The sequence below is a fragment of the Paenibacillus sp. FSL R10-2778 genome, assembly GCF_038593035.1.
GTDB lineage: Bacteria > Bacillota > Bacilli > Paenibacillales > Paenibacillaceae > Paenibacillus_AQ > Paenibacillus_AQ odorifer.
Map to the genome: position 1 here is coordinate 173,014 of NZ_CP151956.1, position 115,343 is coordinate 288,356.

Sequence of the window (115,343 nt, forward strand, 5' to 3'; positions counted from 1 at the left end):
TCTGCTGCAGTCTGGTGGACCGCATTGTTCCCGGTTATCCAAGAGACAGCATTGCCGAGATTACAGAAGAGCTGGGTTATGAGGATAAGCTGGTCGTTGTCGGCGAGCAATTCCATCTTTGGGTGATTGAAGGGCCACAGTGGATTAAAAAGGAGTTCCCGGCTGAACTAGCAGGTCTTAATGTGCTGGTGGTGGATGATATGGCCCCTTATCGGACTCGTAAAGTGAGGATTTTAAACGGAGCTCATACAGCTATGACACCCGTAGCGTATTTGTACGGTATTGATACGGTTGCTGAGGCCATTGAGCACGAAGAGGTTGGAGCGTACGTGAAGTCCTTAATCTATGATGAGATTATTCCAACGCTGGATCTGCCGGCAGAGGAATTGAATTCTTTTGCAGACGCGGTATTAGAAAGATTCCTGAACCCTTATGTGCAGCATTACTTGATGAGCATTTCCCTTAATTCTATATCGAAGTTTAAGACAAGAGATCTGCCTTCTTTACTGCAATATGTAGAGGCCAAAGGACAATTGCCTGAAAAGCTTGTCTTCTCATTGAGCGCATTAATTGCCTTCTATAGAGGACGCAGAGGGGAAGAAAACATTCAACTGGCTGATGATACGGATATTTTGGAATGGTTCGCCTCCTTATGGGGAGGATGGGATGGCACAGACACCGGGCTGCGCGCACTGGCCGTCGAAGTACTTGCCGCAACCAATCGCTGGGGCTGTGATCTGAATGAAGTGGCTGGACTTACTGACAAGGTGACAGAAGGACTGATTGCGATTGAGAAAAATGGCATGAAGCAAGCCTTAAAAGCGTTCGTGAAGAGACCGGCACACAACTAATACCCTGGAGGTGACAAATATATGATCAAGACGATGAAAGAAGTATTGCAGATTAATGAGGCTGATAATGTCGCTGTTGCACTTAAAGACTATAAAGCAGGCGACACCATTGTGATTGGTTCAAAAGAGATTAAAATTACTGAAGATATCGCTAGAGGCCATAAAATTGCACTATCCAGCATTAGCGAAGGTGAAAACGTATTGAAATATGGTTACCCCATTGGTCATGCTATAGCGTCTATCGCGCCGGGGCAGTGGGTGCATACCCATAACACTAAGACAAACCTAACAGGGGTAGAGGAATATACCTTTGAGCAGAAGCTGACGCCGAATCCTTTTGCAGCGGAGAATTTGACCTTTAAGGGGTATCGCCGCTTTGATGGATCTGTAGGTATCCGCAATGAGCTGTGGATCGTCCCTACTGTTGGTTGTGTGAATGGAGTGGCGGAGCAGATCATCAATATTTTCAAAGCAGAGGTTGGAGATATCGCACCTTTCGATAACGTGCTCGTGCTTAAGCATAACTACGGTTGCTCCCAGCTGGGCGATGATCATGACAATACACGTACGATTCTGGCTAACGCGGTTAAACACCCGAATGCGGGCGGCGTGCTTGTGCTCGGATTGGGCTGTGAGAATAACAATTTGCATATTTTTAAAGACATGCTGGGCAGCTATGATGTGGATCGTGTGCGTTTCCTTGTCTCCCAGGAGGTTGGGAATGAGATTGAAGAAGGCGTGAAGCTGCTGAAGGAAATCTACAATAATGTACAAGGTGATCAACGGGAAGAGGTATCACTCTCCGAGCTGAAGATCGGTCTGAAATGTGGAGGCTCCGACGGGTTATCCGGTATTACTGCGAATCCGCTCCTTGGACGTCTGTCTGATTATATGGCTGCTCAAGGCGGGACCACTGTACTGACAGAAGTGCCTGAAATGTTTGGTGCCGAAAAAATTCTAATGGAACGTGCTGCGGACGAAACTATTTTCAACAAAATTGTCGATCTCATTAATGACTTTAAGCAGTATTTTATGGACTATAAACAGCCGGTATATGAAAATCCTTCTCCAGGGAATAAAGCCGGAGGAATTACTACGCTTGAGGATAAATCATTGGGTTGTACTCAAAAATCGGGGAACGCTACAGTTATGGATGTCCTCAAGTACGGGGAGCTTATCACTAATAAAGGCTTAAATCTCCTTAACGCACCTGGCAATGATCTTGTGGCTTCCTCTGCACTGGCTGCTGCTGGCTGCCAATTGGTGATCTTTACGACCGGGCGGGGAACACCATTTGGTACATTCGTGCCTACGATGAAGGTATCTACCAATACCCCATTGTATGAAGGCAAACGTCATTGGATCGATTTTAATGCAGGTGTGTTGGTGGAAGATGGTTCTCCAGATGAGGTCCTGCGCAGCTTCATAAACTATATTATTGCGGTGGCCAGCGGTGAATGGGTTAATAATGAAAAGAATAATTTCCGTGAGATCTCCATATTCAAAACAGGAGTAACGCTATAATAAATCATTAATTAATGACAAATCAGGCTGTCTCTTATGCTTTTTAAGCGTAGGGGGCAGTTTTTTTAGGTTCACAGCATACATAATCCGTCTTAAAAAGAACGATAATTGCTTTCTTTTGAATTAGTGATTGCAATCACAATGGTCCTGTACGGCCTGTGCTAATCTTTTATTGAGAATAGTTCTCACATAAAGGAGAAGAGTCAGATGGAAAAAGTGCTGAGTTTGGATGAATCTATATTCGAGATGGTATCACGGCATCCGGAGGTCATCGAGATTATGGTAGAGCTGGGCTTTAAGGATATTGCCAAGCCTGGCATGCTGCAGACTGCTGGCCGTTTCATGACCTTATCCAAAGGAATTAAGCTGAAAAAAATGGATCTCGAGCACGTGAAGCAAACTTTTGAACGTCATGGTTTCGGGATTATTTAATAAAGGAGTGTTAATATGAGCGAACTGATTAACAACCGTGAAGTTGATGTGCCGGAACAGACTCGTCGCCAGGCTATGCTTAAGGAGATTATTAAAGAGCTGCATGCAGGCAAAAGTGTACAAGAGGTTAAGGCGCGGTTCGCCGAAGCTGTGGGTGATGTTACCGTAGCGGAGATTTCCGCGATGGAGCATTCATTAATGACCGAAGAAGGAATTCCGGTATCCGAGGTCCAACGTCTTTGTTCGGTGCATACAGCCATCTTTAAAGGCTCTATTGAGCAAATTCACCGCTCGTCCCAGCCCGAGGAGCAGCCAGGCCATCCAGTACACACCTTCAAATTGGAGAACCGTGAGATCGAAAAACTTGTTAACTTCCGCATGGATCTGCACGCAACAAAGTTTCAAAAGAATGATAGTGAGGAACTGATCTTCAAATTGTTGGAGGATCTTAGCTTGCTGCTGGATCTTGATAAACACTATAGCCGAAAAGAAAATCTGCTGTTCCCATACCTCGAAAAATACGGCATTTATGGCCCAACCAAGGTAATGTGGGGAGTGGATGATAATATCCGCCGTATGATTAAAGAGGCAAAAGCTGCGCTCAGCACTTATAGCGGAAACGCAACAGAAATAGGCATTCAGCTTGAGGAGATCATCAAGGAAGTTAATGAAATGATCTTTAAGGAAGAAAATATTCTATTGCCCATGGCCCTGGACAAACTGACGGAAGATGAATGGGTCAAAATCGCCCGGGAGAGTGATGAGATCGGGTTCTGCCTAACCGCACCGGAGCAGGAGTGGATCCCTGAGCGGGCCGCTGAGCCGGACGGCGCAGTGCTGGAAGAAACAGAAGGAGCTACGCCGCAAGGCGGGTTTATCCGTTTTGAGACAGGGTTGTTGTCACTGCATCAGCTGGAGACCGTACTCAACCATCTTCCTGTAGATCTAACCTTCATTGATGAGAATGATGTTGTCCGATATTTTTCACACGGGAAGGAACGTATCTTTGCCCGAACTAAAGCGGTTATCGGCCGTACAGTACAGAACTGTCATCCCCCGCAAAGTGTTCATGTGGTAGAGAAGCTTTTGGAAGACTTTAAGGCAGGCCGTAAGGATGCTGAGGACTTCTGGATCAATATCAAGGATAAGTTTATCTACATCCGTTACTTCGCTGTACGAGACGAGTCAGGCCAATATATGGGCACGCTAGAGTTCACACAGAATATCGCTCCAATCCGAGCATTAGAGGGCCAAAAGCGCATTTTATCAGAATAAATCGGTGCGTTGGGTTATTTTCCAGATAATAATATAGGTACAAGACTCTCTTACTTAGGCGTAAGGGGGTCTTTTTAGAATATAATAGAGTATACTCTTAAAATAAGGAATTCCCGGGTGTGTTGTCTTTCCTTGACCACAGAGAGGGCTTCTATTATAGTTGGTACTTAGGATTAACTATTTTAGTATAAAAAAAGGTGGCTTGTTACATGTCTGAGAATATCTACGTTGGCGTGGATTTGGGTGGAACTGCAATTAAGGTTGGAATCTGTAATGCTGAAGGTACCCTGCTACATACTTATGAGGGACCTACAGGAACTGCAGAGGGTGTCGATACTGTTATCGATAATATCGAGAAGTATGTACGCCAAATTGTGGAGGATTCCCCGTACTCTTGGGATCAGCTTGCAGGTGTAGGAGCGGGTGTAGCCGGGTTCACAAATATTCGTGAAGGAATCATCATCCTTGCGCCTAACATAGGATTTAGAGATGTGCCGATCCGTTCCATTTTGGAAGATCGTTGGAACAAGCCTGTCAAAATAGACAATGATGCGAATGTGGCTGCACTGGGCGAAGCTTGGAGTGGTGCGGGACGTGGCGTTGATAACTGTGTCTGCTATACGCTTGGAACAGGTGTCGGTGGCGGAATTATTATTAATGGAAAGATTTATCAAGGCTTTGCGGGATTAGCTGGTGAGCTTGGTCATATCACAGTAGTGCCGGATCTGGAAGCTATTCAATGCGGCTGTGGCAACATGGGCTGTCTGGAAACCGTTTCCTCCGCCACAGGTATTATCCGCATGGCTAATGATGCAGTAGCTCGTGGCGATCGTACTTCCCTCTCTATGGTAGAGAAGATTGCTGCGAAAGAAGTCTTTGATGCGGCTAAGGCTGGCGATGAAGTAGCTATCCGTATAGTGAATCGTGCAGCGTACTATCTGGGTAAATCCATGGCTTCTGTTGCGGCTGTGCTTAACCCTGAAGTATTTATCGTTGGCGGCGGTGTGTCTAAGGCTGGAGATATTCTATTTGATGAGGTTCGTCGTGTGTTTGCGAAATTGACACCGGCTCCGCTTCAAACTGGTGTTTCGATTATTCCAGCTGAGCTTGGTAATGACGCAGGTATTGTTGGGGCTGCCGGCCTTTTGCTGCGTTCTTAAAAGACGGGAAGTATTCATATACTAAATCTAGGGAGGGGACGCTTTTATGACCGAATTGGACAATACCCCAACGGCTGGAGCCACCCTGATTATTATTACGGGAATGTCAGGTGCGGGGAAGACAATTGCTGTACAGAGTCTGGAAGACCTAGGGTTCTTCTGTGTCGATAATTTACCACCGGTGCTGATTCCCAAGTTCGCAGAGCTAATTGAACAGTCGAAGGGTAAGATTGCCAAGGTAGCCCTTGTAATTGACCTGCGTGGTCGAGAATTCTTCACTGCTTTGTCTGAGTCTCTTGCCTATATCAAGGATGAGTCAACCATTGGCTGTGAGATCTTGTTTTTGGATGCTACAGATTCAGTACTTGTTCAGCGTTACAAGGAAAGTCGACGTCATCATCCATTAGCACCTAAGGGGCTGCCGCTTGATGGTATCAAGCTAGAACGTAAAATGCTTGAAGAATTGAAAAATTCAGCTACGTTATGTTTAGATACCAGCAGTATGAAGCCCGTGCAGCTTAAGGAGAAGATCGTTTCACGGTTTTCGCATCTAGGAAAAAGTACGCTTTCCGTCAATATTACATCCTTCGGATTTAAGTACGGTATCCCTATTGATGCAGATCTTGTCTTTGATGTCCGCTTCTTGCCTAACCCACATTATGTGGACCATCTGCGGCCTAAAACCGGCCAGGACAGTGAAGTCTACGATTATGTAATGAAGTGGCCTGAAACACAGGTGTTCCTGACCAAACTGCTCGATATGCTTCATTTTCTAATTCCGCAATATCGCAAGGAAGGTAAGTCCCAGATTATCATTGGCATTGGCTGTACGGGAGGTAAACACCGTTCCGTAGCCATATCTGAGTATTTGGGTAAAATGCTGGGCGTTAGCGAGACGGAATCCGTAACCGTTAGTCATCGGGATTCCGAGCGTGATCGGCACTAGAGAGAAGGGGTCATAGTGGCTGAAGAACAAAGACAGCGTCCACGTATCGTCGTTATGGGCGGTGGCACGGGGTTATCTGTTATGCTTCGTGGTTTAAAAGAGAAGCCATTAGATATTACTGCTATTGTTACCGTTGCCGATGATGGGGGAAGCTCAGGTATTTTGCGCAGTGAACTGCAAATGCCTCCTCCTGGGGACATCCGCAACGTATTGACAGCTATGGCTGATGTTGAGCCGCTCATGGCAGAGATTATGAGATACCGTTTCAACACGGGTGAGGGACTAGCTGGTCATAGTCTCGGCAACTTGATTCTTGCTGCGCTCACGGATATATCCGGCGATTTCGTTACAGCTGTACGGGAGCTCAGTCGATTATTCGCTGTTCGCGGCCGGGTATTGCCTGCGGCCGGTGAGGCTGTAATCCTGCATGCAGAAATGTCGGACGGCACGATTATCACGGGGGAGTCCAAAATCCCTGAAGCTGGCGGGATCATCAGACGAGTGTCCTTGGAGCCGCCAGATGTAGAACCGTTGCCCGAAGCGCTTGAGGCGATTCGGAATGCAGATGCGATCCTGCTGGGTCCTGGCAGTCTGTATACGAGCATTCTTCCCAACCTGCTTGTTCCGAAACTGGCAGAAGCGGTTGTATCTTCGAATGCTATCAAAATTTTCGTCTGCAACGTAATGACTCAGCCGGGTGAAACGGATAACTATACCGTCAGCGATCATCTTCAAGCTGTATATGATCATATCGGGATCGATTTATTCGATTATGTTATTGTTAATGACGGTGAGATTCCGGAACAGGTCCAGACGAAGTACGCCGAGAAGGGCGCGCGCCCGGTGCAGCTTGATAAAGAAGCGCTGGATGGCAATGGATACAAGGTTATAGCCGATAAACTGGTTTTATTCCGAACTTATTTGAGACATGATACCGATAAGCTTAGCCATCACATTTATCAGCTTGTGCAGGATTGGATAAACAGAAACCCTAGGGTATAACTTATAGATGAGAACGAAGTACTTATCAAGAAAGAGGTGAGACCCTTGTCTTTTGCGGCCCTTACCAAAAAAGAGCTGACGATGGTGGAGAGTGAACCCTGCTGCGAGAAGGCGGAAATGTCAGCGCTTATCCGTATGAATGGATCTGTGCAGCTTTCAAGCAAAAAGGTTATTCTCGACATTTCGACGGAGAACGCCGCGATTGCAAGGCGGGTATATTCTTTACTTAAGAAATATTACCAGGTCCATATTGAGCTACTCGTGCGTAAAAAAATGCGTTTGAAGAAAAATAACGTCTATATCGTCAGAATCCCAAACCGTGTACAAGAGATCCTAAAGGATCTTAGAATTGTGTCGGAAGGATTTATTTTTACCGATGGTATTGATGATGAGATTGTTGGGAATAACTGCTGCAAGCGTGCTTATTTGCGCGGTGCCTTTCTGGCTGGCGGATCGGTTAATAATCCGGAAGGCTCCTCCTACCATTTGGAGATTTCCTCGATGTATGAGGAACATTGTAAAGCATTAGTGGATCTGGCTGGGGAATTCCACCTAAACGCACGCTGTATTGAACGTAAAAAAGGGTTCATTCTTTACATTAAAGAAGGCGAGAAGATTATTGAATTCTTAAGTTTGATTGGAGCGCATCAGGCGCTGTTCAAATTTGAGGATGTAAGAATTATGCGCGATATGCGTAATTCCGTGAATCGGATCGTGAACTGCGAGACCGCAAATCTCAACAAAACTATAAGTGCTGCGGTGCGGCAGATTGAAAATATCAAGCTGTTGCAGCGAGAAATGGGACTGGAGAATTTGCCGGATAAACTGCGTGAAGTAGCAGAAATTCGAATGGCGCATCCAGATATCAACCTCAAGGAGGTTGGTGAAATGCTCAAAGGTACAGTCAGTAAGTCGGGAGTAAATCATCGGCTTCGTAAGATTGATGAGCTGGCGGACAAGGTTCGAGGCGGCTAATTACTTTTTTTCTAGTGTGGTTTACGTTATAATGATATAATAATATAAAATTAATGTGAAACTTTTGGGGAGAACTCAATTAGGGGGTAAGCGTTTCATGACAAAGCACCCGGTAGTTGTTCGGTTGAAGACAGGGCTTCATGCCCGACCGGCAGCATTGTTTGTGCAAGAAGCTAACAAGTTTTCGTCGGAGATTTTCGTGGAAAAAGATGATAAAAAAGTAAATGCTAAAAGTATTATGGGGATTATGAGCCTCGCTATCAGTTCCGGCACGGAGATTTACATTAGCGCGGACGGTGCGGATGCCGATCAAGCTGTAAACGCTTTGACAAGTCTGGTCAGCAAAGAAGAGCTTGAGAACCAATAATAGGAAGACAACATCGTTTCTGCTAGGAAGACTTTATTTATCGCATGACCAAAAGCCCTTCGGGGCTTTTTTTAATACCAAAAAATAGATGGAGAACGTGCAACATTTACCAAAATGACTCGTCTAGAGGATAATAACAAATCACAAGAAATGAAAGGGGCTGGCAAATATGAAAGGTTTATTGAAGAAAATTGGTTCAGTGATGATCGTAGGGAGTTTGTTAATTGGAGGGATCAGCATGAGTGGTGTTTTCCAAGGTCCTGCAAAGGCTTACGCAGATGAAGTGCAGAAAAATGTCGTTAGTGTAGTAGGTAAAGGCGAATTGTCCCTCAAGCCGGATATCGTATACTTGTCCATCGGTGTGGATACTACGGCCACAACTGCGCAAGAAGCGCAGAAGACCAATGCCGCTAAAATTCAGAAGATTATGACTTTACTGAAGAATACTTGGAAAATTGCAGATAAAGATATTCAAAGCACGCAGTTTTATGTGCAACCCAATTATAGTTACAGCGAAAAAGAAGGACAGCAAGTGAAGGGGTACAACGCCAATCATACGCTGTTAGTGTCTTATAGAGATCTGACCAAGGTTGGTGAATTGCTGGACGCTGCATCTGCGGCAGGGGCGAATAATATCGGAAATGCACGTTTTTCTGTGGAAGATACTTCTGCATTTGAAGCTCAGGTGATTGAAAAAGCGATGGCGAATGCAGATGTTAAAGCAGGGGCTATTGCTAAGGCAGCTAAACGCAGCTTGGGTCAAGTGATCACGGTCAGCCAAAATGATGGCGATATCACTCCGGTTTATTTTGAACAGAATCTAAAAATGAATATGGCTGCAGCAGATGCTGGTGCAAGTACATCCGTGCAACCCGGAGTAGTTAAAGTTACAACTCAGCTGAGCGTAATGTATGAATTGAAATAGTATCAGAACAAGGTGAATGCAGAGAGGAGAGGTGATCTTCCACTAGTAATAGTGGGGGGCGCCTCTTTTTTTGTGTAAGTTCTCTACGATTCTGTTTAATAAATTGGAAAGGAGAGGAAAAATAAGATGATGAATATTATTTCAAAAGAATCAGCGCGCAAATGGGGCATAGGTCTGATGTCAGCAGGTTTATTGTTTGTTGGAGGCCTGCTGCCCAGCGAAACGGGTTATGCAGCAGCTAGTAAAACGGAGAATAAAGCTATTGATTCGCGTATCGTTTTAAAGGCAAACGGGATAAATTCGTTGCAGGAAGGTATTTTGAAGGAAGGACTGGCCTGGATTCCCATAACTTTTATGCGAGATGTGTTGGGATTACCGCTTGTGTATGATAAGAAGGAAAATGCGTACATGATTGGAAAAGGATCGGCCAAGGCCAAGTTGATGTTATCCAGCTACGGTACTTCTGTGTGGGTGAACAACTATTTCATTCGAGAGTATGAAGGGAAGTTAATTAATAATCGCCTCTATGTTCCATCAGGATTGTTAAATGATTATATGGGTTATAAGGTAGATTGGAGTCGGGCCGCCAGTAGGCTGAATGTGGTGAACAGACCGCAGAACGCGCTGACGGTAACCACGGAAACTTATGCTAAAGATCGGGCAGAAGCTTTTATTCAGCTTGATTATCCGAAGATCAGTGGATTGGGCAACTCCAGTGCGCAACAAGCTATTAATAATACTTTGAAGGAAAGTGTTATGAAATTCGCGGCGGGTGCAGAACAGGATATCTCCGATCGAGATGGAGCAGAGCCCAAATACACCTATGATTCAGGTTATGTAGTGACCTACAATCAGAATGGTGTGATCAGCATAGTGATGCATCAGTATAGTGATACGGGCGGCGCCCATGGAATGACTAACCGTGAAGCCTTCACCTTCTCGCTTAAGGATGGTAAACGTCTACTGTTGGGCGACCTGTTTGGAGCTAATCCAAACTACAAAAAACAGCTGAATGCAAAGCTGAGCAAGCTGCTGAAGGCAGAGGATAGTTATTTGGGAGGATTCAACGGATTGAATACGGAGAAATATTTCTATCTGAAGGACGACAAGGTTGTTCTGTTCTTCCAATTATATGAGTACACAGCGTATGCTGCAGGCTTCCCTGAGTATACTTTTAGTTTCAAAGAGCTTTTGCCGGATGGCAGTAGCCCGTTTGCTGGCATGAAATAAATGGAAATGCGTCGTCTCCGCTAATGTCGGCACAAGACATCTCCCCCTTACCAGAGTTGTCTCTTGTTCATATGCTAAAGGGAGTAACTAGTTTATGAACGGGGGAGAGCTATGGGCTACCAATATACTGCAATTGGCGATTCCTTGACGACTGGATTTGGTGCTCTGCCAGGTAACGGTTTTGTACCGGTGTACCGTAGAATGGCAGAAGGGAGACTGCGGACTACTGTAGCCTCTACGAATTTAGGCGTGAACGGAATGACTACTTCAGAGCTGGAGCAGCGGCTGCGCGGAAATTCCATGATGCGTGAGGCCGTTCGAGTAGCCGATATCATCACTGTGTCTATCGGTGGTAATGATTTGATTCACGCGGCCAAATCAGCAGCAAGACAGCAAGGCAACTTATCCGCAGAACTGCGCAGATCGCTTCAGGAATGCAAACAAAATTTCTCTGCAATTATGAATATCCTTATACAATTGAAGGCGAGGACGCGTAGACCTTTTATCATTAGAATTGTGGGATTATATAACCCCTATCCTCAGGTGGTTGGTGCGACAGAGTGGGTCAGGCAGTTTAATCAATACGCAGCACAGTACAGCAGCCGAGTATGTGGATTTGCTTCGATTTACAGTGAGTTCGCAGGAAATGAGAGAGGGCTGTTATCCATTGATCATTTGCATCCGAATGGCCGGGGTTATCGCGTAATTGCCGAGAAGCTGGATGCGCTAGGTTATGGCGGGCTGGCTTAATTGGATTTAGGTCTTCTATAAAATATAAAGAGGCTGTGCTCTAACCATAACGGATAGAGCACAGCCTCTTTATATTTTTACTTTATAGCTTACACACCGCTAGGCAATGTCTTCTCGATTACTTTATCTACGATACCGTATTCAGCCGCGTCTGCAGCAGTCATGAAGTAGTCGCGATCTGTATCCTTCTCAATACGTTCTAGAGGTTGACCCGTACGTTCTGCTAGAATACGGTTCAGCTTATCGCGCAATTTGAGGATGCGGCGGGCACGGATTTCAATGTCCGTTGCTTGACCTTGAGCACCACCCAGAGGCTGGTGGATCATAATCTCGCTGTTAGGCAGTGCGAAGCGTTTGCCTTTGGCGCCAGCGTTTAGCAGGAAAGCTCCCATGGAAGCTGCCATACCCACACAAATGGTGGAAACGTCTGGTTTAATGTACTGCATTGTATCAAAAATAGCCATACCTGCAGTAATGGAACCGCCTGGACTATTCACGTAGAGGTGAATGTCCTTGTCAGGATCTTCGGCAGCTAAGAACAGCATTTGTGCGATGATAGAATTGGCTACCACGTCATTAACCTCCGTTCCAAGGAAAATGATGCGGTCCTTCAGCAGGCGGGAATAGATGTCATAAGCGCGCTCGCCGCGGTTGCTCTGTTCTACTACCATAGGAATATAACTCACGTGGAAAACCTCCTTGATATTGGTTCTTTAAATGTATTCATTTTTACTCTTGCCGTATTACCCACATGATAAACAAATTCAAACAAAAAGTCAAAGAAAGTCAAACTTATATTCAAAAAAAAGAGCCGACAAGCGGCTCTTTGGTTAAGTAGTAGTATAGGCACTACTAAATTATGTGCAAAAATGAAATTAATGGCGCGCCCGCCAAGAATCGAACTTGGATCTCAGGCTTCGGAGGCCTACGTCATATCCATTGGACCACGGGCGCAACAAAAATGATTATAATACAATTTTTACACAATTGCAATGTAATATTAATACTGGACAAGCGCTCTAGGGACAGGCATCTGGCGCTATATCTTTTTCTGACCTTATTAATGTATAAGAAGACAAGCGCTTGAGAATTCTACTCTCGGAAGACTTGCGCTTCGAGCAATATTTGGTTAGAATATGGGTGGGACTTAAAAAGTTTACCCGGGACGTTTTGAGACCATGAACAAGGGAATAGAGGAAGACGAAGTTGCAGGAGTGAAAGTATGCGTAATTTATTAGATATCCAAAAGCAGCTTCTGCCTGATCTCATGGAAACCCTTAAGAGACGGTACACGATTCTTCATCAGATCATGCTGTCCGATATTATTGGGCGCAGAACGCTAGCCGCTTCGCTAGATATGACTGAGCGGGTACTGCGTGCCGAGACGGATCTTCTGAAATCGCAAGGGCTTATTGAGATCGAGAGTGTTGGCATGCGCATTAGCGCTGCTGGACGTAGACTGCTTGATTTGCTAGAGCCGGTTGTTAAGAGCCTATTTGGTCTGGATGAGCTGGAAGAGAAAATTCGAGCAACGTATGGTCTGGATAAAGTTATTGTAGTACCGGGTGATTGTGAGTCATCGCCGTTCACCAAACGAGAGCTTGGCCGAGCGGGTGCGAAAGCGCTGCTGAGTATACTTCGCGCAGATGATACAGTTGCCGTCACAGGTGGATCGACGCTTGCCGATATGGCTGATCAACTGGCACCGCCGTTGTCCCTTTCCTATAAGAACGCTTGGTTTGTTCCGGCGCGTGGAGGATTAGGAGAGAGTATGGAGATTCAAGCCAACACGATTGCCTCAACCATGGCAAAGCGGGTTGGAGCCAACTACCGGTTGTTGCATGTCCCTGATTTGCTTAGCGGGGATGCATACCAATCGCTGGCACTTGACTCTAATATTGGAGAGATTGTACAAACCATCCGTAGTTCGCGTATTATTGTACATGGGATTGGGGATGCCATTGAAATGACCCGCCGCCGCAAACTGGACGAGGCTACAGTCTCGGAAATCCAGGGTGAAGGGGCAGTGGCCGAATCTTTTGGCTATTATTTCAATGAAGAGGGTCAGGTTGTCCATACCATGCTTACGATGGGTCTACGTCTAGAAGATATTATTCGGACAGAGAAAGTCATCGGTATTGCAGGAGGCAAACCCAAGGCCAAAGCCATTCATGCCATGCTGCGTTTCGGGCAGGAGAATATTCTCGTCACGGACGAGGCTGCTGCAGTAGAAATAGGCAAGGAAATTGACAATCAACTACAGCTATCTTCGTAGTTTTTAGATTGCAGGCAATAACATACTTCTTGCATCATACTTAACATTGTTGTCATGACAGACCTCACCGTCTGTTTTGAATAAATAAAACGAATTCTAGGAGGAACTATTCAATGAGTGTAAAAGTTGGAATTAACGGTTTTGGACGTATTGGACGCCTTGCTTTCCGCCGTATTCAAAATGTAGAAGGTATCGAAGTGGTAGCAATCAACGACTTGACTGACGCTAAGATGCTTGCTCATTTGCTTAAATATGATACAACTCAAGGTAAATTCCAAGGTGATGTTGAAGTGCATGATGGCTTCTTCAAAGTCAATGGTAAAGAAGTTAAGGTTCTTGCTAACCGCAACCCTGAAGAATTGCCATGGGGCGACCTAGGCGTTGATATCGTACTTGAGTGCACAGGTTTCTTCACAACTAAAGAAGCAGCTGAAAAACACTTGAAAGGTGGAGCTAAGAAAGTAGTTATCTCCGCTCCAGCTACTGGCGACATGAAAACTGTCGTTTACAACGTTAACGATGACATTCTTGATGGTACTGAGACTGTTATTTCCGGCGCATCTTGCACAACTAACTGCCTAGCTCCAATGGCAAAAGTACTGAACGACAAGTTCGGTATCGTTGAAGGCTTGATGACTACAATTCATGCTTACACTGGCGACCAAAACACTTTGGATGCTCCACATGCTAAAGGTGACTTCAGACGCGCTCGTGCAGCAGCTGAGAACATCATTCCTAACACTACTGGTGCTGCTAAAGCAATCGGTCTGGTTATTCCAGAACTTAAAGGTAAATTGGATGGTGCAGCTCAACGTGTTCCAGTTGCAACTGGTTCCCTGACTGAACTTGTAACTGTTCTTGATAAGAGCGTTACTGTTGAAGAAATCAACGCAGCAATGAAAGCAGCTTCCGATCCAGACACTTATGGTTACACTGAAGATGAAATCGTATCTTCCGACATCAAAGGTATGACTTTCGGATCCCTGTTCGATGCTACACAAACTAAAGTATTGACTGTTGGCGACAAACAACTGGTTAAAACTGTTGCTTGGTATGACAATGAAATGTCCTACACTGCACAATTGGTTCGTACTTTGGAGAAATTCGCTAAAATCGCTAAGTAATTGACTTGATATAAGCAACATCTATAGAGCGGAAACAGAAATTCCTTGTTTCCGCTCTTTCTAAATGTATTTCTTGTTTCCTGCTAGAAACAATTTTGGGTGTGGAGGAATTAATCATGAACAAAAAAAGCGTCCGTGATGTAGAAGTAAAGGGTAAGCGCGTATTTGTACGCGTGGATTTCAACGTACCTGTAGAAGACGGTAAAATTACTGATGATACTCGTATTCGCGAAACACTTCCAACCATTAAATATTTGATCGGGAACGGTGCAAAGATCATTCTTGCGAGTCATATGGGTCGTCCTAAAGGCGAATTCGTAGATTCCATGCGTTTGACTACTGCTGCTGAACGTCTGTCCGAGCTCCTTGGCAAACCAGTAGCTAAAGCTGACGAAGCAATTGGCGAAGCTGTAAAAGCAAAAATCGCTGAGCTAGGCGAAGGCGACGTACTTGTACTTGAGAATGTTCGCTTCTACCCAGGTGAAGAGAAAAACGATCCTGAACTGGCTAAACAATTCGCTGAATTGGCTGATTTGTTTGTTAATGATGCGTTTGGTGCGGCTCACCGTGCACATGCATCGACAGAAGGTATCGCTCATTTCTTACCAGCTGTATCCGGTCTTTTGATGGAGAAAGAATTGTCCGTTCTTGGTAAAGCTCTTTCTAACCCAGAACGTCCTTTCACTGCGATCATCGGTGGTTCGAAAGTTAAAGACAAGATTGATGTTATTGATAACTTGTTGTCTTTGGCTGATAACGTCCTGATCGGCGGTGGATTGTCTTATACATTCACTAAAGCACAAGGCTTTGAAATCGGTAAATCACTAGTAGACAACGACAAACTTGACGTTGCTCTTGGATTCATCGAAAAAGCAAAAGCACTTGGTAAAAACTTCATGCTTCCTGTTGATGTTGTTGTTGCTGATAAATTTGGTGCTGACGCTAACACTAAGATCGTTGATTACAATGAAATCCCAGAAGGTTGGGAAGGACTTGATATCGGACCTAAGACTCGTGAACTTTATGCCGATATTATCAAGAACTCCAAGCTGGTTGTCTGGAATGGACCTATGGGCGTATTCGAAATCGATAAATTCGCTGAAGGTACACTTGCAGTAGCAAAAGCTTGTGCAACTACTGAAGGTTACACTGTTATTGGTGGCGGAGATTCCGCAGCAGCAGCAGAGAAATTCCACCTGGCTGATCAAATGGATCATATCTCCACTGGTGGCGGTGCATCCCTTGAGTTCATGGAAGGCAAGGCGCTTCCTGGCGTAGAAGCACTGAACGATAAGTAAGACCTAAGAAGGAGGCAACATAAGTCATGAGAACACCTATTATTGCAGGTAACTGGAAAATGTTCAAAACAGTTCCTGAAGCAGAAAGCTTTATTGCTGAAATTAAAGGCAAAGCAGAAGTAGAAGGCGTTGAGACTGTAATCTGCGCTCCATTTACTAACCTGCCTGCACTTGTAGCAGCTGCAAAAGGTACTGACATCAAGATTGGTGCACAAAACCTACACTTTGAAGATAACGGTGCTTACACAGGCGAGATCAGTGGTGTAATGCTAAGTGATCTTGGTGTGGACTATGTTATCATTGGCCACTCTGAGCGTCGTGCTTATTTTGGCGAAACGGATGAAATCGTGAATAAGAAAATGCATGCTGCATTCCGTCACGGAATTACTCCTATCGTATGTGTTGGCGAAAAGCTCGAAGAGCGTGAAGCTGATCAAACTAAAGCAGTATGTAAAGTACAAACTGAAGCTGCATTCCAAGGTCTTAGTGCCGAGCAAGCAGCAAAAGTTGTTATTGCATACGAACCTATCTGGGCTATTGGCACAGGTAAATCTTCCACTTCCCAAGATGCTAACGAAGTTATTGCTTACATCCGCAGTCTTGTAAAAGATCTGTATGATGCAGCAACAGCTGAAGCTGTTCGTATTCAATACGGCGGCAGCGTGAAGCCTGAGAATGTAACTGAGTACATGGGCCAAAGCGACATCGATGGTGCGCTTGTTGGCGGTGCCAGCTTACAACCGGATTCCTTCGTTCAATTGGTTGAGGGGGCGAAGTAAGATGTCAGCTCCAAAACCCGTAGCTTTGATTATCATGGATGGTTTTGGTTTGCGTGGAACGACAGAAGGTAATGCCGTTGCTCAAGCCAACAAACCTAACTATGACCGTTACCTGAAACAATATCCTAACACTACACTCACTGCTTGCGGTGAAGCTGTAGGCCTTCCGGAAGGGCAAATGGGCAACTCCGAAGTAGGGCATTTGAATATTGGTGCAGGCCGGATCGTTTATCAGGATTTGACTCGTATCGATAAATCGATTCGCGAAGGTGAGTTCTTCGATAACGAAACCCTGGTTAGCGCAGTTAGAAATGCTAAGAACAGTGGCAAAAAGCTTCACCTTTACGCGCTTGTATCCGACGGAGGGGTACATAGCCATATTAACCACTTGTTTGCTATGCTTGACCTTGCTAAAAAAGAAGATATGCATGAAGTGTATATCCATGCTTTTATGGACGGTCGTGACGTAGCTCCTGATAGTGGGAAGAAGTTTGTCCAAGATCTAGTAGCTAAAATCGAAGAGGTTGGCGTGGGTACAATTGCAACGGTGTCCGGACGTTATTACGCAATGGATCGTGATAAACGTTGGGAACGTGTAGAGAAAGCCTACCGTGCTATGGTTTATGGTGAAGGCCCTAAATACACGGATGCTGTGCAAGCCATCACTTCATCTTATGAAAACTCGGTATTTGATGAATTCGTTGAACCTAGTGTAATTGTAAACAGTGAAGGCAAACCTGTAACGGCAGTAGAGAGCGGCGATTCCGTCGTATTCCTCAACTTCCGTCCTGACCGTGCTATTCAATTGTCACAAGTGTTCACGAATCAAGATTTCCGCGGTTTCGATCGTGGTCCTTTGTTCCCGCAAAACCTGCACTTCGTATGCCTAACTACTTTCAGCGAAACGGTACAAGGTTATGTAGCCTATTCACCGAAGAACCTGGATAACACATTGGGTGAAGTGCTTGTTCAACAAAACAAGAAGCAACTGCGCATCGCGGAAACTGAGAAATATCCGCATGTAACCTTCTTCTTCAGCGGTGGACGTGACGAGGAGCTTCCTGGTGAAACTCGGATCTTAATCAACTCTCCTAAAGTGGCGACCTATGATCTTCAACCTGAGATGAGCGCATACGAAGTGGCTGCAGCCTGCGTAGCGGAAATCGAAGCGGAAAGACAGGATGCTATCATTCTTAACTTTGCCAATCCTGATATGGTTGGACACTCCGGCATGCTGGAACCAACAATCAAGGCTGTAGAAGTGACGGATGAGTGTGTAGGTAAAGTAGTGGATGCGGTTGTTGCCAAAGGTGGCGTTGCCATTATTATCGCTGACCATGGTAATGCAGATATGGTATTTGACGAGAACGGTCGCCCGTTCACAGCTCATACAACCAATCCTGTTCCGTTCATCGTGACTACTGAGAATGTTGTATTACGTGAATCCGGTATTCTTGCAGACGTAGCACCAACAATCCTAGATTTGATGGGACTTCCGCAACCTGCGGAAATGACCGGACAATCCATGATTGCTAGCCGTAAGTAAGGTAAGGTATAACGCCTTTGATTTTAAGCTATACAAGTAAGACCAAAACAATGTTAAAAGGAGATTAACTTACATGACTATTATTTCTGATGTATATGCTCGCGAAGTCCTTGACTCCCGTGGTAACCCTACTGTAGAGGTTGACGTTTATCTGGAATCCGGTGCTAAAGGCCGCGCTATCGTTCCTTCCGGCGCTTCCACTGGTGCTCACGAAGCTGTAGAACTTCGTGATGGCGACAAATCCCGTTACATGGGTAAAGGCGTTCTGAAAGCTGTTGAGAACGTAAATGAAATCATCGCTCCAGAAGTTATCGGTATGGACGCTCTTGACCAAGTGGGCATCGACAAATTGATGATTACTTTGGACGGAACTCCTAACAAAGGCAAATTGGGCGCTAACGCAATCCTAGCTGTATCCATGGCAGTAGCTCGTGCAGCTGCAGCAGCTTTGGATATTCCTTTGTACGTATACCTGGGCGGATTCAACGCTAAAACTCTTCCAGTACCAATGATGAACATCATCAATGGTGGTGAGCATGCGGACAACAACATCGACGTTCAAGAGTTCATGGTTCTTCCTGTAGGAGCTCCAAGCTTCAAAGAAGCTCTTCGCACAGGTGCTGAAATCTTCCACAACTTGAAATCCGTACTTCAATCCAAAGGCCTGAACACAGCTGTAGGTGACGAAGGTGGTTTCGCACCGAACCTTGGTTCGAATGAAGAAGCAATCACTACAATCATCGAAGCTATTGAAAAAGCTGGTTACAAACCAGGTGTTGACGTATTCTTGGGTATGGACGTTGCTTCCACTGAGTTCTACAAAGACGGTAAATACACCCTTGCTGGCGAAGGTAAATCTTACACTTCCGCTGAGTATGTTGACCTTCTTGCTTCATGGGTTGAAAAATATCCTATCATCACAATCGAAGACGGTATGTCCGAAGACGACTGGGATGGCTGGAAATTGCTTACTGAAAAATTGGGCGATAAAGTCCAATTGGTTGGTGACGACTTGTTCGTTACTAACACTGAGCGTCTTGCAACAGGTATCGAAAAAGGTATCGGTAACTCCATCTTGGTTAAGGTTAACCAAATTGGTACATTGACTGAAACTTTTGATGCTATCGAAATGGCTAAACGTGCTGGTTACACAGCAGTTATCTCCCACCGTTCCGGTGAATCCGAAGATAGCACAATCGCTGACATCGCTGTTGCGACTAATGCTGGTCAAATCAAAACAGGTGCTCCTTCCCGTACAGACCGTGTTGCTAAATACAACCAATTGCTTCGCATCGAAGATGAGTTGGGTGAATTGGCTCAATACAACGGCCTGAAATCCTTCTACAACCTTAAAAGATAATCTGCTTTTATAGCAGACTTCGAAGACCCGCCGTTATGGCGGGTCTTTTTTATGATTTGAAGAAGATAGACTTTAATAGGTTTATCCTTATCTTGCAAGAAAAGCTACGACTTAACAGTCTAAGCTGTTGTATTACCGACAGCGCTATGATAAAATAAGAATACTGTTTATGTATCGTGATAACCTAAATTACCATAGATAGTGATGCTTAGGCGTAGGAGGTGGAAGTGAATGGATATCTTTTTGAAAGTTGTGCTCCTGATTTTTTCCGTCGGTCTTATTGCGGTCGTTCTTCTGCAAAAGGGGAAAAGCGCGGGTCTTTCCGGTGCCATCTCTGGCGGTGCTGAGCATCTCTTTGGTAAAACAAAAGCTCGTGGTATGGAGCTTGTACTACAACGTGTAACTGTTGGACTTGCTGCTGGTTTCTTCATCATGGCGATTCTAGCTGCTATTCTAATCGACTAAAAGATCTACCGTAAGCCCTCGCTCTGTTCTAAATGGAATAGAGCGGAGGCTTTTTTGTTATATTAAAAGGAGTTAAAAAGCACCTAAGGGTGCTTTTCTTTTCATATTCGCAAAGAAAAAGGCTGGATCGATAGGAAGTAAATCTGAAATTGGCATGGATGTATTTCAGCAGTTAAAGGAAATTTTGTACTGTGTTAACCTTTGGATGACAGTAACAGGGATGCGCAGGATTGATTTCGTGTATACTAGGGTATGAAGTAGTAAAGGTAAAATTTACTTGGCATTACTGCAGGGCAGGACAAGATATACATATTTGCCAGCGGCTTGAAGCCGCGGAGGGCTGGGGTGACGAACATGATAACACAAGAAATATTACTCGATTTCATGCGGGAAACTGCATATAAACCAATGACTTATGAAGAGCTGGTGAGTCATTTTGCTCTAGAGGATAGTGAAGGGTTTAAAAAGTTCGAGGAGCTGCTGATTGAATTAGAGCAGGATGGAAGAATTGTATTGACCCGTACTGCACGTTATGGCGTGCCGGAACGGATGGATTTGCTGCGTGGACGTTTACAAGCACATGCGAAGGGTTTTGCTTTTTTAATCCCGGATGATCGTGATCATCCTGACGTATATATCCATGCAAATGATCTTAAGGGAGCTATGAATGGCGATATCGTTCTGATTCGTATTACCTCTAAAAGTCCGTCCGGCGGACGTATGGAAGGCGAAGTAGTACGTATTGTAAAACGTGGCGTGTTGCAGACGGTAGGTGTTTTTCAAAACCTGGAGACCTATGGCTTTGTGCTGCCTGATGATAAGCGGATTAATCGTGATATTTTCATTCCGAAGCAATCCTTTAAAGGTGCTGTAGATGGTCAAAAGGTCGTTGTGCGTATTGTGAGTTATCCGGAAGGCCGAGCAGCGGCAGAGGGTGAAATTATTGAAATTCTCGGACATAAGGATGATCCGGGTGTTGATATTCTTTCCATTATCCGCAAACATCAATTGCCTGAAGCATTTCCAGCTGAAGTGATGGATGAAGCCGATAGTGCTCCTGATTCAATTACAGAAGAGGAGATTGCGGAGCAAGGAAGACGCGACCTGCGAGGGCTGAACATTGTTACGATTGATGGCGAAGATGCTAAGGATTTGGATGATGCGGTAAACGTACAGCGCTTGGAGAATGGACATTACAAGCTGGGCGTCCATATAGCAGACGTAGGTTATTATGTGCGTGAAGGCTCTGAGCTGGATAAAGAAGCCTATGACCGCGGTTGTAGTGTGTATTTGGTAGACCGGGTTATTCCGATGTTGCCGCACCGTCTATCGAACGGGATTTGCAGCTTGAATCCACAGGTAGACCGGTTAACAATGTCCTGTGAAATGGAATTTAACGAGCAAATGAAGGTTGTGAAGCACGATGTCTTTACGAGCGTGATTCGCACCAAAGAGAGAATGACTTACTCCAATGTTCGTAAAATTCTCGAAGATGAAGATCCAGAGCTGCTGGAACGTTATAGTCCACTAATTGATGATTTCCGCCTCATGAAAGAATTGGCGATGAAGCTGCGCGATGCGCGGATGCGCCGGGGTGCGGTTGATTTTGATTTTGAAGAGAGCAAAATCATCGTTGACGAGAACGGCAAGGCTGTAGATATCGTGAAGCGCGAACGTTCTGTAGCGGAGCAGATTATCGAGGAGTTTATGCTGGCGGCAAATGAAACGGTTGCTGAGCATTTCCACTGGTTGAAGGTTCCGTTCCTTTACCGGATTCACGAAGATCCAGATCCAGAGAAGCTGCAGAATTTCATGGCTTTTGCGGCCAATTTCGGATATCACGTCAAGGGCCGTGGCAATTCGGTTCATCCACGTGCTTTGCAGGATCTGTTGGAGCAAATCCAAGGCACGAAGGAACAGACGGTCATCAGTACGATGATGCTGCGTTCCATGAAGCAGGCAAAGTATGATGCGGAGAGCACGGGCCATTTCGGACTGGCTGCGGAATACTATTCTCACTTTACTTCTCCAATTCGCCGGTACCCCGATCTGGTCATTCACCGCGTAATGCGTGAAGTGATTGAGAATGGAGGGGCACTGACCCAGAAACGGCATGATTATTTGTCTAGCCGGATGCCTGACATTGCTCAGCAGTCCTCGGAACGCGAGCGTGTGGCGGTAGAAGCTGAACGCGATACGGAGCAACTGAAGAAAGCAGAATACATGCAGGATAAAGTAGGCGAGGAATTCGAGGCTATGGTCAGCAGTGTGACCAGCTTCGGAATGTTCATCGAGCTGGATAATACCGTCGAAGGTCTTATTCGTCTCAGTGCAATGAGCGACGATTATTATCACTTCGACGAAGGTCATATGGCGCTTATTGGCGAGCGCACATCGCGTGTGTTCCGCATTGGTGACGAGGTGAAGATCCGAGTTGCCAAAGTAAATATGGATGACCACACGATCGATTTCGAGTTGGTCGACATGAAGCCACGCGCGCCAGGTGAGCACCGCGGCGGTGGCTTTGCAGGCGGCCGCGGAGGCAAGGGCGGCCGTTCGGGTGGCGGCTTCATTAAGCCGGCCGGGGGCAAAGGCGCCGCGGGCAAGGGACGCGGCGGTAAAGGCAAGCCCGGCGGCGCTGCTGCAGGCGCGGGCAAGGGCAAGCCGGGCGCAGCTGTGCGCGCCGGTGAAGGGCCGCGCGAAGCGGCCGGTGTTGGCGCAGCGGGCGGACGCGGTAAGCGGAAGCGCGGCCGCGAGGCCGGCGAGGATGCGAGCCGGGTAGTTGCTGCGCCGGGCGCAGAGCGCGGAGGCGAAGCCGGCGGCAACGCAGGCGCGCCGCGTGAGCGCAGCGGCGGGCGAGGCCGCGGCGGAGACACCGGCGGTGCCGGTGGTGGACGCGGCATCAGCTTCGGCTTTGGATCAGGCAAAGGCGGATACGGCGCTCCTGCGTCCGACGCCTCCGGCGGCGAAGCGCGGGGCGTGGACGGCAGCACGAAGTTCCGCAGCCGCGAGGATCGCGGGGGGAACTTTGGCGGTGGAGAAGGCCGTAACGGCGCTCCTACAGGCAAAGGCCGCCGCAAAAAGAAAACCAAAGGCGGCGTGTTCATCGGCCAGTCCGTGACACCAGGCAACGTAGAGACGTTTGAGCAAGTTACTTCTAAACGAAGTGACAATAATGGCGGCGCTCCAGAAGGAGCACCACGTAAGCGTAAAAAGAAATAAATGACGGTTATGCGTTGCGTAACTCTATAATGTTACTAAGCACCGTCCCTCCTGGGGGCGGTGCTTTTTAACTCATAACAGGCTTGGTTAATTGCATTATGTGCAGTTAAATTTGGGTTATGTAGTAAAAGTGGCAGTTAGTTGCATTTTGTACATCTAAATCTGATGAGTTACCTCTAATTGGTCTGATTTCGCTTTTTTAGCTGCAGAAAGTGCAACTAATTAGTTTTTTGGCGGTGATAAGGCTTAAATAGTTGCACGAAATACATTTATATAGAAAAACGTAGGTGATAGCAAAGTGGATAGGTAGAGGATAGGTACAGTATACGATAGGCACAGTATAGGTAAAAGCGGCACTATTTGAATAGGCGTCGAATAGATGTATATCCAAGTAGGGGGAAGCGGATAATTGAGAACAATAGGTAATAAGTAAATAGGGTAGATGGATATAGATATGTAAGAGATTAGTGGATAACTATCTGTTAATTAAGGCGCACAAGCAAAAGGCTAACCTCGCTATTTTCTAAAAAATCCAGATCAACTCAGCTTAATGTTTTTTTGTAACAAATGCTAGATATTGGGTAATGTTACTGACAACTATATGACAAATTAGGTGAGGTATATTTGGTTGAAGGTTCCTTGCGCTCACTTGATTCCATTTGTTACAATATAGATCAGACGTTCGATGGCTGTGTCGTTTAAGATTAGACAGACATGGTTACTTTAACTTATGAATATGATTCAAGGAGTGATTCTCATGGGTAAAAAAGCAGACGGGAAAGTACTCGCCCAGAACAAGAAAGCTTCCCATGATTATTTTATCGAGGATACTTATGAAGCTGGCTTGGTGCTGACGGGTACAGAGATCAAGTCGCTGCGTAATGGCCGCGCTAATATTGGAGATGCTTTTGCTACGATCCGCAATGGTGAGATTCAGATTCACAACATGCATATCAGCCCTTTTGAACAAGGTAACCGTGCCAATCCTACTGATCCGACACGCACACGTAAATTGTTAATGCATAAGGAGCAAATTCATAAACTGCTGGGCTTGTCCAAGCGAGATGGGTTTACGATTGTGCCACTCAAGATTTATGTGCGGAATGGCTATGCGAAGCTGCTGATTGGTCTTGGTAAAGGTAAAAAAGAGTATGACAAACGTGACTCGGCTGCCAAGCGAGATGCTCAACGTGATATCCAGCGTGTACTGCGTGATAAGCAAAAGATCGCCAGATAATCTGGGAGAACTAGACGATTCAAAGGAGTTCCAGTTTCAACCTTCAATTCCTTTAACCCACGTGTTAAAGTGTTGATAAATGTGCTATACTGAGTAAGTAAGTTAGTTATTGCTTCGTTACAGTTTTCTTGAATAAGAAGCTGTAGATTGGATCTCTCTTGCTTGGAAGATCCGCTTGATCCGAAGCGCCCTTTTTAATGAGGGGCCGTTCTTGGATTCGACGGGGATAGTTCGAGCATGAGTAGCGAGTAGTGGGGACGCGTCCGCTTCATCAACGCTAAAGCCTATTAAACGGCAAACAACAAAACAACTACGCTTTCGCAGCCTAAGAAACTGTGCGCGTGCTTCTACTCTGCATCGCCCATGTGACAGGGATAGGGGCTAACAAATAGTGGGATACGCTGTCTCATCTCCGCCTGCGGTGAGCTGAAGAAGACAATCAGGCTGACCCAACGTATAGCCGGTTACGGGGCGATACTCCGGTGACATCAAAACTGTGACTACACTCGTAGAAGCTTATGTGCCGTTATCTTCGGACAGGGGTTCGACTCCCCTCGGCTCCATATGGAGTAAAGTAAAAGACACCTTTAGGGGTGTCTTTTTTACGTTATCGTGCTGAAATGATTTAATCGTGACCGAAGATGCTCAACCTGCGATTATTGACATGGAACTGTGGAATACCGATCAGGCTTCTTATTGAGTCGCAGACAGTCCAGGTAATATTGGCCTCATTTATCAGCAGGTATGCCCTCATGGGTGTGCCTGCTTTTTTATGCCCAAAAATCATATACGAAAGGAAAGTGTAATTATGAACATATTATGTCCGTGTGTCATCTGAGCGTCAAGCAGAGAAAGAGTTGTCTATTCCTGCTCATTAAGCCCCAACAATATTGTTTGGAGAAGGGGTGGAGTATCGTCGGTGAGTTTATTGAAAAAGGGAAATCTGTCAAAACGGATGATCGTCCGGAATTTCAAAAGATGATCGCTTTAGCCAAACGCTCCAATCACCTTTTTGCAAGGTGCTGCTTAATCAATTTGGGGTGAAGGTCATTTTAATTATGGAGAAGATGGAAGGGGAGACGCTGCAAAATATGCTGCTGGAGGGAATGCTTGAAATTATTTCTGATTTCTTCAATGCCAATCTTGCTGTAGAGGTGTGGAAAGGAATGACTCAAAAGGTCAAACTGGGTTACGACAATGGTGGAACGCCGCCATACGGATATCGGACGGAACACATTGCTTTGGGACATCAGAATACGAAGTCGGTGTGAGTGCCGGGGCCGCGTGAAGAGATAGATATTATCGGGTGGGTATTTAATCAGTATGCTTTTGAAAACAAAGGCTACCATAAAATCGTATCTGAATTGAATCAACAGCAAGTGTCTACGGAAAAAGTTGGAACATGGTCAGTCAGTACCATCTGCGCAATTATTTTTAATGAATCGTATATCGGAAGCAAAATCATCACCAAGAATGCTCATCCAGCGTTGATTACGAAGGAACTATTTGAACAGTGCTCCCACTGTTATACGAATCAATGTCTCTAGATGTTCTGTAACTTCAAAGTGATGGGTAAAAAGTCCTCATGTATAGACTGGAAATTATTCCAAAATATTTATTGGTTTGCGTACTTTCTTTCGGTGCTCTTTTTAACACTGCATCAGCAAATCCTGTTGATCCTGCAGAGGGAGGTAAAGGGATTCTAGTAAGTCAAACAGTTTCTAATGAGTATGACTCTTTCAAAAAAATTCAGAGTACATCTTTTGAGGATTTAAAAGCAATGGGTTATACTGAAGAAGATATTGAGTATATTAAGAATTTCGATTACGAAGCGAGTATGCAAGTGAAAGTGAATAAGTTACAAAAACTAGATGAGTCCTTGCTAGAGAATGCAGGATACGATGAAAAACAAATAACCACTATCCAAAATTATAGTGGCACAGAAGAACAGTTAGCTCGTGCATCTGCTACGTTATCATTATCTACTTATAGAAACGGTTCTTCGAGTTCAAGTACATTCAGTTCTATTACTTTCTCAACTTACTACAATTGGTCTAGTGCGCCGAACTTCCTTCTTACTGACATTGTGGCAGTACCTTGGTCAGAAGGAATGTATTTAGATAATTCAAATAGCAATGCTACTATTTCTTACGTTGATCTAACAACAGGGGCGTTTATTAAAACAGCTAATCCAACAGTAGTACCAAACATAAATACAGGTGCATCTATTAAGTTTGGTCTTGGTTATGCAATCAATGGTACTGAAGCCTATGCAAAATCAGGTAATTTCAATTATAGATTAACTAAAAATAGCAAAGTAACTGAAGTCGCAATCCAACCAGCATATGGACATACTTTTTTGTCTGTAGGTTCGCCGACAGTGACTTACCCAGGCGGATTAGCAGTAACATTTTCATACCAAGTAAGTAAAGAAGCTGAAAATTATGTTTACTCCGCTCTGTAACTAAAATAATTCATAAGCGAGGCGATTAAGTTTGTCTATAAAAATACACCGTATATAAAAGAGGTTAAATGATGAAAAGAAAGTTTCTATTACTCCTTTTGGTTTCTTTAATGGCAATAGTCACTGGGTGCATGAATCGTAGCACAATAAATATACAGTATCTAGATACGAATGAAACTGAAGGTGTAGTGAGTAAATGGATAGATAGTAAAGATAAAAATAACGGTATCTACCTAGGCAGAATTAAAAATGAAAATAACATATACGTATATTTAAATTATAAAAATGAAGAGAATAATGAAAAATATACAGTATCGATGGTAAACATAGATTACCAAGATCAGAAATTAAGTATAAAAGTAAATCCTATAGCATCTGATCATACTTTTGAGAAAGTTTTTTTAGTCAAAGAAAAAAAATTAAGGAAATTATTCTAAATCGAGAGGAATTAAAAATAGAAGAAATAGAAGAAATTAAATAATTTTGTGGTCCACCTTTACAACTAAGTAAATCATCTAAGATCATCTGAAAAAATAAGCATGAGAAGAGAACTTCTTGTTCTTGCTTGAAGGTCTCTTATAGAGCATTTGTTCTGGATTTTAGGTCTTCTATAACGTTGTCCTTCACAATGGTTTCGATGTTTTACATTTTTTTATTTTTTGGTATGTTCTCGTTCTCAAGTTCATGGTTGTTTGCTGTTCTCGGTATTTCTCACACAGTAGCACCGTTGTAATACTCCCATCCCTTTCGGTTACAACAAACATATCTTTTTTTGTCAAATTTCAGAGTAAGAACTGACTAGTCGTTCCCCATGGCTAATTGCCCAATCGTTGAGTTTCCAGTCAGCCTCGCTGATGTCTCCCCGTTTACCATATGCGTGACAATTTAGTGGGAAAATAGAACCTGCGTGACGGATCATCTGTAGGGCTTTTGGTGTTACTACTATTTCTCCTAGCTCAAACAAAACTTCCGTATCCATTTTATCTCCTCCTTAACCGCTAACGTTAGCAGATTCTACCACATAAAAATTCAGTTGCACAATCTCCCTGTTTATCCGAATCTGTGCTTTGGAAGGCTCTGCGATTTTAAACCAGTGAGTAAAAGTTTTCTCAAGAAAATGGTTAGTCAGGGACCCTCTGTTCAAAGTTGGTTTGTTCGTTTTACGAAAGGTTCCAGATTGCTTTTTAATGATTTCAGCCAATTCCTCAAATGTGTACTTGTGGTTTATCATGTCTACTATGAGGTCTCGGAATGTTTGGTATGCATATTTTTAAACTGCAAAAGATTTCTCTACCATCACGAATACCGTCCGCATGAGGATGGTTCCCATACTATTGTTAACTGTACCCTTTTGCAAAGTTTCTTTGTTATAATTATTATAATAATCTCTTTATTGGCTGGTGATTATGAATGAGTGAAAGATTTTGGTTAGTAGTACAGTATCCTCTGAAAAGTGAAAAAGGAAGCCAACGTGATAACTGGTTAAGAGATAAAGTAATAGAATACCTGGACACATCTCTAGTAGATACTAACTTAGGTTGTGTTGATGGCTTTGATATGGGTAAATGCACTTCCGACCCGAAAAAGTATGCTCTTAATATATTTTGTATCATTACGGAAGAAGAACGGAGTATAGCCTTGATAAAGAGAGTTTTAAAAGATAGCAGGCTTGATTATACTCGTATAAAAATTGCTACAATGCCCTATGGAAAAGAAGAAGAAACATATAGGCTTAAATTTTCCTATAAAAAGGGTGATACCGATTTTTCGCTATAGCACAGTTTTGAGTTTAGAATTACAACTACACCGTAAAACAATCTTCTGGCGGGAGTCATGAATTTTGTGACATCAAAACTGTAATTACACTCATAGAAGCTTATGTACCGTTATCTTCGGTCAGGGTTCGACTCCCCTCAGCCCCATAAGAAAACCCGCTGAAATAGCGGTTTTTTTGCTGTTTAGTGATTGAATTGTAGACGAATGCAGGCAAGGAATTATGGGGAACTAAATGTATTTATTTTTGTAGACATGTTGTCTACACCTAAAATTAGATCATTCACTTTGAAGTTAATAATTCGTGACACATTTTCCGAAACTACATCTATAAGAGCTCGAACTGATATAAGATTATGGCATAAGCATTCAAAAGCAAAAACATTCGGAGGAATTACTATTATGAGTTTTACTATTGATTATGTTAAAAATAAAAACAGAATTATTGTAACATCGGACGGTATGGAAGTTGAGGATGCCTTTGCGTACGCAGAACAATTTCCGAAGATACTGAAGAAAACTAAGCGAGGGTTTACAGGTATGACTGTAATCACTGGTGGTCTGGTATTTAAGCAAGAGGTGATGGCAATTCTTGCTCCAACTGGTGAAGATGCTGTCAAAGCTGGAATGTCCACAAAACACAAATGGGTGTATGTTGCGCCTACGGCGTTCTACAAAACGCAAATGAATCGTATGTTTAAAGATATTGCAAACTTGTACGAATCAATAGAAGAAGCTGAAGCGTATCTTGATTCCGCAGGGAATTAGCAATTTTTAAAAAACTTTAGTAAACCTTCTGGTAGTATACAGAAGGTTCATCGTTCTTCATTCAACGTTGAGGTCGGTGATCATAATTGTTGCTTGGATCCAGCCATCATCTGTAGCGCCAAAGGTACTTTCTGCGTATCGAAGAAGCACTGTGAAAAACCGATATATTCACGATTAACTTATATAATTGCATCACTATACTAAGGAGTTATTCCTATGATCAGTCTCCTTAATCAGAATGACTCATCAAATATTGGTTAGAATGCTTCTAGGGGTCATCAAAACTGTAATTACACTTGTAGAAGCTTATGTGCCGTTATCTTCGGACAGGGGTTCGCCTCCCCCGGCTCCATATGGAGTACTATTGAAGACACCATGAAAGGTGTCTTTTTTCATATTTTCAGAATATGATCTGGACTATGCGTGGCGGTTCAAAAAAATGAGTATCTTGCTAGATCCAGTATCTTTCGTATGTGGAATTAAAGATTGCAGTGAAGAAGGTGTAAAGATAAATTTAAGGTTCTATATAGGGATAAAAAAGACAAACCTAGGATAGGAAGAGTTAATAGGGAGATATAAATGAAAACCAGTATACTTATGCTATAATTTAATAAAGTGACTCTGTGTTTTAGAAAAATTGGATAAAGGATGCATTGACCAACCATGTATGAGAATCAGACTTCTATGCACCACAAGCTGTTTATTATCGGCGCAGGTGCTGCTGGATTAATGGCCGCTGTTACTGCGCGGGATATGGGTATCGATACGGCCATTCTGGAGGGTAACGACCGGATTGGAAAGAAGATATTAATGACAGGTGATGGCCGCTGTAACATTACGAATGAATCCACTGCGACGGGTACGGATGAAGCAATTGTTTTATCGCACAAGTATCACAGTAATCAGGCCGGATTTCCACTTGCGGTATTGCAGCAATTTGGCATCCGTCAGACTATAGATTTTTTCTCCTTTCTCGGGCTTCCACTTACAAGATTGAAGGAGGGCTTGATGTATCCAATGTCGCTGCAGGCAGCAGCGGTGCTGGATATTTTCCAGCTTGCGCTGGAGGATCGGAATGTTCCGGTATACCTCAATAACAAAGTGTTGGATGTTACTGTTTCGAAGAATCATCCGCGCTTCAAGATAAAATGCCAAACGGAGACAGAGGAGGAGGTTGTTTATACTAGCGACTATCTACTTCTATCTGCGGGTGGCCTTGCCGGTCCAAATGCGGGAAAAGAACCTCCTGGGTATACACTTGCCGAACGTCTGGGGCACACCCTGATTGAGCCTTTGCCGGCCATTGTGCAATTGAAGCTGCAATATCCGAATATGAGGGCACTGTCCACTATCAAATCTCAGGGACAAGCCCATATCATTGTGAACGGTAAAGTCATCTGCAGTGAACAGGGTGAAATTGCCTTCACGGATTATGGTATTACCGGCCCGCCGATTCTTCAGCTAAGCAGGAAGGCTGCGTATCATCTTGCAAGAGGAGAACAGGTAACATTGTCGGTTGATCTGATGCCGGGCCGCACGGAGGAAGAGTTAGTTGAGTTTTTAGAAAGGCTCTGGGAGACCTTTGGACACCGGACTGTGGCGGATTGCCTTGTTGGCATCTTCAATAAGAAGCTTGTTTCTGTCCTACTAAAAGAGACTGGCTTAGATCAACAGCCAGAGCTGCTTTGCCAGGATCTATCGATGAAAACCAAGGGGAAATTTTATCGAATCTTGAAGCGTTGGGAATTTAAAGTGACGGATACCAATGGCTTTACGAATGCGCAAGTGACAGCCGGCGGCATTGATACGTCGGAACTCATCGAAGGAACGCTGGAATCCAAGCTGGTGCCTGGGCTGTATTTGGCTGGCGAAGTGATGGATGTCGACGGAGATTTCGGCGGCTATAACCTGCAATGGGCCTGGAGTTCCGGATATGTGGCCGCCATGGCGCTAGCTAAGTCAATTCAATAAATTTATTAGGAAAAGGGATGCATCAATTAACATGTATAAGGATCAGACTTCTAAGCACCACGAGCTGTTCATTATCGGTGGGGGTGCTGCAGGTCTAATGGCTGCAGTTACAGCGAGGGATCAAGGTATTGATACAGCAATTATTGAAAGCAATGACCGGCTTGGGAAGAAAATAATAACGACGGGTAACGGGCGTTGCAACATTACGAACCAATCCACCGCCACCGGTACGGATGAAGCGGCCGCTTTATCACGCAAGTATCACAGTAATCAGGAAGGATTCCCAATACATGTATTGCGGCAATTCGGTGTCCGCCAAACGATCGAATTTTTCTCCTCACTCGGGCTTCCTTTTGTAAGCTTGGAGAATGGCCGGATGTATCCGATGTCGCTGCAGGCGGCTTCGGTGCCGGGTGTATTTAAGCTGGCGCTGGAGGATCGGAATGTTCCCGTATATTATAAACATAAAGTGTTGGATGTTACCGTTTCGGCAGGACATCCGCGGTTCGCGATAACCTGCCAGACGGAGACAGAGGAACAGGTTGTGTATACCAGCGACTATCTTTTTCTATGTGCAGGCGGCCTTACCGCTCCCAAAACGGGAACGGACGGCTCCGGTTATACGCTTGTCCAACGCCTGGGGCACACCCTGATCAACCCGGTGCCAGGCATTGTACAATTGAAGCTGGATTATCCGTATTTGAAGGAACTATCGGGCATCAAATTTGAGGGAGAGGCCCATGTTATCGTAAACAATGAAGTCATCCGCACTGAGTCTGGTGAGATTCTTTTTACGGACTATGGTATCTCGGGCCCGCCCATACTTCAGCTCAGCAGAAAGGCTGCGTATAATCTCGGAATAGGAGAATCGGTGACATTGTCGGTTGATTTAATGCCGGAGCGCACGGAGGAAGAGTTAATTGATTTTCTGGAGATCCACTGGGGGATCTTCGGACACCGGACGGTTGCCGATTCTTTTGTGGGCATCGTCAGCAAGAAACTGATTCCAGTTCTGCTGAAGGAGGCTGGAATTGATCAACAGCCGCACTTGCTTTGTATGGATTTATCATGGAAAACCAAGAAAATATTTTATCGAATCTTGAAACGTTGGGAATTTAAAGTGACCGATACCAATAGCTTCACGAATGCACAAACAACAGCCGGTGGCATCGATACGACGGAGCTAATCGAAGGAACGTTAGAATCTAAGTTAGTCCCTGGGCTGTATTTGGCAGGTGAAGTGATGGATGTGGATGGAGATTGCGGCGGCTATAACCTGCAATGGGCTTGGAGCTCCGGCTACGCCGCTGCTATGGCGCTTGCTAAGCGACGTGCCAGCACCACGTAAGGGGACAGAGGGTTGCTGTAACAAGTCTGGTTTTAGTAATGTGAAAGCGATGAGGATTGTTTCTCATCGCTTTTTTGTGATTTTTTAAAGTTTGGTGCTCATTTTATTCGTTGCTTAACTCTGATGTCTTTATTTTACCTCAACTTTATTGTCGTCCCTTTATTAATCCTTAAGTTTATCAATTAGAGTTGGTATTCGTCTATTTTTTGTGTCTTCCTTTTTAGCAAGCTCAATATAATTAATCTGCTCTCGTTTAATGTAATCAGGCTGGTTTAGAAATGTATTCAGCATGTGGTACTCTTCAAGGTTTGTAGTAATGTAATCTGGAACAATCAGTTTACGATTTTCCTCGCATTTCTTAAGTATTATATGTAATGTATCACCGAGCTCTTTTTGTACTGCTCTTCGAATAAATTCGTTATAAACAAAATAATGCCCATTCTTTGACGGCAATAAAGTATGGTCAAATTCGTACCCGTCAACAGAGATTTGAATAGGTACTTTACCATTAGTATTGAATATCTCACTATCAAATTCATAAACCATATTAAATAACACTCCTCGTGGTAAAGAAGCTGATTTCGGTCACTAATTTTATCATAGCCACTTTGCTGTTTGTAGGTGATTCGAATTCAATATGCTGTTGCAATAACCTATATGATGTTGAACATGCCTTATCTGCATGAGGATAACATCAGTTTTAGTTATTTCTTCGTATAGTACACATGGTTCCAATAATCTGCCGTCGGTAAGTTCAGCAAAAAAATTACGAGCCACACTCATTATCTCCTCTACGTACTCCGTCATTTCCTCCTTAGTAGGGTAGTCAGAGCACCCCTTATCTAAGTCTTCTGTTATATCTTTACCGAAGTCAGGTATCGTGAATTCTTCATCCTTCTGCTGCCTAAACCAAAATTTCATGCTGGTTGTAGCATGGAATATATGCTTCCAGTATTTATGCTTGGCATCCTTCCAAAAATGATCAGGACATACTTCGATAAGATTCTTCAACATTTCTACGGTTGGATCAAACTGTCTTCTAAAAACAGTCACCATCTTATCACTCATGTTCATCAACTCACTTCTCGGAATTTAGAATCTTAACTTTATTCTTGTCCTAAACAACCAAAACCTTCCATTTTACGATGATGCATTTGGAAAATTTGTGAAATATACTCAATCACAAACCCATAAAATGTAAAAATGTCACATCATAATTTAATGACTGCTGTCACTATTTATCTTAAATTAAAAGCATTACAATATAGGATAGGTTTCGCGATTCAATCCTAAAAAATTTATTACTTATACTGGAGGAACCTCTAGAAGATGAACCCACAACTGTTACGGGATTTTCCGTTCTTTGAACATCTTGATGATGAATATTTAGCTGAAATTGCTAAGGTATGTAACGAGCGTACTTATATAAAAGGAGAGTCCATTTTTTTTGAGGGTGAAGAGGGAGAGGAGCTTTATCTGGTTCTCTCTGGAGTTGTTCAAATCTATCAAGATAACCACTCTAGGGATGTAATTCTTTCTATTTTTAGAGAAGGTGATTTCTTTGGAGAGATGGCTTTGTTGCAAAACGAAAGAGCGCGCTCTGCTTCTGCAAGGACCATTGAGAAGTCTACCTTATGTATTTTGAAAAAACGTGAGTTCATTCCTTTACTAAAAAGTAATCCGGAAATACTAATCGGCATTTTGGAAACAGCATTAGATCGTCTGCGGGATGCCAATAAATTAATAACAGACTTAACCGTTATCGACGTGCGTACGCGTATTGCTCGCGTGTTGTTGCGTCTAACAGAACAGCACGGAGTGCCCTCTGATGAAGGTGTTCTAATCGATTTGAAATTAACGCATCAACACCTGGCGGATATGACAGGAACGGCGCGTGAGACCGTGACAAAATCATTGCTTGGATTACAGGATGAGCAGTTGATACGTATTGATCAGAGGAAAATACTTGTGTGTAACATAGATAGACTTAGAAATATACTTGACGTAATCTGAGTGAGTTCAAATGTTTGAATTTGTAATTGGGGTTACAGACCATAAATCACCCTAAATGATATAACAATATTAACAAAGAACGCGTACATTTTGCTTTATTAATCGTGATGACACAATGATCATCCATAAATGAAAAGGGGAAATGAAATGAGCGTAAAAAAATTGGTTTTATCTATGTCAGGTACTTTTTTACTGGGGATCATTGTAGGAGGGGCCTTGTTATATAACAATTCGGTTTATAACTCTGTTAAGGATGCCCTGAATGGAAATGCCACGCAAAACTCGGTAGGTAGCGTTAATTTGGAGGGGATGACACAGGTTAACATTCAGGGCATGGATCTTGAAACCGCAATGATGGCTGTGCAGGAGAATCGTACTAATATGTTAGAGAGTCAGTTAAAAGATCAAATCACAGCTGTACAAGCCCAGAATGAAACAATCGCAAAACTGAATCAATTGTTGGGAGTTATTAATGAAGAGCTAGGGAAGCTTCCTTCTGGTGCTGAGGCCGGCTCTGCTGTGGAGCTGGTAGATGACAAGGGTGCTATGTTTACTGCTATGGGCATGGCTATACCGCAAACCAAAGGGGAACTTGAGAAGCTGTTAGGGCAAATCAAGTCACAGATTGATAGTGCAAGTAATAGCCAGCAAATGGACATGCTGCGCCTGCAAAGTTTAACGAATAAACGTAACGAAGCCTTCGATGTAATGACGAATTTTATTAAAAAAATGCAAGATTCCAGAAGTAGTATTATAGGGAATATGCGGTGATGAGTTAAAACTATGATATCCAAAGCTGCAGTTGATTTTCTACGAGATCATCCGTTTTTACGAGGTATTCCTGATGATGAGCTACAAAATGTAATTAACGCTATAACACTTGTGTCTTTAGAGGATGGACAACGACTTCTTATGGAAGCGTCCACCTCTAAGGACTGTTTCATTTTATGGCAAGGGAAGGTGCAAGTAACCTCAGTTAACTTAGTTGGGAAAACACTGCTCTTAGCTGAACTTGGACCGGGAGAGTTAGTGGGAGAGATGGGTCTTATTCGGAACGAACAAAGATCAGCTAGTGTTACGGCAATCGGGCCAGTAAAGGCGTTGCGTCTAGACCGTCCATCCTTCGAATATTTGGCGAACCTAAGTCCATTATTTTACGAGAGTGTGCTTGTGAACATACGGATCCGAATGATCCATAGTATGCTTCGTAAAGCTACAATCTGGTCGGTCATACCTGATGCTGAGCTTCGGGGTCTTGCAGAGATTACAATGTTCAAGAAAGTCACGAAGGGTGAAGAGATTATCGTGGAAGGTGCGGTAATTGATCATTTTTTCATGATTAACAGCGGGAGTATCGAGCTTCGTGGCCAAAAGCGGCGTAAGACTGTTCTTCGAGAAGGAGATTTTTATGGAGAGACAGAGTTACTAACAGACACGGCTGCCTCACACACGTTGATCGCGGTAGAAGATAGTGAATTACTTATCATGGGCAAGTTAGAGTTCATAACTATACTCGACTATTACGCTCCGGTTCGTCAACAACTCATTAAGGTTCTAAACATACGAACACCCCATCTGCTGGAGAAAGTTACAATTGCCATCGGCGAGGAGTCTATTGCCGAGGATAAGGAATCTCTACCTAAAACCAAAGACAAGTGGATTGACCAGCTGTTATGGCTGGTAGGTGGATTTCTTGTAGTCTCCTTCTTGGCACTATTCCTTCATAGCCAATGGTGGAAGATCGCCACCTTGATTGTTGGAGGAGTGGTGGGTCCCGCAGCCTTCGTAGCTTTTGTGAGAAGTCAGCAGTTAATAGGCTTCCGTCAGCGGAGACTTGTTTTAGTTTTTGTATCTACCGCGGTTGTGGCTATCCCTCTGGCTTGGTATTTAGAGCGGATATGGCTTTTTGAAGTAAAAGCAAATTCTTCTGATTTTTCACAGCTTTACGTACCTTTGTCTGTAGCCCTAATAGAAGAAACAGCGAAATTATTAATTTGTGTGATGCTCGTTCGAACGCGGAAAATCCAATTTCTAATGGATGCAGTGGTGTTTGGTGCGGCAGCAGGCATGGGATTCGCAGCAGTGGAAAGTATTATTTATGGATGGGTTCATCTAGACGAGGCATCGTCAATAGGGATGCTTACCGTCCTATGGATGAGAGCATTATTATCGCCCTTCGGTCATGGAACATGGACTGCGATTGCCACTGTGGGGATATGGTATGCAAGTAGCATGCATAAGAATTCGAGCTTGGGGGACGTCAAGCCATGGACAAGATGGCGACGCGCAATTGAAATGTTTTTAGTAGTAGTTGTGATGCATGCATTATGGAATTATCACTTTGAACCGGGGCTGATGAAGGCCGGTGTTATGGCCGTAGTCGGGATTATGGGTCTCTTTTTATTGTTCTTACTCATTCGTAGGGGAAGAAGAGAGGAGTTCCATGCCTTGAATATGTTAAATCCAACAATGAATGAGGCGATCCGACATGACGAACAAGTGAAGCCTATGACGCAGGAGCTTTATTGTGAAGGCTGCGGGTCAATGTCTCCGCCGGGTACACGTTATTGCACACGTTGTAGCCAGGCACTAAGGATTAAATGATTTGATACGGCTCCATAGGTAGTAAAAGAAAAGACACCTTGAAGGGTGTCTTTTTACGTTATTGCAGCTCGAAAAAAAGATGCCAACATTATCCCTGACTTTAATGAAAGTTCCCGGTTTCATTTTCCGTGAATTTGCCGTCGCTGTCATGCTGGGATTGCTTGCGGCGATCATTACGGGCTTGTTGCTGCTGTTGGGCTTCCAGGCTGTTTACGGGCGTGGCTTCCAAATCTTTTACAGTGTTGATCAGATTCTTGTCTGGTTTACTTGCGCTCAATTGAAAATTCCTCCTTGATTACCTAATGGTTGTGAATTTTATTATGTGCTGGCTACTGTGTGGCTATTCGTGTTGTATGATCACAATCCATTCGCTGTCCTATAATCATTAGCTCAGAACACGGTTAGATAGGGGAGATATGAGTAAATGATTGTTTCGGAACCTTTTTTAGTTTTGATATGTTGAACGTGTTATGGTTCCAGAATTTGTATTATTTTCGAAGGGATACAGGGGTTAGATGCAGGATCTCTTTCTAAATATTTAGGAGGTGAAAAGAGAAACTTCATTCTTTTGCAAGCGGTTACAAGGATGTCTGCAACAAATTAAAATAGGGAGGAAATAAAATGAAAAAAAGAGTTGCAAAGGTAACCAGTATTGTTGTGTTGTTTTCTCTTGCTCTTTCTTTAATAGTAGGTGGATGGACAAATACGGTGGTGCATGCTGCTGGTCTTGCGGTAACAGGCAGTGGAGGCTGGAATGAAACGGCATACGTGGAATGGTCACCTGTAAGCAATGCGACAGGGTATAACGTTTATGTTAAATTGGCAAGTGCAGCGGATTCTGGGTATCAACAAATTAATAATGAGTTAATCCGCAAATATCCTTCCTACTGGAGAGCAGATGCTGTAGGGCTTGCAGCCGGAAATTATGTGATGAAAGTTGAAGCTACTTTGTCAGGGGGTGGGACGGTAAGTGCGGTTTCAAATCCACTATCCGTAACGTCATATGACCGCTCAGGATTTGCTTTTTCGACTAGTTCGCAATATGGTACAGGATCAGGGGCTTATAATGAGAATGGAACCCTCAAGAATGGTGCTCAAGTGCTTTATATAACATCTCAGACTGCGCAAACCATAACCCTTGGTGTGAAAATCAACAGCTCCGGCGCTGTACAAACAGGGGTTGGCCTGGGCGGTATTTTGGCACTGAGACAAAAAGGCTATGATACCACTCCACTTGCGATTCGAATTATCGGAAAAGTTACAGCTGCTGATCTGAGTGGACAGCTTAACAGCAGTGGGTATCTTGAAGTCAAAGGTAAAAACAATTATTCGGAAATGAATATTACTATTGAAGGTATCGGAAATGATGCTTACGCATACGGCTGGGGAATGCTTCTAAGATATGTAGGTAATGTGGAAGTAAGAAACCTGGGTGTAATGTTATTCCCCGACGATGGCATTTCAATGGATTCTGGCAATATGAATGTCTGGGTGCATAATAATGATATTTTTTATGGAGCTGCTGGAGGCGATGCAGACCAAGCCAAGGGCGACGGTTCCACAGACCTTAAAAATGGATCCAACTATATTACAATCTCTTACAACCATTACTGGGATTCCGGAAAATCTTCGCTAGTTGGTTTGAGTGAGCCGGCTGAATTTTTTGTTACCTTCCACCACAACTGGTTTGACCATTCGGACTCCCGTCATCCGCGGATTAGAGTGGCATCCGTCCATATCTATAACAACTTTTTCGATGGTATCTCCAAATACGGTGTGGGTGTTACTACAGGTGCTTCAGCTTTTGTAGAATCTAATTATTTTAGACATGCTAAGTTTCCAATGATGATCTCTTTACAAGGTACAGATGCTTTAGGGGAGGGCACATTCTCAGGCGAAAATGGAGGTGTGATTAAAGCCTATAACAATCTTATTGTAGAGGCTTCAAGTCTCATCTATGCGAATTCAAACACAGGGACAGCTCCTGCTAATGTTACCTCATTTGATGCTTACTTAGCTTCGTCAAGAAATGAAACCGTCCCAAGCTCATACAAAGCATTAAAAGGCGGAACAGCCTATAACAACTTCGACACGAGCGTAAATACAGGAGTGAACGTATCTAATATTGATAACGTAAGCAATGTTGAACAGATTGTTATGGCAAAAGCCGGACGTCTGAATGGCGGAGACTTCACATGGGAATTTAATGATTCAGTGGATGACGTTTCGTATGCGTTGAATACAGCGCTGATGTCTGCAATCAGAAGCTACACAACGGGACTTGTCTCTGTAGGGGGGAATTCAAACCCAACGAACCCGACTCCGACTCCATCAGTAACACCTACGCCAACAGTAACTCCTGTGCCAACAGCGACCCCAGCTCCAACAGCGACTCCAGCACCGACGACAACGCCAGTGCCGACAGCGGGAGCAACCGTTCACAACTTTACTACGGATGGAACAACAAGCAGCTTCTTCAATATTCAAGGCAATCTCTCAACAAGTAAGGGAACTGTGGCCTATCAGGGTTTAACCCTAACCCAATGTCTAAAAATCGAGAGTGTTACCAGCATTCAATTCACTGCTGCTAAAGCTTCAACGCTAACCCTAGTGTTCAACACAGAGGGATCGAAAATCAAAGTGGATGGAACAAGTTATCCTATAACCAATGGCATTGCCACTGTCTCTCTAGCCGCAGGTGCACATACCATTACAAAAGATAGTACGGCGAATCTATACTATATGAAGCTGGAATAGGGGAATGGCTGCCTCTACTTTAATATGGAGTATCAGAAACGCAGAAAAGCGACCTGTAGGGGTCGCTTTTCTTTGCTTTTTCTTATGATCTTATTACTTGAGTTATTGTCGATTCAAAAACTATTAATTTTGTGTTGATTTGATTAATCTTTATCATCAACCAAATCAATAATCTCACGAATATCCTCAATATTTAAAGCTTCTGCAATTTTGCCTATATGACTAAAGTTAATATTCTCCCTTTTTCCATTAGCTAACTCACTTAATGCGGCATGTCGGACATCGGATATTCTGGACAATTGTCGTAGGGAAATCTTATGTTTTTTGGTCAATTCTGATATTTTTACTATAACTCTCTTTCCCACTTCTAATCCCCTCACTAACTCTGAGTTTTCATCTTGACTATATGCATAAGACGGATTTTCTTTTCATGAGAATAAACCTCTCAGTTTTTAAGAAAGCTGCTGTAAGTAAAGTAAAAGACATCTTAACCGTGTCTTTTACTTTACTATATAAGCACGTTTCAACACTTCAGGATAGTTGACCAGCTTATACTAATTCTCGGTTATTCCCCATACCGGTCAATCGCCATAGCTGCGGATTTCAGCATGCGCCGCTTAAGATGCTCACCCTCGACGATTTTTACGCGGAGGCCAAGAAAACGGATTTTGGACAATAGGAATTCGCTATCGTCTCTCATGTAGATGACTTTGATTCGATAGATACCCGAATTTTCATCAAAGGACACGGATTTATCAAAACAGGAAAAGGCGTACAGAATTCGTGATAGCTCAGCATTAAAGGTGGGGATGACTTGAATACATGCACATTCCTTCTGATCCTCTAATAATCGCATTATCCTTGCTTTTAAATCATTAATCCGTTTGGCAGGGAAGGGAGCTACTTCAACAGAAATAATGTTTTTTAGTTTAGTGGACATAAGAGAACGTTGCCGGGTGCTGTACCATTGCAGATACCACTCCCGCTTATACATGTTGTATTCCAGCTTGTGAGGGAACCCGGCTTGGTCAGTTCGTTGGCCTCCATGCTTAATATGGAAAGTAATAAGGATCGCTTGATTCTGCATGATTATACGGCGGAGTGTACGAAGCATTGGATGATAGACCTGCCGCTCTTTGCTTTTAGCTTTCTCCATAATAATTTGCCGCACTTCTGTGGACGCTTCTGCCTCCAATATGGCGTTCAATTTACTTAAGGTATCCAGTGTAAAAGCTGCTTCTGAGGCCGGGTGCATTAACATGGTTTTCAGCCAGGAACGTTCCTGAGAGGTCAGCGCTAATGAACCCACTTCGTCGAGGCGTGAAATGATTTGGAAGTTAAATATTTTCTCAAATGGATTCATAATAGCTGTGAATCTCCTTCCACTCCGCGATAAATTGCTTACGCAGCCAAGGGGGTTCTAATACCTCGCAGCTCGAGCCAAAGCTTCGTAACCACGGCTTAATTTCATAAATACCATTCACTATGATCTCATAAAGGAATGTAGAATCGGACTCTTCCGTAATTTCTCCCCACTGTCCCTGCGCTTCAACCCGCTCCCGAATAAAATTAACACCTGGGCGATTGGGGTTATAAAATCTCGCCACCACTTTAATTGCACGGGTGGTATCTATAACCCAGCTGGTTGTCATCTGTTCTTCCAGATTGCTGAGTTTCTGAGCAAACTCTGCTTCTTCCACAGTGTCGCCCTCCTCAATTTGAGTAAGGCCCTCCATTCGGAATTTCATGATGCCCATACGTGAATTATGTCCGATTAAATACCAGCGCCCATATTGATGGTCATAGATGACGCGGAGCGGAAGAACAGTTTCTGTGACGCCCCTTGTTTCCCGCTCAAAGAGAGGATTGGTATTCTGAGAGGCGTAGTTTTTGCCCTTTTTAGGGGATAGATATAGAAACTTGATTTTTTTTCGCTGCTGAATGGCTGCAAATATCGTATATAGGTGTGCCTCATCAAGAATACGTGAATGATAATTATATTTGTATCTATGGGTTTCCGTAGCTTCGAGGGTATAACCCCGCTTCCGCAGGACCTTTTTTAAGGTGTCGCGCAGCAGGTAACCTTGTACAGACGGAGTCTGCGTGTTGGCGATGACATCAACATAGTCGTAAAGATCCAAGAGCTGATCGCCGGATAATTGATCAATCAGATCGTTAGCAGCCTTGTATCGATAAGGCCGACCTTCGTTTACACGAAGAATAACGCCAACTTCCTCAAGGTATTTCAGATCTCCACGGATGGTTTTCTCATCGGGCATTGGATAATCGGTTGGCATTTGCTCACTGCAGACATCCTGTAGATCTTTAGCCGTTAGCTCCTGAGTCTGGAGCGCAGTTAATAGTAGAGTAAGCCGGATGCTCTCCGTTTCCTTAAGCGACTTCGCCCGGAACAAGAACAGGAGCAGCGGGTCGGCAGATTCATAGTAGTTATAGCGGAGCCACTCAGAGAGTTCTGTTCCTTGTTCTGTAGGCAGATCCTGTTGTAAGACGGTTACCATGCCCTTCAGGTTGCGCAGCGTTTTGTCATAGGTATGTACAGAAATGCCGAGACGATCGGCGAATTGTTGTCTGCTGTAAGCTCCCCCCGCTAAAGAGAGCATGCGAAGAAATTGAATCTCCTTGTCAAAACTTTCCCGGGCCATTTGTATCCCTCCAGCCTGTAGCGAATCCATAAGAAATAGTAGTACTCATTATATTAAGCACCAGAGTTGAATAAAATGGAAGTGTTTTTGGCCGCCGCCATACTTCCGCCCTGTTCGTTACAGGGAAGATGAGCGAAGATAGATCCATGAAGCCAAAGCAATTCTGATGAGGCGTTCGAATAGTAACAAGGGTAGAGAATAGGGAAGTAACCGATCTGGAGGGATGAAGATGGATCCTATAAACAAGCTTATCCGTGAGCAGCTGGAACAGATTGAACAGGAGGAGCAAGTTACAATATTGTATGCCTGCGAATCAGGCAGCCGGGCGTGGGGATTCCCATCGCAGGACAGCGATTATGATGTGAGATTTATTTATCTGCATAAACCGGAATGGTATCTATCTATTTTTGATAAGCGGGATGTGATCGAGCGTCCTATTAACAATATGCTTGATATCAATGGCTGGGATTTGCGGAAAGCACTGAATTTATTTCGGAAGTCTAATCCACCGCTGCTGGAGTGGCTGCAATCACCCATTCAATATGCAGAAAAGTACAGTACAGCAGAGAAGCTTAGAAGCATCTCCCCGTACACATTTTCGCCGAAGTCTTGTATGTACCATTACTTAAACATGGCAAGAGGGAACTACCGTGATTATTTGCAAGGCGAACAGGTCAAGATCAAAAAGTACTTTTATGTACTTCGTCCCGTTCTAGCCTGTGAATGGACTCACTGATATGGAGAGATGCCGCCGATGGAGTTCGATGTACTGGTAGAGCGGCTTATTCCGCAGGATGAAGAGCTGTGGCAGGTGATTCAGCAATTGCTGGCACGAAAAAAATCCGGTGAGGAACTAGACTGCGAGCCGCAGCTAACCGCGATTAACGATTATTTAGAAGAACAGTTCCAAGTGTTGGATAAGGTGGCGGCGTCCTTGAATGCTAAGGAGAACAACAAGGATCATCAGCTGGATGCTCTATTTCGAGAAGCTTTACAGGGAGTATGGGGACGGGCCCTATAGAAAGATTGATAGGAGGAAGATGGTAGTGGCTATTGTACAACTGAAATCTACGAATCCAAAATTCACTTTTTTAATTAAAAAAAATCCAGTGACAGGTATGCAGCTTCGTCCGGTTCGTCAGGGAGTGGCGTATGGATGGTATTCTGATGAGGCAACTTATAACGTTTATTTTAAGGACGCAGATAACGATATATCCTACAAGCAGAATGGAAGCGAGGGCTTTGAGTATCTAAATGTCTCCCGGTTTAACACACCTCTATTTCCGCTTAATGCGGTCAATGAGTTTTTCTCTACACCCTTCAAAGCCCAGGATGAACGGGATGCGGAAGGATATGAGCATTCTTTTTTCATCAATATGGTTCAGGTTGAGCGGATACACTATGTTGAATTTTTCCAAAAGCATTTAAAGGGCTATACCTTCTCCTTGCAGCATCAGGCACATAAGAGCTATTCGCTGACGATTACCACACATAAAAGCTTGTATCACCTCTTACATGTTGTTGGTGTGCTGTCCTTGTTCTTATCCATATTTGGGGATGAGTACATAGATATTTCGGATGCTATTTTGGATAAATATATCCGCAGCCTTAACGTCATTGATGCACCTTTTTATATAAGAAGTCTATTTGCAAGGAATTTCCTTACCTCTAAGGAACGGTTCAAGCGATATAAAGCCTCCATCGAACAAACAGACCAGTATTCTATTGGGCTGGAGTATGGCGGTACTGCGATGCAGCGGCGTACTTTTATTTCGAGTGTGCTTCCATTCAATAAGCCGATTCTGGACATCGGCTGCGGAGAAGGTTTCTATGCAATTCCGTTTGCCGGAAAAATAGAGAGCACCTATTATGCGGTAGATATAGCCGAGGCGTTGCTGGAGGTTGTGAATCGGAAAGCGAAAGCTAAGGGCATTGATAACATTGCAACCTTTGGCTCACTGGACCATTTTCTGGAGTCGTACAATGGGGAGCAGGTTGATGTGATTCTAACAGAAGTTGTAGAGCACATGAGTGAGGGTGAAGCGGCAGAGCTTATTCAGCAAATAATCGGTAATGTGAATTTTCAACAGCTTATTGTGACGACACCAAATGCTGATTTCAATCGTTACTATGAGCTGGAAGGATTCCGGCATGAAGATCACAAGTGGGAAATGGGACAGGAAGCGTTCGTGCAATGGGTTTTGGATACGGTTCAAGGTTTAGCAGTCGAGGTTGAATATTTGATGGTTGGTGACCGGGTTGGCGAGATCCGTACGACGCAATGCGCTATTGTGCGAAGAAAGGAGGAGTAGACAGTGGAAATTCAAACGCGTGTACATACCATATTTCTGCTTGTAGGAGCAACGGAATGCGGGAAATCAACTTTTGCTAAAGAAGTTCTGATCCCGCAGTTAAAACTAGAGGATGCCTCCAAAGGTTTACGTACGAATGTGCAGTATTTATCCTCGGATAGTATCCGCCAGGAGATATTGGGCTACGACTATGATAAGTATGATCAGGTTATGCTGGAGGCGAGTTCGCATACCTTTCAATTATTGTTTGAGAGATTGAAGTTAGTCACTTCTTTTCCGATTAATTCGGAGTTTGTGGTGATGGATACCATTGGGCTATCCGAAGATTACCGTAGTAAAGTCCGTGAGATCGCCGGGCAAAATAATTATAATCTGGAGGTTATTCTGTTTGATTACCGTAAACGGGAGGATTACTACGTCTCGGAGCGCTCGAAGAAGCTGATCTCCAATCATTTAAACCGGCTGAGAAAAGAAGTCCTGCCTGTTCTGTCACGGGAAGGTTACAACAAGATTCATAAAGTGCGTGCTAAAGATTTTATTCTCGAGGGTGAAGGGATACCTAACCCGGACTACCGGGTGATTATACAGGATTGGGATACTTACGCATCTACGGTACTTCTACAAGCACAAGAGTATATTGTGGTTGGGGATGTTCATGAGTGCGTCGAAGAGCTTCAGGGACTATTACGTAATTACGGCTACAGGGTGCACGAAGGTAAGTTAAGTGCAACAGATAAGCTCAGTAACACACGAGTCATTCTTGCTGGTGACTGGATTGATAAGGGCAAAAAGACACGGGAGACGATTGAGTTCTTATTTGATAACCGCGAGCATTTCCTATTTGTTATGGGCAATCACGAGAACTTTGTATACAAGTACGTAAAGGGTGAGATTCAAGGAACCGATCCGGAACTGCTAAGAACGTACTTTGATTCCACCCAAGTGCTTAAGGAGGATACCGCGCTTTTTAGTAAATTTTCGGCTTTAGTGGAGCAATCTCAGCCCTTTTACCGCTATATAGGTATGCAAGGTCCTTCTTTTTATGTTACTCATGCTCCTTGCCGTAATAAGTACATTGGTAAGCTGGATACGAATTCACTACGCCATCAGCGTAACTTTCGGCTGGATCGTGAGGTTTCCTTTGAGGAACAGCTTGATTTCCTAAAGCAAGAGGCTGTGAGTAATCACCCCTTTCATCTCTTCGGACATATTGCAGCCAAGCAGACTTTTCGGATCAAAAACAAACTCCACCTCGACACAGGGAGTGCGCAGGGTAATGAACTAACTTCTGTTCGCATGTCGTTTAAACCTTTCTATAAAAGTCAAAAATCGCGTGTGACTACGGTGCACGAAGAGCTACCTATCCTGTTCCGGGAAAAGCAAACCGTATCCTTGTTAGAGCTTGATTACGAGTCTGTGCGCAGACTGCAGTATTCCTCGCAGAACCGGGTCAACTTCATCTCCGGGACGATGTCACCTGCGGATAAGGATATGGCTGCCGGTGAGCTTGAGTCTCTGCGAAAAGGGTTGGATTATTTTGCCGAGCGTCGTATATCTGAAGTCGTCCTGCAGCCTAAATATATGGGATCACGCTGTAGTGTGTACCTTTACCGGGATATAGAGCAGTGTTACGCAATTAGCCGGAACGGCTACAAGGTTAAGGCGGTCGATCTGACGCCTATCTACGAACAACTGCTGCATAGATTCGGAACCTATATGGCTGAGCAGGGGATCCGTGTGCTTTTACTGGATGGCGAGCTGCTGCCTTGGAAAGCGCTTGGGGATGGGTTAATTGAGCGTCAGTTCCGGCCGATTAGCAGGGCGCTGGAGACAGAGCTGGATTTCTTAAGACAAAATGGATTTGAGGAGTCACTGGGTAAACTGATACAGGATTTTGAAGCAAGCGGGTTTGAACAAGACCAGCACCATATGTCGAAAGAGGCGCTTAACAACAACTATGGGCCTCATGTTTACCAGACTTTTAAGTATGTCCGTGACATAAGAGAATCGTATGTTGATCTTGACCAGCGTGAGGAAGCTTACAGAGTATACAAGCAGCAACTGGAGTTGTATGCGGGTGATGCAGAATTAGCGTACAAACCTTTTGCAACCCTGAAGGAAGTACTGGAGAATGGTGCTGAACGGGTACCTGACGGTAAAACCTCCGAATTATACAGGTTCTTAAATGATGATGAATCTCTGGTTTTGGACTTGAAAGAGCCTGATGCCTACATCAGAGCAGAGGAGTATTTCGCAAAGATAACGGTAGAGAAACATATGGAGGGAATTGTAATCAAACCGGAGCAAGAACAGCAGGGGGTAGTCCCATACATGAAGGTCCGCAATCCGGGCTACCTGTCGATCATCTACGGGTACGACTACAAGTTTCCACATAAGTATGCCAAGCTGATGAAACAGAAGAATATCGCTCCTAAGCTTCGGACGTCCTTAATCGAACACCGGCTGGGCAGACAAATGCTAGAAGTGAAGCTGGATGAGATCTCGTCTGACAACGAGGACTACAAGCAAATTGCAGCAAACCTGTTATTCGAGGTAACGAAAGAGAAAGAGATTGACCCGAGGTTGTAGAGGATTGTTACAGGCGAAGAAACTTGGTTTGCCAATTATGAGAATGAGTTCAGGCTGTCGGGAAGGTCCCGGCAGTCTTTTTTTCGTCATTTGAATCCAGCTCAATCGCGGTCATAGAGCCGGAAGGCAAGTGTACAAGCCTCGTTCTAATTGTAAAAACAGGAGGACGCACCTTATCGGGTCCGTCCTCCTATCTATTCCTCATAAATACGCCTTAACCCATAATAACGAGCACGTTGTTTTCTGGCGCCATTTTGGCCACCGGGATCAGGTTGCCTTGAATTTCTTCACCGTTAATAACGATATGGGTAACCCCTTTTTGTACACCCTTCTTGTTCTCCACCTGGATGTTCAGCTTCTTCCCACGGAATTCCCGGACCATGGAAAAGTCTGTCCAGTCGGAAGGAACACACGGGTTGAGGCGAAGGCCATCAAATTGCGGTTGAACCCCCATAATGCCTTCCACCAAGGAGACCATCACGGTTGAAGCGGTGCCGGTCAGCCAGTGGACATGCGCCCGGCCTTGATATGGGCTGTCCTTGGACTCGACAAACTGGCCATGTACATAAGGCTCGAGTTTACGGATTTCAGCCTTATCGTTCATGCTGGCCGGACTGCAATTCAGGAAGTATTCGAACGCGCGCCCACCGTTGCCGATCATGGTTTCCGCCAGAATGAGCCATCCCTGCGGCTGGCTGAAGATGCCGCCGTTTTCCTTAGTTGAGGCGTTGAAAAGAGCCATCAACGCTACTGGCAAACCGTATTCACGGAACGGAGGGTAGAATAACATAGTGCCGTAATCGGTCCGCAGATTCTCATACACTTTGTCCATGGCGAGCTTCGCCTGATCCGGGCGGGCTGCACCGCTTAATACGGCCCAGCTTTGCGGATTGAGCCAGATCTTGGCTTCATCATTCTCCCAGGAGCCGATGGTATAGTTGTCTTCGGTAAATCCGCGGACAAATTGATCGTTCTCCCAAGCGTGCCTTTGAATGTTATCGTCCAGCTCATCAAGCAGGCCCTGCGCCCATTGAATATCTTCAGGCTTGTTCTTATTTTGTGCGATTTCCATGAATACCTTGAATGCCATATACAGCTGGAATGCGACGAACAACGACTCACCCTTGGCTCCAAGCCGTAGGCAATCGTTCCAGTCGGCATGAAGCCCAACCGGCATGCCGTGTGCGCCCATACGATCCAGACTGAACTGAAGTGCCTGGCGCAAATGCTCGTACACTGTGCCCTCGCCTTTATCCGAATAAGGGATTATTTCATCTGTGAAATCCCAGTTGCCACTTTCATTCAAGTATTTAATGACGGTGGGGAACAGCCATAAAGCGTCATCAGCCCGATAATGGGGGTGACCGGTTTCCCGCACGTATTCTGGATCATCCGGTGTGCCCTCATGTCCAGGGTTGTGGTCAAATTTCACCAACGGAAGTCCACCGCCGTTGGAAACCTGGGCGGATATCATCAGTCTTAGACGTTCAAGGGCCATCTCATGATCCAGATGAATGATGCCTTGAATATCCTGCACGGTATCCCGATATCCGAGTCCATTACGAAGACCGGAGTATTGGAAGGAGGCTGCACGTGACCAGATGAAAGTGATAAAGCATTGATATGCATTCCAAGTGTTGATCATGTTGTTCAGGTTATCGCTTGGTGTCTGGACCTGGAAGCGGTTAAGCTTGCTGTGCCAGAATGCTTTTAACTCTTCGAGTTCTTTATTTACCACGGACAAGTCCTTATAATGGCTGAGAATCTCGGAAGCGCCTTTCTCATCATACTGTCCCAGTAGAAATACGATTTCTTTCTCTTCTCCCGGCTGTAAATCTACGTTAATCTGCAGGGCCCCGCAGGAGTTAGTATTGTAGTTTAATGAATTGGAGCATTGGCCGTTCTCAACAGAGGCCGGATTGCCATAACTGCGGTAATCGCCTAGGAACGTATCCCGGTCACCGTCATAAGCGGTAACTTCTGCACCTGCAGCCCCGAAGAATCTCCAGGTTTGTTCTTCGGGGGTGTTTTCATTGATGACTTGAAGGATCATATTATTTTTATAGTAGGTCCGTGAAATAAACAGAGTGTACTGAAGGTTGACGGTATCCTGCTCATAGTTGTTATTGTTGGTTAATTCAACAAATCCGAAGAGAGCCAGCTTGCGTGCTTTGGAGCCATCATTGCGCACCTTCATGCGCCACACCTCATAGGTTTTGTTCAGTGGTACATAATATAATGATTCTGTATGGATGTTATCGTAGTCCGAGACGATGCTCGTGTATCCGGTTCCATGATGGCATACCGACTTATATTGCTCCAGATCTTTACCCACTGGCTGCCAAGAGCCGGACCAATAATCCCCGTTCTCCAAATCTCTCACGTAAATATAGCGTCCGGGCTCGTCCTTAGAGTTGAAGTGGTAGCGGATATGCCGCCCATTTGCGCCAGACTTTACAAAGCTATAGCCGCCTGCGTTACCTGAGATGATCGCACCGTATTCCGGCGAGCCGAGGTAATTCGCCCAAGGGGCAGGCGTATTCGGCTTGGTAATGAGATATTCCTTGTTTTTTCCATCAAAATAACCATATTGCATGACCATTCCTCCTATTAAGTGGTTAATGGGCCGATCTATAAACGCGCGTTCACAAAGAGGTGAAATATCCATGTGTAATTTTATTATAAGATACTTTCAGTAAATCGATAACCCTATATTTTAGCGAAAAAACGAACAAAAATGCTAACTTTTTTAGTAGGGTGCAAAGCGAAAGACACCTAAAAAGGTGTCTTTATTTATTTTAGCGGCAATGTCTACTCCACTAAAACACCATTAACAAACGTCATAGTTTTATCTTTGAATTCAAGAATAAACTTGTTTGGAAAATCTAGATCGGTATGAATCTCCGTCCCCAACATAACTTTTTTGCCTACATCATCAAAGGGATTATGAAGTAAACCTCTAGGCGTATACCTAGTTTCAGAACCGATTACATTATTATTCTCATCGCGGATAAATTTGGTTTTTCCTGAGAACACGAGGTCCTTGCCATTTTCCAAAGTTAGATGAACTTCCAAACGATCCTTTGTCTTCTGATAATCTATAACTACATCTTTAGAGGATACAGGGAAACCGATAACAAAAAGTCCAATAAGGGCTGTAGCCAGTATGAGTACCGATAAGACGGAAAAAATGAGAGTTTTTATATTCTTTTTTTTCACTTTTTTAAAATAATTGAGTTTGTTAACTTCCTCTTTATCAATAATAGGCACACTTAGATTTGCTGTGGCGGTCATTTCATTATAGAATTGAAGGCAGCTTTCACAGGATTGCAGGTGTTTTTCGATTTCTTCGTTACTATGTACAGAGGTTAGCTTTTCAATATAGGAAGGTAATAAATCCTGAACGATCTCGCATTTCATGAAGATCTTCCTTTCATTAATTTTTGTTTTCCACGGTAAAAGGTAACTCTTGCCCAGGTCTCATCTCTGCCAAGAATTTCGCCAATTTCCCGAAAACTGAATTCTCCGGTCAAACGCAGATATAATACTTCTTTGGTGTTTGGATCAAGTAAATGAAGTTGTTTAAATAAATCCATTTTGTCCTGAGCAAAAATGAACTGGGATTCTGTTGAATTTGCGTTAGCCAAAGGAGCGTCTTCTAATTCCTCAGACTTCCGCTTGCGCTGCTTGTCCAGCTCCTGATACCACACATGTTTAGCAATTTGACAAAGCCAAACGTATACTTTGCAGGTCCCATCGTATTTATCTATCGATTTTATAGCTCTATAAAAAGTTTCTTGGGTGATTTCTTCTGCCAGCAAGTGATTATGACAAAAGCTAAATACGAATTTATATACTTGGGTTGAATATTCCCTGTATAATTGCTCGTTGTCCTGCATCCATTCACCTCCTCAAGTTATATATCCGTAAAAAGCTATAAACGTTACAAGTTTTTTTAAATAAATTTGATTTATAAAATAATCGCTTTCAACCCCGGTATGTGAGGGAATTAAGGAGGTTTAGCGTTAAGGCTGGTTTCACAGTTGGTTTACCCTTTATAATTACATGAGATCTTATTGTACAAGTTACAAGGGGGTTCATATATGATAACAAAGGTAAACCGGCAGTTAAATGAGGGTCCTAAAATTCAAAAAGAACAAGAGCTTGTTACCAAAATGATTCGTATATATTGTAAGAAAAAACATCATCATAAAGGCTTTTGTGAGGAATGTCAGGAATTAAACGAGTATGCGCTGAAGAGGTTAGCCTATTGTAAGTTTGGTGAAGAGAAACCAGCTTGTGCCAAATGTCCTGTTCATTGTTACAAACCGGATTATCGCCAAAGAATTAAAGGGGTTATGCGTTTTTCTGGTCCGTGGATGCTGCTCTATCACCCCATTGAGTCGATTAGGCATATTCCGCTACCTAATAAATTGAGAAAATAAGTAAAAACCGGACATCATTTGATGCCCGGTTTAATGTATTTTTAGGTATTATTCTCCCAGCTTTTCAGCCTTCACCAAAATCTCTCGCAAAACACGGGCAACCCGGCTTTTTCTTCTCTTTACTTTTACACTTATCCGTCTTAACGACTCTTGGTATAGGGCGGTATCATTGGGTTCATAGAGCTGTTTGGCGGCAATCCGTAACGTCCTTCTCATTAATATTGCTGATGAACGTGTTGACTTCGTTCGGTATCCTCTGCGCAAGACCCGTATAGTATGTTTGTATTTCTCCAGGTCTTCGTTTGGAGGAACAAGGGCGAACAGATTTAGGGAAGAGTCATTGAACCCGTAGCTTTTGAACATGATTTTTAGATTCTCAATATTTATGAGATTTCCTCTGAAGTGGGTTGGATGTTCTTGGTGAACGCCGACAACTTCTTTGATGCTGTGAAAAGGGATTTTTAATCGATGCAGTCGATACCCAAGATCCCAATCTTCGAGTCCATAGAGGATAAACTGTTCATTAAAACCTCCAGCCCGTGTTAATTGGCTGCGTCTTATGGACACACAACGTGTGACGAGTAACATCCAAGGGGCTACATCTGTGCTGGCAAATTGCTTTTTAGTATTTGGAGGAACTCTTGAGGCAAAGGTGACTTTTGATAACGTCTCCGTCTGCTGAAGGATATCATTGGGTGTGATTATTGGGATAATTTCAGTCGCTGATTCGAAGTCAGGATTCCATAAGTTAGAAGGCGAAAGTGTATTGCGGCAATGTTCTTTTTCTTCAGGAGAAAAGTCTGGGTAGTAGTGGGTATAAGCGTCATCCCATGAGTGTGGAATACCTGAAATTATCGACTTAGGATATTTACGGTGATACTGGTTTACGATCCTAATGAATTCAGGGAATACCAGAAAATCAGCATCGCAGAAGATGACGTATTTCCCTTTTGCCTGACTCAGCCCCAGATTTCTTACGGCAGAACGGCCGCGTTGTTCCTGCTGAGCGACATAAATAAGCGGATAAGAAGTTTGAAAGCTTTCGACCATTTCCTTAGTACCATCTGTAGAACCGTCATCTGTGACGATCACCTCGAACCGATCCTTCGGATAGGTCTGTGTCTCGAATGAAGTGAGTGTAAGTAGCAGCTGCTGAAGTCGGTTATAGGTTGGAATTATGATGCTGTAACGGATAGCCAGAATGATCACCCCCACCATTTAATAAAAGTCCTTGAATAGGATAAATAATAACAATATATTCAGGGACTTTAGCCTGGTCTAGTCAAACGCCTTTAAGGGTGGAAATAGGCAGGGGACAGGGTTTAGCACGAATCAAAGATTTTATCTTTTTGTGAACTTACCTAGCTCCGTCTCATCTCTATTGTAAAGAACCCGCTATATTAGCGGGTTCTTTACTGTCTGTGCACTTAATTGTAGTAGACAGAATGCTCGGTATATGTGAAGTGCTATTAGTGAGATATAAGAACCCCATATTGTTTAAAAAAGTTGGTGATTTCAGAGATGTCCATCCGTTCATCAGGCAGATCTTCTGGATAATAAATGCCTGGGACCAATGGTTCTTCCTTTGATATCCGCAATAGCTTTTCTGCTTGGACAGCAGCTCCCAAAGCGGTAAGATGAGTCTGACCAAGCGGGTCAGAAATCGCTATTGTCCGTTCAACCCAGTGCCCATTATGATCCAGGCCCTTTAGATGAATAAGGATATGATGTGCGCTGCCAGTACCAGGATTGTAGAGCAGTCTTCGTCTAAGCGAACGGAATCGGTCCCCGCTGATCATCTTCCATATTCCGCTGTTAACTAGTCCGACAAGGATGGAGGTGGAGGCTTTGCTGTCGAAGGAGATGCGGAAGCTGGCGGAGTCGATATGCTCAGCTGTTGGCAAGGTGACATGATCTGGGGTGTCAAGCCGATAGCATTTTGCTGTATATCCATCTGGAAATTGGACTTTGATAGGGTCAGTCATTGGAAATACAAGACGTTTTTCCCCCCGTTCTGTAATATGGAATGGAATGGTCATACGATCCATGTACGCCGCGGAGTCGGGTCCTGCTTTGTCACGTAGAGAGTACAACGCGTGAATATCAACGGCGACGTTTTGAAGTGTGGCCGAGTGCAGCATGGCGAACAGCGAAGCAGTTCCCGCCATCCATCCCGAAGAAAGCACGATAGGAGCATAGAGGTCTGCTTTTTCTAACTTTGTGATTGATTGTTGGAATATCTCTGTCCAGCGAGTAAGATCGATCAGTGGGATTTTTCTTCTAACTGCAGACATAAGTAGCCGATCCTGCAGATCGTTGACGGAATTGATGATTAGCGATACATTATCGCCTGCATAAAGCAGTGGATCATCCGCATTATTATCAACTACGACTGTTTGTACCCGTGTGGACTCAAAAGGTGCTGCTTTTTGCGGTGACCTTCCTCCCAATATAATCTCGAGATCGGGATGTCGATCGTGTAATATTTGAGCAATTTGTCTGCCGACGGCACCGTATCCTCCTACAATAAGTACCTTTTTCCTATGCATATCTGCAACCTCCGTTTAAATGTTTATATGTTTAAGTTATTTAACATATTGCTTAAAAAAATAGGAATGACAAGTGCTAGTCAGGTTAATGGCATTAATTAGCACTGGCATTCCTCTTCAACGAAATGGACAAGTTGTTTCATAAGCGCTATCGCTTCGTCAAACTCAAGTCTGTAGAACATTTCCGTGCCCTTCTTCTGAACCTTAAGCAGCCCTGCTTGCCGTAATATTTTCAGATGATGAGAGACTGTAGGCCGGGACATGGGGATATGCTCTGCAATTTGGCTCACATTCATACTCTCTTTGTCGATCAGCAATGCAATGATTTGCTGACGAATAGGATCTCCCAAGCCTTGGAAATAGGGGCTTAAATTCTCGAAAATATGAATCGCCTTCTGATTACTATTAGATTCGTTCATAACTCCCTCCGTTATAATGTTTAATTGTTTAAACGTATCATAATATATTTCAGGGAATAATTCAATGCGTTGATAATCTCCGTTATTTTGGAGGAATCCTAGTTTATTAAATATAATCAAGGGACATATGGATATTTGTATTAAAATTGTGAGGTCATATGGTAAGGCGGTTTTATGGATGAACTCAAGTAAAAAATAATCATGTCCTTAAACAAAAGACACCTCGATGGGTGTCTTTTGTTTAAGGAATTCCAGAAAGTAGCATACAAAGCTCGGCTTATTCGCGGGGATAAAAAAGGATCAATAAGAGGCTGCTCTTTTTTATGTTCTATTTTCCACTAGGTAATAATTTATTCAATAATATTGCTGCCAATGAAGCAGCTAGGATAGGTGAGCCTAATAAATACTGCACGAATGTAGGTAAAGAGTTCAAGTAGTCACCAGGAATGAGTACCAACGCCAAGGTGATGATCATAGGTAAGGCAATAATGTACATTTCTTTTTCGCCGATGGTTACATTCTTCATTACTTGCACACCATTAATTGCGATGATGCCGCAGATGATGGCGAAGACGCCGCCGATTACAGCGGATGGAATGGAAGAGATCAAAGCGGCGAGTTTACCGGAACAACCAAAGAGGACAAACCATCCTCCTACAGCGAGAAAAACCCGGCGGCTGGCAACACCTGTAATGGAGATGATCCCTGCATTAGTTGAATAACCTGTAACAGGAGTCGAACCGAGCACAGAAGCAATAAGACAGCCAATTCCTTCTCCAATTACGCCGCGGTTAATATTTTTGTCTGTCAAAGGTTTATTGATTACATTGCTGACCGCAAACCAGGTGCCAGTTGTTTCAGCCAGCAGCACGATATAAATAATAACCATGGTGATAATAGCTGAAAAATTGAAGGAAAAGCCGAAATCAACAAAAGCGATCCGCGGCATGCTAAACCACTTGGCACTACTTATGGCTGAGAAATCTAAAACGCCCATAATATTAGCCGAAATACATCCAACTACTAACGCCATCATTACGGAAAGAATTCGGAAGACAGATCCTTTATTACGGAACAAAGTACCGAGAACCACAAAAATAAGCAGTGTAGCACCTGAAATAAGGGCTAATAATACATTTTGATTAATTGAAGCCCCGGAGGCTCCGTAGATATTATCTCTGATCGCAACAGGCAATAAAGATAGACCTACAATGAAAATGATTGTGCCACCTACGATAGGCGGGATAAAGTTTTTAACGATTTTATTAAAAATCCCCGCATAACCCAAAATAATAACCAGGATGGCCCCGATTAAACTGGCACCTAACACGGAGCTCCAACCGAGCTCCCCGCCACCACTAGCTGCATAAATACTGACGATCGCACCCAGTGGAACATAAGAAGGACCTTGAGCGATAGGCAGCTTCATACAGAAATAGGTTTGCACAATCGTTGCAAGTCCTGCGGCAATAAAGGTGGATTGGATTAACGCGCTGGACTGATTGGGCTGTAAGCCGATTAACATCGCAATCAGGAATGGCACTACATAGACATCCATAGCCAATACATGTTGAAAGCCGAGAATGACGGATTTACTAAATGAAACTTTTTCATCGGGTAGGACAGTTAGTAGCTGTGATTCCAAATGTGCTTGCTCTTGTACGTTTGCTTGTGTTTTCACTCCGATGCCCACCTTAAGTTTTCTAGTTTAATTAATCTTTAACGCGAATGAACTTTTTCACCCTGTACCCAGACTTCACGGATATTTTCAGGTCTAGCCAGATACATTATCTTTTGAAAAATATCTTGCAAATCTTCATTCTCATCAAAGACGGGCAATTTCGCCGAGTGTACTTTCGTATCGATTATTTGAACATCCCATGCATAACCTTCTAGTAACCGGCCGATAGGTAAGCTTAAGCTTTCTCCGCCGCCAGCGGTAGCAAGATAAAAGGATTCATGGATCGTAATTCGTGATCCCGGTACTCCGCGGTTTTGTGCAGAAAGTGAGGGATTCACACCATCCTCCAGCATTCTTGAAGACATTACGGCTTGTCTAATGTTGTCGAAGAGACTAGGTGAAAAACCTCCGGAAATATCAGAGCCTAAACCAATCTCAACGCCTTTGGCATGGAAGTCAGCGATCGGAATGACACTATTGGCAAAATACGCATTGGATATCGGACAATGCGCAATAGCTGTTCCTGTCTCTGCAAACAAATTCACATCATTTTCATCTAAAAAATTACAATGAGCCATGACAGATTTATCACTGAGCAGACCAAAATCATGCAAGGCAAAAGCATCGTTCTTCTGGAACCGTTCTTGCACATAACCATGTGCCCAATCACTTTCACTACAGTGCGATTGCACATACGTATCATATTTAGCGGCAAGTTCTCCCAAGCCTTGTAAAGCCTCATTAGTGCAGCTTGGAATGAACCTTGGTGTCACTACTGGATAAACGCCTTGTTTAGTAGATTTAGCGAGTTCTTGTACAGCTAGTATAAATTCTTCCGTATCCACTAGTGCGGTGTGGGTGTCGGAGTCGCGGTAATTCTCAGGATTTCCCTGCGGATCGTCCATAACCACTTTTCCAACGAGTCCACGTTGTCCTTTTTCCGCACATATTTTAGCCAATAATAGACTGGCCTCTTTATGCACCGTTGCAAAATAAAGTGCTGTAGTGGTTCCGTTTGCGAGCAAAGTACCAACCACGTCATCGTAGACTTTTTTTGCAAAAGCCAGGTCCGAGAATTTAGACTCCAGTGGGAAGGTATAAGTATTTAGCCAATCATAGAGCGGGATATCTAATGCAGTTCCAGATTGAGCCCATTGTGGCGCGTGGACATGCAGATCGATAAAGCCGGGCAAAAAATACTGGCCCTCGGCTAATACATGAAAATTGTCCTGACCTTGATAAGCATCAAGCAAGGGTTGATAGTCGGCGTGCTCCGGTGCAACGATCATTTCTATCATCCCATCCGAATTGATACAGAAGAGATGATCCTTTAAAATTTGAATTTCTTTTGGGGATAGGCTAGAAAATGAAGTGCCTAGGAATATTCGCATATAATTTCTCATGATTTCCGCCTTAATGTTCGTCTTTTGGTGTGCATTCGTTATTATAATCCGTGAAAAAGGATAAGTCCAGACCAAAAGTCGAATAAAGGCGTAATTGACAGATAGGAGGAGCTGAGGAATTGAAAGCGAATATGACGCATAGACGTCACGTTCGCTAGGCTAGAATACAGAAAAAGATAGAGGGAAGTAAAAAATGCTGATCGGCTTCGATTTCTTTACGGTTATAGGAAATGAATGCGGTTACTATCTTGTGATATAATAGATGAAATCGATCAATAGTTTGAGAAAATTGGATTAGGAGTGTTGCCTGGATGAGAAGATACAACATTTGGCGCCCGTTGATGTTAATTATTGTTGCTGTACTTACAAAAAGCTTGGTCACTAACCTATGCATTTTGTTTGGTATGCAGGCTGAATCAGCAAGTAGTATGGGGACGCTGGGCATGGTCATTGCCGGTTTAGTGATGTACAATCGCATGACAAATCGCCGACGTAAATAAGCTGGCCGGATAGATTATAAACGTCTGGTTATTATGTTATAGTAAAGATTGAAATAAAACTTGTATCGACCTGAAAAGGAGTACTTCATGACACAGTTTGTCTACAAACAAATTATTGATGACTTAAAAATGAAAATTTTTGCTGGGCAGTTTCCCGATATGAAATTACCGGATGAACGAACGCTTAGTGAAACTTATCAAGTGAGTCGTAGTTCTATTAAAAGTGCTCTGACTAAAATGGCAAATGCCGGCATTATTTTTAAAAAGCGTGGCTCAGGGACATTTATAAATCCTTTATACATAAAAAATGAATCTATTTTTAACTACGAAGGCTCTAATTTAGGTGTCACCGACAATTTTCAAATGAATGGGAAGAAGCCAAAGATTAAAGTTTTGAAATTTGAGGTCATTCCACCAACGGAAGAACTACAGCGGGATCTGTTTTTAGGCCCTCATGATTTTGTTTACAAAATCATTCGCTTACGTCTTTTTGATGATGAACCCTTTATGATTGAAACGGGTTATATCCCAATCAAAATCGTGCAGAATTTAAATCAGACCATTATTGAAGGATCTATCTTTAATTATTTGGAGGATTCACGAAATCTGGCGGTAACCAAATCCTTTTTATCGATATCCGCAGAACCCTCTGAGGCTACGGATCAAGAGCTGCTGCATTTGCAGGCAAATGAGCCAGTAAGCATTATGGAAGGGATTTTCTTTTTAGATAATGGCACGCCATTTGAATTCTCCCATATGCGCTTCCACTATAAATACTTAAAATTTAATACCTTTGTGTCCGTTCATTAAAAGTAAGACTGGGGAATTTTTCTCGGTCTTATTTTTTTTATTTTGCGCAAAATAGAAGAAGGACAAGTAGCAAATACCCCCGCAAACTTCAGTCCATATTTTTACATATATATTAATATTGACGTATTTTTACAGACAATTGACACTGTTTTTCATACTATGTTCATATTTTCACAAAATTGGACCGTATCATTTGTTGAAAAGGTTGAATTAATTTTTCGCGGCGGTATGATGTACTTGTGGAAGAAATTACGGCAATGTAGACACAGAAAAAATTTTGGGGAGTGGAAGAAATGGTATTATCCATGGATGTTGATTACTCATCAAAAACTTATTTAGAGAAGCTTGATGCATACTGGCGCGCAACTAACTACATCTCTGTAGGTCAACTGTATTTGAAAGATAATCCGTTGTTAAGAGAACCGCTGAAAGAAGCAGACGTAAAGATTAAGCCCATTGGACACTGGGGAACTATTCCAGGCCAGAACTTTATTTATGCCCATTTGAATCGGGTCATTACTAAATATGATTTGAATATGTTCTACATCGAGGGCCCTGGTCATGGCGGTCAGGTTATGGTTTCGAACTCCTATCTCGATGGTAGCTATACTGAAATTTATCCGGAAATCACACAAGATATCCCAGGCCTGAAGAAATTGTTCAAACAATTCTCTTTCCCAGGTGGAGTTGCTTCCCATGCTGCCCCTGAAACACCTGGATCGATCCACGAAGGTGGCGAATTAGGTTATTCTCTATCCCATGGTGTAGGTGCAATTCTGGATAATCCAGATTTGATCTCCGCTGTTGTTATTGGTGATGGAGAGGCTGAAACTGGCCCATTAGCGGCTTCATGGTTCTCCAACCGGTTCATCAATCCAGTTACTGATGGTGCAGTTCTGCCGATCTTGCACTTAAATGGTTTCAAAATCAGTAACCCAACGATTCTGTCTCGTCAATCCAAAGAAGAAATTACTGCATACTTTAAAGGTATGGGTTGGGAACCGTTCTTCGTTGAAGGCGAAAATCCTGATCTAATGCATCCGGAAATGGCTAAGGTGCTTGATACCATCGTTGAAAGAATTGAAGCGATTCAAAAGAATGCACGTGACAACAATGACCTGACGCGTCCGGTTTGGCCAATGTTGGTCTTCCGTTCTCCTAAGGGCTGGACGGGTCCAAAGCAATGGGATGGTGTTCCGAATGAGAACTCTTTCCGTGCCCATCAGGTGCCGATTCCAGTGGATCAAAAAAATATGAAGCATGCTCCGGCGTTATTGGAGTGGATGAACAGCTATAGACCAGAAGAATTATTTGATGACAATGGTCGTCTGAACGCTGAACTTGCTGAGATTCTGCCAACTGGCGACAGACGTATGGGAATGAACCCAGTTACTAATGCTGGCAACCAAATTAAAGATCTAAACTTACCGAATTTCCGTAAGTTCGCACTTGATAATTCCAAACCAGGTGAAGTAATAGCACAAGATATGGCCGTTCTGGGTAAATACATGAAAGATGTTATCTCTCTGAACGAAGAGAACCGCAATTTCAGAATTTTCGGACCGGATGAAACAATGTCCAATCGTCTGGGACCTGTCTTTGAAGTGACGAAACGTCAATGGTTGGATCAAGTGATTGAGCCGAATGACGAATTCCTAGCTTCTTATGGCCGTGTTATCGATTCCCAATTGTCTGAACATCAGGCAGAAGGTTTGCTTGAAGGTTACGTATTGACAGGTCGCCATGGTTTCTTTGCAAGCTATGAAGCTTTCTTGCGTGTCGTGGATTCGATGATTACTCAGCATTTCAAATGGCTGCGTAAAGCAACAGATCAAAGCTGGCGTGCTGATATTCCATCATTGAATGTGGTAGCAACTTCAACTGTATTCCAACAAGACCACAATGGTTACACTCACCAAGATCCAGGTTTGCTAGGTCACTTGGCTGATAAAAAACCAGAATTTATCCGTGAGTATTTGCCGGCTGATGCCAACTCCTTGCTGGCTGTTTTTGACACCGTCTTAAATGACCGTCAAAAAATTAACTTGATTGTTTCTTCCAAACATCCTCGTCCACAATGGTTCAGTGCGGATGAAGCACAAGAGCTGGTGGATAAAGGACTGAAGATTATTGACTGGGCAAGCACCGATCAAGGTGGAGAGCCTGATGTTGTCTTTGCTTCTGCAGGTACAGAACCAACTATCGAAAGCTTGGCTGCCATCTCTATCCTGCATGAAAAACTGCCGAACCTTAAAATTAGATATATCAACGTGGTAGACTTGTTGAAACTGAGAAGTCAAAAATTAGATCCGCGTGGCTTATCTGACGAAGAGTTTGATCAATTTTTCACAAAAGATAAACCAGTTATCTTCGCTTTCCATGGATATGAAGGTCTGATTAAAGACTTGTTCTTTGATCGCCATAACCATAACCTGCACGTACACGGATACCGCGAGAATGGCGATATCACAACACCATTCGATATGCGCGTATTGAATCAAATGGACCGCTTTGACTTGGCGAAGGAAGCTGTTCTGAGCTTGCCTAATGCTAACGACTATAAAGCGATCGCAGATGAAATGGATGCTATCGTTAAGAAACATCACCAATTCATTCGTGAAGAGGGTATTGATTTGCCAGAAGTAGAGAACTGGGTATGGAAAGCTTTGAAATAAGCGTATAGCCAGTACCATAGGAAGTAATACAAAAAGACACCTTTAGAGGTGTCTTTTTATTTGTTTAAATAACCATACAAAACAATTATAATCATTTTTTCATCTTTACCACTGTAAATATATGTGAGTAAATAGGTGGGTAAAGAAAGGGGAGAAATGTATGACATCTATTGATAAACTTCCCAAGTCTATAGAAATACAGCTTACAGAACAACCTTTATTTCACTCTGTATCCGATTTAATGAAAGATGGGCAATTCGGTGAGCAGTGGCTTGTATTGACTGAGAAGGAGATTTCCGTTTGGGGAACGGACGGGAAACTGGTCTCAAAGCTTCTAGTCTCGAATATTACTGATGCCCGGGTAGTAGGCGGGGTAGGCGGCGGATCGTTGCTTGTGGATACCCAAGAGGGGCCTATTATACTTATACGTTATACAGCATCACTTACCTCTATATTTGGTTTTGCTTCTAAATTAATTGGCGCTGTAGCTAAAGGCGAGGAACGGCCAACCGCTTCTGAAAAAGAGTTTCCAAGGAATTGTCCAAAATGCCGCAATCCACTGCCGGAAGATTCGCAAGCTTGTCCGGTGTGCAAGAGTAACGGCAAGGTTCTATTTCGGATGCTGAGCTATGCCAAGCCTTATAAGATCCAAATGATCGCTGCGGCGATTATGTTGATTTTTACTACATTGGTAGAGCTTGTTCCACCTTTTTTGACGAAGATGATCGTTGATAATGTGTTGACAGAAAAGGATATGGGCTCAACGCTTCTATGGATTGTGATCGGGCTAGCAGCCACATCCCTAGTAATTACTTTAATGCAGACTGTACGTGGACTTATAGGGGTATGGATTGGTTCCAAAATCATGGGTGATCTTCGTCATGATGTGTATCATTCCTTGATGAAATTATCTTTATCTTTTTTCGACCGAAGACAATCTTCGCAATTTATTGGACGGGTGAATAATGATTCAGAGGCGATGCGGCAATTTATGACTGACGGTGTAATCTGGGTCTCGGGTGAATTGCTGCGGGTAATCGCTATTTTCACTATTATGTTCAGTATGGATTGGAAGCTAACGCTGCTTGCTATGCTGCCTATGCCGCTTATGGTGGTGCTGTCGACAGTGTTATGGCCGATGATTGGCAGACGTTGGTACCAGCAGTGGAGATCTATTTTTAGATTAAACGCTTTGGTTGGCGATTCTTTGCAGGGGATTCGTGTAGTCAAAGCATTCGGTCAGGAAACAACAGAGATGTCACGTTATACAGTCGCCAATAAGGAGCTGGTTCGGCATAATATTCGGATCGAAGGCTTATGGCAGGGGATGTTTCCTGCTTTTGCGTTGGTTGCTGGTGTAGGTACGTTATTAATTTGGTTTTATGGCGGGAAAACGGTGCTACAGGGCCAATTATCCATCGGTACGCTAATCGCTTTGGTGACCTACCTTGGGATGCTTCTCGGACCTTTGCAGTGGGTGAGCCAAATGATCAACTGGGCCAGCCATGCGATTTCAGCAGCAGATCGGGTCTTTGAAATTATGGATACACCGTCAGATGTGCCTGATACTGTGAATCCAGCAGCCATCGGCCGCGTAAACGGTGAGGTTGAGTTTAAGCGGGTTACTTATGGATACGAAAAACATCATCCTGTGCTCAAGAATGTGAATTTAAAAGTGGGTGCGGGCGAGATGATTGGTCTGGTCGGACATTCAGGTGCCGGTAAGTCGACATTCATTAATATGATCTGTCGCTTCTATGACACAGATGAGGGAACCATTACCATCGATGGTGTGGACATCCGAAATATCAGCCAGTCAGATCTGCGTAGTCAGATCGGTGTAGTGCTGCAGGAGACGTTTCTATTCGACGGAACGATTGCTGAGAATATTGCCTATTCTAAACCGGACGCTACGGAATTAGAAATCATGCGCGCTGCAAAAATTGCCAACGCCCATGATTTTATCGTTCAATTGCCGGATGGCTATGATACAAGAGTTGGGGAACGTGGGCATAAATTGTCCGGTGGAGAGAAGCAGCGAGTGTCTATTGCCCGAGCAATAATTCACGATCCGCGAATTCTAATCCTAGATGAAGCAACAGCTTCTGTAGATACAGTGACCGAGCGGCAAATTCAAGAAGCGATCTCGCGACTGGTAAAAGGCAGAACGACATTCGCGATTGCCCATCGATTATCCACGCTAAGAAATGCGAACCGTCTTGTAGTGCTTGAACGCGGGAAGATCATTGAAGTGGGTACACATGAGGAATTGCTTGCTGCAGAAGGTGCTTACTTCAAGCTAGTTGAGGCACAGAAGGAAATGTCGCAGATTAAGGGGGTTGAGATGCATGAGTGATCCGAATCTTGTTAACGGGGAATTGAATCCTAAAGATCCCTATGAGATTAACATTCTTGAACCGGGTGCAATCTCTTTTAGCCGCAGTCAAGGTGGCGTGTTTCAAGGAGTAGTGGAGGGTCAAGTCTATGAGGAATTAATTCTTTTTCGTATATTTCCATTCCAATATACCACGGAGTATATTTCAGTTCGTAACTCCAAGAGTGAGGAGATCGGGGTCATTCGTGACATTGATCAGCTCGATGAAGAAAGTCGGGTGGAAGTGGACACAGAGCTCCGGCTGCGGTATTTTCTTCCGGTTGTAACCCGCATTGATTCTATTAAGCAAAAAGCGGATATGTGGATTTGGGAGCTGCAAACGAATCTGGGCCAGACCCGGATCGTTATGCGGAACCTGCACGAGCATATGCAGTATCCAAGTCATAAACGAATCATTCTTACGGATATCAATGGAAAAAGATGCGAAATCCGTGATTATCTAGCCCTGGATGTTCAGAGCCGAAACAAGCTGAAGGATGTTTTATAGTCTAGTTATGTAAAAGCTCCGCAGCCATTTGTTGATGGTCTGCGGGGCCTCTTTTTTTATCCGTAGTTTCTGCTAAGGAAAAATTTGATGGCGTTCTCTCTTCGGTATGGTAATATATTACAACCGGATCTTTACCATAGGGGAGGTATGTGAGTGAAGCATAAATGGATCAATTCGCCGTACACCTTTGCTTTAGGGATGTTTGCGATGATGGTTCCCAGTCAGGCATTTAGTTCATTTTACAGTTACTTTTATGTTGAAAAATTAGGATTGGGCATTGGACTTGCTACATTAGCCAGAACCATCTTTCTGATCTGGGATGCGGTAAACAATCCGTTATTCGGCTATTGGTCAGATCGCACAGATACTCGTTTGGGTCGACGCAGACCATGGGTGTTTGGCTCAATTCCGTTATTCATGCTGGCATTTGTACTGGTTTTCTCCCCTCCCGGCGGATTATCTGAAAATGGATTGTTCACTTGGTTTCTAGTCACACTTATTTTCTATGAGGCTGTCGCCACTGTGTTGTGGGTGAATTATGGAGCGTTACTCCCGGAGCTCTTCCGTGGAGACCGTATTCGGGCAAAAGCCTCCGCGATTCAGCAAGGTTATCAAGTTGTAGCTTTGTTAATCGGTACTGCCTTAACCCCAATTATTTTTGCAGCTATTGGTTTCTCTAATATGGCTATAGTGTATGCCTGTCTCTTTGGAGTGTTTATGTTTTTATGTATGATGAATGTCCAAGAAAAGAAGGAGCCCACAGAGCAGGAACCCTTGAAGTTGATTCCGGCTTTTCGGGAGACCATTCGGAATAAAAAGTTTTGGGTGTTTAATATTTCGAACTCTTTTGCCCAAACGGTGAATGGACTTGTAAGCTCGATGATTCCTTTTTATGCAAAATATGTACTTCATATCTCAGAGGCTCAGGTATCGATTTTACTTGCAGCTGTTTTTGTTTCGGTCATTCCATTAGTATTCGTGTGGTACTGGATGATTCGTAAGATGGACGGGGTTAAGGCGTGGCGGTTATCACTGATCTTATATGCGTTATCGGTAATTCCGTTATGGTTTGGTTATGATCTCTTAAGTGGTGTGGCTGCTGGCGTAGTTGTCGGTTTCGGATTAGCCGGATTTCTAGTGACCCCAGCAATAGTAGGTGGCAAGATTATTGATGAGGATGCGGAAAAAACAGGTCTGAGAAGAGAAGGAATCTACACGTCTGTAAGCGGATTCATTACTCGTTCAAGCGGGTTAATCTCTGCGTTAGCTTTTTTCATTGTAGGTATGATCTTTGGCTATCAAGGCGGCGATGATCCAGGGTCCGTTCCTGAAGCGACATTTAGGTATTTAATAAGTGTGGTGCCATTATGTCTGTTGGCCATAGCTGTTGTCATATCCTTCACAATGAAATTTACATTTATGGACTCTTTGAGAGGTGAGGCTGACTATGAACAAAAAATTAATCATCAATTGTGATGATTTTGGGCAAAGTCCCCCCATGAATCAGGCGATTAAACATCTGCTGGAAGAGGAAAAGGTATCCTCAGCAACGATTATGGCGGTGGCCCCTGGGTTTGAGGAGGCCGCTGCATGGTGTAGTCGCAGGCAACAACGGAATGTGGGACTTCACTTGACGATGACTAGTGAATTTGAGGCTTTGCGCTGGGCGAGCCTGACGGGAGAGACTTCTCTTCATGACGAGAGCGGACATCAATATAGGACGGTAAAAGAGTTCGAACAGGGGGCGCAGACAAAAGCCGTACTAAAGGAGATAGATGCGCAGTACGAGCGAGTAAAACAGTCGGGAATAGTGATTAGCCATGTAGACAACCACATGGGTAGTTTATACGGAGTGGAAACAGGACGCAGCTTGCTACCGCAGACGTTGTGGAAAATTTCGCGCTGGGGATTGCCCTCACGATTCTTCAGATACATCCATGCTGAGGATCCGCTTTTGGCATCGCTGAAAAATATTGAACGACCAGTTGCCCTTGGAGCAGGGCTGGCGGATACGTTTGGGGTGCCGATTCCCGACTATTTGCTATCGCATCCTTTTGGTGTAGAGGAAGGCGAGACGTATGAAAGTTTTAAAAGATCTATTATTGCTAAGCTGTATTCGTTGCCGGATGGCGTTAGTGAGACCTATATTCATCCCGGGATAGACGATCCATGGATGCAAGCAAATATTCCGCACTGGAGTAAGCGAGTTTGGGAGTATAAGTTGCCCTTTGATGATGATTTTACCTATGCCCTCAGTGATGCTAAGGTTGAATTGACCAATTATCGTTATGTACAGGAGCATCTAAAACATCCACGGTTAAGATCTGCAGCCAGATTGTTAAAGAACCTGATAAGATTATGAGCAAAAATAAAAGACACCTTGAGGGGTGTCTTTTGATTATCCCATTAATCCTTTTAGCCCGTTAAGGAAGGGGGAAATAGATTTAATCATATTGTAGCCCATCTTCATAACCGGCATAGTTTTTTGTACCATTCCAATAAAGTTGCCGATTCCCCCGAACCCGCCAAATCCGCCAAAACCACCGCCTCCAGAACTGGCAGCCCCTGCTCCTGCGGAGCCTAGAGCGCCTCCACCCATTCCGAAAAGTGAGCCGAATAAGGGCATTAATCCTGATACGTTTGCTTTCCGGGAGCGGGAAGAAGAGTGTTTTTTTGATTTTCTGTGTTTGTTTTTACGTGGTTTGGAAAGGGTCAGTCCATTCTTATCGAGGCCGGTTATCCATCCTATATACGTACGTCCATCATGTAACGTAATGCACACGGGTCTACCTTTCAGCTGTTCAGCACGTTTGCGAATCTTCGTTGTATTTGCCATTTGTGGATCACCTCATTGGTCTATTTACTTCTATATTACTCAGATATTTTTGTGTTGCTTGTGCTAGTTCATCATAAAAAAATATTTGGGTGAAAGAGCTACCACTTGTGTTGATGCCCATAATAATTCATTACACTCATATAATTTAATGTGCGATAAATAAATTATGGAGGGGTGAAAACTTGATATCAGCATGGATTGGGAGTATTACTTTTTTGGGAGCAGTGATTCTTTATATACTGCTGTCTCTGGGATTGCCTTATGGGGAATTTGCAATGGGAGGAAGACATAGAATTATGCCTTCACAAATGAGAGTCGCGTGTGGAGTTTCAGTAGTGATACAGCTAGTTGCCATCCTGTACTTATTGCAGGCAGGGAATGTGATCTCTATTGGATTACCTTTTGATAGAAGGGTATGTTATTTTTTTGCCGTCTATTTAATGCTTAATACTATAATGAACTTATTGTCGAGGAGCATGAAAGAAAAACTTGTGATGACACCCTTATCTTTAATAACTGCAATCTGTTTTGGGATTACTGCTATGAATGGGTAAAAAGTAGTGCCGGACATAGATTCGACTTTTCTAGACTTTATATAGGATTGTTTTTAGGACACATCTGGTGAAGATGTGTTCTTTTTGCATCTATTGACTCTTGACCTATAAAAACGGATTCATAAGTCTAGGTCTTTCTTCTTATGTTATTATATTTAACATTGTTTTATATTATTTTTACAATTATATGATAATTGGTTATGTTTGTGTGATATAATATCACAGAAATTATGTGAAAATGATAGGGAGGACTAATATTATTATGGGATGGAAGACACGATGGAATAAGCCGCTTGCGTCCGTGCTGGCAACTGCTGTGCTATCAGCGCAGGTAATAGGCGGAGTCGTTCTGGGCACAGTTTGGAGTCCAGACAAGGTAGCTGCTTCACCCGCATCTGGAGCAAAGGTTGAGCTCCGGTTAATGAGCACAACAGACGTACACACCAATGTGTATGGCTGGGATTATTTTAAGAATGCGGCATCGGTAACTGTCGGTCTTGACCGCACAGCAAGCTTGGTGAAGAAAGCTAGAAGCGAAAAATCCAATACCCTCCTGCTTGACAATGGGGATCTGATTCAAGGAACTCCGTTAGGTACTTACGTGGCGAAAAAATCGGAACTTAAAGATCCAACTGAGATTCATCCGATGATTGCGGCCATGAATGCTATAGGATATGACGCTGCGACTTTTGGGAATCATGAATTCAATTATGGATTGGAATTTTTAGATCGTACTATAAATGGTAGTGATGGACATGAGGATACAACAGGTGCAAATTTTGATTATGTGAATGCAAATATATATAAAAAAGATGGCTCGAATGCCTTTACTCCTTATGTCATTCTCAATGAGAAATTAAAGGATAGTAATGGTCAAGAACATACGATTAAAGTCGGCCTGATAGGCCTGGTTACTCCACAGATTATGGAGTGGGACAAGGTTAATCTGGAAGGCAAAGTTACCGTTGAAGATATTGCAGCAACGGCTACGAAGTTTGTCCCAGAAATGAAAGCTGAAGGAGCAGATGTCATTGTCGCTATGGCCCATACTGGGTTTGACATCAATGCTGTTGAGGGTGATGGCTCTGAGAACGACATTAATGCGCTGAGTAAGGTTGCAGGTATTGATGCAATCACGTTCTCTCATACGCATAAGGTATTCCCGACTGGAAAAGACGATACCCTGGATGGTTTGTTCAAGGACCCTGTTACTGACAAGCCATATAATAACGAGAAAGCAGTAATTGATAATGTGAATGGCCACATTAACGGTACGCCTGCTGTACAAGCTGGTTACGGCGGTGCTTATTTGGGTCTAATTGATCTGGATATTGTACAAGGTGATAAAGGCTGGACGGTAGATAAGGAAAGCTCAAAAGCTTCAGCACTTTCCATTTACAAGACGGTGAACAAGGTTAACATTCCTACTGTTGAGCCTGACCCGACTGTAGATGCTGTGGTTGCAGCAGCGCATAATGCTACTATTGCTTATACTGAACAAAAACTGGGCGTTACGACGGCTCCAATGAACAGTTACTTCGCAATGGTTCAAGATGATCCTACCGTCCAACTTGTTACGTACGCACAGAAATGGTACGTACAGAACTATATTGATGTCAATGTTCCTCAATATAAAGATCTGCCAATTCTAAGCGTGGGTGCTCCTTTTAAAGCAGGGCGTAACGGTCCAGAAGAATACACTAGTATTGATGAAGGGAACTTGACTATTCGTAGCGCAAGCGACCTTTATCTATATGACAACACGCTTAAAGCAATCAAGGTTAAGGGTTCTGTTGTAAAAGAATGGCTGGAAATGAGTGCGGGCGCATTTAACCGCATCAAACCAGGGATCTCGACTCCGCAGTCTCTGTTGAATACGAAATTTTCAGTTTTTAACTTCGATGTAATCGATGGGGTTCAATATAAAATTGATGTGACGAAAAACGCGAAGTACAATCCGGATGGTACGATTAATGATGCTTCTTCGAGTCGTGTAACGGATGTCACTTACAATGATCAACCTTTAGATCTAGATCAGGATTTCATTGTTGTTACTAATAATTACCGCGCAAGTGGTGGCGGGAACTTCCCAGGTGTTAAAGGTGCAGAGCTGGTTGTAGACTCTCAAGATGAGAATCGTCAGGTTCTGATGGACTACATCAGTGAAGCTGGTACGATTGATCCAACTGCTGATGGTAACTGGTCCTTGGCACCCATCAAAGGCAATGTGAATGTTACATTTACAACAACACCTAAAGCGGCAAATGTACTCCCAGCGAACATTTCCGATACTGGACAGCAAGATAATAAGGGCTTTGGAATTTTCAAGCTAGATCTAAATGTGAAGACACCTGCACCGACGGAAGATGTGGAGGTTCACCTTCTTGGAATTAATGACTTCCACGGTCAACTCGACACTGTTTCTACAGTGAACAATAAGTCTGTAGGCACAGCAGCCTATCTCGCGACTTATTTGAAAGCAACTCGTGCAAAATATGAGAACTCATTACTCTTCCATAATGGTGACTCCGTTGGAGCATCCGCTCCAGTTTCATCCCTTGAGCGCGATGAGCCGACTCATGCTTGGATGAACATGATGAAATTTGATGTGGGTTCTCTTGGTAATCACGAATTTGACCAAGGTGTTGATGCACTGATGACACAGCTTTATGGCGGTGTCGACCCTAAGGATAATAAAGTTAACCATGCTGGATCTGATTTTGATTATGTTAATGCGAATGCAGTGGATGCCAAAACTGGCGAGCCAATTATTAATCCTTATGTAATCAAAGAAGTAGGCGGTGTGAAGATCGGCTTTATTGGTCTGGTAACGAAATCCACACCAAGCAAGGTAGCACCTTCCGGTACGGCTGGCGTGCATTTCCTTACGCCTGATGAGGAAGTGGCGGCTGTTGAGAAATACGCTAAGGAACTTCAATCTAAAGGTGTTGAGACGATTATCGTGCTTGCACATGATCCTGCAACAACCAAAGATGGTGTGACTACAGGTGAAGCGGCTGATCTAGCCAATGCGCTTCCTGCGGAATCCCCTGTTGATGTTATCGTTGCTGGTGATAACCATGCACTTGCAAATGGAACAGTAAACGGCAAGCTGATTGTACAAGCTTATTCTTACGGTACAGCATTTGAGGATATCAAGTTGATCATTGATCCTAAAACAGGTGATGTGAAGGACAAGTCTGCTGTGGTAACTTCCACCTTCCATGATGGGGTAACCCCAGATCCGGAAAGTGTGGCACTGGTTAATGCTTACCTTGAGAAGCATCCTGAGCTCACTCAACCAGTGGGTACAACGGACGGAACTATCACTCGTACCGATGCTTACAATAATGAGGCTGCACTTGGTAATCTGATTGCTGACTCTATGCGTAATGCTGACTTCGGCGATGGTGCAAAAGCTGCCGATTTCGCCTTTATGAATCCAGGCGGTATCCGTGCGGACCTTCCGAAAGGTCCTGTAACCTTCGGCGATCTGGCTAAAATTCAGCCATTCGGCAACACGCTTGTGAAGCTGACACTAACCGGAGCGCAAATCAAAACATTGCTGCAACAGCAATGGAATTTAAAAGCTGATGGAACACCAGATATCAAAACGCTGCAAATTTCCGGACTGAAATATACAGCGAATATGTATCTGCCAGTAGCCGATCGTATTGCGAGCCTCACACTAACTGATGGAACACCAATTAATCCTACGCAGAAATATACAGCAGTAGTAAATAACTTTATGGCTGCGGGTGGAGATAACTACAAGGTTCTGACTCAAGCTAGTGATTCATTGGCTGGACCTATTGATTTGGACGTGTTCTACGACTACATTGTAAAAACGTTTAATGGCAAAGAGATTAAAGCAGCCATTGAAGGTCGTATTATTAATAAATTAAAGGCTGATTCGGGATCAGGCAGTGGCAGCGGAGGCGGTTCTACCGGTGTAACTCCAACGCCTACTCCAACCGCGAAACCAACAGCAACACCAGCACCATCAACAGCGCCAACGGCAACACCTGCACCAACTACTGCGCCAGCAGCAAACTTCAAGGATCTGGGCAAGGTAGCTTGGGCGCAAGAAGCTATTGAAGCATTGGCTGCTAAGGGCATTCTGAAAGGTCTGGATGCAAATACTTTTGCGCCAACCAAAACAGTGACTAGAGCAGAGTTCGTTACGATGCTGGTACGCGCACTGAATCTTACGGGTTCAGCAACAACCAGTTCATTCAATGATGTTAAACAAGGAGTTTGGTACACGGATTCTATCGCCCTTGCGGTGAAGGCTGGACTTGTACAAGGCTCTGGAAATGGCAAATTTGAACCGGGTCGTGAAGTGACTCGTGAAGAGATGGCCATTATGGTTGCTAACGCACTGAAAGACAAACTACAGCCGATTGATAAAAATGCAGCATTGGGTAAGTTTGCAGACAAATCCAGTATTGCTCCTTATGCACAAGAGGCTATCGCACAGCTAACTCAATTGGGAATCGTCAACGGTGTTGATGGTGGGAAATTTGCACCTAAGGGTATAGCTAATCGCGCTCAAGCAGCGGTTATCATCTATCGCATGCTTGGACAAGCATCATAATTCTATTGTTCTAACTAAAAGTGTATCGATGATCCTCTTGAGGGCATCGATACACTTTTTTAAAATATAAGAAAGTATAAGTGACACCAATACTCTTATAGTCTTCCCTTAAACGCTTACTGCCCTTACAAGGACACCGAAGACGCTTTTACTTGTTAAATTTGTTGTTGCTCTTTCTGTGAAATCATGTTAACTTATATTCTGCACTGTATTTTTTTATATCTTGTGCGGTCGTGGCGGAATTGGCAGACGCGCACGGTTCAGGTCCGTGTGGGCTAACCCCCGTGGAGGTTCGAGTCCTCTCGACCGCATACCTAAGTGCATATAAACAGGCAATACTTTTGAATCGCTCTTCAACCTGAAGAGCCTTTTTCTATTTATACGCATAATTCAATTTGACAAACTCTATGTAAAAGAAGTGAAGCAAAGATGGAGCCTAATGTAGGTGTAAATACGAAGCAAAGTGTGCGGTTTCTGGAAAAGTATTTTTCTGGGGAGTCGATAGATTATCGTCAGATGATTGCTTTATTCATCCCTATCCTAGTGGATCAGGCCTTTGTGGTGGGTCTTAATCTAGTGAATACAGCTATGATAAGCTCGTCTGGTGTGGCAGCTATCAGTGCGGTCAATATGATAGATTCTCTTAATATTTTTCTCATTAGTGTGTTTATTGCCGTCTCAACAGGTGGGACGGTTGTTGTTGCGCAGTATAAAGGGAGCGGCAATGACCTCATGGTGTCAAAAGCTACGGCAGGTGCTACGTCATCTGTTTCGCTGATGGCATTTGCTATTGGGATGTTCGGAATTCTTTTTCACAATCCGCTGTTGAATTTACTATTTGGAGCGGCCTCACCGGAGGTTATGGAGAACGCCCGAATATATTTAATCGGGAGTTGTATCTCTTATCTTGGTATAGCTGTTGTGGAAGCGGTATGTGGTGCTCTTCGTGGAATTGGTAGAACGAGGGCCTCGCTTGTACTTTCGCTAATTATGAATTTAACTTATGTCTTATTGAATCTCGTCTTTATTAACCTGTTGCATATGGGTGTTCTGGGGATGACCATTTCTATAAATATAGCTAGATACCTGGGGGCGTTCTGCGCACTTTATTATCTATTCCGATTGGACAACGATCTGCATATCCGTATTCGCGATCTTGTAGCGGTTAAGCTGTCTATGCTGAAAAAAATAATGTTCATCGGGATGCCGTTTGCGGCAGAGCAGATGTTCTTTAATGGTGGTAAAATTCTGACTCAGATCTTCATCGTTAGTCTGGGTACGTATGCACTTGCGACTAATGCGATTGCCTCCTCCTTTGCAGGGATTATGCAAATCCCGGGGAATGCGTTGTCCTTGACGATTATTACAGTGGTGGGACAATGTATGGGAAGCAATAATGTTAAGGATGCTCGAAAATTTATTAAATCATTCCTTGTCGCCTCTTCTCTTTCCCTGGTGGTGATGGGGTTGCTGATTATGCCTTTTTTCAATCCATTAGTGTCAATGTTCCATCCTCCTGCTGAGATTGTGGGCGATATCTTCCTGATTGTGCTCATCAATACGATTGCGCAAATTCCGTTATGGTCTATAAGCTTTATTACGCCTTCGGCGCTTAGAGCGGCAGGGGATTCCAAATTCACCTCCATGGTTTCGATGCTTACGATGTGGCTGTTCCGTGTAGTGCTCGGATACATCTTAGGTATTGTTCTGAACTTTGGTATACTCGGCGTTTGGCTGGCGATGAATTGTGAGTGGGGGATCAGAGGTTTGATTTTCCTGCGGCGATTTATGGGCAAGAAATGGGTTCAGCATCGTGTTATTTAATAGATATAAAAAAATCAAAGGACGCCCTGAGGGGTGTCTTTTTTTGCATGCTCTGATGAGTGCCTTTGGAGAATGCAGCTTGAGTATTTCTTGGGTAGCGGGGTAATAATATGTAGGAATTGCGTCTTTATGCTTACTAAAACACACAACAAGGAGTCTTGCACAATGTCACATTTCGTTAGATCCGTTACTTCACCAAAGAAATTTATCTCCGGCCATAACTTACTGTCAGATCTGAATGAGTATATTAAGGCGTTTGGCGATCATGCCTATGTGATCTGTGATGAGTTCATTTTGGAACGTGCTAAGAAAGAGGCGGGGAGTTCCATCGAAGGTGCGGGGAATAAGGCTACTTTTGAAAAATTCAATTATGAATGTACTCAGGAAGAGATTAATCGTAATCGGGAACTTGCCCGTAAAGCTGGGGCGAATATCATCGTCGGTATCGGTGGAGGTAAAACACTGGACACCGCCAAAGCTACTGCGTATTATGAGAAGCTGCCTGTAGTTATTTTTCCGACGATTGCATCTACTGATGCACCATGTACAGCGCTGGCTGTCATTTATAATAAAGATGGTTCATTTGATCAATACTTATTCCTCCCAAGTAATCCGGATGTGGTCTTGGCGGATACAGCGATTTTAGCTTCAGCGCCTTCCCGTTTTTTCGCAGCTGGAATTGGCGACGCACTGGCTACTTATTTTGAAGCCCGTGCTTGTTATGCCTCTAATGGCGACAATCTCGTACTCATGAAACCTTCTACAACGGGTCTAGGTATATCAAGACTTTGTTATGAAGCTCTACTTAAGAATGCGGTAAAAGCTAAACGTGCGGTCGATCAGAAGCTCTATACACGCGCGGTGGAGGAGACCATTGAAGCGACAATTTATCTAAGTGGTGTGGGTGCTGAATCTGGTGGTCTGGCTGCCGCGCATGCTATCCATAATGGGATGACAGCCGTTCCTTCACTACACAAAGCTCAGCATGGTGAAAAGGTTACGTTTGGTCTTTTAGCCCAGTTAGTACTGGAAAATGCCTCAAATGAGGAGCTGGAAACTGTCATTGAGCTTATCAAGGATGTAGATCTTCCGCTAACCCTCGCCGATCTGGGGTGCACGGAATTTATCGAATCCGAATGGCGCCAAGTTGCTGAAGCTGCTTGTGCAGAAGGAGACACAATGGGCAATATGCCGTTCCCGGTTACTCCGGAAGATGTGTACAATGCGATAGTGGTGGCGAACTCGCTGGCAGAGTCTTATAAATAACTAGCACAACTAATATGTAGTGATAATGAAGGCGCCCTTGGGGGTGCCTTTTGTTTTTATATAGGTTAAGCTGTTGAAGTAGAGTAGGGGTAAAATTATGCTTATAGGTATCGGCTTCGGCATACTTAATCACGGGATAGGGTGCCTACGGAAACGAGATTATTGCTAATTGCCCCGTTGCTGTGCCAATATCACTCTATGTAATAAGGAGGAAAGATGAGAAAAAAACATTTAGGTTATCTAGTCCTTATTATCATAATTATTGGAGCGGTAATAATAGCAGTAATTCACGGAAATTCGGAGCGTCAGAACAAGCAGGCAGCAGGAAGCCTTGGAATGGATTATGTGCGCAAAGAGTACACGGAAAGTGCGTCGCTGAGAGTTGCAACGATTTGCAAACCCTTATTTGGAGGGTCGGGTTATCAGGTAGTGCTCGAGGATTCAAGTGGGCAATCTTATTGATAAATGAATCGGATCTCATCTATATGATTATTGGGAGGCACTCCTGCGGGGTGTCTGTTTTTGTTATGTTAAATTGAATTTTGTTATTTATTTTCGGAATAACTAACATTAATACTAACTTAAATAATAAAATAATTATAACAAAAGGGAATATTTAGATTGTTTTATGCCAATGTAACCGCTATAATCTTGCATATACCGAAATATCTAACGAAATTAAAGTATTTTGTTAGTGTTTGTTATTAATAACGAAGCTGAATATGTGGAGGTGAATAGTTAGCGAGTAGGTCTGTAATTGTCTTCTATAAGGACAGATAGTTATTGGGTTCATAACAGCTGGTTGGCTATTCTTATTATCAAATCCATTCATTTTCGAAGGAGAATTAGGAATGAAAAAAGCGAAAAAGTGGCTGGGGAGTATACTTGCCTGTGCAATGATAATGTCTCCTTTCCCCTCTGTAATTTCTGCAGCAGCAGCGCCATCGACTGTGGGATTCGGTGATACACAGGGTCACTGGGCACAACAAAATATTGCGAAGTGGGTAGAAAATGGCGTATTAAACGGGTATCAGGATGGTTCTTTTCATCCCAATGAAGGAATTACAAGAGCTGAGTTTGCTACGATCTTGAATAAGGTATTTGGTTTCTATATGAAGCCAGATCAATCTTTTTCCGATGTAAAAGCGACCGATTGGTATGCAGATCAGCTTTCGTTGGCACGATATGCTGGGTATTATGAAGGATACTCAGAGAATAAAGCACAAGCTACTGATTATATAACGCGTCAGGATGCGGTGACGATGTTGGCTCGGATATTTACTCTTCAAGCTACTGAAAGCGCTTCATCGATGAGTGGATTTAGTGATTCCGCTCAGATTCAGGCTTATGCTAAGGATGCAGTTCATGCGCTCTCAGGTTTGATTACAGGGTATGAGGATGGAACCTTTAAGCCGCTTGGAAGGATCACCCGTGCCGAAGTTATAACGTTAATTAATAAAATAGTGAAGAGTTATTACTCGCAATCTGGAAGCTTTGAAGGAGGAATAGTTTCTGGGAATGTAGTCGTTAATCAGGATGGTGTTGTGTTAAAAAATGCAACGATAAACGGAAACCTGTATCTAACTGCTGGGATCGGTAACGGCGAAGTGACCCTTGAGGGTATTAAGGTTACGGGCACCACATTTATTGCAGGTGGCGGGATAAACTCCATTCTTATTAAGAATAGCTCATTAGGCAAAGTAAATATAAATCGTAAAGAGGGTGAGGTTCGTGTCCTCACGAGTGGTACAACCCAAATTTCTCAGCTAACGGTAGATAGTCTAGCAAGACTGGAGTTTGGAACTGGGACGATGATCACCACGGGAATTCTAAATAGCACTGTGGGGCTGATCCTAGGTGAAGGCGCATCGATTGCTAATCTAAACGTAGCTGTCAAAGCGACTGGAACCACTCTTTCCGGTCAGGGCGACATTGCAAAAGCGGACGTTAAAGCAACAGGAGTAACGTTGAACGGTAAGCCCATTGCTCCTGGCACAATTGTCATTATCAAAGGCAATCAAGGTCCTGTAGCAACGACTACCCCAGCGCCTACCTCGGCATCAGGCTCATCAACAACGCCGGCAGGTCCGACTAATCCAACCGCGGCACCTACAGCGACACCAATACCAACGGAAACACCGACACCAACAGCGACACCGACAGCAACACCGACACCGACAGACCCGACGGGTCCTGTGGGACGTATCGAGAATTTAGCGGATGTTGATGCAAGTAGTGAGACTAGATCGCTATTCGCCTATTTACAGGATATCCGCGGCAGTGAGATCTTGTTTGGACATCAGCATGCTACTACAGAAGGACTTTCTATTACTGAAAAGGACGGAACGCAGTCTGAGGTCGAGAATGCAGTAGGCGACCTTCCGGGGCTGTTCGGCTGGGATACGCTTAGTCTTGAAGGTTTTGAGAAACCAGGCGATCTAGGCGCAACCCAGCTGGAGAATCGTGATAAATTAATCGGCGTGATGAAATCTGCTTATGAAAAAGGCGGCGTGCTTACATTAAGCTCGCATATGCCGAACTTCGTCACAGGAAAGGACTTTTATGACACCAAAGGGAATGTGCTTACGCATATATTATCCGGCGGTGACAAACATGCGGAATTTAATGCATTCCTGGATATGATTGCGGACTTTGCAAATAACTTAAAAGATGATGATGGTAAAGCTATTCCAGTCATTTTCCGTCCATTCCACGAGCAAAATGGTGGCTGGTTCTGGTGGGGTGCGCCTTACCGTACGAAGGAGCAGTATGCTGAAATTTATCGTTATACCGTTGAATACTTAAGGGACAAAAAAGATGTGCATAACTTCTTATATGCGTTCTCACCGGGAAGTCCATTTAACGGCACAGATGCGACATTCCTTGAGACGTATCCGGGAGATGACTATGTCGATATCCTTGGCTTCGATAATTATTATGACGGAACCACTGAGGGTTGGTTTGATTCAGTCGTGAAGGATGCTAAGCTGATCTCGAAGCTGGCGGATGATAAGGGGAAAATCGCAGCATTTACTGAGTTCGGTTATTCGGGTGTGAAGCCAACTGGAACGAAGGACCTGAAATTCTTTACCAAGCTAATCGCTGCACTGCAGTCTGATCCGGATGCTAAACGGATGGCGTACATGCAGACTTGGGCGAATTTCAATACAGATTCTATCTTTGTCCCTTATAGAAATGCTCCAAACGGGCTAGGGGATCATGAACTGCTCCCTGATTTTGTAGACTATTATAATGATCCGTATACAAGCTTCAGCCATGAAGTGGCTATTGCGGATGCGTATTCGAAACAGGTAACTACAGAAACCGAGCAACCTTTTTTACACATTGCCTCACCAACGGCAAACCAAACAGTGCCCACGACAAAAACATCGACCCTTCGTGTTCGTGTGTTGAATCAGGATGTGGATAAAGTAACCTACCTGATTGGGGATGACACAACAGAGTACAGCATGGCAGCTGACGCAGAAGGTTTCTATTACTTGGCAGATTGGACACCAGGTATAGCCTTCGACGAAACTGGCGTGATGCTTACTGTTAAGTCCTATGCAAAGGATGGTTCTGTACTTTCACAAACGATCCAAATCTTTGTAAGTGACGTAGAGGGCAATGGGGACCCATTGATTGTAGATACTTTTGAGAATTACAAAGGGAATGATGAATTACTTCGTGCGGCATTAAGTCCTGCGGGTGATCTAAATACGATCTCACTTGATGCGGACCATAAAAATGATGGCAAGTATGGCCTGAGATTCGATTATAATGTGGATGGCCAAGGTTATACAGGTCGTACCAAAAACATGAATAATGCCGACTGGTCGGACGCCAACAAATTGAAGCTCTGGATTGCACCTGATGGCAGCGACCACAAGCTTGTTATTCAGGTCAATGCAAGCGGCATTTCTTTTGAAGCTTATCCTTCACTGGCAGGTACGACACCTGGCTTGGTGGAAATTCCATTCAGCCAGTTCGCTCCAGCGCCATGGGATACAGGAAATGCCGGTAAAGTAATCACTAAAGAGAACCTTAAGGACATTCGGGCAGTGTCTATCTACGTAAATAAAAAGGACATAGTAGCAAGTACGTCTGGTACGCTGTACTTCGACGATATTGCAGCGTTTAATGATGGAACGGGTGGCGTTCCTAACGGGGGCGAAGGCCCTGGCAGCACGCCAGAACAGGCGAAGCTGTTGTATGGTTTCGAAAAAGATACTCAGGACTGGACAGTAGAGCAAAATAATGCGAGTGCAAGCGCGGCAGTGATCTCGACTGATGAGGCTGCTGAGGGAACTCATTCGTTAAGCACCTTGTTCTCACTCGATTCAGATGGAGCTTTTGAGCTCAGCAAAAATGGCAGTCTGGATCTGAGCGCGGTTGATAAATTAAGCGCACAAATTAAACTGTCGAACGGAACAGCGGATGCACGTTTGTATATTAAGACGGGATCAACCTGGTCTTGGGCTGACAGTGGAGCTGTGAAAGTAGATTCGAGCGGATTTACTACGGTTTCGCTCAACTTGGCAGGTATTGCAGATCTTAATAGTGTAAAAGCCATAGGTATCAAGCTCGAGGGATTCAGTGGTACGGGAACTTCTACGCTGTATCTGGATGATGTTCGGACCCTGAAGAATGGTACCGCACCTGAAGCTGTCGTCTATGGCTTCGAGGACAATACACTGCAAGGCTTCAGCATCAATGTGGATGAAAATAATAAATATAATACAGCGCTGGCTCAGAATCTATCGGTGAGCAATGCTGTGTATGCTGAGGGAACTCATTCGATGCAAGCGGACTTAACATTGAATGGAGGGCAATTCCAGCTGCGTCGTATGGTGGTTACCAACTTAGCGAATGCATCAACAATTACGCTTAAAATCAAGGTTGTACCTATTGATGCAAGCGATGTTAGCGGTGTAATGGCTCAGCTGTTTACCCAAAGTGGCTCAAGCTGGGGAACATGGACTGCTTCTACGGCTACACCAGTAGATGCCAATGGATTTACTACAATAACACTGGATATCAGCAAGGTAGCGGATCGTAATTTGACCCAAGCGATTGGCGTTCAAGTCATGACCACAGCAACTGATCCAGTAGGTAGTGCTACCGTATATGTGGACGAAATCACGATTAAATAGAAAGTAGTAAAGCCGGAAGCGAACATTTTACGATGTTCACTTCCGGCTTATTTATTTAGCATCATATTTATTCATTTTAAGTCGAGTATCTGCTTGAAATTAACGAAGCTTAATAGACCCGCCATCTACCATGATAGTCTGGCCCGTAATATAATCGGAATCTTCACTCGCTAGGAATACCGCAACACGCCCGATATCACTTTCCAGTTCACCCAATCTTCTCAAAGGGATTTTGGAAATCATGTTTTGGTAATACTCAGGGTTTGCTTCTGCCCATTCAATCATGCCAGGGGAATTAGCAATTGGAGCAATGATGTTTACGTTGATTCCAAATGGACCAAATTCATTAGCGGCTACCCGGGTAATTCCACGGATGGCTTCTTTTGCGGCAGCATATGTTCCTTGATTGGTATCCCCGTTGAGGCCAGCGCCCGATGCAAAATTAATAATTTTACCTTGTGCTTCTTTTAAATACGGTAGTGCTGCTTGCATGAAATAGAAGGTTGGATAGAAGCCTGTATCAAAAGATAAATCGAAATCAGCCTGTGTAGTTTCTTCGATAGATTTCATTCTGGATGCGTGGGCATTGTTTACTAAAATATCTATTTTTCCGAATTTATCAGCTACTTGTTTAACAAGGTGAGCTATTTTATCGTGTTCCTTGAGGTTCGCTTGAATAAAGATAGATTCAGGTTGATATTCTTGTAATTCTTTAATTGTTTCTTTGCCGGTTTCTTCATTGAGGTCAATAATAGCTACCTTAGCGCCTTCTTTAACAAAAGCCAGGGCCATCCCTTTACCAATACCGCCTGCTCCACCAGTAATAATAGCTACTTTTCCTGCAAGTCTGCTCATGTTGGTATCTCCTTTTTGTGAAAAAAATGTAGTATCTAACTCTTATCAGAGGTAAGGTGTAATTGTTACTTCGACTATATATTACCCAAAATAGTAGCTATATTTACCATGAAGTAGAAACGGCATCATTTACCAGTAAAAATATAGATGGTGACCGACGATGAATGTTCAAGTAGCTGATGAGGCCTGTTCCAGCTCTTATGTACATGTTGAGCGATTGAATTAAGCGGCGCACCAAGTGATGAGCAATTGATGATTCATGTGTCGCACCAAGTGATGCTGCAAGTGATGCAATAAGTGAAGTATTTATAGAGTAATTAGGGAAAACTTACCTGATTTTCGGCCGATTTAGTAACTAATTAAGAAATCCCCCTAATTATTAGGGAGGAATTCCCTGATTTCGTGTATTTAGAGTGAATATCGGCTATTTTCAGGGAGTTTTTCCCTAATTAGTTTAAACCCTACCGCAAACCGTATGAAAAACTCACCTAGCAAGTCGCCCACCGCCCACTGCCTACACCCACCGCTCACCGCCCAACCGCCCACCGTCCAACCACCCAACCCAATATCAGAGAACGCTACCCGTGGTATATAGTCATATGGCACAGTAAAATCCATTACTTTTCTATTCCATAAAAAAGAAGCTGCCCCAAGTAGAGTTCACTACTTTTGAGACAGCCTCTTATGGATATTTATAAAGGAAACCCCATCGAGATTACCGCACCACCATTTGTTCGGTTGCCTGCGCTGATCTGACCTCCACAACGCTCGATGATTGCGCGGGAAATAGCCAGTCCAAGTCCGGATTCTCCGTCTTTTCCTTTTACAAAACGATGGAAGAGATAGGGAAGCAGATCGTCCGAAATTCCAGGGCCATCGTCACTTACGGATAACAGAGCCCGGCCCTCCTTGACCGAAACATGGATATAGATATGTTGATTAGCATAACGTGCTGCATTGGAAACTACATTAAGAAGCGCCTGTAGCAGCTTATCCCTATCCGCACGGATCGTAAGAGAATCTTGATGATCGTGGGAGATATGGAGGGTTAATTCTTTTTTCATTAATAGAGGGTTCATTCGTTCGATGGTTTCTGTCAGTAGATCTTTTAAACAAATAACCGTAGGCTTGAATATATCTTCCTCGCTGTCCAGCTTCGCAAGTAAAGTCATTTCGGACACGAGCTTCTTCAAGCGGCTGCTTTCGCTCATGATAATGTCTAGCCCTTTTACTACATTCTCACCTTCAAAAACACCATCCTTAATCCCTTCAGCGTAGCCGGAAATGGACATTAAGGGAGTTTTTAATTCATGAGACGCATTCTGGAAAAATTGTTTCTGCACATGGTTGAAACGATTTAATTCATCTGCCATGTCATATACCGATTGAGCGACAGATCCAAGCTCTCCACCAGCTTTAATTAATTTAACATCTGAGAAGTGCCGTTCTTTGACTTTGCGGAGTTCTTGTTGCAGCCTCATTAGAGGTTGAATCAGCTTCTTGGTGATAAATAGGCCAAATAGGAACATAAATGCTCCCGCTGCGCTGAAAACGATCAGCAGTCTTTTGAGCAAAGCTTGTTCAATAGCAGTGACTGCGCTCATAGGGGTTAGTAGAGTTAGCGTGCCTATAGGTGTAGCCTTCACTTCAGTAATATACCGTGTATCTGTTCCATTCCAAATGTTCTGGAGCTCAGTGGCTTGGCCTGTGACACTCTTGGCATCATAGTTTATTGCAATTGAACTCATCTCTGATGATGTGGACAAGACTTTTCCTGTCTCATCGCTAAGAATGGCTTCGACGCCTGCAGTGCTTAGAGAAGGTAAGGTCACCGGCAGAGCTTCCAGCTGAGTGCCAATCTCCCCGATGTATTTACTTTCTTCAGTCAATGTAACTGACATCGCCGCACCAATGGTTCTTAAATCCTCTTTTTGTGTTCCGACAAAATGGTTGAGTAGTACAAAATGGATCACGACTGCAGTAATAGATAGTAGCAATACCAATGCAATACTAAAGGCTAAATTAATCTGATGTGCTAGTTTCATTCGTATGCTCACCCCCATCTGTTCTCATGCGGTATCCGTGTCCCCATACAGCCTCAATGGGCAAATGCTCCAGTTTTTTGCGCATCCGTTTAATGAGATGATCCACGGCGCGATCACTTCCAAAATAGTCGTCTCCCCACACATAGCTCAGCAGCTCATCTCTTGTAAATGCCCGGTTAGGGGCATCAGCGAATACTTTTAGCATGGTGAATTCCTTGCTGGTCAAGTCTACCTCTTCACCACACCAGAATACACGTCTTTCTTCCGGCAATAGTAGAAGCTGGTCGATTTCAAGACGGGTGGAAGTGGTCTGACTATTCAATTTTTCGGCCTGATTACTCATTTTGTACCAGCGTTGAAGCTGCCGTTTGATCCGGGCGACTAATTCACGAGGGCTGAACGGCTTGACTAGATAATCGTCACTGCCAAGCTCCAATCCTAATATTTTATCCACTTCATTATCTCTTGCGGAGATCATAATGATCGGTACTTCGGCTTCGTTACGAATCCTTTTACAGAACTCATAACCATCCATGCCGGGGAGCATAACATCAAGTACCCACATATCCGGGGGGCTTGTCTGCCACAAGGTCCATGCTTCCTCAGCGCTGCCAAGGCCGATGGTGTGGTAATTTTCTTTTTGTAAATAAGCTTCAACAAGATTGCGTATATGTTCATCATCGTCGACTACGGCAATGAGATATGGATTATTCATTTCGGGTTACCTCCAAATTATTCTCCTACAAGTATATCAATCCAGAGGTGGGTAAGGGCGGCTGCCATCGTTTTTCCACAAATTAACCAATGTTCTGCCACACCCATTATGTAAGCTTGGTCTTGTAAGATCATTCGAATCGACGAGGAGTGTTGTATTTATGAATCAACAGATGTTATTTAAAAAGTTAGCGCTGTCCGCCCTGCTAGTGTCCGCCGTTGCTGCACCATCTGCAACGAACGCAGCAAGTGGAGCGCAAGACGGAAACACGAAAACAACGGCTGCAGCCGTGGTTACTGCTGCCTCTAAAGGAACAATTGCCACTAAAGTAACCACTATTGATTGGGTAAATCCCCTAGAGTTGGCTAAGACCTACGCACCTAATACCCAAGAAGATTGGAAGAACACCTTGGATCAGTATTATAAGGTTGCTGGATTTAGTATAACCGCACTTGCCGAGCTTGTGCCTGCGGAACTGGTGGAGGGAGTTCAATTATCTAAAGAAATACTATCCACCGAAGCTCTACCTGCAGGATATATTGAAGCTGGTCGTAACCTTGAAGTAATACCTGTAGTCGATGATATGCAGGTAGATAGCAATATCACTACTTCAATTAAAGCTGTAGACGCGACTTCAATTGCTATTTCCATTCCAGATCTTAGCGACGCGGATAAAGCTTTTTTCAAAGCCCAAGATGATCTGAATAGTGCCGCTAAATCCAAAGATGCGACTGTGATCAAGGAAGCTTTAGCTAATCTGCTGGATCAATATAAAGAGAAAATCAAGGAGCTTGAAACAGCCAAATAACAGCGATTAGCGAGGCTTGCTACAGAATAGAGATACTGAAAAGGGTAAAGATAAAAGACACCTCGCGGGGTGTCTTTTTTGTATGCATATCAATCTTCACGCTTTGCCTGTGGCCCTTACTTGCTTCCGCCAGTTCACACCGATCACCCCGGCGATGATCATCACTGTACCGGTCCAATGGTACCATTCCAGTTGCTCATTCAGCAGAAGTACACCACCGAGAATAGAGACAACTGTTGAAAGACTGCCGAAAATGCTCACGCGTGAAGCTTCCATCCGTGATAAAGCATAGTTGGAGAGGAAGGAGGTTACGAGGGAGGAGAGTACGCCGAGATAAAGCATGGAGAATATAAATTTTGGCTCTTGAAAAGGTGTGAAATACTGACTCAAGGTTCCTGCCGAACCATGCTTAATGATCGACAGTCCATTAAAAAATATAAATCCGAACAAAGTAATCATATAGGTAAGTTCTTTGGGACTCCAGGTACGTGTCAGCTTTCGAGCTGCAACATTATAACCGGCAAGGGATAAAGCTGAGATTAGGATAAGTAAGACGCCCCAAAGACTAGAAGAAGAGATACTCAAACCTGGAATGGCAAAGATAAGAATAATGCCTGCAACTGAGATTAATGTAGAGATCTTTTGGAAGCTGCTCGTGGTTTCCTTCAAGAACATCGCCGCCAAAAGGATGGTGAAGATGGGCATTGTCGCCTGAATAATACCCGCTACAGCGGAAGTTGTATACAAAAGTCCATACGCCTGAAGGGTGAAATATAACGCTGGATACATTAAAGCCAGTGGGATTATCACTGCGGCCTTGGATATTCCAAACTTCACCCGCCCCCACCCTGGAAAAGTAAATAAAGAAGCGGCAAGGAAAGATAACGTGAAGCGATGAGCTAGCGTATCAAAAGGATCCGAGACGGTTAGGGCCATTTTTACAAATATAAAGGAAAACCCGACGATAATAGCATTCATGACAGCTGCTGCTATCGCTTTTTGAGTAGAAGATGTATTCATTAGTAAAGACCTCCAAAGTGTTGCGCGCATTTAGGTACCGGTCCTGTTCTGCTCTTTATTCTAAGGCTAGAGTAGCTGTGCTACAATGTAATTATTATTCATCTGTACCGGTACAGAATAAGCTTGGAGGAAGGTGAAAGGGATGTATAAGTATTCGGAGTTAATCAACGAGCTAGAAGCGCAAATTGCCGAGGATGCGTATCGTGAGGGAGATAAATTACCGTCTATCCGGGAGTTGTCCTTACGTTATGGATGTAGTAAAAGTACGGTTATTCGCGCGTTACAGGATCTTCAGGACAAACATTTAATCTATGCCGCCTCAAAAAGTGGTTATTATGTCATGAAACGAAGCGGACAGCGAAAAGACGAAGGTGCACATTGGATCGATTTTACGGTGTCTGCACCCGACCCGGATATTTTTCCGTATCTGGATTTCCAACATTGTATTAATAAAGCGATTGATATGTACCGCAATGACTTGTTCATCTATGGAACGCCGCAGGGGCTTCCTTCTCTTATTCGTGAAATGCAGCGGCATCTGGCTTCTTATCAGGTATTTGCCAATCCGGATCAGATTTTTATTACCTCAGGTGTGCAGCAGGCGCTTGGCGTATTGACCCGAATTCCTTTTCCGAATGGCAGGCAGCGAGTGCTGATTGAGCAGCCGGGTTATCCGCTTTTTATGGAATATCTGAAGACGTATGGCATTGAGACAGAGGGGATAAAGCGTTCGGATGCTGGGGTGGACTTGAATGAATTAGAGCGGTTATTTAAGACAGGCCAGTTCAAGTTCTTTTATACCGTCCCGCGATTTCATAATCCGCTCGGCGTCTCCTATACCCGTACCCAGAAGAAGGCGATTGCTCAGCTAGCAGCTAAATACGATGTGTATATCGTTGAAGATGACTACATGGCGGACTTGGAGCAGGATGCAAAAGAGGATCCGATCTACGCTTATGACGATGCTTCCCATGTGATCTATTTGAAAAGCTTTTCCAAAATTATATTTCCGGGTCTGCGTGTCGGTGTCGCTGTACTGCCAGAGGTCCTGTGTGACTCTTTTAACCGATTCAAAAGACTGATGGATATAGATAGCTCTATGCTGTCTCAGGCTGCCCTGGAGTTGTATCTGAAAAGCGGAATGTTCGAGCGCCACCGAAAAAAGATGCGTTCCTGCTACGAAAAAAGATCCACGCTGCTCCATGAATCGATTATGAGAGAGTTAGATACAGCGACAGCACAACATTATTCCTACCATCCAACCGGCCAGCTTGGTGTGCATACGTATCTGAAGCTTAGTGACAGCGTAAAGACAGAACAGATGATCAAACGTCTGCAAAAAAAGTTCATTCGCATCGAAATGGCGGACAGCGGGTATCTGCCCTCTTTTAATAAAGAGAAGATTCTAAAGCTCAATGTATCCAGTGTAAAAGAGCCGGATATTCGCTCTGGCATTGAACAGGTAATGCAAGAAATACGCTGAGAGCGCAGCAATAAATGAGTGGATGATAATGGTGGAAATGCTGGGAGCCCATTGGAGTAGAAACAAAAAAGCGTTCCTCCAGTAACAGGGATCGTTTTTTTGCGTTGTGGGTCGTCGGCAAATCTGGCAGCAGTGAACTGATGGACAGCAGATCTCATTATCGGTACAACTCGCAGTAATCTCTGGTTCTTCTATAAATATCCGAACACATTTTCTGTGCAATCTTCGGCCGAGTCATGCGGACCCAGATAACGTTATTTGCTAGTTTTTAGCCTTTGAAGCAGGTTTTCGGACACCAGCGCCGCTATTCAATTAGAAAGGGGTTATATTGGGTGGTTTTCATGCTAATAACGGCTATGGGGTCCGCTAGCACTCTAAAAATGTGAAAAAGCCGCTTTTAAGGTCAGCTGTGTCGGATAGCGAATTCGCTAAGTGCAAATTACCAAGATGCTTTATTCATTTTTGCTTCGGTAGCGAGTATCAGCAACAAGCGCAAAAAAAGAGACCGGGTTCGGTCTCTTTTAGTTATTTCTCGATAGGAGGTATGAATTAATTCGCAAAAAAGTTCGGCAGGAACTCTTTATTAGCTTCCAGCATTTCGTCCAGCATCCGAATCGCTACGTCCACGGACGGAACAAGCGGGTGATGTGCGAGCGCCTGAAGGGCAAGGGCGCGGTCTCCGGTGACAGCGGCGTCAATCGCCAGCTGTTCATAGGTTTTGACAGCATGAATGAGTCCTTTAGCCATGGTTGGAATTTTGGTCAGTGGCAGAGGTAGCGGGCCGTTTTTGGTGACCACGCAGTTCACTTCAATGCTGGCGTCATCTGGCAGGAAGTCCAATATGCCATGGTTAGCGACATTTAGGGTCTGAATGTCGTTTGATCCGTTATGAAGCGATCTCATGAGATTAACAGCTGCTTCTGAGTAAAAAGCACCGCCGCGCTGTTCCAGCTGCTTCGGCTTCTCGCTTAGCTCTAGATTGCCATAAAGCTCGAAGAGCTCTTCTTCTACACGTTTGACGACTTCAGCACGGTTAATGCCTTGCTTATGGGAGTCCATCTGCTCTTCGAGCATGGCATCGGTCATATAGAAATATTTTAAATAGTATGAGGGCAGTGCATGAAGGGATTGCAGGAATTCCGGGTTCCATTCTCTTGCCGGTACGTTCTTAGCGCTGTAGCTGGTTGTATCTGCAAGCATATCATCCAGCTTGTCTTCACCTTCAACATCGATACGAGTAATCCAGTGCAAGTGGTTGAGGCCCACAAATTCGGCATATACACGGTCTGCTGCTACATTATATTTGGCAGAGACTTGCTTGATCAGGCCGATAGGTGCGTTGCACAGGCCAATACTTTTTACCTTAGAATATTTCAGAACGGCTTCGGTGACCATCCCAGCAGGGTTAGTGAAATTGAGCAGCCATGCGTTGGGAGCCAGTTCCTCGATATCACGGCATACATCCAGAATAACAGGGATGGTGCGCAGTGCTTTCATCATTCCCCCAGGACCTGTTGTTTCTTGGCCAATAACGCCATATTTGAGCGGAATCGACTCATCACGAGCACGGGCATCAAGCATGCCGACACGCATCTGAGTGCTGACGAAGTCGGCGCCTTCGATCGCTTTACGGCGGTCTGTTGTCAGATGAACCTCAATCGGAAGGCCGGATTTCTCCACCATACGTTTTGCCAAGTTACCTACAATATTCAGCTTGCGAAGACCAGGCTCAATATCTACAAGCCATAATTCGCGCACGGGAAGTTCTTTATAGTGAAGAATGAATCCCTCTACTAATTCTGGGGTATACGAAGAACCTCCACCGATAACTGCAATCTTTAATCCTTGGTTAGCTGCCAAGATTAATCACTCCTGTCTTGTAGTTTGTTTGATCGATTCATAATCCTGAAATTTCCGCATTTTCTCATACACTTCACTACTAATGGTCAACCCATCTTGATCCATAGCTGACCATACTGCACCGACTACAGGCTCTGTGGCAAGGGTAACCACGGTTGCCTGAGGGGCTGCAGCGCGTACAGCTTTCTCGATAGGCTGGCGAATCCAACCGCGATCCCCTCGGGTTAGCAGACTTCCTGCCAGCACCACATCGAAGGTCTCCTGCTCCATGCCTAGCTTGTGAATGATAGCTGCCGCAGACTTACCTAGTTCAACCCCTTGCCGATGTAAAATCTCCAATGCTACGGCATCTCCTTCAGCTGCTGCTTCAAAGAGCAGGCGAGCAACATTTACGGGGACTTTTTTCCAATGATCAAGGAAATCGTGAAACATATGCCCAACTTCCTCATAACCTAACATTTTTAGCAGTAAGCCTGTTAATAGGGTGGGCTGTTCCCGGCCGTCCCAAGCTCGGATAACGGAACGAAACACCTCAATATTGAGTGCGCCACCCCCGCCAAAATCACCGTACATATAGTCAAAGCCGCCGCATTGATAATGCTCTCCCTGCAGGTTTCTGCCTGCTGAATTGGTGCCGGTGCCGCAGATGAGCGCGACACCATATGGGCGATTCGTTCCGGCGCGTAGACCGATCATAGTGTCACAGTTAATGGTGTATTTGGTGAATCCTATCTGGCGTATCATCGGATGGAGAATAGCATAGTCGGCCTCGCGATCAGCACCGGCAAGTCCGAGATAGGTATGCTGGATGTCTTCCAACCGGAGTCCGGCTTCAGCCAGCGCCCCGAATGTGGCCTCTTGAATACTGTTGGCGGCCTCAAGGGCGCCTGTCTGGTGGTTGCCGTTACCACTCTTGCCTTTGCCAAGAACATTGCCATGTTCATCGCTTAGCAGAGCATAGGTTTTCGTGCCTCCCCCATCGATCCCCAAGTAGTAAGTCAATGGTCGTCACTCCTAGTGTATAAATTTAATCTACTCAGCTCCGGTAGATTCACGTACGATAAGTTCAGGATCAATCCGCATCCCGGCTCCACGTTTCATCTTTCCGGAGATGCGTTTGAGCAGCATATCCGCGGCTGCCAGCCCGATTTTGTCTGCAGGCTGACGTATTGTTGTCAGATGTGGATGAAGCTGTGAAGCAATATAATGATCGTCATAGCCGACCACTGCCACCTCTTCGGGTACCTGAATGCCCGCTTCCATCAGGGCATTGATGACTCCAAGCGCGATATTGTCATCCCCGGCAAATACGGCGGTGGGCAGCTTTCCTTCCTTCAGCCAACGTTTGCAGGTATCGTATCCCATCCCAATATCGAAATCACCAGGTACGATCTCAAAGGGGGCCAGTCCTTGTTCCTGAAGCGCCTGTAGAAATCCACTGCGCCGCTCCCGCGTACTCCGGAACATTTCCTGACCGCAGAGATGAGCGATTGAAGTGTGTCCCAGCTCCAGCAGATGACGCGTAGCTGCGTATCCCCCCTTGAAGTTGTCGATCGTGATGGAGTAGGTATCATTTTCGGGCTTCTGATTATCTATCAGCACATAAGGAATACCCCGCCGTTTTAACTCCACAATATAATTGTCCTCTTCCATCGGAGAGAGCAGAATTAAACCGTCTACACGATCCTCCTGAATTAAATAATGGCTATCATCCGATTCGATGCCTGTTGAGATGGATATGGCTAAAAAATAACCATGCATCGCTAATATTTCATTCAGCTCTTTGACCACTGCGTCAAAAAAGGAATCTTGCAGGGTAGTGACAATAATGCCGATAATTCCCGTCTTACCGCTTGCCAGACTGCGTGCCGCAGCATTAGGGCGGTAATCCAGCTCTTTAATTGCCTCCAGCACCTTTTGTCGATTATTCTCGCGTACCGATTCGGCCCCATTTAACACCCGGGATACGGTTACAACGGATAATCCGGATTTTTTGGCTACATCAAAAATACTAACTTTCATCTTTAATTCTCCTCACGGCAGATTTTCCGATCCTGTTTTCTACTTTCAGTATACAGGGTTGGCAGACTGTCCGCTAAACGTATGATTTCACGCAGGTATACCGTCCCTAAAGGGGGCGGTATACCTGCCAAACAGTTATCGCTGAATGATCTCTGTAACCTTCTTCTGAATCGTCGCCATCACCTCTTCAACCGTCTTATGTCCAGTTTCTACTGGCTGCAATTCATTAATGAACATGTCATTAATTTGCGAGTAGTTGGTGATTAAGTGGTTATAGGATTCGAAGCCGTAGTTAACAGCACCCTCGTAGACATTTTTGATATCCTGTGGATCGATACCTTCAAAATGTTTATAGTAAGCTTCTGCAGCTTCGGTGTTGACTGGTGGGTTACCGCCACTAAGCTCAATGGATTTCTCTTGCACTTCGCTTGTGATCAGGTATTTGATCCATTCAAAAGCTTCCTTCGGATGTTTGGAGTCCTTCAAGATCAGCAGCGGATCGACATAAAGGGTGCTGCGTACCTTTTCGTTTCCTCCCCATGGCACAGCGGCTACGCCAATTTTGAAGGGGAAGTCATTTGCACCTGCAAGGTTCCATGAGCCTCCGATAGACATGCCGATTTTACCAGCAACAAAGGGATCGCCGTTCTGTCCAGCTACACTTTTGCTCCATTCGGAAGAAGGAGAGACTTTATCCTTAAAGACAAGATCAAATAGCTTGTTGTAGGCAGCGATCACTTCAGGGGAGTCAAAATAAGTCTCGGAAGGCACGCCGCCATTAGTCCATGTATCTTCTGAGTAAGGCTCCGCTCCAAAATATAACGGCCGCATATCGCGTTCGGACCAAGTGAAGTCTACGCCATATTGAGTTTTGGCGATATCATCGGATACAAGCGTCATTTGTTTAGCTTCGTCGACCATTTTTTCAAACGTCCAGCTCTTATCTTCATAATTGCTTGTTGGATAAGTCAGTTTGGCAGCATCAAACATGTCTTTGTTATAGAGCATTAAGGTGACATACATATTGACCGGGATGCCGTAAGTGTGATCTTTAACCTTGTAGATACCCATTAGATTCTCTGGGATACTATAATCCTCTGCCTTGAAACCATCCTCTTTCATAAGGTCGGTCATATCGAACAACATACCCTTATTGTAGTATTCTGCGAAACCTCCATACCCCCAGTGACTTGTCACGTCGGGCGATTTGCCGCCGGCAATTAGCGTTTGCAGCTTGCTGTCGAACTGCTCATAAGGCGCTTTTTCCACTTTCACTTTAATATTCGGATGCTGCTTCTCGAAATCAGGGATTAATTTTTCGACAAATGTGCGGTCTTCTGAATCTATTGTGTAATGGGTAATCGTTACCGTTTCTGCTTTGCCTCCAGAATTAGTAGAGTCACCGTTTCCTCCAGATAGGGCGTTACCCACCGATTTGCCGCCGCTACAGCCTGATAAGGCTAGAACAACGAGCATGGTAGCTGCAAGTAAAAGCGCAATACTTTTCCTGTTCTTGTTCATTAGCTAAACCCTCCATGATTTCAAGTATATTTGGCCGCCGGATGGCGGATTATTACTTAATCCCTGTAAGTACAATCCCTTCGACGAACTGTTTCTGGGCTACAGCAAACAGCGTAACGATTGGGACCATAGCTAGAACCGAAGCAACCATTAGCAGATGCCAAGGTGGAATGCGGAACCTCGATGAGGTAAGAGAAGCCATCCCGACGGGTAGCGTGAACTTATCTGATGAGCTTAAGTAAAGCACTGGCGTAAGCAGATCATTCCAGTTGTAGATAAAAGCAAAGATAGCTACGGTCGCAAGTGCAGGTTTGGAGAGTGGGATTGCTATGGTAGCCCACATCCGTATTTCACCACAGCCATCAATGCGTCCGGCATCAAACAGCTCTTCAGGCAATGTGGAGAAGAATTGGCGCAGCAGAAAAATATTATAGGCTGAGCCGAAGAAAGCAGGCACGATCAGGGGTAAAAAGGTATCTATCCAGTTCATTTGCGAAAAGAGTACAAATTGCGGAATCATAATGGCCGGATAGGGTAACATCATGGTGCTCAGCAGCAGGATGAACCACACCTGATTACCTGTACCTCTGAATCTGGCGAATCCATAGGCAACCAGCGCCGAAGAAATCAAGGTTCCCACAACACTAAAGCCGGCGATAATCAGACTGTTTTTATAAAGTGTACCGAACTGCAGGGTATCAAATATTTCTGTGTAATTGCTCCACTGCCAGCTCTCCGGAAGAAAGGTGGGTGGGAACTTCAGCATCTCGCGTTTGGACTTAAGTGAAGTGGAGACCATGAAGAACAAAGGAAGCAGCATCAGAAATGTTGTAACTACTAGAGTAATAAAGCTGAAAATCTTAACAGGCTCCGCTTTCCGGCGGCGTTTTGTTCCTTTAGTCCGGGGGCTTAGCGCTCTGACTGTACTCATTTGCGTCCGCCTCCTTCATAGTGAACATAACGGTTAGACAATTTCATAATTAGTGCAGTGCAGAGCATAACTACGATAAGGAGCACCCATGCCAAGGCTGAGGAATAACCGGCACGATATTCTTTGAAAGCGCTGGTGTAGAGATTATAGACATAGAACCAGGTAGAGTAATTCGGCCCCCCTTGAGTCATGACAAAAGCTTGGGTAAAGACTTGGAAGGAATCAATTAGTCCCATGATCAGTTGGAAGAGCAGCACGGGAGAGATCATCGGTAAGGTAATGTTCAGGAAGATTCTGAAGCGCCCGGCACCGTCAAGGTTAGCGGCTTCGATCAAGCTAGCCGGTACGCCTTGCAGACCTGCGAGGAATAAAATCATTCCTGAGCCTGCTGTCCAGAAGGTCATGATGATTAAGGCATATAGAGCAGTGTCTGGGTTCATCAGCCAAGCTGGTCCATGAATGCCGAACCAGGAAAGGATGTAATTGAAGAGCCCGATCTGCGGGTTGAAGATCCAGTACCACAGCAGGGACATGGCCACGCCGGATACCATGCTTGGGAAATACATTGCTGTTCTGAAAAAGCCGCGCAAAGGAATGGTCTGGTGGAGCAATAGCGCAAAGCCAAGACCGAGTGCAAGCTGGATAGGTACACCGATGAAGGTATATCTCAGCGTGACAACCACCGATTTCCAGAACAGGTCATTGTGAAACATCTCTGTGTAGTTAGCGAGCCCGATAAATTTAGGTGGGTGTATGATGTCATAATCAGTAAAGCTGAAGTAAAGCGATGATAAGATAGGATAAAGGGCGAATACTAGGAAGCCGATAATCCAAGGAGAAATGAACAGATACATATAGAACGTCTGCCGCCTGTTCTCGCGATTGATCATGACACACCAACCTCTCGTTTTAAAAGTATAAGCGCTTTAACTTTTGATCATACTAACACTATTAATTAGTAATAATACTAGGTACATAGAGATTAAAGTTTAATCGCTTTAACTTTTTGATTCGCTTTAATAAGCTTATCATAGAGGATGATCACTAAATAATCAACACTTATTTTAACTATAAAAGCGCTGTCAGTCATTAAACGTAACATACAGTCTGTCATTTTTGTGAAAAAGGGACCTGAAATAAGATTCGGGAGATTATTGTGTTAACTATTATAACGCAATTTTATTATTTTTTATTAATATTCCTCATGCTATGATTAGGTTTGGTCATATTTTGTTAGAAATGAGGAAACTGAATGACGACTAGACCTTACTTAAAAATGATCCAGCATTCTGTTACAGCCTCAGGGATTAGCTTTGAGGAAATTACACCGAATTTCGTATATAGAGCGACAGATGGAGTGAAATCATTTGTGATGGTAGACGCTGAGATCGGACTAAACAACAGTGCTTCTACGATCATTGCCATGAGTAAATCTCTAACTTATGATGTTTTGCATAAGGCGAATATCCCAGCTGTAGAACATATTTATTTGCCGCATCCTGACTCCAAATTTAGCAATTTGAATCCTTATCCATTGGCTGAGCGTTATTTCCAAGCATGCAATGGGGAGGTAATTATGAAGCAGGATAACGGGGCGCAGGGAAATCATGTGTACAAAATCAATGAGATAGCCGATCTGCACGAAAAGCTGGATTTATTATTTTCTTTACAGCTTAATGGGGCAATAGGTCCTTATTATGAAGCGGAGATTGAGTATAGAATTGTAACTTTTAATCATCAGGCGCGTGTATTCCTTGGCAAAAAAAGAGTTCGTTCGTGGAAGCACAATTTGATTAACGGAGCTGTTACGATTGAGGTGAAAGATCAGGTCAAACAAGAGGCGCTGGCGGAGCTTGCCTCCCGGACCTCTAAAGCGCTGGGCCTTGATTTCTGCTCAGTAGATATCTTAGAGACAAATCAAGGCTTGTTGGTGATCGAAGTCAATCATAAGGTAATGTTAGATGAATATTGCAAGCAAAATCCAAGTGAAGTACCTGGCCTCTCAGACCTTTACAGGGAAGTTATTCTTCAGCGTATGAATCAGTTATAAGCCGATATTCAGCAGCGATTGCCCGAATAATCTTTTGGCATTTCCGATTAGAGTTTGCGTACCCACGATTACAATAATCTCGGAAGGTGATTGTTCTTTAACATACGTGAGAGCGTCCTCTAAATAAGGGAATTCGGAACTTTTTTCGAGAAAACTTTTAGCGATAAGCGGAGCATCCGTAGGGAAAATTAGATGGCTTATATCGGGTTTGGTTACGATTAGTTGATCCGAGACTGTACTCATGACTTCGATGACCCCTGTGTAATCTTTATCCTTAGGGACACCGATGATGGATGTGACGCTACGGCTGCGCTCAGGATTCACTAATTGAATAAGTTCAGCCAGATAGCTTGCAGAATCTCTATGAATAGCTCCGTCAATAATCGTCAGTGGGTCATGACAGATAACTTCACAACGTCCCGGCCATTGTAATTGTTCAAAACAGTGATGTACGATCTCCTGATCAAGGGGTCCCCCTGTAATCTCTTCACAAAGTGCGACTGCGCTGGCAGCATTGACCGCTTGAAACTGTCCCAATAGCGGAAGGGTCAAGGCTGGATAAACGGCTGGCTTCGTCCGGACATCAAAAGTAGTTCCGACAGAAGTGGTTGTGATAGATTCAGCTAAAAACTGTTCTTCATAATATTGCACAAGGTTGGAGGAGAGGTTGTCCTTCATGATCGCAAGAACGTCGGATTTCTGTTTGCTAACATAGACGTTTGTTATGTTGTTTTTGACAATCCCCAGCTTGTGCAGTGTAATGCTGTTCAGATCAGGTCCCAAATGGGCTACATGCTCTTCCATAATCGGGGTAATGACAGCCCAGTCATTGCTCAGGACATTGGTGTCATCAAACCTTCCTCCTCTACCGCATTCAATCACATTGATATCTGTACCCTTCTCCTTAAAGTACAAAGCCGCAATAGCCAAAGCAACCCCAACCGGACCTTGATATTCATCAGCAGCAAGCTGCTCTTCGATCTGGTGGAAGCCCCCGCGAATTACATTACCTAATCGTATAAAATCTTCTGTGGCTATTGCCTGCCCATTAATCCGGATTCTTTCGTTGAAATCTACCAGGTGAGGGGAGGTGAATAACCCCACTTTATATCCCAAGTGACTTAACAGAGAGGAAATAAATCTAGAGGTGGAGCCCTTACCTTTACTGCCTGTGACCAGTATGTATTTTTGATTGCGATCCGGACTTCCAACTGCATCCAGTAATGCTCTGGTTAACTCCGGTTTTCTAACTTCTTCATCCAAAGTTTCTGTAATGTTGTTAATGGCCCTTAGGTAAGAGCTGTAGATCATATCTTCTACTTGGGATTGTGAAGTGAATTCCACGGAAATCCCTCCATTTAATTAATTTTGGCGCGTTCCTCAGATAGTGTTGTGTAGATGATAATCGGAAGTAACACAAGAGAAATGATGACGGTCAGAGCGATGCTCCAGTTCAAATCCTTATATAGCTGTACTATGGTGAACAACAAAGCGATAACAGGTAAGACTAGTTTATTTAAGTGCTTTAGGAATAAGGAGTACATACTTCTTTTTACGGTAACTGATGTGCCGATGCTTGGGATTTCTAACTCGTTACGCGATAAGGCGGTGATCCCGATAAATAAGTGGCTGTCGATAAATTTAAGCTGCTCATTATCCGCATAAAGCTTGACTGACTGGGCAATATGCTCCGTATCGATGTCTAAGATGGGGATGGTGATTTGTTTGGAATTATAGGAGATCACGATCTGATCTGTTTCTTCCATGCCTAGCAGTTTTCTAACATTCGGATGAATTCTGCATAAATTCTGGTGCTCATCAAAAGGGTAAGGATGACCCACTCTGAGGGTGAGCTCTCTTTTGCCAATAAAAAAGTTCCCTAATGCACTTAAGGGCCGTTGGATCAGTTGATTTATAAGTTTATGTATGCCTGGCTTGGGTTGAAAACGCGTCCTAGCGCGAGTAATGATTAATGGATCATGCCCCTCGGAATGGGTTTCAAGCAATAACATGATGTATCTGTTGAAGTAAAGGGTATTCGGTTTGGCTGTGCTATCTTCTCGTAAAGTTAGGTTTACCCGGAAGCCATTTTTGGGATTGATAAGTTCTACTTGATTCGTATATTTACGGACGAGTGCTGGACAGGCTTTTACATAGGGTTTGGCAATCTCGTCCACTTTAGGAATTCCCCGAAGAACTGTGTCGTATTCTGGCTTCGTTATTGTTAATCCTGTAGTCAGGCAGTCCCCGAGCTTGTCCTTTGCCCGCTTGGATAATTGGATTGTACCTCTTGGTACCTCATCTGCCGATAAAATTAAACAGCTGACTTTGACACCATTCTCTGCTGTAAGATCAACGAAGATATGCTGGACTAAACCTAATTCCTTTAACTCTTCGGAGTTCATTGTGATTTCTTCACGAGGTTGAAGGCTTTGTTTGTCTAGAATAGTAAAGGTTTGCTCGATAATAATGTCAGACACCGCCCAATAGTTTAATGATTTGTTCAAGGGAATGAATGGTTTTTTGGAATAAATCAAACGCATTCGGGTTACGATAATTTCGATTAATTTCAATTTGAATACTTTGAACTAACAATTCCTTAGCGCAATATGAAGTAATTGTTCCAGGATGGGATGCAGAAAATGTATGATTTTGTCTAACATTGGTAATACCATTATTGTTAAAGATGCCTATGACGTCATTTAAATTATTCTCTCGTATAGAGGTTCCGTACAGTGTCCCTAGGTCAATATCAAACTCTCGAAGTTTGGAAGCTCCGTGCAGATCGATCACAAACTGAATGCGATGTTCTTTGACAAGCGCTCGTAGCGCAGCCTTATATTCTCCACCTAAGATGTAATTTGGGTCTTCTTTGGAAAAGCTATTCGAATAAATACAGTAGCAATTGGTGAGCTTTTGTAACAAGAGGGCAAGGGAGCCTGTATACATGTCAGCTGGTTTTACAGCATGTTCTCGAAAATGATTAATGGCATGTGGAGCTGAGACTAGTACAGGAAGGGAGCCTTCTACAATGGAGTAAGAGGGATCTACCCCGATATCGCCAAAATAATTATTATTGGAGAATTGTAGCTCATACTGTTCGATCAGAGATAAAATATGCAATCACCTATTCATAGTTATTTAATGGGTCGTTAACCATTAGTATGTCCTAAGCATTCACCATTCATGAATAAGGATGAATCTATTATAACGCTTGCAAGGTTTGCCGTGGGCAGTTTTTCCATAAAATGATTCTAAAAGATTGGCTATTGAAAAGTTCAAAATGGTGTGCTAATATTTCAATTGAAAACGTTACCGATAAGGATACCGAGAAGGATACCAAAAAGTAGGCTGGGGATTACTTAAGCAAATGAAAACGCTGACATAATTTTCACTAACAGCATCGGAACGTCTTCATGCGAAGTAATCTAATAAAAAGTACGAGGGGGAAGAAGAATGAAGAATATCAAAAAATATTTAGGGCTCATGTTAGTAATGTCTATGGTTGTTGTCTTAGCGGCAGGATGTGGGAATAAAGAAAATAATTCTGCATCCAATGATGGAAACGCTACATCTGGTAAAAAAGGGTCAGTTTATTTCTTGAACTTCAAACCTGAGATTGCAGAAATATATGAAAAGATCGCTAAGGATTACGAAGCAGAAACAGGAGTTAAGGTAAAAGTCGTAACGGCTGCTGCGGGTACTTACGAAACTAAATTGAAATCCGAAATCTCCAAGTCTGAAGCGCCAACTATTTTCCAAATTAACGGACCTGTTGGTTTTCAATCCTGGAAAGATTACACCTTGGATTTGAAAGATACTAAGCTTTACAGCTATCTGTCCGACAAAAGCTTGGCTGTAACTGAAGGTGAAGGCGTGTATGGTATCCCTTACGTAGTTGAAGGATACGGCATCATCTACAACGACGCAATTATGAAGAAATACTTCGCTTTGGCTGATAAAGCGGTATCGATCTCCTCCACAACTGAGATCAATAACTTCGACACTTTGAAAGCAGTAGTAGAAGATATGACGGCTAAAAAAGACCAACTGGGCATTAAAGGTGTATTCGCCTCCACTTCCCTCGCTGCTGGTGAGCAATGGAGATGGCAGACTCACCTTGCAAACTTGCCGCTGTACTATGAATTCAAAGACAATACTGAGTTTGACAACACCGTTCTTGCGGGTCTAGCTTCTAAAGAAGTTGAATTCAAATACAACGATAAATTTAAAAACATCTTCGATCTGTACATCAAGAACTCTGTAACTAAAGAATCCTTGCTGGGTAGTAAATCCGTAGCTGACTCCATGGCTGAATTTGCACTTGGTAACGCAGCTATGGTTCAAAATGGTAACTGGGCATGGTCACAAATCAACGATGTTGACGGTAACGTAGTTAAAGCTGAAGAAATCAAATTCTTGCCTATCTACACAGGTATGGAAGGCGAAGAAAAACAAGGTTTGGCTGTAGGTACAGAAAACTATTTCGCAATCAACAGCAAAGTATCTGCTGAGAACCAACAAGCTTCTATCGCTTTCCTGGAATGGTTGTTCTCCAGTGAAAAAGGTAAAGCTTATGTAACTAACGATCTAGGTTTCATCGCACCATTCAATACCTTTGAAGACAGCGAAAAACCAGCAGATCCACTTGCTAAAGAAGTATCTGCTTGGATGGAAAAAGATCTTACTTCTGTAGCTTGGACATTCGCAGCATTCCCAAGTGAAGAATTCAAAAACGTCTTTGGTGATGCCCTCTTGCAATACGCTCAAGGAAACAAAACTTGGGATGAAGTTGTAACCATCTTCAAGGACACTTGGAAGGCTGAAAAAGCAAAATAATAAATGCATGGAAAGATGCTTGAATAACTCTCAGTTGTCATACAGATAAAAGCTTAGTGCCACTGGGCTCCCTCGGGATTCAGTGGCACTAAGCAACAATTGGAGTGGATCTTGCTACATCTGTTTCATCATTTTCCATACTGAGATAGGAGAAGACTCCATGGAAAAATCGATAAAAAAATATTTTGCTCTTTTTGCATTACCGACCATAATAGCCTTTGGAATTGCCTTTGTGATCCCTTTTCTTTTGGGTATATATTTGTCTTTTACAGAGTTTACTACAGTCAATGATGCAACATGGATAGGGTTTGGCAATTACGCTAAAGCTTTTTCGAATCAAGAGTTTCTAAATGCATTAGGTTTCACCGTTAAATTCACAGTTTTATCTGTTCTTACTATTAATGTGTTCGCCTTCATCTTGGCGATGTTATTAACTAGAAAGCTAAAAGGTACCAACGTATTTAGAACGATCTTCTTTATGCCTAACTTGATAGGCGGTATCGTATTAGGATACATCTGGCAGCTGATTTTTAATGGGATTTTGTACAAATTTGGTGTCACTTTGACCTCTGATGCAACGTATGGATTTTGGGGACTAATCGTTCTTATGAATTGGCAATTGATAGGGTACATGATGATTATCTATGTTGCAGGTATTCAGAATGTTCCTAAAGATATAGTAGAAGCCGCAAGAATTGACGGAGCTTCACGTTCTAAGATTTTGCGTAATGTGACTATTCCACTCGTAATGCCGTCCATTACTATTTGTTTATTCTTAACCTTATCCAATTCATTTAAATTGTTTGACCAGAACTTAGCGTTGACCGCTGGTGCTCCTTCTAAGCAGACCTCCATGTTAGCACTGGACATCTACAATACATTCTACGGAAAATCAGGATGGGAAGGTGTCGGTCAAGCGAAAGCCGTCGTATTCTTTGCTTTAGTAGCCTTAATCGCCTTAATACAACTTGTCATTACTAGAAGAAAGGAGGTTGAGAACTAATGCAAAAGACTAGAGCAAAAGATTACTCTATATTCACCATTTTGTTGGTCTTGGCCATTGCGTTCTTATCTCCTATTTTTATTGTTCTGATGAACTCCTTCAAGGGTAAGTTCTACATTAGTGATACGCCGTTCTTATTCCCTAATGAGACTACGTTTGTTGGTTTAAAGAACTATACTAGTGGTGTAGCAAAGATTGATTTCTTCAGTGCCTTCGGAATGTCCTTGTTTATTACGGTATGCTCGGTGGCTGTGATCGTGTTATTTACTTCCATGACTGCATGGTACATTACCCGGGTGAAGTCCAAATTCACAGGCATGATGTATTATGCGTTTGTATTCTCGATGATCGTGCCTTTCCAAATGGTTATGTTCACAATGACTAAGACTGCAAACGTGCTGCATCTCGACAATCCGATTGGGATTATCTTAATCTATTTAGGGTTTGGATCAGGGCTGTCTGTGTTTATGTTTAGCGGATTTGTGAAGTCTATCCCGCTTGAGGTTGAAGAAGCGGTAATGATTGATGGCTGTAATCCACCTCAGGCCTTCTTTAAAGTGGTATTGCCCATCCTGAAACCTATTGCTGTAACTGTAGCTATCCTTAATGTAATGTGGGTATGGAACGACTTCCTATTGCCAGACCTGCTGATTGGTACAGAATATAAAACGATTCCTATTGCGATCCAGTACCTAAAAGGTGGATACGGATCGATTGACATGGGAGCTATGATGGCGATGCTGGTCTTAGCTATTGTGCCAATCATCATTTTCTACCTGACTTGTCAAAAGTACATCATCGAAGGTGTCGTTGCAGGTGCGGTTAAGGGTTAAGCTTGATCTACCTCGTTAAATAAATTAATATTCATGTAAGAAGCGAGTAGGGTGTTTTTCTTGGTGGGTGACCATCAGGAATCCCCTGCTTTCTTATTTTGACTATGAAGTTGAATAAGGATTAAGGAGTTTGATAGATACTAACAAGTAAAGGATAGATAGAAATGGAGAGACTGACTATTATAGACATCGCCAAATTATGCGGTGTTGGCGTGACTACTGTATCAAGGGCTATTAACAATCATCCGGATATTAATGAAGAAACAAAAGCGATGGTTATGAGGGTTATCAAAGAAAATCATTATGTCCCGAACAACAGTGCAAGAAATTTAAAACGTTCTGATTCGAAAACGATTGCAGTATTGATTAAAGGGATATCCAATCCATTTTTTAGCCCGATGATCAAAGTGTTCGAAAAAGAGATTCAACGCAAGAAATACTCCTTCATCCTACAACGAGTTGATGAGAATCAAGATGAGATCGAAGTGGCGATTGAGCTGGAGAAAGAAAAAAGGCTGAAGGGAATTGTCTTTTTAGGAGGTTTATTCTCACACTCTCAAGAGAAATTACAGCAATTAACGGTTCCATTTGTCCTTAGTACGATTGGGATGACGGAAGAGTTTGATTTGAGCGACTATTCTTCTGTATCTGTAGATGACTTTAATGAGAGCTATAAGATTGTGGACTATTTATGTAATCTGGGGCATGAGAAAATCGCAGTCATTACTGCACCAGAAGAAGATGTAAGTATCGGTAAGTTAAGATATGAAGGTTATAAAAGGGCTTTAGCTGATCATGGAATCGCTTATAATGAACGGCTAGTGCGGCGGATGAAAGAGGATATCGACAGTTACAGTATGGAAAATGGGTATGCGGTTACAAAAGAATTGCTAGAGTTAGGTGAAGAGTTCACCGCTATTTTTACCTTATCAGATAGTATGGCTATCGGCGCCTGTAAGGCAATATTTGAAGCGGGCAAGCAAGTCCCGGAAGATTACTCTGTGGCTGGTTATGACGGATTGGATATTTCCTTCTATTATAATCCTTCTATTACTACCATCAAACAGCCGGTAGTGGAGATTGCGGAAGCGACGATTAAGATTCTTTTTGATCTCATCAATAAGAAGGTTAAGCATGCGCATCAGATTTTCCCGGCTGAATTAATAGTTAGAGAATCTACAAGGTCTTTATTGTAGTTTCAACAAGTGAGTATGTTTAAGTTTATTTACGAATCGGGGTGGGGAGATAGAACCGCAAGAGATTAAACCTAACGATATCAACAGCATCACACGGTTTCTCACCGCATTTGGTGATCCTACTCGGATTCGGATTGTTACGTTATTAGGGAATAAAGGTCGGCTGAATGTTGGGGAAATTGCAGGTGAATTCGAAATAAGCAGGCCAGCGATTTCACATCATCTTAAAATCCTACGGGATGCCCGCATTGTTGACCGTAAAAAGAGAGGCCAGGAAGTCTATTACTGGCTGGCGCGTGAACGGCTAGCAACAAACTTTAGGGCGCTTGCTGATTTGGCAATGTCGTTTAATCATGGGGACTAAGCCATCTCAAGGGAATGGTTCAGTCCCATTTTAGGATAACCAGGCATTTACCATATCGGAGACGGGTTTATAGATAAATATCATCCATCCCAATGGGTTAGAGACCGAAATATGTAACGCATTAATAAGACTGAAGAAAGTTCCCAGCAACAGAAGAAATGAGAAAACCCACATCTCCTTGATTAATTTTTTCCTCCACATCAGGGGAACTTCAATGGCTGCTATAACGGCTACAACTATGAGAATCACTACTATACCCAATATTCACAACCTCCCAAACCATCTAGTTTCGAGATATTAAGTCTTTGCTCAGTGCTCTTCTGAACATTACTACGCTTAACAAAACCAGGGGTAGAAATAACCCAAAGGTTATAACATAATACACCCAATAATTATCAAAAATTTCCCCGTAATAAGTGTAATTTGGGGCTATAAGAGGTGCTAGTGCGACCAAAATCAACCCTGTCGGTAAGGATAACACTCGATACTCCTTCAATTTTAATAATTGGGACAACCCCAGAATAAAAGCATAGAAATACAAAGTTACTTTTATAAAGAAAGTTAACATCCACTGTAGAGCTATCATGGCTTCCACCCGCTCAAAGATTCCACCAACAGATATGCGCCTTGCGATGTTATAGCTGGGATATATATCTCTGGCCGTCAGATCCGGACCTAAGACCAGTATGGAGACGATGAGCGTTATGAAAATTACAGTCCCCCCTAGGAGGGTGCCTTGTAAAAAACTCCTTGTTATCTTTTGTTGTTTATCTACATAAGGAAGTATCATTAGAAAGACGACTGGTTCTAAAAAGGTGTAGGCCGTAATGGGAATAGTCCCTCTCAATACTGGCTTTATTCCATCTTCCAGAATGGGGAATATTCTGATAATTTCCATCTGAGGAACAATTGCGACCGTCAGGATCAGAAATAGGATAACGACCATTGGAGTGAAGATCTCTCCCGCTCGTCCGATAACCTCAATACCGAGCCGCGTTGCCATAATTACGATAAGTATAAATAAGAGCAGAATGGCCGGGATAGGAGTTCCAGGCAACATTTCTGAAATCACAAAATCACTGATCTCCCTCATACTTCCAGCGATAACTATAAGAAAAAACAATAAAGTCATAAGCGATAGAATAGTCCCAAGCCATTTTCCGAAGACCTTTTGAATTGCCTCAATAAGCGTTAATTTGGGATATAACTTTGCGAACTTGCTGTACATATAGTTGGCCAGCAAACCTAATGCCATTCCAATTAAAGCTGAAATCCAGGCGTTTTGTGTGGCGTAGTGTGTGGATGAAGAAGGGATTATAAGGATGGAATCCCCAATAGTAAGGAGCATAACCAGTAAGGTTAGCTGGCGAGTACTTATTTTTCCCTTTTCCAACATGGTTTTGTTCACTCCAATTCATCACTTCGCCTCTTCTAGGAAAGAGTTAGTCACTTTCCCTAACAGGCGAATCTTAATATCCATCTTTACGCTTACTGGAAGGTTAACAAAGGTCTCATCCCAATTGTTTCGCAGTTTCTTCCACGCCTGCGGGTTAGAACGATGGATGATTTCGCCGAATCCAAAAATATCACTTTTGTATTCAGTTTGTACCTTTTTAATTGTAGCTTCGAATAGATTTATTACTTTTTTATTGGCGATTTGTTCTAATTGAGTGATGGTCTTTGGGTCCCTTAGATCAAGATTTCTGCATTGTACCTCTCCTAAATCTGATTCTAAATGCTGCTCAATAGTGATTTCTGGTTTGCCACTATGGATGCTGCCTTTCATTTTGGAACGGGCTTCAAATACATCAAGTGAAACCTTTTTACCTTCGGGACATTGGATATAGAAAACAGTGCTCCTTACTTTATTGGTTAAATAGTTATACACTTTTGATTCCTCTGGATTTAGCCAACCAATCAATTTGTCCTCCTTGAATATGGCCAATCCGGAGTATTTCAATTCCGTTGGAGAGTCTACCGTTTCAACATTCTTCGGAGTTTCTCCTTCATCTACACTTCCATCGATGACAACACCTGTTAAGACTGGATTTTTACCTTTACTCACAAGTTCTGTAATTAGGGTTCCTAATGTCACAGTAGATGTAGGTGCCCAATTTTTCTCAGAGGTTTCCAGACTGGAAAACAATCGCACGGCAGGAATCTTTTCAAGACTGGTTAATATTTTCAACGCATCTTCTGCCCTCGCATCCTTTGCTACCACTATAAAATAATCATTTCGCGTATCGTTGTCTCTTGACATGAAATCAAGAACATCGCTGATTCCCTCTTTAGCCAAATCCTCGCCAAGGACTAGGATTCGTAAATGAGAGATATAAATTTTACGTGGACTAACGGTTGTGATTTTTCTAAGGGCTTCATATACGGTATTTCCCGTCGCTTTATAAAGGTTGACTGGTGCCTGAGGAGAGCCCCCCTTTGAGCCAGCGATTTGACTGGGTAAGACCACTTGCGCAGAAACTTGATATTGATCTCCGATTTTATCGATACCTATTCCTACAGCAATCGCAAGATCATTTAATTCTCGGCGGCTCCAGCAACCTGTTAAAAATATTTGCATGAGAATAAGAACACAAATCAGAAGCGATCTTCGTTTCATGAATTATTCCTCCGTGAGATCTCCCGGTTTCTCCGGTGGTGAACTCTTTTCCCGAACGATATTTTTTTTATTGATAAGTCTAGGGCGGGTAAACATAGCCCAATGCGGCATTCGGAAAAAGGTGTCCTTTTGATCGGCGAGATTATAGGGAGCAAACGGGCTCAAATAAGGAATTCCAAAGGAACGTAAGCTGCACATGTGAAGAACTATCGCAATAACGCCGATAATGATCCCAAACAATCCAAAGGATGCAGCAAGGAACATCATTGGGAAACGGAGCATTCTGATGGTCAGGGCAAGATCGAAGGATGGCAGCACAAAGCTGGAGATAGCAGTAATAGCGACGACAATAAGCATGGCAGCAGAAACAATGCCGGCATCAACTGCCGCAGTCCCAATCACTAGGGTGCCTACAATGGATACAGATTGGGCTATGGTTTGAGGCATTCGTACACTCGCTTCTCGTATAATCTCAAAGGCAAGCTCCATTAAGAGTGCTTCAATAAATGCTGGAAGCGGCACGCCCTCCCGTTGTGCGGCTAGACTGATCAGCAGGGTTGTGGGCAGCATCTCCTGATGAAAGGTAGTAATAGCTACATACAAAGATGGGGCAAGTAGTGAAATGAAAATACTGAAGTATCGAAGCATTCGTACTAAGGTGCTAACATCGGCACGTTGATAATAATCTTCCGCCGTCTGCATGAAGGAAACAAATAAGGTAGGCACCGTCATTACTATAGGAGTCCCATCTACTAATATGGCTACTTTTCCTTCCATAAGAGCAGCTGCTATAACGTCAGGGCGTTCCGTATGATGGATGGTTGGAAATGGGGTATAGGTTTCATCCTCGATTAATTCTTCGATATAGCCACTTTCCAGGATACCGTCAATGTCGATCCGATCTAAACGTGAGTGGACTTCTTGCAGAATCTCATCACTAACAATGCCATTGATATACATGAGGGCTACGTCTGTCTGTGTTACACGTCCAATTTGCTGTGTTTCTAACCAGAGATTGGGGTCTTTTATTTTCCGCCGGATTAATGCGGTATTCGTGCGTAAGCTTTCTGTGAAGGCTTCCTTAGGTCCACGAATCACCGTTTCAGTGGCACTTTCCGTTACGCCACGGTCTTTCCAGTCACGCATGCCTATGGTGAACCCTTTGGTATATCCATTGAGTAAGAGGATCACATCTCCGGATAATAGAGAGGTGAATAAAGAATTGAACTCCGTCGTATCTTTAATATCCCCTACAGTGAGCATGTGATCTTTTAATAATTGATAGTTGGTTGTTTGTGTATCAAGACTTGGATCTGGAAGTTCTAAGATTAGTGATTCCAGAATGAAATCCTGAATAGCTTTACTATCCGCCAATCCATCTGTATAGAAAATAGCTGCTTTAATCTGGTGTTTGGAACCAATAAAGAATTCTCTAATCACGAGATCTGTACTATTGCCGAGTGTTGTTTTTATATATTGAATATTATCTTGAAGTTTTTCTTTAATAGGTTCCTTGGGTAATTCTTTAGTGGGGTTAGGGTGCCCTAATGAAGGGTTCTTAAAAACTTTTGTTATTGTTCTGTTCAGAAATCCCATAGTTGTTATCCCTCTTCCGCTGGTGCTGTAAATATAGCTATTACCATAATGAGGTGGGATTATTCTGAACCACGGATGGGTCAACGCATATCAAAAAAAGCCGCAGAGAGATTCTCTGCAGCTAGCTAGAAGCGCTTAATTAAGACTTTAAGACGTCCAATCGTTATATAGATGCTTCTCCGTTAGGATGGACAACAACTGAATACCAACCTCATTATGGCCACCTTCAGGGATGATCAGGTCAGCGTATTTTTTGGATGGTTCGATAAAAGCTTCATGCATGGGTTTAACTGTACTCAAATATTGATGATGGATCGACTGGATGCTCCGTCCACGTTCTTCAATATCTCTAAGGACCCGGCGGAGAATACGTACATCAGGATCGGCATCCACGAATACCTTGATGTCGAGCATTTCACGGAGATTCTCGTCAGAAAGGACGTGGAGTCCCTCAATGATTACAATATTGTTTGGCTTCAGTTCTACCGTCTCTGTAGTGGAGCGGGCATGGACTGTAAAGTCATACACGGGAGCGAATGCGGTCTGTTCTTCGCGCAGAGATTTAAGATGCTCAATGAGCAGCTCGTTATCGAAAGCGAAAGGATGATCGTAATTAATGGATTCACGTTCAGCAAAGCTGAGATGTGAGTGATCCTTATAGTAGTTATCTTGAGATATGAAAGTTACCTTTCCCGTTCCAAGACGGTCAATGACGGAGCGGGCTACGGTTGTTTTTCCCGAGCCGGTGCCGCCGGCGATACCAATAATGAGCATGTGATTCAATAACCCTCCCTAAGATTGCCGTTGCAATTCCAATATTGTAGCACAGCGCTCATGTTTTTTCACCTTAGATCGGGTAAAATTAAGATGGGATTTTTGGAAATTCGTCTATATTAGGGACAAGGCAAATCCGGAAGGGGTTATCCAACGAATGAACGGAAAAAAAACCGTACAAGAGGCTTTTAATGAAACGGCCTATCGAATCGCAGGGAATGGGAATAGAGATGTGCAAGTGTTGAAGGAAGCCTTGGCAGCCGTAGAGAACAGTACGGCATCTGATATTTATGGAACGGGCGAAGTGATTGAAGATTTCCAGACGAAAATGGCGAATATCCTGGGCAAAGAAACCGCGGTTTTCTTTCCGAGCGGAACGATGGCGCAGCAAATCGCTTTAAGAATTTGGTGCGATGAAAAAGAGGTGAAAAAAGTAGCCTATCATCCCTTATGTCACTTGGAGATCCATGAGCAGGATGGCCTGAAGGAATTACATCATATTGAGCCTATCTTGCTTGCGGACAAGAACCGATTAATCACTTTGGAGGATGTGGCGAACCTAAAGGAGGATATCGCCTGTCTGTTGCTGGAATTACCCCAGCGCGAGATTGGTGGTCAGCTGCCAGAGTACACGGAGCTTGAAGCTATTTCTGCTCATTGCCGTGCACGCGGCATTAAATTGCATTTGGATGGGGCAAGATTATTTGAGATCCTCCCGTATTACGGGAAGTCAGCAGCTGAAATCTCTGCACTCTTTGATAGTGTGTATATATCCTTTTATAAAGGAATTGGAGGAATCGCTGGGGCAATTCTTGCAGGCAGTGAAGATTTTACGAAGCAATCAAAGATATGGAAACGGCGGCATGGTGGAGACTTAATCAGCTTATATCCTTACATCATTTCTTCTGATTATTATTACCAGCAAAGAGAAGGCAACATGCAGCAGTATTATGAAGGTGCAAAGGAGCTTGCTGCTTGGGTTAATCAATGTCACGACGTAACCACTCTGCCCGCTCAACCTGTCTCCAATATGTTTCACATGCATTTTCAAATGTCTAAGGAACAAATTGAACCGATTCTGTCAGCGGTGTATGAAGCGACAGGAATCGGTTTAAGCGCGGGTATAAGAGCTACCGGGGAACATGCTTCTTATTGTGAGATCAGCATTGGAGACAAGTATGCCGACATCCCAAAAGAAAAGCTTAAAGAGTTTTTTCTGCTGCTCGATAAGCTAATGAGCGAATCATCTGCCGAGTAGCGTGCGGAGTAAGGAGATTCGTAATAGTTGTTTTTTAATAAGCTTCATGCGAAACTCATTTTTTAATTGATTGTAGATCAGCGGGCAATGGTTAAGCGCCCAATGGTACATGAATTTAAAGTCTGTAGCGTCTTTTGCAGAATTTAATAAATAGTATGAGATCGTATCGTAAGCATTGTGGTTGAACCATTCCGTCATTTCCTGTGCGTTATATCCATATTTCTGCACGGCCATATTCTTAATGAGTTTCTTTTCTTCCAGATTCTCAATTAAAAATCCTTGGCTCAGATTAAAGGTGATATTGTTCCCGTGTATTCTGTACACGCCGGCAATCACATCAATGAAGCCCGCATCACCTACCAGCAGGGAACGCAAATAGATGGAAGCATCGTTGACCATATTCATATCTAGGATATCCATAGCCATTAAGGCCTCTCGTTTAAAGACAGTAGTTAAAGTAGAGGCGGGTTTTGGATATCCTTTTTTCTCGAAATTCATGAAATAATCGCGTTTCTTAATAATGCTGCTAAGCTGCAGATTGGAGATTTTTAGTTGTTTGGCTTTGGAATACTCCAGGAACACATTCGCAGCTACAAATGAAATTTCGGGATGAAGGAGGTGGAAGCGGACTGCTTTACTGAAATAATTCATGTCGATCAGATAATCATCATCATCGAGAAAAAGAACATATTCCCCATCACCATGTGCAGCAAAAGCTTTTCGGCGATTATTTCCAGGTCCGCTATTGGTAGCATTGCGCATGTAAATGACCCGTGGCTCCGCCCCAAAGTGTTGCTGCATTAACTCTTTCGTGCCATCTGTAGAACAATCATCAATCACTGTAATCTCTTTATTGGGATAGTCCTGCATTAAGATACTTTGGATCGCTTGATATAGGAATTCTTTTCTATTATAGGTGGTGATAATGACACTGATCTTGGGAGAATCGGATAAGGATTGGACTGTTGGGTAGGAAATTTCCGTATCCGAAATGCGGCTTTCCATTTTAACCAACCCCTGAATTAAACCTGCGATATCACTGGCAACAATGTTGAATTGTTCAGACAGATAGAATTTCAAAGTATCCTCTGAAGCCCTCCCCGTCAGAAAGGCATGAATAACCTCAGATAAGGTTTCCAGATAAGGTTTGATTTGTACATTTTGTTCTTGATCTATGATCTGGCGGCATCTTTGCAATAGTTCTGTATCCTCTATTTGGATGGTAGGTGAATGGTTTATTTCGTCATTTAGGTCGTTTAGAAAGACGTAACAGGCTTGCTGCAAAACCTCGCTATGATCCATTTCCAGTCCTCCTGTTGTGTTATTTGGATAAACCACTTACCTCAGGCTGAGCGTTAATTTTATTTTTGAGTTTGTATCGATACTTTTTGAGATGTTCCCATGTATAGAGGAAGACTTCCCGTTCCATTAAAGAGCCGATTACAAAATATACAGGCAAGATCACTAGCCCTAGAAGCACACCCCAGATCATAAGCCCCAGATAGGAATGGATTGGGATGTCGATGGCGGTGGTGATTAGAATAATACCTACAAAAACTACTGCATTCGTAAGCCATCTTCTAAAAGTGACCCAAGGACTGCGGTCCAGCAAATGTTTGCTGGCATAAATCACAATATCTATGGAGCGGTATAGGAGGGCAACTATCGTTCCCATCAGTACACCGTAAATTCCCATGAAGATTACGAAGACAACAGAAGCCACCAGATTAATGGCGGATTCCAGAATGGAACGGTTTTGTGTTTTTTTGAAATGTCCAGCGATGGTAATCACATTATTGGAAGACGTTCTGGCATTGGTTAATAATTTGATGACTACGAACAAGACCGGCAGCCACATATCAATGTAATTCACGTCGTTTACCCCAGCGGTATACAATTTCATAAAGGGTAATATCAAAATGTAAGCCACCGTTAGAATCGAGAAGATAAGCCCCATAAAATACACTTCGTAAGCATCATAAAATTTAATAAATGCTTCTTTACTCTCATGGTAGCTTTGCCCGAGGGCAGCCTTCACACTTCCGTTTATGGTCTGGACGATATTATCCACGATCGTAAAAATCATATTGTACATAACATAGATACTGACGATTTTTAGATTCGTAAAGATGGTTAATATAAGTACGTCCGTATTTCTAAACACCAAATAGGAGATTTCATGGACTAATACGGAATTCTTTTGACCAATGGCTTCATAGTCTGGTTTGAGATTCAGGTTGATCCACTTGTAATTCTTATTCATATAAATATAGAAAGCGATGATTTGAAGTAAAGTTAAGATAAAATAGGAAGCTTGAACCGCAATAATGTCCACACCTTGCAGTAATAACAGAATCCGGATCAGGCTGTTCATAATATTAGCCACAGTGACAATAGAAGTCTCTACATAGCTTTTTCCCTCCGCAGCGAGCAGGACCTTGAATTTCCCCTGAAAATAATAATTGATTGCTCCGCCCATCCCCGTAAGCAAAATAATGACCATAATCGATAATTTATCGATCTCAGATGAGATCACTAGCGGGTACACGATGGCGAGTAGCAGTACGGCGAAGAAATAGTAAATACCTGTTTTTTTATAATAGCTGGAGGTGGCAGCCAGAATAGAGTTGATATTGTTTTTATTATCCGAAGCTACCGGCTTGTAAAGTGCTTGGATCGAGGCAGCCCCAACACCTGCTTCCAGCAGCGCCAAATAACTAATAATCTGCACAATCGAAGCGATCAACCCATTGGCCTCAGAGCCATAGTTGACCATTATCAGTCTGGGTATAAAAAAACCGAGGATAATCGTGATGAGTTGACTTCCCAGTCCAAAGGATAAGTTAAGAATGCTCCGCTTGGCTTTCATAACGAATCCCCCTTTCGTAAAGCGGTAAATACGTATCTAGATGCTCGAAATGTCTTTCGGCTTGTTTTGCTTGCAGTGTGACATCCATAGAGTGGTTGATCATACTTTCAAAAATCTGTGCAGGCTGGACCTGTTCCAGCGTGTTGAAATCGGCATACAGACCTATGAACCCAACATCTTCCATTACATTGATCATTTTTTTGCTGTAGGCTACGGGGAACACCGGTTTATTAAATACCCAGCCCAGAATCATTGCATGGAATCTTGAAGCCACAATAGAACTGGCATTAGCTAACACGGACAACACTTCTTCCATGTTCGTTTTATATAAATGCACTTGAATAGCATCGTTGTAGGAGGGACCGATAAGGCGCTGAATCTCTTCAATTGCCAGTTGATCGCCTTCGTGTTCGCAAAATGACATGAAATGAACCGCGTAACCTTTTTCAATGAAATAAATTGCGAGTTCTTTCATTTTTTCATAATAGAGGTTGTCAAAACCGTTCAGACCTTTCGCAGAAGGTTTAATAACGGATAAGACGATGTAATCCTCCGGTTCGTTTGGAATATCTGGCGGGTCTAGCTGAAAAATAATATCTGGGGCTAAGCGGACATTATCCAGATCCTTAAATAAATCATAAGAGTACTGTTCTCTGAAACATATATCTGTATAATCCTTGAAAATCCGCTTGTGCTCATCATAGTATTCTTGATTTGTAAAAGGGCCAAAATTAGATCCTAACAGATAGTAAGGCTTATTTTGATTACGAATGACTTCTGCATTCTTGAAATGCTCTGCCCAGTGGTCTGCTTCCATGAAAATTGAGCCGCCGATATGAACGACGCCATCTGAGTGATCTGCCAGATATTTGTGAGCCACATTATGTATCTTTAGCTTCCTGCAAATATAGCCAATGCCTCTTAGAAGAAGGGAATCGGAAGGATACACTTTGAGGTTAGGGAGCTCTTTGAAACATTGTTTATAGAGGCGTGGTGCGCAAATTCTGAATTTGGTATCCGGATATCTTTCGCACAGCACCTTAATGAATAGATCATCGCCCAGATTAAATTCGGTATAGGCGTAT

General features: G+C 43.5%; 94 protein-coding genes, 2 tRNA genes, 1 other RNA gene and 1 pseudogene (2 of these 98 only partly in view). 60 read left to right on the forward strand and 38 right to left on the reverse strand.

Annotated features, from left to right (window positions below):
• The 12 genes from NST40_RS00845 to NST40_RS00900 all read left to right on the forward strand — a co-directional run.
• Positions 1 to 851: the 3' portion of a tagaturonate reductase gene (locus NST40_RS00845; protein WP_076219202.1), read on the forward strand. 619 nt of this gene lie to the left of the window's left edge; 851 of the gene's 1,470 nt are visible here — the last part of the coding sequence; the start codon falls outside the window, past its left edge; it ends in the stop codon at positions 849 to 851.
• A gap of 33 nt (positions 852 to 884) precedes the next feature.
• Complete coding sequence (locus NST40_RS00850; RefSeq protein ID WP_342410881.1) at positions 885 to 2,375, forward strand: altronate dehydratase family protein; 1,491 nt, start codon at positions 885 to 887, stop codon at positions 2,373 to 2,375.
• A 207-nt stretch (positions 2,376 to 2,582) separates the two neighbouring features.
• Positions 2,583 to 2,807: a DUF1858 domain-containing protein gene (locus NST40_RS00855; protein WP_076126852.1), complete on the forward strand. Its 225-nt coding sequence runs from the start codon at positions 2,583 to 2,585 to the stop codon at positions 2,805 to 2,807.
• 15 nt (positions 2,808 to 2,822) lie between these two features.
• Positions 2,823 to 4,082: a DUF438 domain-containing protein gene (locus NST40_RS00860; RefSeq protein WP_342410321.1), complete on the forward strand. Its 1,260-nt coding sequence runs from the start codon at positions 2,823 to 2,825 to the stop codon at positions 4,080 to 4,082.
• A 209-nt stretch (positions 4,083 to 4,291) separates the two neighbouring features.
• Positions 4,292 to 5,242 (forward strand): ROK family glucokinase, encoded by a 951-nt coding sequence (locus tag NST40_RS00865; RefSeq protein WP_036687097.1) that lies wholly within the window; start codon positions 4,292 to 4,294, stop codon positions 5,240 to 5,242.
• Positions 5,243 to 5,288: 46 nt separating this feature from the next.
• Positions 5,289 to 6,188 (forward strand): RNase adapter RapZ, encoded by a 900-nt coding sequence (gene rapZ, locus NST40_RS00870; protein WP_076126855.1) that lies wholly within the window; start codon positions 5,289 to 5,291, stop codon positions 6,186 to 6,188.
• 54 nt (positions 6,189 to 6,242) lie between these two features.
• Positions 6,243 to 7,190 carry a YvcK family protein gene (locus NST40_RS00875; RefSeq protein ID WP_169744815.1) on the forward strand — a complete coding sequence of 316 codons (948 nt, stop codon included), beginning with the start codon at positions 6,243 to 6,245 and terminating at the stop codon, positions 7,188 to 7,190.
• A 45-nt stretch (positions 7,191 to 7,235) separates the two neighbouring features.
• Positions 7,236 to 8,165 carry a DNA-binding protein WhiA gene (gene whiA / locus NST40_RS00880; protein ID WP_036687104.1) on the forward strand — a complete coding sequence of 310 codons (930 nt, stop codon included), beginning with the start codon at positions 7,236 to 7,238 and terminating at the stop codon, positions 8,163 to 8,165.
• Between the two features lie 97 nt (positions 8,166 to 8,262).
• Entirely contained in the window at positions 8,263 to 8,532 is a 270-nt protein-coding gene (locus tag NST40_RS00885; RefSeq protein WP_036687106.1) for an HPr family phosphocarrier protein, read from the forward strand.
• A gap of 169 nt (positions 8,533 to 8,701) precedes the next feature.
• On the forward strand, positions 8,702 to 9,457 hold the full coding sequence (locus tag NST40_RS00890) for an SIMPL domain-containing protein (RefSeq protein WP_076126857.1): 756 nt from the start codon (positions 8,702 to 8,704) through the stop codon (positions 9,455 to 9,457).
• Between the two features lie 126 nt (positions 9,458 to 9,583).
• The gene (locus NST40_RS00895; protein ID WP_076277722.1) at positions 9,584 to 10,687 is read left to right on the forward strand and encodes a DUF4163 domain-containing protein; all 1,104 of its coding nucleotides are present in this window, start codon (positions 9,584 to 9,586) and stop codon (positions 10,685 to 10,687) included.
• Between the two features lie 111 nt (positions 10,688 to 10,798).
• Positions 10,799 to 11,437 (forward strand): GDSL-type esterase/lipase family protein, encoded by a 639-nt coding sequence (locus NST40_RS00900; RefSeq protein ID WP_076186860.1) that lies wholly within the window; start codon positions 10,799 to 10,801, stop codon positions 11,435 to 11,437.
• Positions 11,438 to 11,526: 89 nt separating this feature from the next.
• On the opposite strand, the gene clpP is transcribed toward NST40_RS00900, so the two are convergent.
• Positions 11,527 to 12,123: an ATP-dependent Clp endopeptidase proteolytic subunit ClpP gene (gene clpP / locus NST40_RS00905; RefSeq protein ID WP_036687113.1), complete on the reverse strand. Its 597-nt coding sequence runs from the start codon at positions 12,121 to 12,123 to the stop codon at positions 11,527 to 11,529.
• A 193-nt stretch (positions 12,124 to 12,316) separates the two neighbouring features.
• Positions 12,317 to 12,391 (reverse strand) — tRNA-Arg (locus NST40_RS00910).
• 268 nt (positions 12,392 to 12,659) lie between these two features.
• Here NST40_RS00910 and NST40_RS00915 point away from each other — a divergent pair.
• The 15 genes from NST40_RS00915 to NST40_RS00985 all read left to right on the forward strand — a co-directional run bounded on the left by NST40_RS00915 (position 12,660) and on the right by NST40_RS00985 (position 27,644).
• The gene (locus NST40_RS00915; RefSeq protein WP_076126862.1) at positions 12,660 to 13,712 is read left to right on the forward strand and encodes a sugar-binding domain-containing protein; all 1,053 of its coding nucleotides are present in this window, start codon (positions 12,660 to 12,662) and stop codon (positions 13,710 to 13,712) included.
• 113 nt (positions 13,713 to 13,825) lie between these two features.
• On the forward strand, positions 13,826 to 14,836 hold the full coding sequence (gene gap / locus NST40_RS00920) for a type I glyceraldehyde-3-phosphate dehydrogenase (RefSeq protein WP_036687120.1): 1,011 nt from the start codon (positions 13,826 to 13,828) through the stop codon (positions 14,834 to 14,836).
• 116 nt (positions 14,837 to 14,952) lie between these two features.
• On the forward strand, positions 14,953 to 16,134 hold the full coding sequence (locus NST40_RS00925; RefSeq protein WP_076277723.1) for a phosphoglycerate kinase: 1,182 nt from the start codon (positions 14,953 to 14,955) through the stop codon (positions 16,132 to 16,134).
• A 26-nt stretch (positions 16,135 to 16,160) separates the two neighbouring features.
• Positions 16,161 to 16,913 (forward strand): triose-phosphate isomerase, encoded by a 753-nt coding sequence (tpiA, locus tag NST40_RS00930; protein WP_076126864.1) that lies wholly within the window; start codon positions 16,161 to 16,163, stop codon positions 16,911 to 16,913.
• 1 nt (position 16,914) lies between these two features.
• Positions 16,915 to 18,459 carry a 2,3-bisphosphoglycerate-independent phosphoglycerate mutase gene (gene gpmI / locus NST40_RS00935; protein ID WP_076277724.1) on the forward strand — a complete coding sequence of 515 codons (1,545 nt, stop codon included), beginning with the start codon at positions 16,915 to 16,917 and terminating at the stop codon, positions 18,457 to 18,459.
• Between the two features lie 73 nt (positions 18,460 to 18,532).
• Positions 18,533 to 19,819 carry a phosphopyruvate hydratase gene (eno, locus tag NST40_RS00940; protein WP_036687130.1) on the forward strand — a complete coding sequence of 429 codons (1,287 nt, stop codon included), beginning with the start codon at positions 18,533 to 18,535 and terminating at the stop codon, positions 19,817 to 19,819.
• 231 nt (positions 19,820 to 20,050) lie between these two features.
• On the forward strand, positions 20,051 to 20,284 hold the full coding sequence (secG, locus tag NST40_RS00945) for a preprotein translocase subunit SecG (protein ID WP_076126868.1): 234 nt from the start codon (positions 20,051 to 20,053) through the stop codon (positions 20,282 to 20,284).
• Between the two features lie 354 nt (positions 20,285 to 20,638).
• A complete protein-coding gene (rnr, locus tag NST40_RS00950; RefSeq protein ID WP_341004224.1) occupies positions 20,639 to 23,506 on the forward strand; it encodes a ribonuclease R in 2,868 nt (955 codons plus the stop codon).
• Positions 23,507 to 24,263: 757 nt separating this feature from the next.
• Entirely contained in the window at positions 24,264 to 24,743 is a 480-nt protein-coding gene (gene smpB / locus NST40_RS00955; RefSeq protein ID WP_036687155.1) for an SsrA-binding protein SmpB, read from the forward strand.
• Between the two features lie 201 nt (positions 24,744 to 24,944).
• Positions 24,945 to 25,309: a transfer-messenger RNA gene (gene ssrA, locus NST40_RS00960) on the forward strand.
• A gap of 253 nt (positions 25,310 to 25,562) precedes the next feature.
• A complete protein-coding gene (locus NST40_RS00965; RefSeq protein WP_254847761.1) occupies positions 25,563 to 25,787 on the forward strand; it encodes a recombinase family protein in 225 nt (74 codons plus the stop codon).
• A 14-nt stretch (positions 25,788 to 25,801) separates the two neighbouring features.
• A complete protein-coding gene (locus NST40_RS00970) occupies positions 25,802 to 26,014 on the forward strand; it encodes a hypothetical protein (protein WP_076275892.1) in 213 nt (70 codons plus the stop codon).
• Positions 26,015 to 26,290 carry a recombinase family protein gene (locus NST40_RS00975; RefSeq protein ID WP_342410322.1) on the forward strand — a complete coding sequence of 92 codons (276 nt, stop codon included), beginning with the start codon at positions 26,015 to 26,017 and terminating at the stop codon, positions 26,288 to 26,290.
• Positions 26,291 to 26,328: 38 nt separating this feature from the next.
• Positions 26,329 to 27,207, forward strand: a complete 879-nt coding sequence (locus tag NST40_RS00980) for a hypothetical protein (RefSeq protein WP_076275893.1) — start codon at positions 26,329 to 26,331, stop codon at positions 27,205 to 27,207.
• Between the two features lie 68 nt (positions 27,208 to 27,275).
• Complete coding sequence (locus NST40_RS00985; protein ID WP_342410323.1) at positions 27,276 to 27,644, forward strand: hypothetical protein; 369 nt, start codon at positions 27,276 to 27,278, stop codon at positions 27,642 to 27,644.
• A gap of 338 nt (positions 27,645 to 27,982) precedes the next feature.
• Here the strand turns inward: NST40_RS00985 and NST40_RS00990 are convergent, their stop codons facing one another.
• Complete coding sequence (locus tag NST40_RS00990; RefSeq protein WP_076186845.1) at positions 27,983 to 28,186, reverse strand: hypothetical protein; 204 nt, start codon at positions 28,184 to 28,186, stop codon at positions 27,983 to 27,985.
• Between the two features lie 431 nt (positions 28,187 to 28,617).
• On the opposite strand from NST40_RS00990, the gene NST40_RS00995 reads away from it, so the two are divergent.
• The 4 genes from NST40_RS00995 to NST40_RS01010 all read left to right on the forward strand — a co-directional run bounded on the left by NST40_RS00995 (position 28,618) and on the right by NST40_RS01010 (position 33,067).
• Positions 28,618 to 28,983, forward strand: a complete 366-nt coding sequence (locus tag NST40_RS00995; protein WP_076275896.1) for a hypothetical protein — start codon at positions 28,618 to 28,620, stop codon at positions 28,981 to 28,983.
• Positions 28,984 to 29,382: 399 nt separating this feature from the next.
• A complete protein-coding gene (locus tag NST40_RS01000; protein ID WP_076126891.1) occupies positions 29,383 to 29,748 on the forward strand; it encodes a hypothetical protein in 366 nt (121 codons plus the stop codon).
• A gap of 663 nt (positions 29,749 to 30,411) precedes the next feature.
• A complete protein-coding gene (locus NST40_RS01005; protein WP_342410324.1) occupies positions 30,412 to 31,719 on the forward strand; it encodes an aminoacetone oxidase family FAD-binding enzyme in 1,308 nt (435 codons plus the stop codon).
• A 31-nt stretch (positions 31,720 to 31,750) separates the two neighbouring features.
• Positions 31,751 to 33,067 carry an NAD(P)/FAD-dependent oxidoreductase gene (locus tag NST40_RS01010; RefSeq protein ID WP_076220239.1) on the forward strand — a complete coding sequence of 439 codons (1,317 nt, stop codon included), beginning with the start codon at positions 31,751 to 31,753 and terminating at the stop codon, positions 33,065 to 33,067.
• Between the two features lie 162 nt (positions 33,068 to 33,229).
• Here the strand turns inward: NST40_RS01010 and NST40_RS01015 are convergent, their stop codons facing one another.
• Positions 33,230 to 33,613: a YdeI/OmpD-associated family protein gene (locus NST40_RS01015; RefSeq protein ID WP_342410325.1), complete on the reverse strand. Its 384-nt coding sequence runs from the start codon at positions 33,611 to 33,613 to the stop codon at positions 33,230 to 33,232.
• A 51-nt stretch (positions 33,614 to 33,664) separates the two neighbouring features.
• Positions 33,665 to 34,135 (reverse strand): DinB family protein, encoded by a 471-nt coding sequence (locus NST40_RS01020; protein ID WP_342410326.1) that lies wholly within the window; start codon positions 34,133 to 34,135, stop codon positions 33,665 to 33,667.
• A 261-nt stretch (positions 34,136 to 34,396) separates the two neighbouring features.
• On the opposite strand from NST40_RS01020, the gene NST40_RS01025 reads away from it, so the two are divergent.
• From NST40_RS01025 to NST40_RS01035, 3 genes are all read left to right on the forward strand, one after another.
• Positions 34,397 to 35,080: a Crp/Fnr family transcriptional regulator gene (locus tag NST40_RS01025; protein WP_342410327.1), complete on the forward strand. Its 684-nt coding sequence runs from the start codon at positions 34,397 to 34,399 to the stop codon at positions 35,078 to 35,080.
• Between the two features lie 147 nt (positions 35,081 to 35,227).
• Complete coding sequence (locus tag NST40_RS01030) at positions 35,228 to 35,851, forward strand: hypothetical protein (protein ID WP_076219839.1); 624 nt, start codon at positions 35,228 to 35,230, stop codon at positions 35,849 to 35,851.
• 12 nt (positions 35,852 to 35,863) lie between these two features.
• A complete protein-coding gene (locus tag NST40_RS01035; RefSeq protein ID WP_342410328.1) occupies positions 35,864 to 37,684 on the forward strand; it encodes a cyclic nucleotide-binding domain-containing protein in 1,821 nt (606 codons plus the stop codon).
• Positions 37,685 to 37,784: 100 nt separating this feature from the next.
• On the opposite strand, the gene NST40_RS01040 is transcribed toward NST40_RS01035, so the two are convergent.
• Positions 37,785 to 37,961, reverse strand: a complete 177-nt coding sequence (locus tag NST40_RS01040; protein ID WP_175617392.1) for a hypothetical protein — start codon at positions 37,959 to 37,961, stop codon at positions 37,785 to 37,787.
• A 344-nt stretch (positions 37,962 to 38,305) separates the two neighbouring features.
• On the opposite strand from NST40_RS01040, the gene NST40_RS01045 reads away from it, so the two are divergent.
• Positions 38,306 to 40,441: a pectate lyase gene (locus tag NST40_RS01045; protein ID WP_076219838.1), complete on the forward strand. Its 2,136-nt coding sequence runs from the start codon at positions 38,306 to 38,308 to the stop codon at positions 40,439 to 40,441.
• 143 nt (positions 40,442 to 40,584) lie between these two features.
• On the opposite strand, the gene NST40_RS01050 is transcribed toward NST40_RS01045, so the two are convergent.
• From NST40_RS01050 to NST40_RS01060, 3 genes are all read right to left on the reverse strand, one after another.
• The gene (locus NST40_RS01050) at positions 40,585 to 40,806 is read right to left on the reverse strand and encodes a helix-turn-helix transcriptional regulator (RefSeq protein WP_076219837.1); all 222 of its coding nucleotides are present in this window, start codon (positions 40,804 to 40,806) and stop codon (positions 40,585 to 40,587) included.
• A 200-nt stretch (positions 40,807 to 41,006) separates the two neighbouring features.
• On the reverse strand, positions 41,007 to 41,804 hold the full coding sequence (locus NST40_RS01055) for a WYL domain-containing protein (RefSeq protein ID WP_076192619.1): 798 nt from the start codon (positions 41,802 to 41,804) through the stop codon (positions 41,007 to 41,009).
• Positions 41,791 to 43,104 (reverse strand): WYL domain-containing protein, encoded by a 1,314-nt coding sequence (locus NST40_RS01060; protein ID WP_076192616.1) that lies wholly within the window; start codon positions 43,102 to 43,104, stop codon positions 41,791 to 41,793. Before NST40_RS01060 ends, NST40_RS01055 begins: the two co-directional genes overlap by 14 nt.
• Before the next feature lie 229 nt (positions 43,105 to 43,333).
• Between NST40_RS01060 and NST40_RS01065 the strand changes: the two are divergent.
• The 3 genes and pseudogenes from NST40_RS01065 (at position 43,334) to NST40_RS01075 (ending at position 48,005) form a co-directional block, all read left to right on the forward strand.
• Positions 43,334 to 44,125: pseudogene (locus NST40_RS01065) on the forward strand (nucleotidyltransferase domain-containing protein).
• A 25-nt stretch (positions 44,126 to 44,150) separates the two neighbouring features.
• Complete coding sequence (locus tag NST40_RS01070; RefSeq protein ID WP_342410330.1) at positions 44,151 to 45,416, forward strand: class I SAM-dependent methyltransferase; 1,266 nt, start codon at positions 44,151 to 44,153, stop codon at positions 45,414 to 45,416.
• Between the two features lie 3 nt (positions 45,417 to 45,419).
• Positions 45,420 to 48,005, forward strand: coding sequence for a metallophosphoesterase (locus NST40_RS01075; protein ID WP_341000916.1), 2,586 nt, complete (start codon positions 45,420 to 45,422; stop codon positions 48,003 to 48,005).
• A 214-nt stretch (positions 48,006 to 48,219) separates the two neighbouring features.
• Here NST40_RS01075 and NST40_RS01080 read toward each other — a convergent pair whose 3' ends face one another.
• The 3 genes from NST40_RS01080 to NST40_RS01090 all read right to left on the reverse strand — a co-directional run bounded on the left by NST40_RS01080 (position 48,220) and on the right by NST40_RS01090 (position 51,904).
• Complete coding sequence (locus NST40_RS01080) at positions 48,220 to 50,601, reverse strand: N,N'-diacetylchitobiose phosphorylase (RefSeq protein ID WP_076275901.1); 2,382 nt, start codon at positions 50,599 to 50,601, stop codon at positions 48,220 to 48,222.
• Positions 50,602 to 50,816: 215 nt separating this feature from the next.
• Positions 50,817 to 51,425: a zf-HC2 domain-containing protein gene (locus NST40_RS01085; protein ID WP_342410331.1), complete on the reverse strand. Its 609-nt coding sequence runs from the start codon at positions 51,423 to 51,425 to the stop codon at positions 50,817 to 50,819.
• Positions 51,422 to 51,904 (reverse strand): sigma-70 family RNA polymerase sigma factor, encoded by a 483-nt coding sequence (locus NST40_RS01090; protein WP_036687188.1) that lies wholly within the window; start codon positions 51,902 to 51,904, stop codon positions 51,422 to 51,424. The genes NST40_RS01085 and NST40_RS01090 overlap by 4 nt, the downstream gene beginning before the upstream one ends.
• Before the next feature lie 204 nt (positions 51,905 to 52,108).
• On the opposite strand from NST40_RS01090, the gene NST40_RS01095 reads away from it, so the two are divergent.
• Positions 52,109 to 52,450 (forward strand): nitrous oxide-stimulated promoter family protein, encoded by a 342-nt coding sequence (locus NST40_RS01095; protein ID WP_076275903.1) that lies wholly within the window; start codon positions 52,109 to 52,111, stop codon positions 52,448 to 52,450.
• 48 nt (positions 52,451 to 52,498) lie between these two features.
• Here the strand turns inward: NST40_RS01095 and NST40_RS01100 are convergent, their stop codons facing one another.
• The 5 genes from NST40_RS01100 to guaD all read right to left on the reverse strand — a co-directional run bounded on the left by NST40_RS01100 (position 52,499) and on the right by guaD (position 58,502).
• Positions 52,499 to 53,650 (reverse strand): glycosyltransferase, encoded by a 1,152-nt coding sequence (locus NST40_RS01100; RefSeq protein WP_076218295.1) that lies wholly within the window; start codon positions 53,648 to 53,650, stop codon positions 52,499 to 52,501.
• A gap of 269 nt (positions 53,651 to 53,919) precedes the next feature.
• Entirely contained in the window at positions 53,920 to 54,999 is a 1,080-nt protein-coding gene (locus tag NST40_RS01105) for a saccharopine dehydrogenase (protein WP_076218283.1), read from the reverse strand.
• Between the two features lie 98 nt (positions 55,000 to 55,097).
• A complete protein-coding gene (locus NST40_RS01110) occupies positions 55,098 to 55,418 on the reverse strand; it encodes a metalloregulator ArsR/SmtB family transcription factor (protein ID WP_076126921.1) in 321 nt (106 codons plus the stop codon).
• Positions 55,419 to 55,746: 328 nt separating this feature from the next.
• Positions 55,747 to 57,099, reverse strand: a complete 1,353-nt coding sequence (locus tag NST40_RS01115; RefSeq protein ID WP_076192601.1) for a solute carrier family 23 protein — start codon at positions 57,097 to 57,099, stop codon at positions 55,747 to 55,749.
• A 38-nt stretch (positions 57,100 to 57,137) separates the two neighbouring features.
• On the reverse strand, positions 57,138 to 58,502 hold the full coding sequence (gene guaD, locus NST40_RS01120) for a guanine deaminase (RefSeq protein ID WP_342410332.1): 1,365 nt from the start codon (positions 58,500 to 58,502) through the stop codon (positions 57,138 to 57,140).
• Between the two features lie 311 nt (positions 58,503 to 58,813).
• On the opposite strand from guaD, the gene NST40_RS01125 reads away from it, so the two are divergent.
• From NST40_RS01125 to NST40_RS01155, 7 genes are all read left to right on the forward strand, one after another.
• Entirely contained in the window at positions 58,814 to 59,002 is a 189-nt protein-coding gene (locus NST40_RS01125) for a hypothetical protein (protein WP_036687195.1), read from the forward strand.
• Between the two features lie 87 nt (positions 59,003 to 59,089).
• Positions 59,090 to 59,812: a GntR family transcriptional regulator gene (locus tag NST40_RS01130; protein ID WP_076126926.1), complete on the forward strand. Its 723-nt coding sequence runs from the start codon at positions 59,090 to 59,092 to the stop codon at positions 59,810 to 59,812.
• 293 nt (positions 59,813 to 60,105) lie between these two features.
• On the forward strand, positions 60,106 to 62,487 hold the full coding sequence (locus NST40_RS01135) for a phosphoketolase family protein (RefSeq protein ID WP_175618986.1): 2,382 nt from the start codon (positions 60,106 to 60,108) through the stop codon (positions 62,485 to 62,487).
• 160 nt (positions 62,488 to 62,647) lie between these two features.
• Positions 62,648 to 64,843 (forward strand): ABC transporter ATP-binding protein, encoded by a 2,196-nt coding sequence (locus NST40_RS01140; protein ID WP_076282639.1) that lies wholly within the window; start codon positions 62,648 to 62,650, stop codon positions 64,841 to 64,843.
• Positions 64,836 to 65,369 carry a DUF1854 domain-containing protein gene (locus NST40_RS01145; protein WP_076275906.1) on the forward strand — a complete coding sequence of 178 codons (534 nt, stop codon included), beginning with the start codon at positions 64,836 to 64,838 and terminating at the stop codon, positions 65,367 to 65,369. The genes NST40_RS01140 and NST40_RS01145 overlap by 8 nt, the downstream gene beginning before the upstream one ends.
• Positions 65,370 to 65,522: 153 nt before the next feature.
• A complete protein-coding gene (locus NST40_RS01150; protein ID WP_342410333.1) occupies positions 65,523 to 66,845 on the forward strand; it encodes an MFS transporter in 1,323 nt (440 codons plus the stop codon).
• The gene (locus NST40_RS01155) at positions 66,817 to 67,731 is read left to right on the forward strand and encodes a polysaccharide deacetylase family protein (protein ID WP_076275908.1); all 915 of its coding nucleotides are present in this window, start codon (positions 66,817 to 66,819) and stop codon (positions 67,729 to 67,731) included. Before NST40_RS01150 ends, NST40_RS01155 begins: the two co-directional genes overlap by 29 nt.
• Positions 67,732 to 67,767: 36 nt before the next feature.
• On the opposite strand, the gene NST40_RS01160 is transcribed toward NST40_RS01155, so the two are convergent.
• Positions 67,768 to 68,205 (reverse strand): hypothetical protein, encoded by a 438-nt coding sequence (locus NST40_RS01160; RefSeq protein ID WP_076126935.1) that lies wholly within the window; start codon positions 68,203 to 68,205, stop codon positions 67,768 to 67,770.
• 816 nt (positions 68,206 to 69,021) lie between these two features.
• Here NST40_RS01160 and NST40_RS01165 point away from each other — a divergent pair.
• The 6 genes from NST40_RS01165 (at position 69,022) to NST40_RS01190 (ending at position 81,599) form a co-directional block, all read left to right on the forward strand.
• Positions 69,022 to 73,356 carry a bifunctional 2',3'-cyclic-nucleotide 2'-phosphodiesterase/3'-nucleotidase gene (locus NST40_RS01165; RefSeq protein WP_342410334.1) on the forward strand — a complete coding sequence of 1,445 codons (4,335 nt, stop codon included), beginning with the start codon at positions 69,022 to 69,024 and terminating at the stop codon, positions 73,354 to 73,356.
• 227 nt (positions 73,357 to 73,583) lie between these two features.
• Positions 73,584 to 73,667 (forward strand) — tRNA-Leu (locus NST40_RS01170).
• A gap of 118 nt (positions 73,668 to 73,785) precedes the next feature.
• Positions 73,786 to 75,180, forward strand: coding sequence for an MATE family efflux transporter (locus tag NST40_RS01175; protein WP_076218289.1), 1,395 nt, complete (start codon positions 73,786 to 73,788; stop codon positions 75,178 to 75,180).
• A gap of 165 nt (positions 75,181 to 75,345) precedes the next feature.
• Positions 75,346 to 76,446, forward strand: coding sequence for a glycerol dehydrogenase (locus tag NST40_RS01180; RefSeq protein ID WP_076218290.1), 1,101 nt, complete (start codon positions 75,346 to 75,348; stop codon positions 76,444 to 76,446).
• Positions 76,447 to 76,662: 216 nt separating this feature from the next.
• Positions 76,663 to 76,908, forward strand: a complete 246-nt coding sequence (locus NST40_RS01185) for a hypothetical protein (protein ID WP_076275910.1) — start codon at positions 76,663 to 76,665, stop codon at positions 76,906 to 76,908.
• Between the two features lie 389 nt (positions 76,909 to 77,297).
• Positions 77,298 to 81,599 (forward strand): glycosyl hydrolase, encoded by a 4,302-nt coding sequence (locus NST40_RS01190; RefSeq protein WP_342410335.1) that lies wholly within the window; start codon positions 77,298 to 77,300, stop codon positions 81,597 to 81,599.
• Between the two features lie 99 nt (positions 81,600 to 81,698).
• Here NST40_RS01190 and NST40_RS01195 read toward each other — a convergent pair whose 3' ends face one another.
• From NST40_RS01195 to NST40_RS01205, 3 genes are all read right to left on the reverse strand, one after another.
• Complete coding sequence (locus NST40_RS01195; RefSeq protein ID WP_076206080.1) at positions 81,699 to 82,454, reverse strand: SDR family oxidoreductase; 756 nt, start codon at positions 82,452 to 82,454, stop codon at positions 81,699 to 81,701.
• 692 nt (positions 82,455 to 83,146) lie between these two features.
• Positions 83,147 to 84,499 carry a HAMP domain-containing sensor histidine kinase gene (locus NST40_RS01200; protein ID WP_341172139.1) on the reverse strand — a complete coding sequence of 451 codons (1,353 nt, stop codon included), beginning with the start codon at positions 84,497 to 84,499 and terminating at the stop codon, positions 83,147 to 83,149.
• Positions 84,477 to 85,214, reverse strand: a complete 738-nt coding sequence (locus NST40_RS01205) for a response regulator transcription factor (protein WP_076126944.1) — start codon at positions 85,212 to 85,214, stop codon at positions 84,477 to 84,479. The genes NST40_RS01200 and NST40_RS01205 overlap by 23 nt, the downstream gene beginning before the upstream one ends.
• Positions 85,215 to 85,374: 160 nt before the next feature.
• Here NST40_RS01205 and NST40_RS01210 point away from each other — a divergent pair, with 160 nt between their 5' ends.
• Complete coding sequence (locus NST40_RS01210; protein WP_312150771.1) at positions 85,375 to 86,022, forward strand: hypothetical protein; 648 nt, start codon at positions 85,375 to 85,377, stop codon at positions 86,020 to 86,022.
• A 96-nt stretch (positions 86,023 to 86,118) separates the two neighbouring features.
• Here the strand turns inward: NST40_RS01210 and NST40_RS01215 are convergent, their stop codons facing one another.
• Positions 86,119 to 87,042, reverse strand: a complete 924-nt coding sequence (locus tag NST40_RS01215) for a DMT family transporter (protein WP_076303201.1) — start codon at positions 87,040 to 87,042, stop codon at positions 86,119 to 86,121.
• 142 nt (positions 87,043 to 87,184) lie between these two features.
• Between NST40_RS01215 and NST40_RS01220 the strand changes: the two genes are divergently transcribed.
• Positions 87,185 to 88,525 carry a PLP-dependent aminotransferase family protein gene (locus NST40_RS01220; protein ID WP_248549185.1) on the forward strand — a complete coding sequence of 447 codons (1,341 nt, stop codon included), beginning with the start codon at positions 87,185 to 87,187 and terminating at the stop codon, positions 88,523 to 88,525.
• Positions 88,526 to 89,074: 549 nt separating this feature from the next.
• On the opposite strand, the gene NST40_RS01225 is transcribed toward NST40_RS01220, so the two are convergent.
• From NST40_RS01225 to NST40_RS01250, 6 genes are all read right to left on the reverse strand, one after another.
• On the reverse strand, positions 89,075 to 90,385 hold the full coding sequence (locus tag NST40_RS01225) for a 6-phospho-beta-glucosidase (protein ID WP_076186244.1): 1,311 nt from the start codon (positions 90,383 to 90,385) through the stop codon (positions 89,075 to 89,077).
• Between the two features lie 6 nt (positions 90,386 to 90,391).
• The gene (locus NST40_RS01230; RefSeq protein ID WP_076192583.1) at positions 90,392 to 91,387 is read right to left on the reverse strand and encodes a BadF/BadG/BcrA/BcrD ATPase family protein; all 996 of its coding nucleotides are present in this window, start codon (positions 91,385 to 91,387) and stop codon (positions 90,392 to 90,394) included.
• Positions 91,388 to 91,417: 30 nt separating this feature from the next.
• A complete protein-coding gene (locus NST40_RS01235; RefSeq protein ID WP_036687224.1) occupies positions 91,418 to 92,407 on the reverse strand; it encodes a LacI family DNA-binding transcriptional regulator in 990 nt (329 codons plus the stop codon).
• A 135-nt stretch (positions 92,408 to 92,542) separates the two neighbouring features.
• Positions 92,543 to 93,928, reverse strand: a complete 1,386-nt coding sequence (locus NST40_RS01240) for a sugar ABC transporter substrate-binding protein (RefSeq protein ID WP_339245755.1) — start codon at positions 93,926 to 93,928, stop codon at positions 92,543 to 92,545.
• A 52-nt stretch (positions 93,929 to 93,980) separates the two neighbouring features.
• Complete coding sequence (locus tag NST40_RS01245; protein ID WP_038568194.1) at positions 93,981 to 94,859, reverse strand: carbohydrate ABC transporter permease; 879 nt, start codon at positions 94,857 to 94,859, stop codon at positions 93,981 to 93,983.
• The gene (locus NST40_RS01250; protein ID WP_036687229.1) at positions 94,856 to 95,749 is read right to left on the reverse strand and encodes a sugar ABC transporter permease; all 894 of its coding nucleotides are present in this window, start codon (positions 95,747 to 95,749) and stop codon (positions 94,856 to 94,858) included. Before NST40_RS01250 ends, NST40_RS01245 begins: the two co-directional genes overlap by 4 nt.
• Positions 95,750 to 96,111: 362 nt before the next feature.
• Between NST40_RS01250 and NST40_RS01255 the strand changes: the two genes are divergently transcribed.
• A complete protein-coding gene (locus NST40_RS01255) occupies positions 96,112 to 96,909 on the forward strand; it encodes a hypothetical protein (protein WP_342410336.1) in 798 nt (265 codons plus the stop codon).
• On the opposite strand, the gene NST40_RS01260 is transcribed toward NST40_RS01255, so the two are convergent.
• Genes NST40_RS01260 through NST40_RS01270 form a run of 3 tightly spaced genes read right to left on the reverse strand, consistent with a single transcriptional unit; the run spans position 96,904 to position 100,032 of the window.
• Complete coding sequence (locus NST40_RS01260; protein ID WP_342410337.1) at positions 96,904 to 98,253, reverse strand: Mur ligase family protein; 1,350 nt, start codon at positions 98,251 to 98,253, stop codon at positions 96,904 to 96,906. The two genes, NST40_RS01255 and NST40_RS01260, sit on opposite strands and share 6 nt — an antisense overlap.
• Before the next feature lie 14 nt (positions 98,254 to 98,267).
• Positions 98,268 to 99,416 carry a hypothetical protein gene (locus NST40_RS01265; protein ID WP_342410338.1) on the reverse strand — a complete coding sequence of 383 codons (1,149 nt, stop codon included), beginning with the start codon at positions 99,414 to 99,416 and terminating at the stop codon, positions 98,268 to 98,270.
• Positions 99,382 to 100,032 (reverse strand): N-formylglutamate amidohydrolase, encoded by a 651-nt coding sequence (locus NST40_RS01270; protein ID WP_076192573.1) that lies wholly within the window; start codon positions 100,030 to 100,032, stop codon positions 99,382 to 99,384. The genes NST40_RS01265 and NST40_RS01270 overlap by 35 nt, the downstream gene beginning before the upstream one ends.
• A 333-nt stretch (positions 100,033 to 100,365) precedes the next feature.
• Between NST40_RS01270 and NST40_RS01275 the strand changes: the two genes are divergently transcribed.
• The 4 genes from NST40_RS01275 to NST40_RS01290 all read left to right on the forward strand — a co-directional run bounded on the left by NST40_RS01275 (position 100,366) and on the right by NST40_RS01290 (position 104,780).
• Positions 100,366 to 101,748 carry an ABC transporter substrate-binding protein gene (locus tag NST40_RS01275; protein ID WP_076126963.1) on the forward strand — a complete coding sequence of 461 codons (1,383 nt, stop codon included), beginning with the start codon at positions 100,366 to 100,368 and terminating at the stop codon, positions 101,746 to 101,748.
• Between the two features lie 160 nt (positions 101,749 to 101,908).
• Positions 101,909 to 102,751, forward strand: coding sequence for a sugar ABC transporter permease (locus tag NST40_RS01280; RefSeq protein ID WP_036687240.1), 843 nt, complete (start codon positions 101,909 to 101,911; stop codon positions 102,749 to 102,751).
• Entirely contained in the window at positions 102,751 to 103,584 is an 834-nt protein-coding gene (locus NST40_RS01285) for a carbohydrate ABC transporter permease (RefSeq protein ID WP_036687243.1), read from the forward strand. Before NST40_RS01280 ends, NST40_RS01285 begins: the two co-directional genes overlap by 1 nt.
• Positions 103,585 to 103,748: 164 nt before the next feature.
• Entirely contained in the window at positions 103,749 to 104,780 is a 1,032-nt protein-coding gene (locus NST40_RS01290) for a LacI family DNA-binding transcriptional regulator (RefSeq protein WP_076126967.1), read from the forward strand.
• A 647-nt stretch (positions 104,781 to 105,427) separates the two neighbouring features.
• On the opposite strand, the gene NST40_RS01295 is transcribed toward NST40_RS01290, so the two are convergent.
• The 4 genes from NST40_RS01295 to udk all read right to left on the reverse strand — a co-directional run bounded on the left by NST40_RS01295 (position 105,428) and on the right by udk (position 110,131).
• Complete coding sequence (locus NST40_RS01295) at positions 105,428 to 106,540, reverse strand: endospore germination permease (protein ID WP_076219030.1); 1,113 nt, start codon at positions 106,538 to 106,540, stop codon at positions 105,428 to 105,430.
• Positions 106,541 to 106,561: 21 nt separating this feature from the next.
• On the reverse strand, positions 106,562 to 107,761 hold the full coding sequence (locus tag NST40_RS01300) for a Ger(x)C family spore germination protein (protein ID WP_076275922.1): 1,200 nt from the start codon (positions 107,759 to 107,761) through the stop codon (positions 106,562 to 106,564).
• Between the two features lie 3 nt (positions 107,762 to 107,764).
• Positions 107,765 to 109,357: a spore germination protein gene (locus NST40_RS01305; RefSeq protein WP_076219031.1), complete on the reverse strand. Its 1,593-nt coding sequence runs from the start codon at positions 109,355 to 109,357 to the stop codon at positions 107,765 to 107,767.
• 147 nt (positions 109,358 to 109,504) lie between these two features.
• Complete coding sequence (gene udk / locus NST40_RS01310) at positions 109,505 to 110,131, reverse strand: uridine kinase (protein WP_036687251.1); 627 nt, start codon at positions 110,129 to 110,131, stop codon at positions 109,505 to 109,507.
• Positions 110,132 to 110,288: 157 nt separating this feature from the next.
• Between udk and NST40_RS01315 the strand changes: the two genes are divergently transcribed.
• Positions 110,289 to 111,389 (forward strand): beta-eliminating lyase-related protein, encoded by a 1,101-nt coding sequence (locus NST40_RS01315; RefSeq protein ID WP_076126976.1) that lies wholly within the window; start codon positions 110,289 to 110,291, stop codon positions 111,387 to 111,389.
• Here the strand turns inward: NST40_RS01315 and NST40_RS01320 are convergent.
• The 3 genes in view from NST40_RS01320 to NST40_RS01330 are tightly spaced (at most 19 nt apart) and all read right to left on the reverse strand, a layout consistent with a single transcriptional unit that may run on beyond the window.
• The gene (locus tag NST40_RS01320; RefSeq protein ID WP_076192559.1) at positions 111,375 to 112,691 is read right to left on the reverse strand and encodes a glycosyltransferase family A protein; all 1,317 of its coding nucleotides are present in this window, start codon (positions 112,689 to 112,691) and stop codon (positions 111,375 to 111,377) included. The two genes, NST40_RS01315 and NST40_RS01320, sit on opposite strands and share 15 nt — an antisense overlap.
• Before the next feature lie 19 nt (positions 112,692 to 112,710).
• Positions 112,711 to 114,258 (reverse strand): sugar isomerase, encoded by a 1,548-nt coding sequence (locus tag NST40_RS01325; protein ID WP_076126979.1) that lies wholly within the window; start codon positions 114,256 to 114,258, stop codon positions 112,711 to 112,713.
• Positions 114,233 to 115,343, reverse strand: partial view of a polysaccharide pyruvyl transferase family protein gene (locus tag NST40_RS01330; RefSeq protein ID WP_342410340.1) — the 3' portion only. It continues 17 nt past the right edge of the window; only the last 1,111 of its 1,128 coding nucleotides appear in the window; its start codon lies beyond the right edge, outside the window — the gene reads right to left on this strand; its stop codon occupies positions 114,233 to 114,235. The genes NST40_RS01325 and NST40_RS01330 overlap by 26 nt, the downstream gene beginning before the upstream one ends.

Coding starts and splice junctions, on each gene's coding strand:
- NST40_RS01290 (WP_076126967.1), top strand. CDS start 103,749: ATGGAGAGACTGACTATTATAGACATCGCCAAATTATGCGGTGTTGGC.
- NST40_RS01025 (WP_342410327.1), top strand. CDS start 34,397: ATGAACCCACAACTGTTACGGGATTTTCCGTTCTTTGAACATCTTGAT.
- NST40_RS01205 (WP_076126944.1), bottom strand. CDS start 85,214: ATGAATAATCCATATCTCATTGCCGTAGTCGACGATGATGAACATATA.
- NST40_RS01160 (WP_076126935.1), bottom strand. CDS start 68,205: ATGGCAAATACAACGAAGATTCGCAAACGTGCTGAACAGCTGAAAGGT.
- smpB (WP_036687155.1), top strand. CDS start 24,264: ATGGGTAAAAAAGCAGACGGGAAAGTACTCGCCCAGAACAAGAAAGCT.
- NST40_RS01240 (WP_339245755.1), bottom strand. CDS start 93,928: ATGAACAAGAACAGGAAAAGTATTGCGCTTTTACTTGCAGCTACCATG.
- NST40_RS01285 (WP_036687243.1), top strand. CDS start 102,751: ATGCAAAAGACTAGAGCAAAAGATTACTCTATATTCACCATTTTGTTG.
- NST40_RS01215 (WP_076303201.1), bottom strand. CDS start 87,042: ATGAATACATCTTCTACTCAAAAAGCGATAGCAGCAGCTGTCATGAAT.
- NST40_RS01275 (WP_076126963.1), top strand. CDS start 100,366: ATGAAGAATATCAAAAAATATTTAGGGCTCATGTTAGTAATGTCTATG.
- NST40_RS01060 (WP_076192616.1), bottom strand. CDS start 43,104: ATGGCCCGGGAAAGTTTTGACAAGGAGATTCAATTTCTTCGCATGCTC.
- NST40_RS01195 (WP_076206080.1), bottom strand. CDS start 82,454: ATGAGCAGACTTGCAGGAAAAGTAGCTATTATTACTGGTGGAGCAGGC.
- NST40_RS00980 (WP_076275893.1), top strand. CDS start 26,329: ATGTATAGACTGGAAATTATTCCAAAATATTTATTGGTTTGCGTACTT.
- NST40_RS01030 (WP_076219839.1), top strand. CDS start 35,228: ATGAGCGTAAAAAAATTGGTTTTATCTATGTCAGGTACTTTTTTACTG.
- tpiA (WP_076126864.1), top strand. CDS start 16,161: ATGAGAACACCTATTATTGCAGGTAACTGGAAAATGTTCAAAACAGTT.
- NST40_RS00850 (WP_342410881.1), top strand. CDS start 885: ATGAAAGAAGTATTGCAGATTAATGAGGCTGATAATGTCGCTGTTGCA.
- eno (WP_036687130.1), top strand. CDS start 18,533: ATGACTATTATTTCTGATGTATATGCTCGCGAAGTCCTTGACTCCCGT.
- NST40_RS01315 (WP_076126976.1), top strand. CDS start 110,289: ATGAACGGAAAAAAAACCGTACAAGAGGCTTTTAATGAAACGGCCTAT.
- guaD (WP_342410332.1), bottom strand. CDS start 58,502: ATGAGAAATTATATGCGAATATTCCTAGGCACTTCATTTTCTAGCCTA.
- NST40_RS01080 (WP_076275901.1), bottom strand. CDS start 50,601: ATGCAATATGGTTATTTTGATGGAAAAAACAAGGAATATCTCATTACC.
- NST40_RS01220 (WP_248549185.1), top strand. CDS start 87,185: ATGTATAAGTATTCGGAGTTAATCAACGAGCTAGAAGCGCAAATTGCC.
- NST40_RS01180 (WP_076218290.1), top strand. CDS start 75,346: ATGTCACATTTCGTTAGATCCGTTACTTCACCAAAGAAATTTATCTCC.
- NST40_RS01000 (WP_076126891.1), top strand. CDS start 29,383: ATGAGTTTTACTATTGATTATGTTAAAAATAAAAACAGAATTATTGTA.
- NST40_RS01090 (WP_036687188.1), bottom strand. CDS start 51,904: ATGCAGGACAACGAGCAATTATACAGGGAATATTCAACCCAAGTATAT.
- NST40_RS00900 (WP_076186860.1), top strand. CDS start 10,799: ATGGGCTACCAATATACTGCAATTGGCGATTCCTTGACGACTGGATTT.
- NST40_RS01305 (WP_076219031.1), bottom strand. CDS start 109,357: ATGGGATTTCTGAACAGAACAATAACAAAAGTTTTTAAGAACCCTTCA.
- rapZ (WP_076126855.1), top strand. CDS start 5,289: ATGACCGAATTGGACAATACCCCAACGGCTGGAGCCACCCTGATTATT.
- NST40_RS01085 (WP_342410331.1), bottom strand. CDS start 51,425: ATGAAATGCGAGATCGTTCAGGATTTATTACCTTCCTATATTGAAAAG.
- NST40_RS00985 (WP_342410323.1), top strand. CDS start 27,276: ATGATGAAAAGAAAGTTTCTATTACTCCTTTTGGTTTCTTTAATGGCA.
- NST40_RS00895 (WP_076277722.1), top strand. CDS start 9,584: ATGATGAATATTATTTCAAAAGAATCAGCGCGCAAATGGGGCATAGGT.
- NST40_RS01325 (WP_076126979.1), bottom strand. CDS start 114,258: ATGAAAGCCAAGCGGAGCATTCTTAACTTATCCTTTGGACTGGGAAGT.
- rnr (WP_341004224.1), top strand. CDS start 20,639: ATGATAACACAAGAAATATTACTCGATTTCATGCGGGAAACTGCATAT.
- NST40_RS00855 (WP_076126852.1), top strand. CDS start 2,583: ATGGAAAAAGTGCTGAGTTTGGATGAATCTATATTCGAGATGGTATCA.
- NST40_RS01255 (WP_342410336.1), top strand. CDS start 96,112: ATGACGACTAGACCTTACTTAAAAATGATCCAGCATTCTGTTACAGCC.
- NST40_RS01045 (WP_076219838.1), top strand. CDS start 38,306: ATGAAAAAAAGAGTTGCAAAGGTAACCAGTATTGTTGTGTTGTTTTCT.
- NST40_RS00915 (WP_076126862.1), top strand. CDS start 12,660: ATGCGTAATTTATTAGATATCCAAAAGCAGCTTCTGCCTGATCTCATG.
- NST40_RS01295 (WP_076219030.1), bottom strand. CDS start 106,540: ATGTTGGAAAAGGGAAAAATAAGTACTCGCCAGCTAACCTTACTGGTT.
- NST40_RS01110 (WP_076126921.1), bottom strand. CDS start 55,418: ATGAACGAATCTAATAGTAATCAGAAGGCGATTCATATTTTCGAGAAT.
- NST40_RS00890 (WP_076126857.1), top strand. CDS start 8,702: ATGAAAGGTTTATTGAAGAAAATTGGTTCAGTGATGATCGTAGGGAGT.
- NST40_RS00860 (WP_342410321.1), top strand. CDS start 2,823: ATGAGCGAACTGATTAACAACCGTGAAGTTGATGTGCCGGAACAGACT.
- NST40_RS01175 (WP_076218289.1), top strand. CDS start 73,786: ATGGAGCCTAATGTAGGTGTAAATACGAAGCAAAGTGTGCGGTTTCTG.
- NST40_RS01010 (WP_076220239.1), top strand. CDS start 31,751: ATGTATAAGGATCAGACTTCTAAGCACCACGAGCTGTTCATTATCGGT.
- NST40_RS00965 (WP_254847761.1), top strand. CDS start 25,563: ATGTCCGTGTGTCATCTGAGCGTCAAGCAGAGAAAGAGTTGTCTATTC.
- NST40_RS01035 (WP_342410328.1), top strand. CDS start 35,864: ATGATATCCAAAGCTGCAGTTGATTTTCTACGAGATCATCCGTTTTTA.
- NST40_RS01125 (WP_036687195.1), top strand. CDS start 58,814: ATGAGAAGATACAACATTTGGCGCCCGTTGATGTTAATTATTGTTGCT.
- NST40_RS00875 (WP_169744815.1), top strand. CDS start 6,243: ATGGGCGGTGGCACGGGGTTATCTGTTATGCTTCGTGGTTTAAAAGAG.
- NST40_RS01185 (WP_076275910.1), top strand. CDS start 76,663: ATGAGAAAAAAACATTTAGGTTATCTAGTCCTTATTATCATAATTATT.
- NST40_RS01190 (WP_342410335.1), top strand. CDS start 77,298: ATGAAAAAAGCGAAAAAGTGGCTGGGGAGTATACTTGCCTGTGCAATG.
- gap (WP_036687120.1), top strand. CDS start 13,826: ATGAGTGTAAAAGTTGGAATTAACGGTTTTGGACGTATTGGACGCCTT.
- NST40_RS01280 (WP_036687240.1), top strand. CDS start 101,909: ATGGAAAAATCGATAAAAAAATATTTTGCTCTTTTTGCATTACCGACC.
- secG (WP_076126868.1), top strand. CDS start 20,051: ATGGATATCTTTTTGAAAGTTGTGCTCCTGATTTTTTCCGTCGGTCTT.
- udk (WP_036687251.1), bottom strand. CDS start 110,131: ATGCTCATTATTGGTATCGCCGGCGGCACCGGCTCGGGAAAAACAACC.
- NST40_RS01140 (WP_076282639.1), top strand. CDS start 62,648: ATGACATCTATTGATAAACTTCCCAAGTCTATAGAAATACAGCTTACA.
- NST40_RS01200 (WP_341172139.1), bottom strand. CDS start 84,499: ATGAAACTAGCACATCAGATTAATTTAGCCTTTAGTATTGCATTGGTA.
- NST40_RS00925 (WP_076277723.1), top strand. CDS start 14,953: ATGAACAAAAAAAGCGTCCGTGATGTAGAAGTAAAGGGTAAGCGCGTA.
- NST40_RS01155 (WP_076275908.1), top strand. CDS start 66,817: ATGAACAAAAAATTAATCATCAATTGTGATGATTTTGGGCAAAGTCCC.
- NST40_RS01020 (WP_342410326.1), bottom strand. CDS start 34,135: ATGAGTGATAAGATGGTGACTGTTTTTAGAAGACAGTTTGATCCAACC.
- NST40_RS01130 (WP_076126926.1), top strand. CDS start 59,090: ATGACACAGTTTGTCTACAAACAAATTATTGATGACTTAAAAATGAAA.
- NST40_RS01165 (WP_342410334.1), top strand. CDS start 69,022: ATGGGATGGAAGACACGATGGAATAAGCCGCTTGCGTCCGTGCTGGCA.
- NST40_RS01235 (WP_036687224.1), bottom strand. CDS start 92,407: ATGAAAGTTAGTATTTTTGATGTAGCCAAAAAATCCGGATTATCCGTT.
- NST40_RS01095 (WP_076275903.1), top strand. CDS start 52,109: ATGATAACAAAGGTAAACCGGCAGTTAAATGAGGGTCCTAAAATTCAA.
- NST40_RS00970 (WP_076275892.1), top strand. CDS start 25,802: ATGGAGAAGATGGAAGGGGAGACGCTGCAAAATATGCTGCTGGAGGGA.
- NST40_RS00865 (WP_036687097.1), top strand. CDS start 4,292: ATGTCTGAGAATATCTACGTTGGCGTGGATTTGGGTGGAACTGCAATT.
- NST40_RS01105 (WP_076218283.1), bottom strand. CDS start 54,999: ATGCATAGGAAAAAGGTACTTATTGTAGGAGGATACGGTGCCGTCGGC.
- gpmI (WP_076277724.1), top strand. CDS start 16,915: ATGTCAGCTCCAAAACCCGTAGCTTTGATTATCATGGATGGTTTTGGT.
- NST40_RS01250 (WP_036687229.1), bottom strand. CDS start 95,749: ATGATCAATCGCGAGAACAGGCGGCAGACGTTCTATATGTATCTGTTC.
- NST40_RS00885 (WP_036687106.1), top strand. CDS start 8,263: ATGACAAAGCACCCGGTAGTTGTTCGGTTGAAGACAGGGCTTCATGCC.
- NST40_RS01300 (WP_076275922.1), bottom strand. CDS start 107,761: ATGAAACGAAGATCGCTTCTGATTTGTGTTCTTATTCTCATGCAAATA.
- NST40_RS01320 (WP_076192559.1), bottom strand. CDS start 112,691: ATGGATCATAGCGAGGTTTTGCAGCAAGCCTGTTACGTCTTTCTAAAC.
- NST40_RS01005 (WP_342410324.1), top strand. CDS start 30,412: ATGTATGAGAATCAGACTTCTATGCACCACAAGCTGTTTATTATCGGC.
- NST40_RS01055 (WP_076192619.1), bottom strand. CDS start 41,804: ATGAATCCATTTGAGAAAATATTTAACTTCCAAATCATTTCACGCCTC.
- NST40_RS01135 (WP_175618986.1), top strand. CDS start 60,106: ATGGTATTATCCATGGATGTTGATTACTCATCAAAAACTTATTTAGAG.
- NST40_RS01145 (WP_076275906.1), top strand. CDS start 64,836: ATGAGTGATCCGAATCTTGTTAACGGGGAATTGAATCCTAAAGATCCC.
- NST40_RS01015 (WP_342410325.1), bottom strand. CDS start 33,613: ATGGTTTATGAATTTGATAGTGAGATATTCAATACTAATGGTAAAGTA.
- NST40_RS00995 (WP_076275896.1), top strand. CDS start 28,618: ATGAGTGAAAGATTTTGGTTAGTAGTACAGTATCCTCTGAAAAGTGAA.
- NST40_RS01210 (WP_312150771.1), top strand. CDS start 85,375: ATGAATCAACAGATGTTATTTAAAAAGTTAGCGCTGTCCGCCCTGCTA.
- NST40_RS01245 (WP_038568194.1), bottom strand. CDS start 94,859: ATGAGTACAGTCAGAGCGCTAAGCCCCCGGACTAAAGGAACAAAACGC.
- NST40_RS00990 (WP_076186845.1), bottom strand. CDS start 28,186: ATGGATACGGAAGTTTTGTTTGAGCTAGGAGAAATAGTAGTAACACCA.